The organism is Streptomyces sp. NPDC007088, assembly GCF_042869355.1.
In the GTDB taxonomy this organism is placed as follows: Bacteria; Actinomycetota; Actinomycetes; order Streptomycetales; family Streptomycetaceae; genus Streptomyces.
The window spans coordinates 39,441-152,759 of record NZ_JBIAFO010000001.1 but is presented as its reverse complement, the minus strand read 5'-3'; the positions used below and the strand labels follow the sequence as shown (position 1 = coordinate 152,759).

General features: G+C 73.1%; 102 protein-coding genes and 1 riboswitch (1 of these 103 cut by a window edge). Of the genes, 49 read left to right on the top strand and 53 right to left on the bottom strand.

Annotated elements, in window-relative coordinates:
• Positions 1-905: the 5' portion of a carbohydrate kinase gene (locus ACFYMP_RS00700; RefSeq protein WP_388848221.1), read on the bottom strand. The gene continues 16 nt to the left of window position 1, outside the view; the window shows 905 of its 921 coding nt (coding positions 1-905); the start codon lies at positions 903-905; its stop codon lies off the left edge, out of view.
• A gap of 359 nt (positions 906-1,264) precedes the next feature.
• On the opposite strand from ACFYMP_RS00700, the gene uvrC reads away from it, so the two are divergent.
• The 11 genes from uvrC to ACFYMP_RS00645 all read left to right on the top strand — a co-directional run bounded on the left by uvrC (position 1,265) and on the right by ACFYMP_RS00645 (position 13,991).
• Positions 1,265-3,985 (top strand): excinuclease ABC subunit UvrC, encoded by a 2,721-nt coding sequence (uvrC, locus tag ACFYMP_RS00695; RefSeq protein WP_388848218.1) that lies wholly within the window; start codon positions 1,265-1,267, stop codon positions 3,983-3,985.
• Positions 3,933-4,868, top strand: coding sequence for an RNase adapter RapZ (gene rapZ / locus ACFYMP_RS00690; RefSeq protein ID WP_388848215.1), 936 nt, complete (start codon positions 3,933-3,935; stop codon positions 4,866-4,868). Before uvrC ends, rapZ begins: the two co-directional genes overlap by 53 nt.
• Entirely contained in the window at positions 4,865-5,905 is a 1,041-nt protein-coding gene (gene yvcK, locus ACFYMP_RS00685) for a uridine diphosphate-N-acetylglucosamine-binding protein YvcK (protein WP_388848212.1), read from the top strand. Before rapZ ends, yvcK begins: the two co-directional genes overlap by 4 nt.
• Entirely contained in the window at positions 5,896-6,885 is a 990-nt protein-coding gene (whiA, locus tag ACFYMP_RS00680) for a DNA-binding protein WhiA (RefSeq protein ID WP_363145901.1), read from the top strand. Before yvcK ends, whiA begins: the two co-directional genes overlap by 10 nt.
• Before the next feature lie 406 nt (positions 6,886-7,291).
• Positions 7,292-8,299: a type I glyceraldehyde-3-phosphate dehydrogenase gene (gene gap / locus ACFYMP_RS00675; RefSeq protein WP_388848208.1), complete on the top strand. Its 1,008-nt coding sequence runs from the start codon at positions 7,292-7,294 to the stop codon at positions 8,297-8,299.
• Positions 8,300-8,496: 197 nt separating this feature from the next.
• Complete coding sequence (locus ACFYMP_RS00670) at positions 8,497-9,708, top strand: phosphoglycerate kinase (RefSeq protein WP_388848205.1); 1,212 nt, start codon at positions 8,497-8,499, stop codon at positions 9,706-9,708.
• 6 nt (positions 9,709-9,714) lie between these two features.
• Entirely contained in the window at positions 9,715-10,491 is a 777-nt protein-coding gene (tpiA, locus tag ACFYMP_RS00665; RefSeq protein WP_388848202.1) for a triose-phosphate isomerase, read from the top strand.
• Between the two features lie 180 nt (positions 10,492-10,671).
• Positions 10,672-10,902: a preprotein translocase subunit SecG gene (secG, locus tag ACFYMP_RS00660; RefSeq protein WP_388849504.1), complete on the top strand. Its 231-nt coding sequence runs from the start codon at positions 10,672-10,674 to the stop codon at positions 10,900-10,902.
• A gap of 240 nt (positions 10,903-11,142) precedes the next feature.
• Positions 11,143-11,430 (top strand): RNA polymerase-binding protein RbpA, encoded by a 288-nt coding sequence (locus tag ACFYMP_RS00655; RefSeq protein WP_388849501.1) that lies wholly within the window; start codon positions 11,143-11,145, stop codon positions 11,428-11,430.
• 245 nt (positions 11,431-11,675) lie between these two features.
• Positions 11,676-13,328: a glucose-6-phosphate isomerase gene (gene pgi, locus ACFYMP_RS00650; RefSeq protein WP_388848199.1), complete on the top strand. Its 1,653-nt coding sequence runs from the start codon at positions 11,676-11,678 to the stop codon at positions 13,326-13,328.
• 168 nt (positions 13,329-13,496) lie between these two features.
• The gene (locus ACFYMP_RS00645) at positions 13,497-13,991 is read left to right on the top strand and encodes a DUF2087 domain-containing protein (RefSeq protein ID WP_388848197.1); all 495 of its coding nucleotides are present in this window, start codon (positions 13,497-13,499) and stop codon (positions 13,989-13,991) included.
• Between the two features lie 91 nt (positions 13,992-14,082).
• Here the strand turns inward: ACFYMP_RS00645 and pgl are convergent, their stop codons facing one another.
• The 5 genes from pgl to tkt are packed head-to-tail and all read right to left on the bottom strand — an operon-like array spanning position 14,083 to position 20,706.
• Complete coding sequence (pgl, locus tag ACFYMP_RS00640; protein WP_388848194.1) at positions 14,083-14,862, bottom strand: 6-phosphogluconolactonase; 780 nt, start codon at positions 14,860-14,862, stop codon at positions 14,083-14,085.
• Complete coding sequence (gene opcA / locus ACFYMP_RS00635) at positions 14,859-15,932, bottom strand: glucose-6-phosphate dehydrogenase assembly protein OpcA (RefSeq protein ID WP_388848191.1); 1,074 nt, start codon at positions 15,930-15,932, stop codon at positions 14,859-14,861. The genes pgl and opcA overlap by 4 nt, the downstream gene beginning before the upstream one ends.
• Positions 15,929-17,470 carry a glucose-6-phosphate dehydrogenase gene (gene zwf, locus ACFYMP_RS00630; protein ID WP_388849498.1) on the bottom strand — a complete coding sequence of 514 codons (1,542 nt, stop codon included), beginning with the start codon at positions 17,468-17,470 and terminating at the stop codon, positions 15,929-15,931. The genes opcA and zwf overlap by 4 nt, the downstream gene beginning before the upstream one ends.
• On the bottom strand, positions 17,467-18,585 hold the full coding sequence (gene tal, locus ACFYMP_RS00625; RefSeq protein WP_388848188.1) for a transaldolase: 1,119 nt from the start codon (positions 18,583-18,585) through the stop codon (positions 17,467-17,469). Before tal ends, zwf begins: the two co-directional genes overlap by 4 nt.
• Before the next feature lie 33 nt (positions 18,586-18,618).
• Positions 18,619-20,706, bottom strand: a complete 2,088-nt coding sequence (tkt, locus tag ACFYMP_RS00620; protein ID WP_388848186.1) for a transketolase — start codon at positions 20,704-20,706, stop codon at positions 18,619-18,621.
• A 415-nt stretch (positions 20,707-21,121) separates the two neighbouring features.
• On the opposite strand from tkt, the gene ACFYMP_RS00615 reads away from it, so the two are divergent.
• Together ACFYMP_RS00615 and ACFYMP_RS00610 are read left to right on the top strand one after the other, a co-directional pair.
• Entirely contained in the window at positions 21,122-22,069 is a 948-nt protein-coding gene (locus tag ACFYMP_RS00615) for a heme o synthase (RefSeq protein ID WP_388849495.1), read from the top strand.
• A gap of 86 nt (positions 22,070-22,155) precedes the next feature.
• Positions 22,156-22,527: a hypothetical protein gene (locus tag ACFYMP_RS00610; protein ID WP_388848183.1), complete on the top strand. Its 372-nt coding sequence runs from the start codon at positions 22,156-22,158 to the stop codon at positions 22,525-22,527.
• A 121-nt stretch (positions 22,528-22,648) separates the two neighbouring features.
• Here the strand turns inward: ACFYMP_RS00610 and ACFYMP_RS00605 are convergent, their stop codons facing one another.
• The 5 genes from ACFYMP_RS00605 to ACFYMP_RS00585 form a co-directional block, all read right to left on the bottom strand.
• Entirely contained in the window at positions 22,649-23,659 is a 1,011-nt protein-coding gene (locus ACFYMP_RS00605) for a heme A synthase (protein WP_388848180.1), read from the bottom strand.
• A gap of 196 nt (positions 23,660-23,855) precedes the next feature.
• Entirely contained in the window at positions 23,856-25,412 is a 1,557-nt protein-coding gene (locus ACFYMP_RS00600) for a glycoside hydrolase family 3 protein (RefSeq protein ID WP_388848177.1), read from the bottom strand.
• Positions 25,413-25,416: 4 nt separating this feature from the next.
• Positions 25,417-26,292, bottom strand: coding sequence for a carbohydrate ABC transporter permease (locus ACFYMP_RS00595; RefSeq protein WP_388848174.1), 876 nt, complete (start codon positions 26,290-26,292; stop codon positions 25,417-25,419).
• Positions 26,289-27,278, bottom strand: a complete 990-nt coding sequence (locus ACFYMP_RS00590) for a carbohydrate ABC transporter permease (RefSeq protein ID WP_388848171.1) — start codon at positions 27,276-27,278, stop codon at positions 26,289-26,291. Before ACFYMP_RS00590 ends, ACFYMP_RS00595 begins: the two co-directional genes overlap by 4 nt.
• A gap of 1 nt (position 27,279) precedes the next feature.
• Positions 27,280-28,569 carry a sugar ABC transporter substrate-binding protein gene (locus ACFYMP_RS00585; protein WP_388848169.1) on the bottom strand — a complete coding sequence of 430 codons (1,290 nt, stop codon included), beginning with the start codon at positions 28,567-28,569 and terminating at the stop codon, positions 27,280-27,282.
• A gap of 270 nt (positions 28,570-28,839) precedes the next feature.
• Here ACFYMP_RS00585 and ACFYMP_RS00580 point away from each other — a divergent pair, with 270 nt between their 5' ends.
• Entirely contained in the window at positions 28,840-29,811 is a 972-nt protein-coding gene (locus ACFYMP_RS00580) for a MurR/RpiR family transcriptional regulator (RefSeq protein ID WP_388848167.1), read from the top strand.
• A 37-nt stretch (positions 29,812-29,848) separates the two neighbouring features.
• Here the strand turns inward: ACFYMP_RS00580 and ACFYMP_RS00575 are convergent, their stop codons facing one another.
• The 3 genes from ACFYMP_RS00575 to ACFYMP_RS00565 form a co-directional block, all read right to left on the bottom strand.
• Positions 29,849-31,030, bottom strand: a complete 1,182-nt coding sequence (locus tag ACFYMP_RS00575; RefSeq protein ID WP_388848165.1) for an anhydro-N-acetylmuramic acid kinase — start codon at positions 31,028-31,030, stop codon at positions 29,849-29,851.
• A 62-nt stretch (positions 31,031-31,092) separates the two neighbouring features.
• Positions 31,093-31,860 (bottom strand): ABC transporter permease, encoded by a 768-nt coding sequence (locus tag ACFYMP_RS00570; RefSeq protein WP_388848162.1) that lies wholly within the window; start codon positions 31,858-31,860, stop codon positions 31,093-31,095.
• Positions 31,857-32,816 carry an ABC transporter ATP-binding protein gene (locus ACFYMP_RS00565; protein WP_388848159.1) on the bottom strand — a complete coding sequence of 320 codons (960 nt, stop codon included), beginning with the start codon at positions 32,814-32,816 and terminating at the stop codon, positions 31,857-31,859. Before ACFYMP_RS00565 ends, ACFYMP_RS00570 begins: the two co-directional genes overlap by 4 nt.
• Positions 32,817-33,080: 264 nt before the next feature.
• Here ACFYMP_RS00565 and ACFYMP_RS00560 point away from each other — a divergent pair, with 264 nt between their 5' ends.
• From ACFYMP_RS00560 to ACFYMP_RS00510, 11 genes are all read left to right on the top strand, one after another.
• A complete protein-coding gene (locus tag ACFYMP_RS00560; protein ID WP_388848155.1) occupies positions 33,081-33,860 on the top strand; it encodes a helix-turn-helix transcriptional regulator in 780 nt (259 codons plus the stop codon).
• A complete protein-coding gene (gene sufB, locus ACFYMP_RS00555) occupies positions 33,857-35,278 on the top strand; it encodes a Fe-S cluster assembly protein SufB (RefSeq protein ID WP_388848152.1) in 1,422 nt (473 codons plus the stop codon). Before ACFYMP_RS00560 ends, sufB begins: the two co-directional genes overlap by 4 nt.
• 63 nt (positions 35,279-35,341) lie before the next feature.
• Complete coding sequence (gene sufD / locus ACFYMP_RS00550) at positions 35,342-36,523, top strand: Fe-S cluster assembly protein SufD (RefSeq protein ID WP_388848149.1); 1,182 nt, start codon at positions 35,342-35,344, stop codon at positions 36,521-36,523.
• A complete protein-coding gene (locus ACFYMP_RS00545; RefSeq protein WP_363145874.1) occupies positions 36,520-36,843 on the top strand; it encodes a non-heme iron oxygenase ferredoxin subunit in 324 nt (107 codons plus the stop codon). Before sufD ends, ACFYMP_RS00545 begins: the two co-directional genes overlap by 4 nt.
• Positions 36,844-36,849: 6 nt before the next feature.
• The gene (gene sufC, locus ACFYMP_RS00540) at positions 36,850-37,614 is read left to right on the top strand and encodes a Fe-S cluster assembly ATPase SufC (protein WP_388848146.1); all 765 of its coding nucleotides are present in this window, start codon (positions 36,850-36,852) and stop codon (positions 37,612-37,614) included.
• Positions 37,611-38,882, top strand: a complete 1,272-nt coding sequence (locus ACFYMP_RS00535) for a cysteine desulfurase (protein WP_388848143.1) — start codon at positions 37,611-37,613, stop codon at positions 38,880-38,882. The genes sufC and ACFYMP_RS00535 overlap by 4 nt, the downstream gene beginning before the upstream one ends.
• A 12-nt stretch (positions 38,883-38,894) precedes the next feature.
• Entirely contained in the window at positions 38,895-39,365 is a 471-nt protein-coding gene (gene sufU / locus ACFYMP_RS00530) for a Fe-S cluster assembly sulfur transfer protein SufU (protein WP_388848140.1), read from the top strand.
• Positions 39,362-39,700, top strand: a complete 339-nt coding sequence (locus tag ACFYMP_RS00525) for a metal-sulfur cluster assembly factor (protein ID WP_363145870.1) — start codon at positions 39,362-39,364, stop codon at positions 39,698-39,700. Before sufU ends, ACFYMP_RS00525 begins: the two co-directional genes overlap by 4 nt.
• Before the next feature lie 286 nt (positions 39,701-39,986).
• Positions 39,987-41,522 carry a glycine betaine/L-proline transporter ProP gene (gene proP, locus ACFYMP_RS00520; protein WP_388848136.1) on the top strand — a complete coding sequence of 512 codons (1,536 nt, stop codon included), beginning with the start codon at positions 39,987-39,989 and terminating at the stop codon, positions 41,520-41,522.
• A 102-nt stretch (positions 41,523-41,624) separates the two neighbouring features.
• A complete protein-coding gene (locus ACFYMP_RS00515) occupies positions 41,625-41,945 on the top strand; it encodes a DMT family transporter (protein ID WP_388848133.1) in 321 nt (106 codons plus the stop codon).
• A complete protein-coding gene (locus tag ACFYMP_RS00510; RefSeq protein WP_388848130.1) occupies positions 41,945-42,511 on the top strand; it encodes a TetR/AcrR family transcriptional regulator in 567 nt (188 codons plus the stop codon). Before ACFYMP_RS00515 ends, ACFYMP_RS00510 begins: the two co-directional genes overlap by 1 nt.
• Before the next feature lie 62 nt (positions 42,512-42,573).
• Here ACFYMP_RS00510 and ACFYMP_RS00505 read toward each other — a convergent pair whose 3' ends face one another.
• Entirely contained in the window at positions 42,574-43,479 is a 906-nt protein-coding gene (locus tag ACFYMP_RS00505) for a winged helix-turn-helix transcriptional regulator (RefSeq protein WP_388848127.1), read from the bottom strand.
• 135 nt (positions 43,480-43,614) lie between these two features.
• Here ACFYMP_RS00505 and dapD point away from each other — a divergent pair, with 135 nt between their 5' ends.
• The gene (gene dapD, locus ACFYMP_RS00500) at positions 43,615-44,604 is read left to right on the top strand and encodes a 2,3,4,5-tetrahydropyridine-2,6-dicarboxylate N-succinyltransferase (protein WP_388848124.1); all 990 of its coding nucleotides are present in this window, start codon (positions 43,615-43,617) and stop codon (positions 44,602-44,604) included.
• 292 nt (positions 44,605-44,896) lie between these two features.
• Here dapD and ACFYMP_RS00495 read toward each other — a convergent pair whose 3' ends face one another.
• On the bottom strand, positions 44,897-45,640 hold the full coding sequence (locus ACFYMP_RS00495; protein WP_388848122.1) for a type II toxin-antitoxin system death-on-curing family toxin: 744 nt from the start codon (positions 45,638-45,640) through the stop codon (positions 44,897-44,899).
• A 471-nt stretch (positions 45,641-46,111) separates the two neighbouring features.
• Complete coding sequence (locus tag ACFYMP_RS00490) at positions 46,112-46,333, bottom strand: NUDIX hydrolase (protein ID WP_388848119.1); 222 nt, start codon at positions 46,331-46,333, stop codon at positions 46,112-46,114.
• A gap of 181 nt (positions 46,334-46,514) precedes the next feature.
• On the opposite strand from ACFYMP_RS00490, the gene ACFYMP_RS00485 reads away from it, so the two are divergent.
• From ACFYMP_RS00485 to ACFYMP_RS00475, 3 genes are all read left to right on the top strand, one after another.
• Positions 46,515-47,072: a SigE family RNA polymerase sigma factor gene (locus ACFYMP_RS00485; RefSeq protein WP_388848116.1), complete on the top strand. Its 558-nt coding sequence runs from the start codon at positions 46,515-46,517 to the stop codon at positions 47,070-47,072.
• Positions 47,069-48,289 (top strand): WD40 repeat domain-containing protein, encoded by a 1,221-nt coding sequence (locus ACFYMP_RS00480; RefSeq protein WP_388848113.1) that lies wholly within the window; start codon positions 47,069-47,071, stop codon positions 48,287-48,289. Before ACFYMP_RS00485 ends, ACFYMP_RS00480 begins: the two co-directional genes overlap by 4 nt.
• Positions 48,290-48,384: 95 nt before the next feature.
• Positions 48,385-48,804 carry a hypothetical protein gene (locus ACFYMP_RS00475; RefSeq protein WP_388848110.1) on the top strand — a complete coding sequence of 140 codons (420 nt, stop codon included), beginning with the start codon at positions 48,385-48,387 and terminating at the stop codon, positions 48,802-48,804.
• 53 nt (positions 48,805-48,857) lie between these two features.
• Here the strand turns inward: ACFYMP_RS00475 and ACFYMP_RS00470 are convergent, their stop codons facing one another.
• Positions 48,858-50,627 carry an endonuclease/exonuclease/phosphatase family protein gene (locus tag ACFYMP_RS00470; RefSeq protein WP_388849492.1) on the bottom strand — a complete coding sequence of 590 codons (1,770 nt, stop codon included), beginning with the start codon at positions 50,625-50,627 and terminating at the stop codon, positions 48,858-48,860.
• Between the two features lie 347 nt (positions 50,628-50,974).
• Between ACFYMP_RS00470 and ACFYMP_RS00465 the strand changes: the two genes are divergently transcribed.
• Positions 50,975-52,456 carry a hypothetical protein gene (locus ACFYMP_RS00465; RefSeq protein WP_388848107.1) on the top strand — a complete coding sequence of 494 codons (1,482 nt, stop codon included), beginning with the start codon at positions 50,975-50,977 and terminating at the stop codon, positions 52,454-52,456.
• A gap of 281 nt (positions 52,457-52,737) precedes the next feature.
• Here the strand turns inward: ACFYMP_RS00465 and ACFYMP_RS00460 are convergent, their stop codons facing one another.
• The 12 genes from ACFYMP_RS00460 to ACFYMP_RS00405 form a co-directional block, all read right to left on the bottom strand.
• Entirely contained in the window at positions 52,738-53,547 is an 810-nt protein-coding gene (locus ACFYMP_RS00460; protein WP_388848104.1) for an SDR family NAD(P)-dependent oxidoreductase, read from the bottom strand.
• Positions 53,548-53,701: 154 nt separating this feature from the next.
• Positions 53,702-54,730 (bottom strand): LacI family DNA-binding transcriptional regulator, encoded by a 1,029-nt coding sequence (locus tag ACFYMP_RS00455; RefSeq protein WP_388849489.1) that lies wholly within the window; start codon positions 54,728-54,730, stop codon positions 53,702-53,704.
• 157 nt (positions 54,731-54,887) lie between these two features.
• Positions 54,888-56,111: a bifunctional glutamate N-acetyltransferase/amino-acid acetyltransferase ArgJ gene (gene argJ / locus ACFYMP_RS00450; protein WP_388848101.1), complete on the bottom strand. Its 1,224-nt coding sequence runs from the start codon at positions 56,109-56,111 to the stop codon at positions 54,888-54,890.
• Between the two features lie 142 nt (positions 56,112-56,253).
• Positions 56,254-56,463: a CsbD family protein gene (locus tag ACFYMP_RS00445; RefSeq protein WP_388848098.1), complete on the bottom strand. Its 210-nt coding sequence runs from the start codon at positions 56,461-56,463 to the stop codon at positions 56,254-56,256.
• Positions 56,464-56,560: 97 nt separating this feature from the next.
• Positions 56,561-57,754: a TerD family protein gene (locus tag ACFYMP_RS00440; protein ID WP_388849486.1), complete on the bottom strand. Its 1,194-nt coding sequence runs from the start codon at positions 57,752-57,754 to the stop codon at positions 56,561-56,563.
• 131 nt (positions 57,755-57,885) lie between these two features.
• Positions 57,886-58,881 carry a zinc-dependent alcohol dehydrogenase family protein gene (locus tag ACFYMP_RS00435; protein WP_388848095.1) on the bottom strand — a complete coding sequence of 332 codons (996 nt, stop codon included), beginning with the start codon at positions 58,879-58,881 and terminating at the stop codon, positions 57,886-57,888.
• Positions 58,878-59,795, bottom strand: a complete 918-nt coding sequence (locus ACFYMP_RS00430; RefSeq protein WP_388848092.1) for a carbohydrate ABC transporter permease — start codon at positions 59,793-59,795, stop codon at positions 58,878-58,880. Before ACFYMP_RS00430 ends, ACFYMP_RS00435 begins: the two co-directional genes overlap by 4 nt.
• Positions 59,792-60,751, bottom strand: coding sequence for a carbohydrate ABC transporter permease (locus ACFYMP_RS00425; RefSeq protein ID WP_388848089.1), 960 nt, complete (start codon positions 60,749-60,751; stop codon positions 59,792-59,794). Before ACFYMP_RS00425 ends, ACFYMP_RS00430 begins: the two co-directional genes overlap by 4 nt.
• Positions 60,748-62,118, bottom strand: coding sequence for an ABC transporter substrate-binding protein (locus tag ACFYMP_RS00420; protein WP_388848086.1), 1,371 nt, complete (start codon positions 62,116-62,118; stop codon positions 60,748-60,750). Before ACFYMP_RS00420 ends, ACFYMP_RS00425 begins: the two co-directional genes overlap by 4 nt.
• Positions 62,119-62,243: 125 nt before the next feature.
• Positions 62,244-63,014 (bottom strand): DeoR/GlpR family DNA-binding transcription regulator, encoded by a 771-nt coding sequence (locus tag ACFYMP_RS00415; RefSeq protein ID WP_388848083.1) that lies wholly within the window; start codon positions 63,012-63,014, stop codon positions 62,244-62,246.
• Positions 63,015-63,345: 331 nt separating this feature from the next.
• On the bottom strand, positions 63,346-64,857 hold the full coding sequence (locus ACFYMP_RS00410) for a carotenoid oxygenase family protein (protein ID WP_388848080.1): 1,512 nt from the start codon (positions 64,855-64,857) through the stop codon (positions 63,346-63,348).
• Between the two features lie 82 nt (positions 64,858-64,939).
• Positions 64,940-66,190 carry an MFS transporter gene (locus tag ACFYMP_RS00405; protein WP_388848077.1) on the bottom strand — a complete coding sequence of 417 codons (1,251 nt, stop codon included), beginning with the start codon at positions 66,188-66,190 and terminating at the stop codon, positions 64,940-64,942.
• A gap of 339 nt (positions 66,191-66,529) precedes the next feature.
• Between ACFYMP_RS00405 and ACFYMP_RS00400 the strand changes: the two genes are divergently transcribed.
• Positions 66,530-68,035, top strand: coding sequence for an NCS2 family permease (locus tag ACFYMP_RS00400; RefSeq protein ID WP_388848072.1), 1,506 nt, complete (start codon positions 66,530-66,532; stop codon positions 68,033-68,035).
• Between the two features lie 83 nt (positions 68,036-68,118).
• Here the strand turns inward: ACFYMP_RS00400 and ACFYMP_RS00395 are convergent, their stop codons facing one another.
• Positions 68,119-69,567 (bottom strand): peptidoglycan D,D-transpeptidase FtsI family protein, encoded by a 1,449-nt coding sequence (locus ACFYMP_RS00395; RefSeq protein ID WP_388848069.1) that lies wholly within the window; start codon positions 69,565-69,567, stop codon positions 68,119-68,121.
• A 239-nt stretch (positions 69,568-69,806) separates the two neighbouring features.
• Positions 69,807-70,040, bottom strand: a complete 234-nt coding sequence (locus ACFYMP_RS00390) for a hypothetical protein (RefSeq protein ID WP_388848066.1) — start codon at positions 70,038-70,040, stop codon at positions 69,807-69,809.
• A 141-nt stretch (positions 70,041-70,181) separates the two neighbouring features.
• Between ACFYMP_RS00390 and ACFYMP_RS00385 the strand changes: the two genes are divergently transcribed.
• From ACFYMP_RS00385 to ACFYMP_RS00375, 3 genes are all read left to right on the top strand, one after another.
• Positions 70,182-70,409 carry a hypothetical protein gene (locus ACFYMP_RS00385; RefSeq protein ID WP_388848063.1) on the top strand — a complete coding sequence of 76 codons (228 nt, stop codon included), beginning with the start codon at positions 70,182-70,184 and terminating at the stop codon, positions 70,407-70,409.
• A gap of 133 nt (positions 70,410-70,542) precedes the next feature.
• Positions 70,543-71,283 (top strand): DsbA family oxidoreductase, encoded by a 741-nt coding sequence (locus tag ACFYMP_RS00380; RefSeq protein WP_388848060.1) that lies wholly within the window; start codon positions 70,543-70,545, stop codon positions 71,281-71,283.
• A 234-nt stretch (positions 71,284-71,517) separates the two neighbouring features.
• Positions 71,518-72,573 carry an aminotransferase class V-fold PLP-dependent enzyme gene (locus tag ACFYMP_RS00375; RefSeq protein WP_388848057.1) on the top strand — a complete coding sequence of 352 codons (1,056 nt, stop codon included), beginning with the start codon at positions 71,518-71,520 and terminating at the stop codon, positions 72,571-72,573.
• A gap of 70 nt (positions 72,574-72,643) precedes the next feature.
• Here ACFYMP_RS00375 and thpD read toward each other — a convergent pair whose 3' ends face one another.
• The 5 genes from thpD to ACFYMP_RS00350 form a co-directional block, all read right to left on the bottom strand.
• The gene (thpD, locus tag ACFYMP_RS00370) at positions 72,644-73,540 is read right to left on the bottom strand and encodes an ectoine hydroxylase (protein ID WP_388848054.1); all 897 of its coding nucleotides are present in this window, start codon (positions 73,538-73,540) and stop codon (positions 72,644-72,646) included.
• A 2-nt stretch (positions 73,541-73,542) separates the two neighbouring features.
• Positions 73,543-73,941, bottom strand: coding sequence for an ectoine synthase (locus ACFYMP_RS00365; RefSeq protein ID WP_363145834.1), 399 nt, complete (start codon positions 73,939-73,941; stop codon positions 73,543-73,545).
• Positions 73,942-74,033: 92 nt separating this feature from the next.
• On the bottom strand, positions 74,034-75,302 hold the full coding sequence (gene ectB, locus ACFYMP_RS00360; RefSeq protein WP_388848051.1) for a diaminobutyrate--2-oxoglutarate transaminase: 1,269 nt from the start codon (positions 75,300-75,302) through the stop codon (positions 74,034-74,036).
• A 117-nt stretch (positions 75,303-75,419) separates the two neighbouring features.
• On the bottom strand, positions 75,420-76,004 hold the full coding sequence (ectA, locus tag ACFYMP_RS00355) for a diaminobutyrate acetyltransferase (protein WP_388848048.1): 585 nt from the start codon (positions 76,002-76,004) through the stop codon (positions 75,420-75,422).
• Positions 76,005-76,562: 558 nt separating this feature from the next.
• Positions 76,563-77,705: a pyridoxal-phosphate-dependent aminotransferase family protein gene (locus tag ACFYMP_RS00350; RefSeq protein ID WP_388848045.1), complete on the bottom strand. Its 1,143-nt coding sequence runs from the start codon at positions 77,703-77,705 to the stop codon at positions 76,563-76,565.
• Positions 77,706-77,848: 143 nt separating this feature from the next.
• On the opposite strand from ACFYMP_RS00350, the gene ACFYMP_RS00345 reads away from it, so the two are divergent.
• The 3 genes from ACFYMP_RS00345 (at position 77,849) to ACFYMP_RS00335 (ending at position 81,520) form a co-directional block, all read left to right on the top strand.
• The gene (locus ACFYMP_RS00345) at positions 77,849-78,940 is read left to right on the top strand and encodes an amidohydrolase family protein (RefSeq protein ID WP_388848042.1); all 1,092 of its coding nucleotides are present in this window, start codon (positions 77,849-77,851) and stop codon (positions 78,938-78,940) included.
• A 154-nt stretch (positions 78,941-79,094) separates the two neighbouring features.
• A complete protein-coding gene (locus ACFYMP_RS00340) occupies positions 79,095-80,204 on the top strand; it encodes an acetamidase/formamidase family protein (RefSeq protein ID WP_388848039.1) in 1,110 nt (369 codons plus the stop codon).
• Positions 80,201-81,520 carry an amidase family protein gene (locus ACFYMP_RS00335; RefSeq protein WP_388848036.1) on the top strand — a complete coding sequence of 440 codons (1,320 nt, stop codon included), beginning with the start codon at positions 80,201-80,203 and terminating at the stop codon, positions 81,518-81,520. Before ACFYMP_RS00340 ends, ACFYMP_RS00335 begins: the two co-directional genes overlap by 4 nt.
• A 35-nt stretch (positions 81,521-81,555) precedes the next feature.
• Here the strand turns inward: ACFYMP_RS00335 and cobC are convergent, their stop codons facing one another.
• The 6 genes from cobC to cobM form a co-directional block, all read right to left on the bottom strand.
• Complete coding sequence (cobC, locus tag ACFYMP_RS00330) at positions 81,556-82,620, bottom strand: Rv2231c family pyridoxal phosphate-dependent protein CobC (RefSeq protein WP_388848033.1); 1,065 nt, start codon at positions 82,618-82,620, stop codon at positions 81,556-81,558.
• Positions 82,610-83,524 carry a sirohydrochlorin chelatase gene (locus ACFYMP_RS00325; protein ID WP_388848031.1) on the bottom strand — a complete coding sequence of 305 codons (915 nt, stop codon included), beginning with the start codon at positions 83,522-83,524 and terminating at the stop codon, positions 82,610-82,612. The genes cobC and ACFYMP_RS00325 overlap by 11 nt, the downstream gene beginning before the upstream one ends.
• On the bottom strand, positions 83,521-84,150 hold the full coding sequence (locus ACFYMP_RS00320; RefSeq protein WP_388848028.1) for a precorrin-8X methylmutase: 630 nt from the start codon (positions 84,148-84,150) through the stop codon (positions 83,521-83,523). Before ACFYMP_RS00320 ends, ACFYMP_RS00325 begins: the two co-directional genes overlap by 4 nt.
• Positions 84,147-85,844, bottom strand: a complete 1,698-nt coding sequence (gene cobJ / locus ACFYMP_RS00315) for a precorrin-3B C(17)-methyltransferase (protein WP_388849483.1) — start codon at positions 85,842-85,844, stop codon at positions 84,147-84,149. Before cobJ ends, ACFYMP_RS00320 begins: the two co-directional genes overlap by 4 nt.
• Before the next feature lie 74 nt (positions 85,845-85,918).
• Positions 85,919-87,223: a precorrin-6y C5,15-methyltransferase (decarboxylating) subunit CbiE gene (gene cbiE / locus ACFYMP_RS00310; RefSeq protein WP_388848025.1), complete on the bottom strand. Its 1,305-nt coding sequence runs from the start codon at positions 87,221-87,223 to the stop codon at positions 85,919-85,921.
• On the bottom strand, positions 87,220-88,047 hold the full coding sequence (gene cobM, locus ACFYMP_RS00305; RefSeq protein WP_388848022.1) for a precorrin-4 C(11)-methyltransferase: 828 nt from the start codon (positions 88,045-88,047) through the stop codon (positions 87,220-87,222). The genes cbiE and cobM overlap by 4 nt, the downstream gene beginning before the upstream one ends.
• 170 nt (positions 88,048-88,217) lie before the next feature.
• On the opposite strand from cobM, the gene ACFYMP_RS00300 reads away from it, so the two are divergent.
• Positions 88,218-88,946, top strand: a complete 729-nt coding sequence (locus tag ACFYMP_RS00300) for a ZIP family metal transporter (protein WP_388848019.1) — start codon at positions 88,218-88,220, stop codon at positions 88,944-88,946.
• A gap of 50 nt (positions 88,947-88,996) precedes the next feature.
• Here the strand turns inward: ACFYMP_RS00300 and cobI are convergent, their stop codons facing one another.
• From cobI to ACFYMP_RS00255, 9 genes are all read right to left on the bottom strand, one after another.
• Positions 88,997-89,743 carry a precorrin-2 C(20)-methyltransferase gene (gene cobI / locus ACFYMP_RS00295; RefSeq protein ID WP_388848016.1) on the bottom strand — a complete coding sequence of 249 codons (747 nt, stop codon included), beginning with the start codon at positions 89,741-89,743 and terminating at the stop codon, positions 88,997-88,999.
• Positions 89,740-91,113, bottom strand: a complete 1,374-nt coding sequence (locus ACFYMP_RS00290) for a cobyrinate a,c-diamide synthase (RefSeq protein ID WP_388848013.1) — start codon at positions 91,111-91,113, stop codon at positions 89,740-89,742. The genes cobI and ACFYMP_RS00290 overlap by 4 nt, the downstream gene beginning before the upstream one ends.
• 35 nt (positions 91,114-91,148) lie before the next feature.
• Complete coding sequence (gene cobO / locus ACFYMP_RS00285) at positions 91,149-91,748, bottom strand: cob(I)yrinic acid a,c-diamide adenosyltransferase (RefSeq protein WP_388848010.1); 600 nt, start codon at positions 91,746-91,748, stop codon at positions 91,149-91,151.
• Complete coding sequence (locus ACFYMP_RS00280; RefSeq protein ID WP_388848007.1) at positions 91,749-93,899, bottom strand: putative cobaltochelatase; 2,151 nt, start codon at positions 93,897-93,899, stop codon at positions 91,749-91,751. It abuts the gene before it with no gap.
• Positions 93,899-97,570, bottom strand: coding sequence for a cobaltochelatase subunit CobN (gene cobN, locus ACFYMP_RS00275; protein WP_388848004.1), 3,672 nt, complete (start codon positions 97,568-97,570; stop codon positions 93,899-93,901). The genes ACFYMP_RS00280 and cobN overlap by 1 nt, the downstream gene beginning before the upstream one ends.
• 69 nt (positions 97,571-97,639) lie before the next feature.
• Positions 97,640-99,169, bottom strand: coding sequence for a cobyric acid synthase (locus ACFYMP_RS00270; RefSeq protein ID WP_388848001.1), 1,530 nt, complete (start codon positions 99,167-99,169; stop codon positions 97,640-97,642).
• The gene (locus ACFYMP_RS00265; protein WP_388847998.1) at positions 99,166-100,119 is read right to left on the bottom strand and encodes a cobalamin biosynthesis protein; all 954 of its coding nucleotides are present in this window, start codon (positions 100,117-100,119) and stop codon (positions 99,166-99,168) included. The genes ACFYMP_RS00270 and ACFYMP_RS00265 overlap by 4 nt, the downstream gene beginning before the upstream one ends.
• Positions 100,120-100,233: 114 nt before the next feature.
• A riboswitch (cobalamin riboswitch) is annotated at positions 100,234-100,378 on the bottom strand.
• Between the two features lie 210 nt (positions 100,379-100,588).
• Positions 100,589-100,861 (bottom strand): hypothetical protein, encoded by a 273-nt coding sequence (locus ACFYMP_RS00260; protein ID WP_388847995.1) that lies wholly within the window; start codon positions 100,859-100,861, stop codon positions 100,589-100,591.
• A gap of 37 nt (positions 100,862-100,898) precedes the next feature.
• Positions 100,899-102,188 (bottom strand): anion permease, encoded by a 1,290-nt coding sequence (locus ACFYMP_RS00255; RefSeq protein WP_388847992.1) that lies wholly within the window; start codon positions 102,186-102,188, stop codon positions 100,899-100,901.
• A gap of 402 nt (positions 102,189-102,590) precedes the next feature.
• On the opposite strand from ACFYMP_RS00255, the gene ACFYMP_RS00250 reads away from it, so the two are divergent.
• The 6 genes from ACFYMP_RS00250 to ACFYMP_RS00225 all read left to right on the top strand — a co-directional run bounded on the left by ACFYMP_RS00250 (position 102,591) and on the right by ACFYMP_RS00225 (position 109,912).
• On the top strand, positions 102,591-103,337 hold the full coding sequence (locus tag ACFYMP_RS00250; protein WP_388847989.1) for a class II aldolase/adducin family protein: 747 nt from the start codon (positions 102,591-102,593) through the stop codon (positions 103,335-103,337).
• A 263-nt stretch (positions 103,338-103,600) separates the two neighbouring features.
• Positions 103,601-104,728 carry an alpha/beta hydrolase gene (locus ACFYMP_RS00245; RefSeq protein ID WP_388849480.1) on the top strand — a complete coding sequence of 376 codons (1,128 nt, stop codon included), beginning with the start codon at positions 103,601-103,603 and terminating at the stop codon, positions 104,726-104,728.
• 192 nt (positions 104,729-104,920) lie between these two features.
• Entirely contained in the window at positions 104,921-106,363 is a 1,443-nt protein-coding gene (locus ACFYMP_RS00240; protein ID WP_388847986.1) for a hypothetical protein, read from the top strand.
• 288 nt (positions 106,364-106,651) lie between these two features.
• On the top strand, positions 106,652-108,250 hold the full coding sequence (gene abc-f, locus ACFYMP_RS00235; RefSeq protein ID WP_388847983.1) for a ribosomal protection-like ABC-F family protein: 1,599 nt from the start codon (positions 106,652-106,654) through the stop codon (positions 108,248-108,250).
• Between the two features lie 400 nt (positions 108,251-108,650).
• The gene (locus tag ACFYMP_RS00230) at positions 108,651-108,872 is read left to right on the top strand and encodes a helix-turn-helix domain-containing protein (RefSeq protein ID WP_363145806.1); all 222 of its coding nucleotides are present in this window, start codon (positions 108,651-108,653) and stop codon (positions 108,870-108,872) included.
• A 218-nt stretch (positions 108,873-109,090) separates the two neighbouring features.
• The gene (locus tag ACFYMP_RS00225) at positions 109,091-109,912 is read left to right on the top strand and encodes an enoyl-CoA hydratase/isomerase family protein (RefSeq protein ID WP_388847980.1); all 822 of its coding nucleotides are present in this window, start codon (positions 109,091-109,093) and stop codon (positions 109,910-109,912) included.
• 82 nt (positions 109,913-109,994) lie between these two features.
• Here the strand turns inward: ACFYMP_RS00225 and ACFYMP_RS00220 are convergent, their stop codons facing one another.
• Entirely contained in the window at positions 109,995-110,762 is a 768-nt protein-coding gene (locus ACFYMP_RS00220) for a hypothetical protein (RefSeq protein WP_388847977.1), read from the bottom strand.
• A gap of 93 nt (positions 110,763-110,855) precedes the next feature.
• Here ACFYMP_RS00220 and ACFYMP_RS00215 point away from each other — a divergent pair, with 93 nt between their 5' ends.
• The 5 genes from ACFYMP_RS00215 to amaP all read left to right on the top strand — a co-directional run bounded on the left by ACFYMP_RS00215 (position 110,856) and on the right by amaP (position 113,214).
• Positions 110,856-111,335: an Asp23/Gls24 family envelope stress response protein gene (locus tag ACFYMP_RS00215; RefSeq protein ID WP_388847974.1), complete on the top strand. Its 480-nt coding sequence runs from the start codon at positions 110,856-110,858 to the stop codon at positions 111,333-111,335.
• An 88-nt stretch (positions 111,336-111,423) separates the two neighbouring features.
• Positions 111,424-111,612, top strand: a complete 189-nt coding sequence (locus ACFYMP_RS00210; protein ID WP_388847971.1) for a hypothetical protein — start codon at positions 111,424-111,426, stop codon at positions 111,610-111,612.
• Positions 111,613-111,618: 6 nt separating this feature from the next.
• Positions 111,619-111,960: a hypothetical protein gene (locus ACFYMP_RS00205; protein ID WP_388847968.1), complete on the top strand. Its 342-nt coding sequence runs from the start codon at positions 111,619-111,621 to the stop codon at positions 111,958-111,960.
• Positions 111,957-112,631 (top strand): DUF6286 domain-containing protein, encoded by a 675-nt coding sequence (locus tag ACFYMP_RS00200; protein ID WP_388847965.1) that lies wholly within the window; start codon positions 111,957-111,959, stop codon positions 112,629-112,631. Before ACFYMP_RS00205 ends, ACFYMP_RS00200 begins: the two co-directional genes overlap by 4 nt.
• Positions 112,632-112,635: 4 nt before the next feature.
• On the top strand, positions 112,636-113,214 hold the full coding sequence (amaP, locus tag ACFYMP_RS00195) for an alkaline shock response membrane anchor protein AmaP (protein WP_388847962.1): 579 nt from the start codon (positions 112,636-112,638) through the stop codon (positions 113,212-113,214).
• Positions 113,215-113,319 lie beyond the last annotated feature (105 nt).

Sequence of the window (113,319 nt, the reverse complement as noted above, 5' to 3'; positions counted from 1 at the left end):
GCGTACGGCGGCTGGGCCCCGGCCCGGGAGCAGGTCACCGCCGCCGCCCGCGCCGCGTACCCGAGGACGTCCTCCCAGCCCTCCGCGCCGAGGCCCGCGAGCCCCTCCGGGCTCAGCGCGCCCCGCGACTCCAGCCGGTGCAGCAGCGCCGCGTTGACCGTGTCACCCGCCCCGATCGTGTCGACCACGTCCACGGCGACCCCCGGCACCCGGTACACGGCCCCCTCCCGCGTCCGTACGCTCAGCCCCTCCCCGCCGTGCGTGGTCACCACGGCCGAGGGGCCCTCGCGCAGCCAGTCCCGCGGTCCGCCGCCCAGCCACCGCGCGTCCTCCTCGGACAGCTTCAACAGGCTCACGTACGGCAGCCAGGAGCGAAAACGCCCCCGGTAGGCCACCGGGTCGGGGATCAGGCCCGCGCGGACGTTCGGGTCGAGCAGGGTGAACACCCCGGCCGCCGACTGTTCGCGCAGCAACTCCTCGTACGCGCTCGCGCCCGGCTCCAGTACGAGTGAGCAGGTCCCGAAGCACACCGCCGTGACCTCCTGCGGCAGGTTCGCCGGCAGGGAGAACAAGCGGTCCGCGGTGCCCTCCGCGTAGAAGGTGTACCCGGCGGAACCGCCCTCCCCGAGCACCGCGACGGCGAGCGTCGTCGGCTCGGGACCGCGCTGCACCCCGGACGTGTCCACGCCCGCCGCCTCCAGCCGCGCGATCAGCTCCGTGCCGAAGCCGTCGGCCGAGACCCGGGAGCAGAACGCCGTCCCGCTCCCGAGCCGCCCCAGCGCGACCGCCGTGTTGAAGGGACCGCCACCCGGCCGGGGCGCGAGCGGCGCGAGCGGGCCCTCCCCCTCCCCGGCGCCGGGCTGGGGGACAAGATCGATCAGGGCCTCTCCTGCGACCACGAGCACGGGGACTTCCTTTCGCGAGCGGGCGGCACGCGCCGCCCACGGCGAGGGCCAGGCGCGGCCCACAGGGTAGGCCCTGGCCGCCGCGGGGAGACGTCCGGCCGGGCAGCGGGCCGCGCGGAAGCGGGAACGGGCGCCGCACGGAGGGAAACCGGAGCAACAACGGAGGGCAACCGGAGCGGCAAGGGGAGGGCAGGAGCACGGAGGCAAAGGGCGGTCGCCCGGCGGGAGCCCTGTCGCCCGCCCCGTGTGGGTCACCGGCGTAACAGGCGCGCGACCGTACGGGAAACACCTGCCGGGACGGCCGGGCGAGGTGACCGGGCGGCCCCGGAGTGTCGGCGCGCGACAGTAGGGTGTCAGGCATGGCCGACCCGTCCAGCTACCGCCCCCAGCCGGGCCAGATTCCCGACACCCCGGGTGTCTACCGCTTCCGCGACGAGCACCGCAGGGTGATCTACGTCGGGAAGGCCAAGAGTCTGCGCCAGCGGCTCGCCAACTACTTCCAGGACCTGGCGCATCTGCACCCGCGCACCCGCACGATGGTCACCACGGCGGCCTCCGTGGAGTGGACGGTCGTCTCCACCGAGGTCGAGGCGCTGCAACTGGAGTACTCCTGGATCAAGGAGTTCGACCCGCGCTTCAACGTCAAGTACCGCGACGACAAGAGCTACCCCTACCTCGCGGTCACGATGAACGAGCAGTTCCCGCGCGCCCAGGTCATGCGCGGCCAGAAGAAGAAGGGCGTGCGCTACTTCGGTCCCTACGGCCACGCCTGGGCGATCCGCGACACGGTCGACCTGCTGCTGCGCGTCTTCCCCGTGCGCACCTGCTCGGCCGGCGTCTTCCGGAACGCCGCCCGCACGGGCCGCCCCTGCCTCCTCGGCTACATCGACAAGTGCTCGGCGCCCTGCGTCGGCCGGATCAGCCCCGAGGACCACCGGGACCTCGCCGAGGACTTCTGTCACTTCATGGCCGGGCACACCGGCGCCTACCTGCGCCGCCTCGAACAGCGCATGGCGGACGCCGCCGAGGACATGGAGTACGAGCGGGCCGCCCGGCTGCGCGACGACATCGGGGCGCTCAAGCGGGCGATGGAGAAGAGCGCCGTCGTGCTCGCCGACGCGACCGACGCCGACCTGATCGCCGTCGCCGAGGACGAGCTGGAGGCGGCCGTCCAGATCTTCCACGTGCGCGGCGGCCGGGTGCGCGGACAGCGCGGCTGGGTCACCGACAAGGTCGAGGCCGTCACCACCGCCGACCTCGTCGAGCACGCCCTCCAGCAGCTCTACGGAGAGGAGCGCGGCGACGCCGTACCCAAGGAGGTACTCGTCCCCGCCCTGCCCGAGCAGGTCGAACCCGTGCAGGAGTGGCTGGCCGAGCGGCGCGGCTCACTGGTCTCGCTGCGCATCCCGCAGCGCGGCGACAAACGCGCCCTCATGGAGACGGTGCAGCGCAACGCCCAGCAGTCCCTCGTCCTGCACAAGACCAAGCGGGCCTCCGACCTCACGACCCGCTCCCGCGCCCTGGAGGAGATCGCCGAGGCCCTCGACCTGGACAGCGCGCCCCTGCGCGTCGAGTGCTACGACATCTCCCACCTCCAGGGCGACGACGTGGTCGCCTCGATGGTCGTCTTCGAGGACGGGCTCGCCCGCAAGAGCGAGTACCGGCGCTTCCAGATCAAGGGCTTCGAGGGCCAGGACGACGTCCGCTCGATGCACGAGGTCATCACCCGCCGCTTCCGCCGCTATCTGGTCGAGAAGGAGCGCACCGGGGAGTGGACCGAGGACGAACTCGACGGCCCCGTCGAGACGGGGACCGCCGAGGAGGACGGAAGGCCCAAGCGCTTCGCCTACCCGCCGCAGCTCGTCGTGGTCGACGGCGGCCAGCCGCAGGTCGCGGCGGCCCAGCGGGCGCTGGACGAACTCGGCATCGACGACATCGCGGTGTGCGGGCTCGCCAAGCGGCTGGAGGAGGTGTGGGTGCCCGGGGAGCAGGACCCGGTCGTACTGCCCCGCACCAGCGAGGGCCTGTACCTGCTCCAGCGGGTACGCGACGAGGCGCACCGCTTCGCGATCACCTACCAGCGCAGCAAGCGGGCCAAGCGCTTCCGGGCCGGCCCGCTGGACGAGGTCCCCGGTCTCGGCCAGACCCGCAAGCAGGCGCTGCTCAAGCACTTCGGCTCGGTCAAGAGACTGCGCGCGGCGACCCTCGACCAGATCTGCGAGGTCCCGGGCATAGGGAGGAAAACGGCCGAGACGATCCTCGCGACCTTCGCGAAGGCCGCCCCGGCCGGCCCCGCGGTCAACACCGCGACCGGCGAGATCGTCGAGGACGAGACCGAGGTCGAGTCCGGGGACGAGACGGAAACCGGGGCGGAGACCGGGGACGGGACCGGCGCCGGGCAGGAGGGCGAGACCCCGCGAGGGCCTACTCGCGCGGACGAGACCGCGCCCGTACCCCCAAGGGAGCCCGCTCAGGGAGACGGGCCCGGACCCGTGGCCGAGCCGGCCGCCGCCCCTGAACCCGCTGAGGTCCACGAAACCGCCCCGGCCCCTGAACCCGTCCCCGAACCTGTTCCGGACACCGCCGCGGCGCCGGAGGAGGACGGGGACGCCGACGACGCCGGGCCCGAGCACGAGGCCGCCCCCGCGCGGGAGCACGAGGCCGCCCCCGCGCACGAGGGCGGTGACCCCGTCCCGCCCCCGGCACCCGGCGAAAGCCCGTCCGCATCCGTCGTACATTCGACGCGGACGGGCGAGGCGAGCACGAGGGAGGACGGCGGCCGTGCCGGCGAGGGGAGCGGCCCCGACCGGCCGCGATCCCCTCGCGGGCCGTGGGAGGCCGCGCGGACGCCCGGGACGGGCCCCACCCCGGACAACAACGGACCGCGGGCCACCGCGCACCGCCCCGGGGCGCCCGTCCCGGTACGGCGGGCCCCGGCCGGGGCCCCGGACGAGGACAGTGGAGAGCAGTCCGCTCGGCCGGCCACCCCGGACCCGGCGCGGCGGACCGACGACGGGGGCACACACCATGACGCAGCACGAACGGGACGGAGAACAGGTGAGTACGGGCACGAGCAGTGAGCCGGGCCAGAGCACGGAGACGGCGATCCCCGAACTGGTGATCATCTCCGGCATGTCCGGCGCCGGCCGCAGCACGGCCGCGAAGTGTCTGGAGGACCTCGGCTGGTTCGTCGTCGACAACCTGCCGCCGGCGCTGATCCCCACCATGGTGGAGCTGGGCGCCCGCTCGCAGGGCAACGTCGCGCGGATCGCCGTCGTCGTGGACGTACGGGGGCGGCGTTTCTTCGACAACCTCCGGGAGTCGCTGGCCGACCTGGAGTCCAAGCACGTCACCCGGCGGATCGTCTTCCTGGAGTCCTCCGACGACGCCCTGGTGCGCCGCTTCGAATCGGTGCGCCGCCCGCACCCCCTCCAGGGCGACGGCCGGATCGTCGACGGCATCGCCGCCGAACGCGACCTGCTGCGCGAACTGCGCGGGGACGCCGATCTGGTGATCGACACCTCCAGCCTCAACGTGCACGAACTACGCGCGAAGATGGACGCCCAGTTCGCCGGTGACGAGGAGCCGGAACTGCGGGCCACCGTCATGTCCTTCGGCTTCAAGTACGGGCTGCCCGTGGACGCCGACCTCGTCGTCGACATGCGCTTTCTGCCCAATCCCCACTGGGTCCCCGAGCTGAAGCCCTACACCGGGCTGAACGAGGAGGTCTCCCACTTCGTCCTCAGCCAGCCCGGCGCCAAGGAGTTCCTCGACCGCTACACCGAGCTGCTCCAGCTCATCGCGGCCGGCTACCGGCGCGAGGGCAAGCGCTACGTGACCATCGCCGTGGGCTGTACGGGCGGCAAGCACCGTTCGGTCGCGATGTCCGAGAAGCTCGCCGCGCGGCTGGTGGCCGAAGGGGTGGAGACCGTCGTCGTCCACCGGGACATGGGCCGCGAATGACCGCACGCCCACGCCGCCTGGGGCGGCTGCGCCGGACGGGGGAGGGGCCGGCGCCCAAACCGCGCAGGCGCGGAACCCAGCCCAAGGTCGTCGCCCTGGGCGGCGGCATGGGCCTGTCCGCCTCCCTCACCGCGCTGCGCCGGATCACCGGGGAGCTGACCGCCGTGGTCACCGTCGCCGACGACGGCGGCTCCAGCGGCCGGCTCCGCGACGAACTGGGCGTCCTGCCCCCCGGTGACCTGCGCAAGGCGCTGGCCGCGCTGTGCGGGGACGACGACTGGGGACAGACCTGGGCCCGGGTGATCCAGCACCGCTTCGCGAGCCGCGGCGACCTGCACGACCACGCGGTCGGCAACCTGCTGATCGTGGCGCTGTGGGAACAACTGGGCGATCCGGTGGCCGCGCTCGATCTGGTCGGCACGCTGCTCGGGGCGCACGGCCGGGTACTGCCCATGTCGGCGGTGCCCCTCGAACTCCAGGCCCTGGTACGCGGCCACGACCCCGCGCGGCCCGAGGACGTCGACCTCGTGCGGGGACAGGCCACCGTGGCCCTGACCCCGGGCGAGGTGCAGTCGGTGCACGTCGTCCCCGCCGACCCGCCGGCCGTCCCGGAGGCCGTCGAGGCGGTCCTCGACGCCGACTGGGTCGTGCTCGGCCCCGGCTCCTGGTTCTCCTCCGTGATCCCGCACCTTCTGGTGCCCGGACTGCTCGACGCGCTCACCGACACGCGGGCCCGCAAAGTGCTCTCGCTCAACCTCGTACCGCAGCCCGGCGAAACCGCGGGCTTCTCTCCGCAGCGTCATTTGGAGGTTTTGGCCCGACACGCCCCTAAACTCGCCTTCGACGTGGTGCTGGCCGACGAGGCTGCCGTACCCGACCGCGCCTCGCTCGACGAGGCCGCAAAGCGGTTCGACGCAACGGTGGAGCTGGCCCCGGTCGCACGGCCCGACGGTGTTCCGAAGCACGACCCGGAGCTGCTGGCGGCCGCGTACGACCGTATTTTTCGGATGCATGGAAGGATCGGCCCATGGCGATGACGGCAGCGGTGAAGGATGAGATCTCCCGGCTTCCCGTCACCCGGACCTGCTGTCGGAAAGCTGAGGTCTCGGCGATCCTGCGGTTCGCGGGCGGGCTGCACTTGGTGAGCGGACGCATCGTGATCGAGGCGGAGCTGGACACCGGGATCGCGGCGCGCAGGTTGCGCAAGGACATTCTGGAGATCTTCGGCCACGCCTCCGACCTCGTGGTGATGGCTCCCAGCGGCTTGCGCCGGGGTTCGCGCTACGTCGTTCGGGTGGTTGCGGGCGGTGATCAGCTCGCCCGGCAGACCGGGCTCGTGGACGGCAGGGGCCGCCCCATCCGGGGCCTGCCCCCGCAGGTGGTCTCGGGGGCCACCTGCGACGCGGAGGCCGCCTGGCGCGGGGCCTTCCTCGCCCACGGCTCCCTCACCGAGCCGGGCCGCTCCTCCTCGCTGGAGGTGACCTGCCCCGGACCCGAGGCGGCGCTCGCCCTGGTGGGCGCGGCGCGCCGGCTCTCGATCGCGGCGAAGGCCCGCGAGGTGCGCGGGGTGGACCGGGTCGTGGTGCGGGACGGCGACGCGATCGGCGCGCTCCTGACCCGGCTGGGTGCCCACGAGTCGGTACTGGCCTGGGAGGAGCGGCGGATGCGCCGCGAGGTGCGGGCCACCGCCAACCGGCTCGCCAACTTCGACGACGCCAACCTGCGCCGTTCCGCGCGGGCCGCGGTGGCCGCGGGGGCGCGCGTACAGCGGGCCCTGGAGATCCTCGGCGAGGAGGTGCCCGAGCACCTCGCCGCCGCCGGACGGCTGCGGATGGAGCACAAGCAGGCGAGCCTGGAGGAGCTGGGCGCGCTCGCCGACCCGCCGCTGACCAAGGACGCGGTGGCGGGCCGGATCAGGCGGCTGCTGGCCATGGCCGACAAGCGCGCGTGCGACCTCGGCATCCCGGGCACCGAGTCGACCCTGACGGAGGAACTGGCCGACAGCATGGTCGGCTGACACCGCGTCCGCGCCGGCCGCGCGCGTCCCGCGGGAAGCCGCCGGGGGATCTTTTCCCCGGCGGCTTCGCACTGCCCGGACGGGCGGGGCGGGCGCCCTCCAGGCCGGGGCCCGCCGGCGAGCGCCGGGCCGCCTCGTCCAGCGGTCCGTCAGCGGTCGGTCCACCCGCGTAGAACGATGTCGGGGGCGTGTCCCACACATGGCGTCCGGATGACTCAGAAGAGCGGGTGAGCGGCGTTACTGGCCAGTATTCAGGCGGCTACTGACCAGTAAGGATCTCCCGTGCGCAAGTGCCCCGCTCGATGTCACCAGCCGTGCCCACGCGAGGTAGGGTCGAAGGTGGTCGGGGACATCCCATACAACTCGCCGGCGTCGAAAACCGGCGTACCAACGAGGAGATCGGTTCGTGACGATCCGCGTAGGCATCAACGGCTTTGGCCGCATCGGTCGCAACTACTTCCGCGCTCTGCTTCAGCAGGGTGCGGACATCGAGATCGTGGCAGTCAACGACCTGGGTGACACCGCGACCACCGCACACCTGCTCAAGTACGACACGATGCTGGGCACGCTGACGGAGGAGGTGTCGCACACCGCCGACACCATCACCGTCGGCTCGCGCACCATCAAGGTCCTCTCCGAGCGCAACCCCGCGGACATTCCCTGGGGCGAGCTGGGCGTCGACATCGTGATCGAGTCGACCGGCATCTTCACCAAGAAGGCCGACGCGGAGAAGCACATCGCCGGTGGCGCCAAGAAGGTCCTCATCTCGGCTCCGGCCAAGGACGAGGACATCACCATCGTGATGGGCGTCAACGAGGACAAGTACGACCCGGCGCAGCACAACGTCATCTCCAACGCGTCGTGTACCACCAACTGCGTGGCGCCGATGGCGAAGGTTCTCGACGAGAACTTCGGCATCAAGAAGGGTCTGATGACGACCGTTCACGCCTACACGAACGACCAGCGCATCCTGGACTTCCCGCACAAGGACCTGCGCCGCGCCCGCGCCGCCGCCGAGAACATCATCCCGACCACGACGGGTGCCGCGAAGGCCACCGCCCTGGTCCTGCCCCAGCTCAAGGGCAAGCTCGACGGCATCGCGATGCGCGTCCCGGTCCCGGTCGGCTCGGTCACCGACTTGGTCGTCACCCTGGACCGCGAGGTCACCAAGGACGAGGTCAACGCCGCGTTCGAGAAGGCCAGCCAGGAGGGCAGCCTCGCCGGGCGGCTCGTCTACACCGCCGACCCGATCGTGTCCTCGGACATCGTCGGCACCCCGGCCTCCTGCACCTTCGACTCCGAGCTGACGATGGCCGAGGGCAATCAGGTCAAGATCATCGGCTGGTACGACAATGAGTGGGGCTACTCCAACCGCCTCGTGGACCTCACGGTCTTCGTCGGCGAGAAGCTCTGACCGCGAGCCGGTAAGGCAGCACGGTGCGGGCGGCAGGGTCCGGGCGGCGCGAACCAGCGCGGCACGGGCCCTGCTCGCTTGTCCGTGACGCCCCCGCGGGGCGGTCGCGGGGGCCGGAGGCGTGCGTACGTTCTCCGGCCCCCGCGTCCGCACCGCCCACCGCCCCTCCTCGTTGACCTCCAAGGAGCCATGAACCCATGAAGACGATCGACGAACTCCTCTCCGAAGGAGTGTCGGGCAAGCGGGTGTTCGTCCGCGCCGACCTCAACGTGCCGCTCGCCGACGGCCTCATCAGCGACGACGGCCGCATCCGGGCCGTCCTGCCGACCGTCGAAGCCCTCGTCGCCGCGGGTGCCAAGGTCGTCGTGGCCTCGCACCTCGGCCGCCCCAAGGGCGCGCCGGACCCGGCCTTCTCCCTGCTGCCCGCCGCTGAGCGGTTCGGTGAACTCCTCGGCGCCCCCGTGGCCTTCGCCCAGGACACCGTGGGTCCCGCCGCGCACGAGGCGGTCGACGGCCTCCAGCCCGGACAGGTCGCCGTCATCGAGAACCTCCGCTTCAACCCGGGGGAGACCAGCAAGGACGACACCGAGCGCGGCGAGTTCGCCGCACAGCTCGCCGCCCTCGCCGACGTGTACGTGGGCGACGGCTTCGGCGCCGTGCACCGCAAGCACGCCTCGGTCTTCGACCTGCCGAAGCTCCTTCCGCACTACGCCGGTTACCTCATCGCCACCGAGGTCGGCGTCCTCAAGAAGCTCACCGAGGACGTCAAGCGGCCGTACGCGGTCGTGCTCGGCGGTGCCAAGGTCTCCGACAAGCTCGGTGTCATCGACCACCTGCTGGAGAAGGCCGACCGCATCCTCGTCGGCGGCGGCATGATGTTCACCTTCCTCAAGGCCCAGGGCCACGAGGTCGGCTCCTCGCTGCTCCAGGAGGACCAGATCCCGGCGGTCCAGGAGTACCTGAAGCGGGCCGAGGAGAAGGGGGTGGAGTTCGTCCTCCCCGTCGACGTCCTGGTCACCGCATCCTTCCCGGACCTCAAGGCCAAGGCGGCGACCCACCCCGAGGCCGTCTCCGCCGACGCCATGCCGGCCGGGAAGCTGGGCCTGGACATCGGCCCCGAGACCCGCAAGCTCTACGCCACGAAGCTCGCCGACACGGCCACCGTCTTCTGGAACGGCCCCATGGGCGTCTTCGAACACCCCGACTACGCCGAGGGCACCAGAGCGGTCGCCCAGGCCCTCGTCGACAGCTCGGCGTTCACCGTGGTCGGAGGCGGGGACTCCGCCGCCGCCGTGCGCACGCTGGACTTCGACGAAAACGCATTCGGCCACATCTCGACCGGCGGTGGCGCCAGCCTCGAATATCTTGAGGGCAAGACGCTTCCCGGCCTCGCCGCACTGGAGGACTGAACACCCGTGACTTCCCGCACCCCGCTGATGGCGGGCAACTGGAAGATGAACCTCAACCACCTTGAGGCCATCGCCCACGTCCAGAAGCTCGCCTTCGCCCTGGCCGACAAGGACTACGAGGCCGTCGAGGTCGCGGTCCTCGCGCCCTTCACCGACCTGCGCTCCGTGCAGACCCTGGTCGACGGCGACAAGCTGAAGATCAAGTACGGCGCCCAGGACCTGTCGGCGCACGACTCCGGCGCCTACACCGGTGAGATCTCCGGCGCGATGCTGGCCAAGCTCAAGTGCTCGTACGTGGCCGTGGGCCACTCCGAGCGCCGCCAGTACCACGACGAGACCGACGAGATCGTCAACGAGAAGGTCAAGGCCGCCTACAAGCACGGCCTCACCCCGATCGTGTGCGTCGGCGAGGAAGAGCAGGTCCGCGACGCGGGCCGGCACGTCGAGCACACCCTCGCCCAGGTCGAGGGCGCCCTCAAGGACCTCCCGGCCGAGCAGGCCGAGTCCGTCGTCATCGCCTACGAGCCCGTGTGGGCCATCGGCACCGGCAAGGTCTGCGGTCCCGACGACGCCCAGGAGGTGTGCGGCGCGATCCGCGGCAAGCTCGCCGAGCTGTACGGCCAGGAGCTGGCCGACCGGGTCCGCATCCAGTACGGCGGCTCGGTCAAGTCCGGCAACGTGGCCGAGATCATGGCCCGCCCGGACATCGACGGCGCGCTCGTGGGCGGGGCCTCGCTGGACAACGACGAGTTCGTCAAGATCGTCCGTTTCCGCGACCAGTAGGATCACGCGCTCGGGCGACCGGTGAGTAGGCGCCCGCGCCGATCCCCAGTACCCTTGCGGGGGCCGGGTCGCTTCCCTCGGGAAGTCCGGCCCCCGTCGTTCGTTCAAGCGCCGGTCCCCGCCTTTCGGGGGCGGTGGCGCGCCCGAGGAAATTGCGGAAAGTAGGGTCCAGCCGTGGTTATGGGGTTCTCGATCGCCCTGATCGTGTTCAGCCTGCTGTTGATGCTGCTGGTGCTGATGCACAAGGGCAAGGGCGGCGGCCTGTCCGACATGTTCGGTGGCGGCATGCAGTCCTCGGTCGGCGGCTCCTCCGTCGCCGAGCGCAACCTCGACCGGATCACCGTGGTGGTCGGTCTGCTGTGGTTCGCGTGCATCGTCGTGCTCGGCCTCGTGATGAAGATGAACAACTGAACTGAGCCGTATCCCCGCCTCGTCCGGTGCATCGCCGCGAGCCCGGCCTATCATGGTGGCTCGCGTTCCGGGCGGGGTGTAACTCCCTTGAGGGGACGCGCGTTGGGCCTTGCACACACGTAAGGCGCCCGCAGTGGAGCGGGCCGGCCCGGCCGGACGTTCCGCGGCACCATCACGCAGGGAGTTACGACCGTGGCAAGTGGCAACGCGATCCGGGGGAGCCGGGTCGGGGCGGGGCCGATGGGCGAGGCCGAACGCGGCGAGTCGGCGCCGCGACTGCGCATCTCCTTCTGGTGCTCCAACGGGCACGAGACGCAGCCGAGCTTCGCGAGCGACGCGCAGGTCCCCGACACCTGGGACTGCCCCCGCTGCGGCTTCCCGGCGGGCCAGGACCAGGAGAACCCCCCTGATCCGCCCCGCACCGAGCCCTACAAGACCCACCTCGCCTACGTACGCGAACGGCGCAGCGACGCCGACGGCGAGGCGATCCTCGCCGAGGCCCTCGCCAAGCTCCGCGGCGAGATCTGAGCGCACGGCCCCGGCCGGACATCCTTTCGATGTCCGGCCGTAGTTGTCCGCGCCCGCGGCGCTGCCGCCCCGCGCGTCCGGCCGGGAATCAGGGCCCACCCCGCGAGCGCTGTTCCCCAAGGGGCCCGGCACTCCAGGGCACCCGTACCGCGCGGCGGTAACTCCCGCCGTCCCGGGCACTGATCAATTAGGTTGGAGCAGGCCGGGACACGGTACATACGTACGAAAGAAGGCAGAAGTCCCTGATGAACGCAGAAAGCCGTACGCGGCTCAACCAGACGCCTGAGTGGACCGCACTCGGCAAGCATCGGGAGCAGACCGGCGACGTGCGGCTGCGGGAGCTGTTCGACGCCGACCCGGACCGGGCCACGCGCTACCGGCTCCAGGTCGCCGACCTGTACCTCGACTACTCCAAGCACCTCGTCACCGACGAGACCCTGGGACTGCTGCGCGAGCTGGCCGCGGCGACCGGGGTGGAGCGGCTGCGGGACGCCATGTTCCGCGGCGAGAAGATCAACACCACCGAGGACCGCGCGGTCCTGCACACCGCGCTGCGCGCCCCGAGGGACGCGGTGGTCGAGGTCGACGGCGAGAACGTCGTACCCCAGGTGCACGCGGTCCTCGACAAGATGGCCGCCTTCGCCGAGTCGGTGCGCTCGGGCGCCTGGACCGGCCACACCGGCAAGCGGATCAAGAACGTCGTGAACATCGGCATCGGCGGCTCCGACCTCGGCCCCGCGATGGCCCACGAGGTGCTGCGCCCCTGGAGCGACCGCGGGCTGACCGTGCGCTTCGTGTCCAACGTGGACGGCGCCGACCTGCACGAGGCCGTGCGCGACCTGGACGCCGCCGAGACGCTGTTCATCATCGCCTCCAAGACCTTCACGACGATCGAGACGATCACCAACGCGACCTCCGCGCGCGGCTGGCTGCTCGACCAGCTGAAGGCCGGTCAGGAAGCGGTCGCCAAGCACTTCGTGGCGCTGTCCACGAACGGCGGGAAGGTCGCCGACTTCGGTATCGACACCGACAACATGTTCGAGTTCTGGGACTGGGTCGGTGGCCGGTACTCCTTCGACTCCGCGATCGGCCTGTCGCTGATGATCGCGATCGGCCCGGACCGCTTCCGCGAGATGCTCGACGGCTTCCATCAGGTCGACGAGCACTTCCGCACCGCCCCCGCCGAGGCCAACGGCCCGCTGCTGCTGGGCCTGCTCGGCGTCTGGTACGGCAACTTCCACGACGCGCAGTCGCACGCCGTGCTGCCGTACTCGCACTACCTGTCGAAGTTCACGGCCTACCTCCAGCAGCTCGACATGGAGTCCAACGGCAAGTCCGTGGACCGGGACGGCGAGCCGGTCGACTGGCAGACCGGCCCGGTCGTGTGGGGCACCCCCGGCACCAACGGGCAGCACGCCTACTACCAGCTCATCCACCAGGGCACCAAGCTCATCCCGGCCGACTTCATCGGCTTCGCCCGCCCCGTGGACGAACTGGAACCGGCCCTCGCCGACCAGCACGACCTGCTCATGGCCAACTTCTTCGCGCAGACCCAGGCCCTCGCCTTCGGCAAGACGCCCGAGGAGGTCCGTGCCGAAGGGGTCCCCGAGGACCTCGTCCCGCACAAGACCTTCCGGGGCAACCACCCGACGACCACGGTCCTCGCCCCCGAGCTGAACCCCTCGGTGCTCGGCCAGCTCATCGCGCTCTACGAGCACAAGGTCTTCGTGCAGGGCGCGATCTGGAACATCGACTCCTTCGACCAGTGGGGCGTCGAACTCGGCAAGGTCCTCGCCAAGCGCGTGGAGCCCGCGCTCACCGAGGGGGCCGAGGTGCCCGGCCTCGACGCGTCCACCACGACCCTCGTCGCCAAGTACCGCGAGCTGCGCGGACGCTGAACGCGTGTCGGTCCCACGGGCGGCGCGCCGGACGGAACCGGCGCGCCGCCCGCGCGTACGCCCGCTGCCAGGCGCGCACAGTGACGGGACCAGGACGAAAAGTGGATGCGCCCGCTCGCCCGGACGGGTGAGACTGGCCGACGGCCCTGCACCGTCGGGAAGGACACCATGGACCGTCAGATGATGAGCGCGCTCGCCGATCCGGAACGACTGAGGCTCTTCGCGCGGATCGTGCTCGGGGAGCAGGAGAGCGCGCCCGCGCAGAAGCAGCTCGGCCGCCTCGTCAAGGCGGGCCTCGTGCACCGTCTGGCCGACGGGAGCCTCGCCGTCGACCCGGCCGCCTTCCGCCGGGAGTCCGCCTCCGCGCCCGCCCCCGAGTGGCTGCCGCGCCGCCTCGCCGGTTTTTTCGCGCGGGGCCGGCTGGTCACCGTCCCCGTGCGGCTCTCCGTGCGCGAGGACCTGCTGCGGCACCTGGCCGGAGCCCTGTTCACCGAGGGGCGGGACTACACCGAGCGCGAGGTCAACGAAGCCTTCGCACGCTATTACGCGGACACCTCGGCGCTGCGCCGCTACTGCGTCGGTTTCGGCCTGTTGAGCCGGGAGAAGGACGGCAGCGTCTACCGGCTGTGCACGGCCGGCCCCCAGCCGCCCGGGGAGCGATGAGGAACCGCACCGGCGCACGGAGGACGAAGCGGCGTGGTCCCGCCCCGGAACCCCGGGACGGGACCACGCCGCTCTTCTGGGAAAGCCCCCGTCAGGCGACGGCCGAGGGGAACAGGGAGGACGGCAGCCCGGCGGCCGCCGCCGTGTCCATGAGCCACAGCGTCCGCTCACGACCGTAGACACCGGCCGCGGGGGCCTCGGCCTCGTCCGCGCCCGAGAGCGCGGTCCTGGCCGCCTCCGCCTTGTCCTCGCCCGCCGCGAGCAACCACACCTCGCGGGCCGCGCGGATCGCCGGCAGGGTCAGCGACAGCCGGGTCGGCGGCGGCTTGGGCGCCTCGCGCACCGCGATCACCGTCCGCTCGGTCTCGCGCACCCCCGGCAGCCCGGGGAAGAGCGAGGCGACATGCGTGTCCGGGCCGACGCCCAGCAGCAGGACGTCGAAGGACGGTACCAGCGCGCGCTCCGCGGCCCCGGCGGCGTCGGCCAGCTGCGCCGCGTACACCTCGGCAGCCGCCTCCGGCTCGTACGGCCCGTCCGAGGCGGGCATCTCGTGGATCTTCCCGATGTCCAGCGGGAGGGAGTCGAGCAGAGCCGCCCGCGCCTGGGTGGCGTTGCGCTCCGGGTCCCCGTCGGGCAGGAACCGTTCGTCGCTCCACCAGATGTCCAGGCGCCCCCAGTCGACGGCGTCCCGGGCCGGCTGCGCGGCGAGCGCGGCCAGCAGACCGTTGCCGTTGCGTCCACCGGTGAGCGCCACGGAGGCGTTCCCCCGCGCGGACTGGGCGTCGACGATCTTCGTGATGAGCCGGGCCGCTGCCGCCTGGGCCATCAGTTCCTTGTCGCGGTGCACGACGAGCTGGGGGACGGTGCTCACTTCGAGGCTGCCTTCTTCGCCGGGGACTTGGCGGCGGTCTGCTTGGCCGCCGCCTTCTTCGCCGTCCCATCCTGCGTCCCCGAGGACTTCTCCCCGGGCTGCGACGCGGCGGGTTCCGGGACGGTACGGGCCGCGGCGGGCTCGTCGAGCCGGTCCACGCCGAACTTCAGCGCGGCCGCGTAGGTGTCGTCCGGGTCGAGCCGGCGCAGCTCCTCCGCGATCAGCTCGGCGGTCTCCCGCCGCTTGAGCGCCACGGCCCGGTCGGGCTGACCCTCGATCGACAGCGTCGCGAGGGAACCGTCCGCCCGGTCCAGGACGACCGGCCCGCAGTCGGTCTCCATGCGCACGCCCGTCAGGCCGGGACCCGGCGAGGCGTTGCGCTTGACCGGCACGTCGAGCCGGTGGGCGAGCCACATCGCCAGCAGTTCGACGCTCGGGTTGTACTGCTCGCCCTCGACCTCCACCGAGGTGACCTGACAGGCCACCTGATCCAGGGCCGCCGCGAGCATCGAGCGCCACGGGGTGATCCTGGTCCAGGCGAGGTCCGTGTCGCCCGGGGTGTAGGTCTCGGCCCGCGCGGTCAGCTCCTCGATGGGCTGCTCGGAGGCGTAGGTGTCCGTGACCCTGCGCTGCGCGAGAGCGCCGAGCGGGTCGTTGGCCGGGTCGAGGGGCGCGTTGATCGGCCACCACACGACGACGGGAGCGTCGGGCAGCAGCAGCGGCAGCACGACCGACTGGGCGTGCTCGCCCACCTCGCCGTACAGGCGCAGCACGATGGTCTCGCCCGTGCCGTTGCCCGCGTCCGCGCCGATCTGCACCTCCGCGTCGAGCCGGGCGCTCGCCCGGTCGCGCGGGGTGCGCGAGACCCGCCGGATCACCAGCAGGGTGCGCGAGGGGTGCTCGCGGGAGGCGTCGTGCGCGGCGCGCAGCGCGTCGTAGGCGTTCTCCTCGTCGGTGACGATGACGAGGGTGAGCACCATGCCCACCGCGGGGGTCCCCAGGGACCTGCGGCCCTGCACCAGGGCCTTGTTGATCTTGCTGGACGTGGTGTCCGTGAGGTCGATCTTCATGGCCGACGCCAGCTCCGTCCGTCTCGTGCGAGCATTTCGTCCGCCTCGGTCGGCCCCCAGGTGCCGGCCGGGTACTGCGCGGGCTTGCCGTGCGTGTTCCAGTAGTCCTCGATCGGGTCGAGGATCTTCCAGGACAGCTCGACCTCCTCCGTGCGCGGGAAGAGGTTGGCGTCGCCCAGCAGGACGTCCAGGATCAGCCGCTCGTACGCCTCCGGGCTCGACTCGGTGAAGGACTCCCCGTAGGCGAAGTCCATCGAGACGTCCCGGACCTCCATCGAGGTGCCCGGCACCTTCGAGCCGAAGCGGACGGTGACGCCCTCGTCCGGCTGCACCCGGATCACCAGGGCGTTCTGCCCCAGCTCCTCCGTGGCGGTGTGGTCGAAGGGGGAGTGCGGGGCCCGCTGGAAGACCACCGCGATCTCGGTGACCCTGCGGCCGAGACGCTTGCCGGTGCGCAGGTAGAAGGGGACGCCCGCCCAGCGGCGGTTGTCCACGCCCAGCTTGATCGCGGCGAAGGTGTCGGTCTTCGACTTGGGGTCGATGCCCTCCTCCTGGAGGTAGCCGACGGCCTTCTCGCCGCCCTGCCACCCGGCCGCGTACTGGCCGCGCACCGTCCCGGCGCCGAGGTCGGCGGGCAGCCGGACGGCGCGCAGCACCTTCGCCTTCTCCGCGACCAGCGCGTCCGCGTCGAAGCCCGCGGGCTCCTCCATCGCGGTGAGCGCCATGAGCTGGAGCAGGTGGTTCTGGATGACGTCGCGGGCCGCGCCGATTCCGTCGTAGTAGCCGGCCCGGCCGCCGATGCCGATGTCCTCGGCCATCGTGATCTGCACGTGGTCGACGTACGAACGGTTCCAGACGGGCTCGAACATCTGGTTGGCGAAACGCAGCGCCAGGATGTTCTGGACGGTCTCCTTGCCGAGGTAGTGGTCGATCCGGAACACCTGATCCGGGGCGAACACCTCGTGCACGATCGAGTTGAGCTCCTTCGCGGAGGCCAGGTCGTGGCCGAAGGGCTTCTCGATGACGGCCCGCCGCCACGCCCCCTCGGGGGCGTCGGCGAGGCCGTGCTTCTTGAGCTGCTGCACGACGTTCGGGAAGAACTTCGGCGGCACCGAGAGGTAGAAGGCGAAGTTGCCGCCCGTGCCCTGCGCCTTGTCCAGCTCCTCGATCGTCGTCTTCAGCGTCTCGAACGCCTCGTCGTCGTCGAAGGCGCCCTGGACGAAGCGCATCCCCTGGTTGAGCTGCTGCCACACCTCCTCACGGAAGGGGGTGCGGGAGTGCTCCTTCACCGCGTCGTGGACGACCTGGGCGAAGTCCTCGTCCTCCCAGTCGCGGCGCGCGAAACCGATGAGCGAGAAGCCCGGCGGCAGCAGGCCGCGATTGGCCAGGTCGTACACAGCGGGCATCAGCTTTTTCCGGGACAAATCGCCCGTGACACCGAAAATGACCAGGCCCGACGGCCCCGCGATACGCGGGAGCCGTCGGTCCGCGGCGTCACGAAGCGGGTTGGCTCCGTGCAATGCGGTCAAGGGGATCAGCCCTCCGAAGGGGCGAGGCGCTTGAGCTCCGCCTCGGTCGACTTGAGCAGCTCGGTCCAGGACTTCTCGAACTTGTCGACGCCCTCGTCCTCCAGCACCTTGACGACGTCGTCGTACGAGATGCCGAGCTTGGCGACCGCGTCGAGATCGGCGCGCGCCTGCTCGTAGGTGCCGGTCACCGTGTCACCGGTGATCTCGCCGTGGTCGCCCACGGCCTCCAGCGTGGCCTCGGGCATGGTGTTCACCGTGTTCGGCGCGACCAGCTCGTCGACGTACAGGGTGTCCTTGAGGGACGGGTCCTTGACGCCGGTCGAGGCCCACAGCGGACGCTGCTTATTGGCCTGCGCCTTGTCGAGGGCGGCCCAGCGCTCCGAGGAGAAGACCGCCTCGTACGCCTCGTAGGCGAGCCGCGCGTTGGCCAGCGCGGACTTGCCCTTGGCGGCCTTGGCCTCGTCGGTGCCGATCGCGTCGAGCCGCTTGTCGATCTCGGTGTCCACGCGGGACACGAAGAAGGAGGCGACCGAGTGGATCTTGGAGAGGTCCAGGCCCGCGGCCTTCGCCTTCTCCAGGCCCGAGAGGTAGGCGTCCATGACCGCGCGGTAGCGCTCCAGGGAGAAGATCAGCGTGACGTTGACGCTGATGCCCCGGCCGATCGTCTCGGTGATGGCCGGCAGGCCCGCCTCGGTGGCCGGGATCTTGATGAGCGTGTTCGGGCGGTCGACCAGCCACGCGAGCTGCTTGGCCTCGGCGGTCGTGGCCAGGGTGTCGTGCGCGAGGCGCGGGTCCACCTCGATGGACACCCGGCCGTCCTGGCCGTCCGTCGCGTCGAAGACCGGACGCAGCACGTCGGCCGCGTCCCGCACGTCGGCGGTGGTGATCATGCGGACGGCTTCCTCGACGGTCACCCGGCGGGCCGCGAGGTCCTCCAGCTGCGTGTCGTAGCCGTCCCCCTGGGAGATCGCCTTCTGGAAGATCGACGGATTGGTGGTGACGCCCACGACGTGCTGCTCGTCGATCAGCTCGGCCAGGTTGCCGGACGTGATCCGCTTGCGCGACAGGTCGTCCAGCCAGATCGCGACGCCTTCATCGGAGAGGCGCTTCAGTGCGTCTGTCATGGAATTACATCTCCTACGTAGTGTCTTCAGTCGTCAGCGCTGAGCGGCTTCGAGAGATTCCCGCGCGGCCGCCGCGACGGCGTCGCCGGTGAATCCGTACTCGCGGAAGAGGACCTTGCCGTCGGCGGAGGCACCGAAGTGCTCCAGCGAGACGATCCGGCCCGCGTCCCCGACGAAACGGTGCCACGTGAGACCGATTCCGGCCTCGACCGCCACCCGCGCCCTCACGGACGGGGGCAGCACGGATTCCCGGTACCCCTGGTCCTGCTCCTCGAACCACTCGACGCAGGGCATCGACACGACACGCGTGGGAATGCCCGCCGACTGGAGCTGCTCGCGCGCCTCGACGGCGAGCTGCACCTCGGAGCCGGTACCGATCAGGACGACCTGCGGCTCGCCGCCCTCGGCCTCCAGCAGGACGTATCCGCCCTTGGCCGCGTTCTCGTTCGGCGCGTACGTCGGTACGCCCTGACGGGTGAGGACCAGGCCGTGCGGGGCGCCCTCGCCGAACACCTTGGTGTACCGCTTGAGGACCTCGCGCCAGGCGATGGCCGTCTCGTTGGCGTCGGCCGGGCGGATCACGTTCAGCCCGGGGATGGCGCGCAGCGAGGCGACGTGCTCGACGGGCTGGTGGGTGGGGCCGTCCTCGCCCAGACCGATCGAGTCGTGGGTCCAGACGTAGGTGACCGGCAGGTGCATGAGCGCCGACAGCCGCACCGCGTTGCGCATGTAGTCGGAGAACGTCAGGAACGTTCCGCCGTAGACGCGGGTGTTGCCGTGCAGCGCGATGCCGTTCAGCTCGGCGGCCATCGCGTGCTCGCGGATCCCGAAGTGCACGGTGCGGCCGTACGGGTCGGCCTCCGGCAGCGGGTTGCCCTCGGGCAGGAACGAGGAGGTCTTGTCGATCGTGGTGTTGTTCGAGCCGGCGAGGTCGGCGGAGCCGCCCCACAGCTCGGGGATCACCGCGCCCAGCGACTGGAGCACCTTGCCGGAGGCGGCACGGGTGGCCAGGGCCTTGCCCTCCTCGAACAGCGGGAGCTGCTGCTCCCAGCCCTCGGGAAGCTCGGTGGCGGCGATCCGGTCGAAGCGCTCGGCGTGCTCCGGGTGGGCGCCGCGCCAGTCGGCGAAGGTCTTCTCCCAGACGGCGCGCACCTCCTTGCCGCGCTCCAGCGCCCCGCGGGTGTGCGCGAGGACCTCGTCGGCGACCTCGAAGCTCTTCTCGGGGTCGAAGCCGAGGACGCGCTTGGTGGCCGCGACCTCCTCCTCGCCGAGCGCCGAGCCGTGCGCGGCCTCGGTGTTCTGCGCGTTCGGGGCGGGCCAGGCGATGATCGAGCGCATCGCGATGAAGGAGGGGCGCCCGGTCTCGGCCTTCGCGGCCTCGATCGCGGCGTACAGGGCGGCCGGGTCGAGGTCGCCGTCCTCCTTCGGCTGCACGCGCTGGACGTGCCAGCCGTACGCCTCGTACCGCGCGACGGTGTCCTCGGAGACGGCCGTCTCGGTGTCGCCCTCGATCGAGATGTGGTTGTCGTCCCACAGCAGGATCAGGTTGCCGAGCTTCTGGTGGCCGGCGAGCGAGGACGCCTCGGCGGAGATGCCCTCCTGGAGGCAGCCGTCGCCCGCGATGGCGAAGACGTAGTGGTCGAACGGCGAGGTGCCGGGGGCCGCCTCGGGGTCGAACAGACCCCGCTCGTACCGCGCGGCCATCGCCATGCCCACGGCGTTCGCGACGCCCTGGCCCAGCGGGCCCGTGGTCGTCTCGACGCCCTTGGTGTGTCCGTACTCCGGGTGGCCCGGAGTCTTGGAACCCCACGTGCGGAACGCCTTCAGATCATCCAGCTCCAGGCCGAAACCGGCCAGGTAGAGCTGGGTGTAGAGGGTCAGCGAGGAGTGTCCGGCGGACAGGACGAAACGGTCGCGGCCCGTCCAGTCGGGGTCGGCCGGGTCATGGCGCATCACCTTCTGGAAGAGGGTGTACGCGGCGGGGGCCAGGCTCATCGCCGTACCGGGATGGCCGTTACCGACCTTCTGTACGGCGTCGGCGGCCAGGACACGCGCGGTGTCGACAGCCCGCTGGTCCAGCTCGGTCCACTCGAAGTCTGTCGTGGTCGGCTTGGTGCTCACCCTGGGTCAGGGCTCCTCTCCACATGTCGAATGCCGGTGACTTTGCGTACACCGGACGCTGTCGAGCCTACCGCCGTGAGGGCGTGCGTTTTTTCCACTCATTCAAGAGTGCCGGGATATTCGGGATTCCGCCCCCCGAAAACCGCCGAGCCCTTGCGGGACCTGCGGGAAAAGGGTTCGCGCGGAGAAAGTCGCGAGTGCGTGCCGACGGCTCCATATGTATAAAGGAGCGCTCATTTGGAGCCTCTTCCCGGCTCCGTGCGCGCCCACCGTGCGCGGGGTGGCCGGGACAACACGAGCGACCCCCGCGAGGGGCCGGGAACGGGCAACGTCTAGAGTGGCGTGGTACGCGCGAGCCCCCCTTTTCCGGCGCATCCGGACTTCTTGTGGGCTCGCTGGGATGTCTCTGTCAGGGGTGTGCGTGACGGCCGTTGAATCCCGTCCAGCGGGGGTGCTCGGGACGAGCCCAAGCCACCGGCCGTTCGGGGCCCGTGTCAAGGCGTTCGTGGCACTGACCAAACCACGGATCATCGAGCTGCTGCTCATCACCACCGTGCCGGTCATGTTCCTCGCCGAACAAGGGGTCCCCGACCTGTGGCTGGTGCTGATCACCTGCTTCGGCGGCTATCTGTCGGCGGGCGGTGCCAACGCCCTCAACATGTACATCGACCGCGACATCGACGCGCTCATGCACCGCACCGAGCAGCGGCCCCTGGTCACCGGCATGGTGAGTCCCCGTGAGGGGCTCGTCTTCGGGCTGAGCCTGGCCGTCGTCTCCACCGTGTGGTTCGGACTGCTCGTCAACTGGCTGTCCGCGTGGCTCTCGCTGGGCGCCCTGCTGTTCTACGTCGTCGTCTACACGATGATCCTCAAGCGGCGCACCTCGCAGAACATCGTGTGGGGCGGGATCGCGGGCTGCATGCCGGTGCTCATCGGCTGGTCCGCCGTCACCGACTCGATGTCCTGGGCCCCGGTCGTCCTCTTCCTCGTCATGTTCTTCTGGACCCCGCCGCACTACTGGCCGCTGTCCATGAAGGTCAAGGAGGACTACGCCCGGGTCAACGTGCCCATGCTCCCGGTCATCGCGAGCAACCGCGTGGTCGCCCGGCAGATCGTCCTCTACAGCTGGGTCATGGTCGCGGTCTCGCTGCTGCTGACCGTCCTCGGCTACACCGGCTGGTTCTACACGGCGGTCGCGCTGCTGGCCGGCGGCTGGTGGCTGTGGGAGGCGCACGGACTGCTGAACCGCGCCAAGACCGAGGAGAGCGGCGGCAAGCTCAAGGAGATGCGGCTGTTCCACTGGTCCATCACCTACGTGTCGCTGCTGTTCGTCGCGGTCGCGATCGACCCGTTCCTGCGCTGAGCCCGCGGTCCACGAGGCCCCGCCGTCCGCCACGGACGGCGGGGCCTCGTGTCGTATCCGGCCCTACTCGTGGGTAGCATGCGGTCATGGCAGACAACACCCAGCAGACCGAGGACGCGGCGGCCGCCCCCCGGGCGGACCGCAAGGAGGCCGCCCGGCAGGAGCGCAGGGCCGCCAGGCTCGCCAAGCAGATCGGCGCCTTCGCCCGCAGGCACGGCGGCGCCGAGGGACAGCTCGCCTACGTGGGGCAGCGCGGCACGCGCATCTCCCTGGTCGGTGAGGACGGACGCTGGGGCGACCTGTTCGCGCCCAGCACCGCCGTCGCCCAGGACGCCGTGGAGAAGGCCGGGATCACCGTGCACGACAGCTTCGACGGCGACTTCGCCGCGAAGGTGCGCACCGGCCCCTACGAGTGGAAGCGCATGGCGGGTATCCAGCTCGGCGGCGGAGCGGCCTGAGGCTCCCCGCCGCGGAGCCCGCCGGCACGCGGTACGGGTACGCGTGTGGGGTGGGGGGGGGGGGGGGGGCGCCCCCCCCCCCCCCCCCCCCCGCCCCACCCCTCACGCGTACCCGTGTCCGTCAGGCGTCGGCGAGCGCCCCTGCCTCCGGCTGCCGGGCCGGCAGGGCCGGGGAGGTCAGCGGACGTTCGCGCAGCGACAGCAGCACCCGCAGCGTCCCGATCCACACCAGCGTCGAGCCGAACATGTGCGCGCCGACGAGGACCTCGGGCAGGTCGGTGAAGTACTGGACGTAGCCGATGGCGCCCTGGGCGAGCAGCACGAGGAAGAGCAGACCGGTCTTGCGGCGCGGTCCGGCCGGCGCGTCCACCGCCTTCAGGACACACCACAGCGCGACGGTCAGGAGCACCACGATCCAGGCCAGCGCGGCGTGGACCCGGGTGATCGTCTCCCAGTCGATGCCCATGCGCGCCACCTCGCTGGAGTCGCCCGCGTGCGGGCCCGCTCCGGTCACCAGCGTGCCGACCGCGATGAGCACGGCGGTCGCGCCGACCAGGACCCGCACGAGCTGCCTCACCACGTGGCCGACCAGCGGCCGGGGCGCCCCGTCCCCCTCCTTGGAGCGCTGCCACAGCACGGTCGCGAGGGCGATCAGCGCGGAGGACAGCAGGAAGTGCGCGGCCACCGTGTACGGGTTGAGGCCCACCAGGACGACGATGCCGCCCAGCACCGCGTTGCCCATGACCAGCCAGAACTGCGCCCAGCCCAGACGGGTGAGGGAACGGCGGCGGGGCGTGGCGGCGCGCGCCGTGACAATCGCCCAGCCGACGGCCGCGCAGAGGACGTAGGTCAGCATCCGGTTGCCGAACTCGATGACGCCGTGGAAGCCCATCTCGCGTGTCGTGGTCAGCGAGCCGTCGGTGCACTCGGGCCAGGTCGGGCAGCCCAGGCCCGAGCCGGTGAGCCGGACGGCCCCGCCGGTCACGACGATCACGACCGACATCAGCAGGGCCAGAAGGGCCGCCCGCCGGACGGTCTCCGGCTTCGGAGTCCAGCGCCTCGCGAGGAAGGCGAGCGGATTGCGGGCGGCCTCGGCGGCGTCGCGGGCAGTCAGATTCGGCACGGCGCCCATGCTAGGCCGCCGCTTGTGCACGGATTCACGCGGGTGGGCATGTCGGACAGTTCGAGCGCGCGGGCCCCGGCGCCAGGAGGGCCCCGGTCCGCTCCGTACGGGGGGATTTCCGCGCAACCCGGGGCACGGGCGGAGGGGGCGGGGCCCCGTGCCCGTGCGCGAGGTCACACCCCGACGCGTCCGTGCCCCCGTCGCGTCAGTCCGTCAGCAGCGCCGTCACGGCACGCACCGTCGGCGCGCTGTCGCCGTACGTGAAGACGGCCCTGCGCGCGGCCGGCAGGTCCTCGGTGCTCTCGGGCAGGCCGAGGCAGACCGTGACGGCGCGCGGATTGCGCGCCAGCAGACGCAGCAGTGCCGCCTCCTCGGCCGGGTCGGCGCGCGGGGTGCCGGTCAGGATCACGTCGGCCCGGGGCACGGCGGGCGCCGGGGGGTCCAGGGGTGTCCCGCCGCCGTCGAGATCGGCCTCGGTGACGCGGCCCTCGGCGCCCGGTGGCCGTGCGAAGAGGGCCTCGGCCGTCGACCCCGGCAGCCGGTCGAGCAGGGCGGCGGTGAGGCGGTCGGAGACGCGGCCGCTCACGACGGAGCGGCGGCGCCGTACGTCCACGACGTGCACGGGGGAGCGCAGGGCGCCCGCGACCGCGCCGCGCACGTGCAGGGCCTGCCGCGCGGCGCGGTCGTTGACCCCGGCGCGGTCGGGGGCCGGGAGAGGGGCGCGGTCCCCGGAGCGGGACCAGTCCGCCAGGGCGGCGACCCGCCCGGCCGCCTCTTCGAGCCGGGCCGTCGGCAGCCGGCCCTCGCCGACGGCGGCGAGCACCGCGTCCAGCGCCGTGCGGAACTCCTCCTCGCCCGTCGCGCTCGCCGTCGCCCCCGCGCCCGGCAGCGCCGGGTTGCCCAGGCACACCAGATCGACGCCCGCCGCGAGGGCCAGTACGACGCCCTCCGCGAAGCCGGCCGTCTCGCTGATCGCCCGCATGTCGACGGCGTCGGACACGACGACCCCCTCGAAGCCGAGTTCCTCGCGCAGCAGGGCCAGCAGGGGAGCGCTGAGGGTCGCGGGGGCGTCGTCCAGGGCGGGGAAGACGATGTGCGCCGTCATGACGCAGCGGGCGCCCGCCGCGATCGCCGCCGCGAAGGGCACGAGTTCCCGCGAGCGCAGCGTCGGCAGGTCGACGTCCACGACCGCGAGTCCGGCATGGGTGTCGACCTTCGTGTCCCCGTGCCCGGGGAAGTGCTTCGCGCAGGCCGCGACGCCCTCCGCCTGCACCGCCTCGACGAAGGCGGCGGCGTGCCGTCCCACGAGGTCCGGTTCGCCGCCGTACGAGCGCACCCCGATGACCGGGTTCGCCGGGTCGGAGTTGACGTCCACGACGGGGGCGAGCACGAGGTCGATGCCCGCGCGGCGCACGTCGCGGGCGATGCCCCGGGCCACCTCGGCGGTCAGCGCGGGGTCGTCGACACGGCCGAGGACGGCGGCGCCCACGTGCGGGGAGCCCTGCGCCCCGTGCAGCCGGGAGACGGTGCCGCCCTCCTCGTCCGTGGCGATCACCGCCGTACCCGCGCGGTGGATCTCCCGCGAGAGCGCGGCGGTCGACCCCGAGACGTTGTGCCCGAAGTAGCAGACCCCGCCCAGGCCCCCGGCCAGCGCGTCGAGCAGCCAGGGCGGCGCGCTCGTCCCCACGAAGCCCGGCATGAGCACGGCGTGCGCGAGCCGCCGCAGCCGCGCGCTCTCCCGGCCTTCCCTCGCTCCGGTCACCTCTCTACTTCACCGCCCCGGTCACGAGGCCCGCGGTGAGCCGCCGCTGGGCGAGGACGAAGACCACCATGACGGGCAGCGTCACGAGGGTCGAGGCGGCCATGAGCCCGCCCCAGTCGTTGGTGTTCTTGCCGAGGTACTGCTCCAGGCCGACACCGACGGTCATCATGCTCTCGTCCGACATGAAGGTCAGCGCGAAGGTGAACTCCTCCCAGGCCATCACGAAGGCGAAGGCGCTGGTCGCGACGAGCCCCGGGACGACGAGCGGCAGCAGGACCGAGCGGAACATCCGCCACCAGGAGCAGCCGTCCATGTACGCGGCCTCCTCGACCTCGACCGGGACGGCGGCCACGAAGCCGCGCAGGTTCCAGATCGCGAAGGGCAGCGAGAAGGCGGTGTAGACGATCGCGAGGCCGAGGAGGGAGTTGAGCATCCGCAGGTCCTTCATCTGAAGGAAGAGCGGGATGACCAGCGCCTCGGCCGGGAGCATCTGCACCACGAGGATCAGCACCATGATCGTGGTGCGCATCCGGAAGCGGAACCGTGCCATGGCGACCGCGCCGAGCAGCGCGAGCAGGCCCGAGGCGACCACCGTGACGAGGGTGACGATCGCCGAGTTGAGCATGAAGTGCCCGAAGCCGCCCTCGTCCAGCGCGTCCGAGAAGTGCGCGAAGGTGAAGTGGCTCGGGAAGAGGCTGTCGGTCCCGGAACTGGCCCGGCCGTTGAGGGCCGTGGAGAGCATGAACCAGACGGGGAAGAGGGTGAACAGCAGGATCGCGACCACGGCCGCGTACTTGCCGGTCCGTGCCCAGCCCCCGCGGGCGGGGGGCTTGGCCTTGTCGGTCTTCGCGACGGGCGGGATGAGGGTCTGGGCGGTCATCGCAACTCGTCCTCTTTGAACAGCACACGCAGGTACACCGCGGTGATGACCAGCAGTACGACGGTGAGCAGGACGGCGATCGCGGAGCCGAGGCCGTACTGGTTCTGGGTGATGGCCTTCATGTACGACCACACGCCGAGGTTGAGGATCTCCGGGTTGGTCCCGGAACCGCCCGGCATCAGGTAGATCTGCGTGAAGATCTTGAAGTCCCAGATGGTCGAGAGCACCGTGACCACCGCGAACACCGGGCGCAGCACCGGGAAGGTGATGTTCCAGAAGCGCTGCCAGGCGCTCGCCCCGTCCAGCCGGGCCGCCTCGTGCAGTTCGGGCGGCACGGTGGTGAGCCCGGCGAACAGCGTGATCGCGATGAACGGGTAGCTGTGGTGGATGACGTTCAGCTCGGCGATGCCGTAGAAGGACAGCCGCTCGGTGAACCAGTTGAAGCCCTCCGGCCCGATCACGCCCAGGTCCTGGAGGGCGCGGCGCACCAGCCCGGAGTCCGGGTCGAAGATCCACACCCACACGTAGGTACCGGTGACCGCGGGCATCGCCCAGGCCACCAGCGAGGCGCCGATCACGGTGGCCCGGGTCTTCGGGCCGAGGTGCTGGAGCAGCAGCGCGACGAGGGTGCCCAGCACGATCGTGCCGAGGACGGCGAACACGGCGAAGAACACCGTGTTCGGCAGCACCGTCCTCCAGAGGTAGGAACCCCCGAACACCTCGCGGTAGTTGTCGAGGCCGACGAACCGCGGCTTGCCGGAGATGATCTCCTTGAGCCCGTACGTCTGGAAGGACAGGTACACCACCCGCACGATCGGGTAGAGCAGCAGGACCGCGATGACCAGCAGCGGGGCGGCCAGCAGCAGCCAGGGCCGCAGCCGCACGGTCAGGCGCGGGCGGCGCGGGCCCGGCGGGCGCGCGCCCGGCGGGTCCGTCCGGTCGACGGACGGTGCAGGACGCGCGCCGGAGACGGCGACGTTCCCCACGTCAGTTCTCCTGGAGCGTCTTGGTGACGGCGTCCGAGGCGGTCTTGGCGGCCTTGTCGACCGAGGTGCCGGTGAGAATCGACTGGACCATCTGCGACACGGTCTTATTGCCCTCGACGGTGCCCCAGCCGGGGGCGCTCGGCGGGTTCTTGCCGGCCTTGAGCATCGTCTCGGCGAAGGGCTTGACCAGCGGGTCGGTGCTGTTCGCGTAGGGCTTGAGGGCGGAGTTGGTGCTCGGGAAGTACCCGGCCTGGTCGGCCCAGTCCTTGGCGAGCTTGCTCGTGGTCATCATGTCGACGAACTTCCAGGCCAGGTCCTGGTTCTTGCTCGTCTTGAGGACCGCGAGGTTGGAGCCGCCGAGGACGGCCGGGGCGAGGCCGCCGTCCTTGCCCGGGATCGGGAAGGCGCCGATCTTGTCCTTGAGCGAGGGGTCACCGGCGATCGCCGTCTTCGGCGTCCAGTTGCCCTGGATCACCATCGCCGACTTGCCCTTGACGAAGGAGTCGAGCACATCGGTCTCGCGCCAGGTCGTGGCGCCGACGCTGGAGGACTTGTCCTTCAGGGCGAGGCCCGTGTAGAAGTCCAGGCCCTCCTTCGACTTCGGCGCGTCGAGCGCCCCGGTCCACTTGCCGCCCTTCTCGGTGGCGAAGTCCCCGCCCGCGCCCCACAGGAAGGGGGCGACGGCGTACGCGGCGTCCCCGGCGACCGGCAGCGGCAGCAGCTTCGGCTCCTGCTTCTTGAGCGTCTTGACCGTCTGCTGCAACTCGTCCCAGTTCTTGGGGATCGCGAGGTGGTGCTTCTCGAAGACGTCCTTGCGGTAGACGATCGCGCGCACCCCGGCGTACCAGCCGACACCGTACTGCTTGCCGTCCAGCGTCGCCGACTGCTTCAGCGCCGGGTTGAGGTCCTTGCCCAGGCCCGAGGAGTCGATCTTCGCGGTGAGGTCGGTGAGGCCACCGGCCGCCGCGAACTCGGGGGTCCAGGTGGTGCCGATCTCGGAGACGTCCGGGCCGTCGCCGGAGGCGAAGGCGCGCACCAGACGGTCGTGGGCGTCGGCCCACTGGATCTCCTGGACCTTCAGCGTGGCACCGGTCTTCGCCTTGAACTCCTTCTTCGCCGCGGAGTAGAAGGCGGAGGCGTCCGGGTTGGTGCCCTTCATGACCCACCACGTCAGGGACTTGCCGTCCTTCGACGAGGACGAGGACGAGGAGGAGCCGTCGTTGCCACAGGCGGTCAGCACCAGGGCGGAGGCGGCCAGGGCGGCGACGCCGGCCTTGTGTACGAGTCTCATCGAGCTGTGTCTCCCTTGTGACGGACGCGGCTGAGAAGCGGGGCGGTGGTGAGCGGCCGCGCGAGGCCGCCGGTCACCGCGACCGCGGCGTGCCCCGGGCCCGGCGCCGAACGGGCCGGACGCCCCCGATGAACCACGGGTGAGCTGCGGCGATCCGCCAAGTATGGGGAGGGCCAAGGAGGTAGTCAATAAGTAACAGCGGTCGTGATGTGAGCGTTAGTTTTTGACATGGAAGGGCTACGCTGTCCGCCCAGCCATCAGGAGGAAGTCATGACCGACCGGTCCGCGCCGCGGCGAGGGACGACGCCGAAGGAGCCGGAGACGGAGGCCCCGGCCCCGGACGTCCTGGTTCGTATCCGCGGCGCCGTCCCCTCCCTCCAGCCCGCCGAACAGCGGGTCGCCGCCGCCGTACTGGGCGATCCGGCGGGCGCCGCGCGCATGTCGTCCACGACCCTCGCCACCCAGGCCAGGACCTCGGTGACCACCGTGATGCGCTTCTGCCGCGCGATAGGGCTGTCCAACTACCCCCAGCTGCGCATCGCCCTGGCCTCCTCGGCGGCCCGCGAGGACGCCCGCAACAGCGACCGGTACTGGGCCGACGACGGGGACATCAGCGAGGACGACACGCTCGGCCAGGTCGTGGACAAGGTCATCTACAACGAGGCCAGGACCCTGGAGGACACCCGCGCCCAGCTCGAACTCGACGTCCTGGCCCGCGCGGTGGACGCCGTCGCCAAGGCCCGCAGGATCGACATCTTCGGCATCGGCGCGAGCGGCTTCGTCGGCCAGGACCTGCACCAGAAGCTGCACCGCATCGGCCTCATGGCCTTCGTGTGGACCGACGGGCACGCCGCGCTCACCGCGAGCGCCCTGCTCGGCGAGGGGGACGTCGCGCTCGGCATCTCGCACTCCGGCTCGACCGTCGACACCGTCGAACCGCTCCAGGCCGCCCGCGACCGGGGGGCGACCACCATCGCGCTCACCAACTTCGCCGGCTCCCCGCTCGCCGACCGCGCCGACCACGTCCTGACCACGGCGGTGCGCGAGATGCCGCTGCGCTCGGGCGCGACCGCGAGCAGGATCGCCCAGCTCGCCGTCGTCGACTGCCTGTTCGTCGGCGTCGCCCAGCGCTCCTTCACGAGCGCCACCACCGCCATCACCCGTACCTACGGTGCCGTGCGCCACCTGCGCGCGATGCCCGCGGCGGCCCGGCGCCCCGGCCCGCCGGGCGAGGACGGCTGAGGGGCGGACCGCTCCGGGCGCCGCCCGCCGCGCGGGTTCAGCGCGCCGGGCGGATCTCCAGCCGGCGCGGCGCCGCCCCCGGCTCCGGGAGCCGCAGCGGGCCCGCACCCGGGCTGAAACGGCCGAGCACCCGAGGCGTCGCCGAGCCGGTGGCGCCCGGTACGACCCCCGGCACCTGCTGCCAGCTCAGGAAGCCGAGCAGCGCCATGAGGTACGCCTCCTTGTCCCCGGCGGGCAGCCCGCGCGCCTCGCTCGTGACCACCTCCGCCGGGGCGAGCCGGGCGCCGAGCGCCGCGAACAGCGCCGGGTTGCGCACCCCGCCCCCCGAGACGACGACCTCGACGGGGGCGAAGGGCCGCACCGCCTCCGCGACGGTCACGGCGGTCAGCTCCGTGAGTGTCGCCATCAGGTCCTCGTCCGTGACCGGCGCGAGACCGGCCAGCCGCTCCTGGACGTACGCGGTCGTGAACAGCTCCCGGCCCGTCGACTTGGGCGGCGCGAGGCGGTAGTAGGGCTCGGCGAGCAGCCGCTCCAGCAGGTCGGCCCGGACCGCCCCGGCACGCGCCAGCCGCCCGTCCAGGTCACTGCCCAGGCGGCCGCCGGAGAGCCGGTGCGCGGCGGCGTCGAGCAGGCAGTTGGCGGGGCCGGTGTCGAAGGCGGTGACCGGTTCGCCGGGCGCCCCCACGACCGTCACATTGGCGATGCCGCCGAGGTTGAGCGCGACCCTGCGCGTCCCCGGCTCGCCCGCGAGCCACAGCGCGTCGAGCGTGCTCGCGAGCGGCGCGCCCTGGCCCCCGGCGGCGATGTCCCGCGCCCGGATGTCGGAGACGACCGGCAGCCCCGTCTCCTCGGCGATCCACGCGGGCTGCCCGAGCTGGAGGGTGCCGAGCGCCCGTCCCTCCTCGACCCAGTGGAAGACGGTCTGGCCGTGCGAGACGACGAGGTCGGCGCGGCCGTCCGCGTAGCGGTCCACCGCCTCGCGCACCGCCGCCGCGCTCTCCTGCCCGACGAGGGTGTCCAGCGCGCACACCTCGGCGAGCGAGACCCGCGCCGGGGGCAGCACCCCGAGCAGCCGCTCCCGGGTACGCGCCGGCCAGGGGTGCTCGTGGGCGCCGAGCGGGACCAGGACGAGCGTGCCCGCCCGGTCCAGTGACAGCTCGGCGACGGCGACGTCGAGGCCGTCCACCGACGTACCGGACATGAGACCTACGACGATCACGTGACGTCCTTGGAGTGTCGGAGGGAGGAGCCCGGACCCGGGCCGGGCCGGGCCGGGTGGGGTCACTCCCAGCGGAAGAAGCGGGCCGCCGCGCCGAGGCCGAGGACCGTCCACACCGCGAGGACGAGGAGGTCCTCGCCCGGTACCCCGGCGCCGTGCTGGAGCACGTCCCGCAGACCGTCCGAGAGCGCCGCGACCGGCAGCAGTTCGAGGACGGCGCGCACGGCGTCGGGGAACTTGTCCAGCGGCACGACCACCCCGCCGCACACGAGCAGCAGGACGAAGACGAGGTTCGCGGCGGCGAGCGTGGCCTCCGCCTTGAGGGTGCCCGCCATGAGCAGCCCGAGCCCGGAGAAGGCCGCCGTGCCCAGCAGGAGCAGCAGCACGACCCACAGCGGGTTGCCGTGCGGGTCCCAGCCGAGCACGAGCGCGATGACGGTCAGCAGGGCGACCTGGAGCACTTCGGTCACCAGCACCGAGAGGGTCTTCGCGGTCATCAGGGCCCAGCGCGGCAGCGGCGTCGCCCCGAGCCGCTTGAGCACCCCGTAGCGCCGTTCGAAGCCCGTCGCGATGGCCTGGCCGGTGAAGGCCGTGGACATCACGGCGAGCGCGAGAACGCCCGGGGCCAGGAAGTCGACGGGGTCGCCGGCGCCCGTGTCCACGACGTCGACGGTGGAGAACAGGACCAGCAGCAGCGAGGGGATGATCACCGTCAGCAGCAGTTGCTCACCGTTGCGCAGCAGCATCCTGGTCTCCAGGGCGGCCTGCGCGGCGATCATCCGGCCGAGCGGGGCGGCCCCGGGCCTCGGTGTGTACGTACCGGCGCTCATCCGCGCAGCTCCTTACCGGTCAGCTCCAGGAAGACGTCCTCCAGGGTGTGGCGTTCGACGGCGATGTTCTGCGGCATGACCCCGTGCTGGGCGCACCAGGCGGTGACGGTCGCCAGCAGCTGCGGGTCGATCTCCCCGCCGACCCGGTACGTTCCGGGAGCGAGTTCCGCGGCCTCGCTGCCCGGGGGCAACGCCTTGAGCAGCGAGCCCACGTCGAGCCCCGCGCGGCCGCTGAAGCGCAGGGTGTTTTGCGCGTCGCCGCGGCACAGCTCCTCGGGGGCGCCCTGCGCGATGACCCGCCCGCCGTCGATGATCGCGACGTCGTCGGCGAGTTGTTCCGCCTCGTCCATGTGGTGGGTCGTGAGGATGACGCTCACCCCGTCGGCCCGCAGGTCGCGCACGAGGTCCCAGGTGGCGCGGCGGGCCTGCGGGTCGAGACCGGCAGTCGGCTCGTCGAGGAAGACCAGCTCGGGCCGGCCGACGACGGCCAGCGCGAGCGCGAGCCGCTGCTGCTGCCCGCCGGACAGCCGCCGGTAGGTCGTGCGGCCGCAGGAACCCAGGCCCAGCCGTTCGATCAGCTCGGGCACGTCCAGCGGATGCGCGTGCAGTCTCGCGACGTGCCGCAGCATCTCCTCGGCGCGGGCCCCCGAGTACACGCCGCCGGACTGGAGCATCACGCCCACACGCGGCCGCAGCCGCGCCGCCTCGGCGACCGGGTCCAGGCCCAGGACGCGGACCACTCCGGCGTCGGGACGGCGGTAGCCCTCGCAGGTCTCGACGGTCGTGGTCTTCCCGGCCCCGTTCGGCCCGAGGACGGCGGTGACCCCGGGGCCCGCGCTGAGGTCCAGTCCGTCCACGGCGGTCTTGGTTCCGTACCGTTTCACCAGGCCCTCGATGTGGAGGACGGGCTCCTGGACGGGGGGCCGGGGGGTGCTCCCCGGCGGGACACTGCGCATGCCGGAAGTCTAGGGAGGCGTGCCGGGCGCCCCGCGCGCGGGGCCTCGCCCGGCCAAACGGGCGAGCGGAAAAAATCCGCCCGTTCTCCCCGAACCCGGACCAAGCAGGTCCGACGGCTGGCGCAAACCCTGCTGACCTGCGGCTTTCTCGTGTGTCAGTTCCCGTACGGACGGTCGCTTAGGTAACCCTTAGTGATCGAGGACACCGCGGGGCCGCGACCAGCGCGCTTGTCCGGGCCGAAGGAATTACGCAACAATGGCGTTGTGAAATACCTGGGCGAGGCTCCGCAGGAGGAAGCCGCGACCGGTGAGCGCTCGACGCGCAACCGGGTCGCGCGCTCCATCCTGGACCACGGCCCCTCGACCGTGGCCGAGCTGGCCCGCCGCCTCGGGCTGACCCAGGCGGCCGTCCGCCGCCACCTCGACGCGCTCGTCGCCGACACCGTCGTGGAGGCCCGCGAGCAGCGGGTCTACGGGGCACGCACCCGCGGCAGGCCGGCGAAGGTCTTCGCGCTGACCGACTGCGGACGCGACGCCTTCGACCAGTCCTACGACAAGCTCGCCACCGACGCGCTGCGCTGGATCGCGCAGTCGGCGGGCGGGGAGGCGGCCGTCGCCGCCTTCGCCCGCTCCCGGATCGAGCAGAGCGGCGCCGGCTACCGCGAGGCGGTCGAGAGCGCCGCGCCCGCCGAGCGCGCCCAGGCCCTGGCACGGGCGTTGTCCGCGGACGGGTACGCTGCCACAGCGCGTAGCGCGCCCGGCCGGCAGCAGGGCGAGCAGCTCTGCCAGCACCACTGCCCGGTGGCGCACGTGGCCGAACAGTTCCCGCAGCTGTGCGAGGCGGAGACGGAGTTCTTCTCCCAGCTGCTCGGCACCCACGTGCAGCGACTGGCCACCATCGCCCACGGTGACGGCGTGTGCACGACCTTCATCCCCCGGGGCGGCGCACCGCCGCCCGCGAAGGACGAGGGCGAGGACGCGCCGCCGTCCACCGAGAAGACCACCCACACATCAGCAAGCACGGCCGGGAGGAACCCCGCATGACTCTCCCCACGGAGACTGCCCACCCCGAACTCGAGGGTCTGGGCACGTACGAATACGGCTGGGCCGACTCCGACGTGGCCGGCGCCTCTGCGAAGCGCGGCATCAACGAGGACGTCGTCCGGGACATCTCCGCGAAGAAGAACGAGCCGGAGTGGATGACCAGGCTCCGCCTCAAGGGCCTCAAGCTCTTCGAGAAGAAGCCCATGCCGAACTGGGGCTCGGACCTCTCGGGCATCGACTTCGACAACATCAAGTACTTCGTGCGCTCCACGGAGAAGCAGGCGGAGTCCTGGGAGGACCTGCCCGAGGACATCAAGAACACGTACGACAAGCTCGGCATCCCCGAGGCGGAGAAGCAGCGCCTGGTCGCCGGTGTCGCCGCGCAGTACGAGTCCGAGGTCGTCTACCACCAGATCCGTGAGGACCTGGAGGAGCAGGGCGTCATCTTCCTGGACACGGACACGGCGCTGCGCGAGCACCCGGACCTGTTCAAGGAGTACTTCGGCACCGTCATCCCGGTCGGTGACAACAAGTTCGCCTCGCTGAACTCCGCGGTGTGGTCGGGCGGCTCCTTCATCTACGTGCCGAAGGGCGTGCACGTGGAGATCCCGCTCCAGGCGTACTTCCGCATCAACACCGAGAACATGGGCCAGTTCGAGCGGACGCTGATCATCGTCGACGAGGACGCCTACGTCCACTACGTCGAGGGCTGCACGGCGCCGATCTACAAGTCGGACTCCCTGCACTCGGCCGTGGTCGAGATCATCGTGAAGAAGGGCGCCCGCTGCCGCTACACGACGATCCAGAACTGGTCGAACAACGTGTACAACCTTGTCACCAAGCGCGCCGTGGCCTACGAGGGCGCGACCATGGAGTGGGTCGACGGCAACATCGGCTCCAAGGTCACCATGAAGTACCCGGCCGTCTACCTCATGGGCGAGCACGCCAAGGGCGAGACGCTGTCCATCGCCTTCGCGGGCGAGGGCCAGCACCAGGACGCCGGCTCGAAGATGGTCCACATGGCGCCGAACACCTCCTCCAACATCGTGTCGAAGTCGGTGGCCCGCGGCGGCGGCCGCACCTCCTACCGCGGTCTGGTCGAGATCGGTGAGGGCGCCCACGGCTCCAAGTCGAACGTGCTGTGCGACGCGCTGCTCGTGGACACGATCTCCCGCTCGGACACCTACCCCTACGTGGACGTCCGCGAGGACGACGTGTCGATGGGCCACGAGGCGACCGTCTCCAAGGTCTCCGACGACCAGCTCTTCTACCTCATGAGCCGCGGCCTGACCGAGTTCGAGGCCATGGCGATGATCGTGCGCGGCTTCGTCGAGCCGATCGCCAAGGAGCTGCCGATGGAGTACGCGCTCGAACTGAACCGGCTGATCGAGCTGCAGATGGAAGGCGCCGTCGGCTGATTGCCCGGCCTCGCGTATCACCGACCGACTCACTGACGTAGGAAAGAGAGCACCAGAACAGCCATGGCTGAGGCTCAGAGTATTGCCGCGGGTTCCACCACCGCCGGCCAGATCGCGGTGGCGGCCGAGTCCACCGTCGTCTCCAGGATGAGCGCGCCGCCGTCCTACGACGTCGCCGACTTCCCCGTGCCGCACGGCCGCGAGGAGGAGTGGCGGTTCACGCCGCTGGAGCGGCTGCGCGGGCTGCACGACGGCACGGCCGTCGCCGACGGCCGCATCCAGGTCGAGGTGACCGCCCCGGCCGGTGTCACCCAGGAGACCGTGGACCGCGAGGACCCGCGCGTCGGCAGGGCCGGCACCCCGGTGGACCGGGTCGCGGCCCAGGCGTACAGCTCCTTCGAGAAGGCCTCGGTCATCACCGTGCCGAAGGAGACGGTGCTCACCGAACCCGTCCGCATCACCGTCGAGGGCCACGGCGGCACCGCCTACGCCCATCAGGTGGTCGAACTCGGCGCCTTCGCCGAGGCCGTCGTCGTCATCGACCACACCGGTGACGCGGTGCTCGCCGCCAACGTCGACTTCCTCGTCGGTGACGGAGCCAAGCTCACCGTCGTGTCCGTGCAGGACTGGGCGGACAGCGCCGTGCACGTCGGGCAGCACAACGCGCTGCTCGGCCGGGACGCCTCCTTCAAGTCCGTGGTCGTCACCTTCGGCGGCGACCTCGTCCGCGTCTCCCCGCGCGTGAGCTACGGGAGCACCGGCGGCGAGGCCCAGATGTTCGGCCTGTACTTCACCGACAAGGGCCAGCACCAGGAGCACCGCCTCTTCGTCGACCACAACGCCCCGCACTGCACGTCCAACGTGAGCTACAAGGGCGCGCTCCAGGGCCAGGACGCGCACGCCGTGTGGATCGGGGACGTCCTCATCGAGGCCGCCGCCGAGGGCACCGACACCTACGAGATGAACCGCAACCTCGTCCTCACCGACGGGGCGCGGGTCGACTCGGTGCCGAACCTGGAGATCGAGACCGGCGAGATCGTCGGCGCCGGCCACGCCTCCACCACCGGCCGCTTCGACGACGAGCAGCTGTTCTACCTGATGTCCCGGGGCGTCCCCGAGGACGACGCCCGCCGCCTCGTGGTGCGCGGCTTCTTCGCCGAGCTGGTCCAGCAGATCGGGCTGCCCGACGTCGAGGAACGCCTGCTCACCAAGATCGAGGAGGAGCTGGAGGCGTCGGTCGGATGACGGCCCACTTCCAGCGCGCCTGCGGCGCCGACGAGCTGACCGAGGACACCCCGAAGCGGGTGGAACTGGACGGTACGCCGGTCGCCGTGGTGCGCACCGAGGGCGAGGTGTTCGCGATCAACGACATCTGCTCGCACGCCAACGTCTCGCTCTCCGAGGGCGAGGTGGAGGACTGCCGGATCGAGTGCTGGCTGCACGGCTCCAGCTTCGACCTGCGCACCGGCAAGCCCTCCGGGCTGCCCGCGACGCGCCCCGTTCCCGTATACCCCGTAAAGATCGAAGGGGACGACGTGCTCGTCTCCCTCTCCCAGGAGTCCTGAGGCAACATGAGCTCGCTTGAAATCCACGACCTGCACGTCACCGTCGAGGCCGACAACGCCACGAAGGAGATCCTCAAGGGCGTCGACCTCACCGTGAAGCAGGGCGAGACGCACGCCATCATGGGCCCCAACGGCTCCGGCAAGTCGACTCTCGCCTACTCCCTCGCGGGTCACCCCAAGTACACGATCACCGGCGGCACCGTCACCCTCGACGGTGAGGACGTCCTGGAGATGACCGTCGACGAGCGCGCCCGCGCCGGTCTCTTCCTCGCCATGCAGTACCCGGTCGAGGTGCCCGGCGTCTCGGTCTCCAACTTCCTGCGCACCTCCGCGACCGCGATCCGCGGCGAGGCCCCCAAGCTGCGCACCTGGGTGAAGGAGGTCCGCGAGGCCATGGAGCGCCTCCAGATGGACCCCGCCTTCGCCGAGCGCAACGTCAACGAGGGCTTCTCCGGCGGCGAGAAGAAGCGCCACGAGATCCTCCAGCTCGAACTGCTCAAGCCGAAGTTCGCGGTGCTCGACGAGACCGACTCCGGTCTCGACGTCGACGCCCTGCGCGTCGTCTCCGAGGGCGTCAACCGGGTGCGTGAGTCCGGTGAGGTCGGCACCCTGCTGATCACCCACTACACGCGCATCCTGCGCTACATCAAGCCCGACTTCGTGCACGTCTTCGTGGGCGGCAAGGTCGCCGAGTCCGGCGGCCCGGAGCTGGCCGACAAGCTGGAGAACGAGGGGTACGAGTCCTACGTGAAGGGTGGCGTATCCGCGTGACTGACGCCCGCCAGGGGCTCCAGGGTCTCCTCGACACGGAGGCGATCCGCAAGGACTTCCCGATCCTGGGCCGACAGGTCCACGACGGCAAGACTCTCGTCTACCTGGACAACGCGGCGACCTCGCAGACGCCCCGCCAGGTCATCGACACGCTCAGCGAGTACTACGAGCGCTACAACGCCAACGTCCACCGCGGTGTGCACGTCCTCGCCGAGGAGGCCACCGCGCTGTACGAGGGCGCGCGGGACAAGGTCGCGGAGTTCATCAACGCGCCCAGCCGTGACGAGGTGATCTTCACGAAGAACGCCTCCGAGTCGCTGAACCTCGTGGCCAACATGCTCGGCTGGGCCGACGAGCCCTACCGGGTCGACCACGAGACCGAGATCGTCATCACGGAGATGGAGCACCACTCCAACATCGTGCCCTGGCAGCTGCTCTCGCAGCGCACGGGAGCGAAGCTGAAGTGGTTCGGCGTCGACGTGAGCGACGGCAGCCTCGACCTGTCGCGCATCGACGAGGTCATCACGGAGAAGACGAAGATCGTCTCCTTCGTGCTGGTCTCGAACATCCTCGGCACGCACAACCCGGTCGAGCAGATCGTGCGCCGCGCCCACGAGGTCGGCGCGCTCGTCTTGATCGACGCCTCGCAGGCCGCCCCGCACATGCCGATGGACGTGCAGGCGCTCCAGGCCGACTTCGTGGCCTTCACCGGCCACAAGATGTGCGGGCCCACCGGCATCGGTGTGCTGTGGGGCAGGCAGGAACTCCTGGAGGACCTGCCCCCGTTCCTCGGCGGCGGTGAGATGATCGAGACCGTCTCGATGAACTCCTCGACCTACGCCCCGGCCCCGCACAAGTTCGAGGCGGGCACGCCCCCGATCGCGCAGGCCGTGGGCCTGGGCGCGGCCGTGGACTACCTCGGCTCGATCGGCATGGACAAGATCGCCGCGCACGAGAAGGCGATCACCCGGTACGCGGTCGAGCGGCTGCGGGAGGTCCCGGACCTGCGGATCATCGGGCCGACCACGGCCGAGGAGCGCGGTTCCGCCATCTCGTTCACGCTGGGTGACATCCACCCGCACGACGTGGGGCAGGTGCTCGACGAACAGGGCATCGCGGTCCGGGTCGGACACCACTGCGCGCGCCCCGTGTGCCTGCGGTACGGAATTCCCGCGACCACGCGAGCGTCGTTCTATCTGTACTCCACGCCGGCCGAGGTGGACGCCCTGGTCGACGGCCTGGAGCACGTCCGTAACTTCTTCGGGTAGGGACTTGAGCCGGTGAAGCTGGATTCCATGTACCAGGACGTCATCCTGGACCACTACAAGCACCCGCACGGGCGGGGCTTGCGCGAGGGCGACGCCGAGGTGCACCACGTGAACCCCACGTGTGGCGACGAGATCACCCTGCGCGTCAAGTACGAGGGCTCGCGCGTCGCCGACGTCAGCTACGAGGGGCAGGGCTGCTCGATCAGCCAGGCCAGCGCCTCGGTGCTGAACGACCTGCTGGTCGGCAAGGAGCTGACCGAGGCGCAGCAGATCCAGGGCACCTTCCTGGAGCTGATGCAGTCCAAGGGCCGTATCGAGCCGGACGAGGCGATGGAGGAGGTGCTGGAGGACGCGGTGGCCTTCGCCGGTGTCTCCAAGTACCCCGCGCGGGTCAAGTGCGCCCTGCTGAGCTGGATGGCCTGGAAGGACGCGACCGCCCAGGCCCTGGGCGCGACCGAGCCCGCCGAGAGGAAGACCGCATGAGCGAGAACGAAGCGGCCACGATGACGCCGGCCTCCGAGGAGGAGCTGCGCGAGGCCCTGATGGACGTCGTCGACCCCGAATTGGGCATCGACGTCGTCAACCTGGGGCTCATCTACGGACTGCACATCGACGAGGCGAACATCGCCACCGTCGACATGACCCTGACCTCCGCGGCCTGCCCGCTCACCGATGTCATCGAGGACCAGGCCAGGTCCGCGACCGACGGCATCGTGAACGAGCTGCGGATCAACTGGGTCTGGATGCCGCCGTGGGGCCCCGACAAGATCACCGACGACGGCCGCGAGCAGCTGCGCGCGCTGGGGTTCAACGTCTGACACAGCCCCGCACACCGGGCTGGGACAGCTGATGCGGGTGGCGGGTTCCGCTCTTTCGGGGGCGGTGGCCCCGCCCGCACACAAGGGCCGGGCACCTGGGTTTTCCCCAGGTGCCCGGCCCTTTTCCCGTCCCGGAATCCGCTGGTGCGCGCCGTCGTTTTCCGCTTCCCGCGTCTGATCAGCGGTTTTCCGGGCAGCCGGGGTGACGGAAGGCGGTGGGCGCCTTCCCGGACCGCAGGCGCGCAGACCGCCGGGCCCGTGTGGTGGAGGAAGGGACTCCCGGCCAGTGGCGACCGACAGTACGACCATCCCGGAGGCGGACGGCGAGTCCGCCGGGCCCGACGCGGCGGCCCTGCGACGCCACCGCGTCCTGTTCCGCACCGTGGAGCGGCGACGCTCCCGGCCCCGGCTGCGCCGCACGGACATCACGGTGACCGAGCTGCCCGCCGTACGGCGCGCGGTCAAGGCCGCCGCGCTGGGCAACGCGATGGAGTGGTTCGACTTCGGCCTCTACAGCTACCTCGCGGTCACCCTCGGCAAGGTGTTCTTCCCCTCGGGGAACGCGACCGCGCAGACCCTGGCCTCCTTCGGCGCCTTCGCGGCGGCCTTCCTGCTGCGGCCCATCGGCGGGTTCGTGTTCGGCCCGCTCGGTGACCGGATCGGCCGTAAGAAGGTCCTCTCGCTCACCATGATCATGATGGCGGTGGGCACCTTCGGGATCGGCCTCATCCCCTCGTACGCGGCCATCGGGATCTGGGCCCCGGCGCTGCTGCTGTTCTTCCGCGTGGTGCAGGGCTTCTCGACCGGCGGTGAGTACGGCGGGGCGGCCACCTTCATCGCCGAGTACGCGCCCGACCGGCGCCGCGGCTTCTTCGGCAGCTTCCTGGAGTTCGGCACCCTCGCCGGCTACGTGGCCGCCGCCTCCATGGTCACGGTGCTGACCACCGTCCTGTCCGAGGGCGCGATGCTCAGCTGGGGCTGGCGGGTGCCCTTCCTCGTCGCGGGCCCCCTCGGGCTGGTCGGCCTCTACCTGCGGATGAAGCTGGAGGACACCCCCGCCTACCAGGAGCTGGAGCGTCAGCAGGACCAGGCCGCGGGGGAGCGGCCCAAGTTCAGCTTCGCGCGGCTCTTCCGCGAGCACTGGCGCGCCCTGCTGCTGTGCCTCGTGCTGGTCGCCGCGTACGACATCACCGACTACGCCCTGCTGTCCTACCTGCCGACGTACCTGACCGAGCAGCTCGACTACGGCACCACCGCCGGGCTCGTCGCGCTCGTCGTCGTCATGATCGTGCTGATGTGCCTCGTGCACCCCGTCGGCAAGCTCACCGACCGGATCGGCCGCAAGCCGGTGCTGCTGGCCGGGATGCTCGGCTTCCTGGTGCTGTCGTTGCCGGCCTTCCTGCTGCTCAAGACGGGCGGGCACGTCGCGATCTACGCGGGGCTGCTGCTGCTCGGGCTGTGCCTGCTGATGTTCCTCGCCTCGATGTCGGCGGCGCTGCCCGCGCTCTTCCCGACCGAGGTGCGCTACTCGGCGCTCGCCATCGCCTTCAACGTGGCCGGCTCGCTGTTCGGCGGTACGACCCCGCTGGTCATGGCCGGGCTGATCAGCGTGAGCGGCAACGACCTGATGCCGGCCTTCTACCTCATGGCGGCGGCCGCCGTGGGCCTGGTCGCGGTGCTCTTCACCAAGGAGACGGCCCGCCGCCCCCTGGAGGGTTCCCCGCCCGCCGTCGCGACCGAGGAGGAGGCGATCGCCCTGGTCGAGGCGCAGTACCCGGACCAGTCCGGGCGGGGCGAGAAGCTGGCGGTGGCGAACGGCTGACGGGTGGCTCGGTAGCCCGCGTGAGCGGCGACCGCCGCCCGCGGTGACCGGCCGGCACAACCCATGTGTACGACCGTACGCATCTTGCGTACCCTTGTACACATGGGTTACGTCATGCTTGCCGGGGCGATCCTGTCCGAGGTCGGTGCCACCACCGCCATGAAGTACAGCGAGGGCTTCAGCCGGCTCTGGCCCTCACTGCTCACCGTCGCCGGGTACGTGCTCGCCTTCGGGCTGCTCTCGCGGACTCTCAGGAGCCTCGACGTCGGCACCGCCTACGCCATCTGGGCCGGGGCGGGGACCGCGCTGATCGCCGTGATCGGGATGATCTTCCTCGGTGAGGCGGTCACCGTCGCCCGCCTCGCCGGTGTCCTGCTGGTCATCGGCGGGGTCGTCCTGCTCAACCTGGGAGGTGCCCACTGATGGCCGCACGCCGCTACGACCCCGAACGCAGGCAGCGCATCATCGACGCGGCGATCCGGGTGGTCGGCCGCTCCGGTATCGCGGGGCTCAGCCACCGCACCGTGGCCGCCGAGGCCGATGTGCCGCTCGGCTCCACGACGTACCACTTCGCGAGCCTCGACGAACTCCTGATCGCCGCCCTGCGCCAGACCAACGAGGGCTTCGCCGCGGTCCTGCGGGAACGCGGCGCCCTGAGCGGACCGATCGGCGAACTCGCGGGCCGGCTCGCCGCCGCCCTCGGCACCTGGATCGACGGGGGAGGCGCGGACGCCGGGGGCGGGCGGCGGGCGAGCGCCGAGCTGGAGTGCGAGCTGTACCTCGCGGCGGTGCGCAGGCCCGCACTGCGGCCGGTCGCCGTCGAGTGGAGCAAGGAGTTCGAGGAGCCCCTCAGCGCCCGCACCGACCCCGCCACGGCCCGCGCCGTGGTCGCCCTCATGGACGGCATCTGCGTCCAGACGCTGCTGCGGGAAGTGCCGTTCGACGAGGACGGCGCGCGGGAGATGCTGGGCCGGCTGCTCGGGGCGTGAGGCCCGGCGTACGGCTCCTTCGCGTGCGGCTCCTCCGCGGGCTCCCCGCCGCGCTCAGCCGCTCAGTCGCTCAGTCGCTCAGCCGCCGAGTCGGCAAGTCGCCGTACGGCCTCCAGCGCCGCCGTCACACTCGCCACGACGTCGGTCACCGGGTAGAAGACCTCCCGCACGGTGCGTTCCCGGTCCACGACCAGGGTCAGCCGCTTGAGGCGCCGGGTGTCCGCCACGCGGAAGGTCGGCAGCCGCAGCGCCGCCGTCAGCTCCCCCTCGGCGTCCGAGAGCAGCGGGAAGCGCAGCCCCTCCTTCGCGGAGAACGCGCGCTGCTCGTCGGGGCGTTGGGTCGACACGCCGTGCACCGCCGCCCCCGCCGCGTGGAAGGCGGACAGGGAATCCCGGTACGTGCAGGACTCCAGCGTGCAGCCCGAGGCGCCCGGCACGGCCGCCCAGCCGGGGGGATAGGCCGAGCGGTCCGCGAAGGCCGCGGGAAAGCAGTACAGGACGGTGAACGGGGCGTCCCCCGCCACCGGATCGCGCGGGGCGCCCTCCGCCTGCGGGAGCAGCAGCTCCGGGAGCCGGGTCCCGCGCAGCGCGCGCACCCGTTCCGCCTCGGCCGAGCGCTCGTCCGTCGTCGCCATCGTCTCCCCCTCGCCCAGAATCCACGTGTCCCCCCAGTCCTGGAGGGCGATCAGCACCGGGAGCAGCGCCCGGCCGCGGGGCGTCAGCCGGTACTCGTGCCGGAGCGGACGCTCCTGGTAGGGCGCCCGGTCCAGGACCCCGGCCGCCACCAGCAGCCGCAGCCGCTCCGCCAGTACCTTGCGGGACACCCCGAGGCCCGACTGGAGGGCGTCGAAACGGCGCACTCCGCGCGCCACGTCCCGCACGACCAGCAGCGTCCACGCGTCGCCCACCACGCCGAGGGCCTGGGCGACGGCGCAGTGGTCGTCGCCCGGACCGGTCCGCAATGCCATGGAGTGCCCTCCTCCCGCCCCCGACCTGTTCAGTTCCTCAAGGGAACTTACCAGGCGCCGGGGGTGCCCCTTCCGCCCGGCACGCACCGTGGGACCGGTTCGCCTCGGCGGGGCCGGGAACGTTAGGTTGCCCTCATGACCGACACGACTGCTTCTCGCACCACCGGCGCCGTCGCCGCCGGACTCGCGACCCTCGCCGAGGACGGCACCGTCCTGGACACGTGGTTTCCCGCCCCCGAGCTGAGCGAGGACCCGGGCCCGGCCGGAACCGAGCGCCTGAGCGCCGAGCGCGCCGCCGAACTGCTCGGCGAGGCCGCCGTGCGCGCCGTGCGCCGGGACGAGGTCCGGGGCGTGGAGACCGTCGCCGTCCGCACGGTCATCTCCTCCCTCGACGACAAGCCGCTCGACACCCACGACGTCTACCTGCGCCTGCACCTGCTCTCGCACCGCCTCGTGGCGCCGCACGGCCAGAACCTCGACGGCATCTTCGGACTGCTCGCCAACGTCGCCTGGACCTCACTGGGCCCGGTCCCCGTGGGCAGCCTGGAGCAGGCACGGCTCAACGCCCGCGCGCAGGGCCTGCACCTCCAGGTCACCTCGGTCGACAAGTTCCCGCGCATGACGGACTACGTCGCACCGAAGGGCGTACGGATCGCCGACGCCGACCGGGTCAGGCTCGGCGCACACCTCGCCGACGGCACCACCGTCATGCACGAGGGCTTCGTCAACTTCAACGCGGGCACCCTCGGCACCTCGATGGTCGAGGGCCGCATCTCCGCCGGAGTGGTCGTCGGCGACGGCTCCGACATCGGCGGCGGCGCCTCCACCATGGGCACCCTGTCCGGCGGCGGCAACGTACGCATCGTCATCGGCGAACGCTGCCTGGTGGGCGCCGAGGCGGGCGTCGGCATCGCGCTCGGCGACGAGTGCGTCGTGGAGGCCGGCCTGTACGTCACCGCGGGCACCCGCGTCACCCTCCCGGACGGCCAGGTCGTCAAGGCCCGCGAACTCTCCGGCGCCGACAACATCCTCTTCCGCCGCAACTCGGTCACCGGCACGGTGGAGGCCCGCCCCAACAACGCGGTCTGGGGCGGACTGAACGAGGTGCTGCACAGCCACAACTGATCACGCGCGGCCGTGACCTGCGGCCGCCTTACCGGTCAACGCCCTGACCTGCTGCCGAGTTGTCGGTACCTGTCGACGTTGGTCAACGCTGAGCGCCCTTCCACGGCCGGCCCAGGACGGCCCGGGAGGGCGCTCTGCCGTGTGTAGCTGCTTCAGGGGGTTCGAGCCGGGAGCAGCCAACGGCGCCCTCGGGTGGTGCACGACAAATGTGGTGTGCACGTCCAGGGGCGCGTTCGCAGTGGTCGAGCTTGCCCGTCCGTGAGTAAGCGTGTTGCCCAGCAGGGGAGCTCGGCTAGGCGTCGGCGAGCCGCCAGAGAACGTACCGGTATTCATCTACGAATTGATCAACGGCGTTGTCGATGTCATAGAATTCTCGACTGCTGCCGAGGTCGTGAAGGTCTAATTGTTGGCGGATGCGCTTGATCTCGGACACGGGCACGTCGAAGTTGCTTCGTGGGTAACCAGTTTTTACAACCTGCCCCTCTCGCCTGATCCTGATGTAATTATTGTCCGGCTGGTCGAAGGTGCAGCCATGAGCGCCGAGGGTCTTCTTCAAATCCCTGAAGCTCATTACGCGATCGCCAAAGGTTTGTCGGAGCATGCGGCCTCGAAACCAGCTGGCCAGCGCGCGTACCTCGGCGTCGGAGTCTCTTTCGTCATTTTTGGGCAGGGGAAAGGAGCCCGCTACGACGGACGTCGCCATCGTATAAAGATCGTCCTCTGAGGTGTTACACAGGTCAAATCCGTTACGTTCGAGAGCAACCAGACTGGAGACCAGTGCTGTGCGCTTGTTTCCATTCTCGAAGGCGTGGCTCTTCGCGATACCGTAAAAAAGAGTGGCGATCTTTTCGTGGGGTCGTTCGTACTTCTCTCGGAAAACTCCTGCGGCGTCGCTCATTCCTGTGTTCTGGCGTTCCACGGCCGAAGACAGCTTATTGGCGTCCAGTGGTCGGTTCCCGCCGAAGTCGCGGGAACCGAGATTGCTCTTTGCGAGCCGTTTGCGAACCGTCAGTACTTCCTCGACGGTAAGTGCCATGTAGTAGCCGTAGTATGCAGTTCGGGCCATTGGTCAGCCACCCCCCGTGATCAGCGTCGCGCATAGTCTGCCATTCCAATTCGTCGCATGGACGGCGTTCGCCAGTTCGCGTGTGCCGCAAGGTCGGTGGAGCGGCTTTGGGCTGGAGCTGCTTTGGGGCGAGTGATCTTGGCCCCGTAAGCTGATGGCGAGTCGGGCAGTCTGTGGACCTGCCCGTTAGAGCACGACGTCGGGGCCAAGATCTCAGAGGCTCTCCCCGAAATGGCTGCCCAAAGCCGTGGAGCCGACCGCCCCAGCCACAGAGGCGGCGCGCGTCCGCGCTGTGCGCGGGCCTTGATGAAGTAGGGAGAGTTCTACCGGTTGGCCGATGTGGGGAGCGGTCTCGTCGGTCAGGCCGTGATCGGTCCGCGTCCGCGTCGACGGGTGGATGTTTAGGCTGTCGAGTCGACTCGGGTCGACGGAGGCCACCTCCTAGCTCTCCCTGCTCGTGCGCAGCTCGCCCTCGTCGTACGCCATGACGTGAGCCGGGTTGGTGTAGATGCCGACCAGGCTCGTCACCTCGACGTCGAGGCCGGTCTCTTCCTCCGTCTCCCGTACGGCGGCGTCGGGGGCCGACTCGCCCCCGTGGACTCCGCCGCCGGGCAGGGCCCAGAGGTTGGTGTCGGTCTTGACGGCGCTCTTCTGTTCGCTCACCCCGGACCGGCGCCGCGCCCGAGCCATCTCCGGCTCCGGCTCCGGAGACTTTCCCGCGGGGGACAGGCATAGCGGTGGGGGCGCACAGGCGTCATACAGGTCAGCGGCCCGGGAGAACGGCCGCGCGGGACCGGGCCCGGCGGGGGACGGACCTGAACTCTTGCCCGACAGAGGTGACGCCTTGGACGCCGACGACCAGACCGCTTTCAGAGAATTCGTCCAGAGCCGGTCCTCGGCCCTGTTGCGCACCGCCGTCCTGCTCAGCGGCGGCGACCGGCACGCCGCCGAGGACCTGCTCCAGAGCGCCCTGCTCAAGGCGGCGGGCCGCTGGCACCGGGTGGACGAGCCCGAGGCGTACGTACGCCAGATCCTCTACCGGCAGCAGATCAGCCGGTGGCGGCTCAAGAGCCGCGGGCGCGAACTGAGCGTCGCCGAACCGCCCGAACAGCCCGCCCGGCACGACGGCGGCACCGACACGACCGAGCTGCGGCTCGTGCTGCGCTCGGCGCTCGGCCGGCTCACCGCGCGCCAGCGCACCGCCCTCGTTCTGCGCTACTACGAGGACCTGCCGGAGGCACAGGTGGCCCGGCACCTCGGCTGCTCCGTCGGCACCGTACGCAGCACCACCCACCGGGCGCTCGCCCGGCTGCGGACCCTCGCCCCCGAACTCGCCGCGCTCGGACTGCCCGAGACGGCGCACAGCGATGCCGACCCGACCTTTGTGGAGGCCACCCGATGAACGTCGACCAGTTGCTGCGCGCCTCCCTGAAGGAGCAGGCCGCCGCGGTGGAACCCGCCTCCGCCGACCTCGCCGACCGGGTCCTGGCCGGTCACTCGCGGCGCCGCACCCGGCGGCTCGCCTCGGCCGCCGTCGCCGTCGTGGCCCTGACCGCCGCGGCGATCACCGTACCGGGAGCCGTGGACCGCGGTCCTGATCCGCAGTCCCCGGCCGACCGGTCCGTCGCGGCGCGCGATGTCACCGGGCACCCCGACCAGTCGCCGCCCCGCGAGCTGATCGCCGCGGGCGGCACGGCGGTCGCCGCGTGGTACACGACCGACTGGGTCGAGCGGCCGGACGGGGACCGCGTCCGGGCCCGCTCCTACCACCTCTACGATCCGGGCACCGGCCGCTACACCCCGGCCGACTGGTCGTACCTGTCGGTCGCCCCCGGACTGCGTACCGCCGCCGTCCTGGAGCGCGACCTGCCGGCCCGTCGTATCGGCCTGCTCGACCTGCGCACGGGCGAGGTCACGCGGTGGATCGCGGTGGACCGGCCGGTGGGTTCCGTCGAGTTCTCGCCGGACGGGAAGAAGCTCCTCGCGACGACGTACGGCAAGGACCCCGACCGCTACTACAAGGACAAGCCGATCAACATCAACGGAAAGGACGAACCCGGGCCCTACCCCTCACGCACCGGCTTCGGCATCCTGGACGTCGACTCCGGCGCGGCCTCCTGGCACACGGTGAAGGAGGAGAAGGACCTGCTCTTCTCGTCCGGCCGCTCCGACTTCCTCTGGACTCACGACGGCACGTGGGTGATCGGCCAGCTCGCGGACGGGAAGACGCGCTTCTTCGACCTCAAGGGCGAACCGGTGCCCCGGCCGCCGGGGGAAAAGGGCACGGAGCCGTACACCACCGGTCCCAGCCCCGACGGGAAGCGGGCGGGTGGGGACTTCGCCGGCAGGGGCAAGGAGATCTCCTCCTGGATCACCGACCCCAGGACGGGGAAGAAGCTCGGCACCGTTCCCGCCCAGCAACTCCTCGCCTGGGCCGACGGGGACCGCCTCATCGGCTGGAGTTGCGACCCGGCCGCCTGCGACGGCAAGAACGAGTTCCGCAACCGGCTCGTGCTGGTCGAGGCCGGGAAGAAGACCGTGACCCCGCTCAGTGGGTTCCGTCCGGCGTCCGCCGGCGGGCCGGGCCGCTGGGAACCGGTCTTCGCGGCCCGCCGCTGAGACCGGCGCCGGAGCCCGGGGCGCTCCGGCACGGCCGCCCCGCCGGTTGGGCCGTTCACGCGGCGCCACCGGCCCCGGTCGGGCAGCATGGCCCCATGAGCAGCCTCGCCGGAAACCTGATGTCCACGGTGCGCGCAGGGACGGCGGGCGACGGCCCTCCCGGTCCGGCGTACCGCTCGACGCAGTCCTTTCTCTCCCTCGCCTCCCGGCGGTCGATCCTCTCGATCGCGTCCAGCGACTCGGTGCTGTCGATCGGCTCGGTGGGATCGGTGCTCTCCGTGGGCTCGGTCGGCTCCGCGCTCAGCGCGTACTCGGTGGGCTCCGCGCTGTCCTTCGCCTCGATCGGCTCGGCGCAGTCCTCCCTGTCGATCGGCTCGTGGCGCAGCAGCCGTTCGGCGCTCTCCGCCTCCTCGTACCGCGGGTTCCTCGCGTACCGCTCCGTGCGGCGGGCCGGGGCCGTGGGCGGCTGCGCGCTGCTGCTCGGGGCGGCCGGTCTGCTGCTGCGCCGCCGATAGCGAAGGGCGCGGGGGGCGGCCACCTCGGCCGCCCCCGCGCGCCTCTCACCGGCTCACGGCTGGAAGCGGACCACCTGCGGGTCGTGGTCGCTGTTCTGCTCGGCGAACTCGGCGTTGATGTGGACGCTGTCGTAGTCGAAGGAGGCGATGCCCCGGCTCAGCAGGATCTGGTCGAGGACCTGGCTGTTGCCCTGGTAGACGTACGTGTAGCGCTCCGCCGCGGGCAGTTGGGCGATGCCGGAGCGCAGTACCCCGCCCTGGGTGAGCAGCTTCGCGGTGCCGGAGAACTCGAAGTCGTTGAGGTCGCCGAGCACCACCACGCGGGCCTTCCTGTCCAGCGCCGTGAGCTGCTTGACGAAGGCGTTCACCGCGCCGGCCTGGGCGTGGCGCTGCTCCTCCGAGGAGCGCGCCGGCGGCTGCTGCGCGGCGGTCAGCGGCTGGTCCCCGCCCTTGGAGTTGAAGTGGTTGGCGACCACGAACACCGGCTTGCCCCGGAAGGTGAACTCCCCGGCCAGCGGCTTGCGGCTGTTGTCCCAGGCCGGGTTGGCCGGGTCGACACGGCCGGGGGAGGCGGAGAGCGCCGGGGCGCCGCCCCGCTCCACGACGGCCGTCGCGGTGCTCGCGTCGCCGCCCGCGCGGTCGGTGAACGAGACGCGCTGCGGGTTGTAGAGGAAGACCTGGCGGATGTTGCCGCCGGGCTCGCCGCCGTCCTTGTCGTTCTCCGGGTCGATGCCGCGCCAGGCGTAGCGAGGACCGCCCGCCGCCACGATCGCGTCCGTGAACTTCCGCAGGGTCTGCTCGGCGGAGACGGTGCCGTCGTCGGTCGCGCCGTTGTCGTCCTGGACCTCCTCGATCGACACGATGTCGGGGGAGGAGAGGTGGGTGACGACACCCTGCGCGAGCGCGTCGAACTTCGCCTGCGGGTCGCCGGGGTCGAGGTTCTCCACGTTGTAGGTGGCGACGGCCAGTTCGCCGTCCTTCTGCCGGCGCGTCGTCTCCCGCTTCAGCCCGCCGTCCCTGACCGTGCCGACGGTGGTGGCCGCGATCGTGTAACCGCCGTACTGGTTGAAGTCGAGGGGGCCCTCGGTGATCCCCTGGAGCCGGTCGCCGACGTTCGCCACCGGGAAGGGCTGCTGCGCGACGGGAGCGAGCTGCTGGACCTGGAGACGGCCCGCGTTCTGCGCCGCGTACGCGCCGTACAGCGTGCCGCCGCGCCGGGTCGGGTTCTCCTCGGGCTTCACGGTGACCCACAGTTCGGCGTACGGATCGGTCGCGCCGACCACCCGCGAGGTGCCGATGCGGACGTTCATGCCCTCCAGCGACTCGTAGTAGTCCGTCGCGTACGTCGACGGGCGCAGCTTGAGCCAGTTGACGCTGCCGCCCGCGTCCGCCTTCCCCTTCGGGGTGTACGCCGCCGGGACCGAGTCCCCGGTGATCCGCACCGGGGCGGGCACCTTGTCGCCGGAGGACACGACGGTGACGGTGGGCTTCTCGATCTCCGTCACGGACTGGTTGCCGGAGGCGGCGCCGCCCGGCACGTACTCGACGACGTTCCCGTCCACGCGGACCGCGTCCCCCACGGCCACCTTCGGTACCGAGGACGTGAAGACGTAGATCCCCTCGCTCGTCGCGGGGTTGTCGTCCGGGGCGGTCTCCTGAAGCCAGAAACCGCGCGAACCCGAGGTACGCACCCCGGTCACGACGCCCGTCACACCGGTGACCCGCTCGCCCGCGTACGGGGAGGTGCGGGTGTCGCCCTGGATCGTGTGGATGCTGGGGCCCTGCGCTTCCGCGGCCGAGGAGACGGGGGCGGCCAGCAGCATGCCGCCGGCGAGGGCGGTGGCCACGGCGGTGGCGAGCACCACCGGGCGCCGCCGTGCGCCACCGGGGCGGACGCCGGGAGTGGGGAGGAGGGACGGACCGGTCATGAGATCGACTCCAGGGTCTTGGACGTGAAGGATCCGGGGGTGCTTCGGCGCGGCGGTGCGCGGAGTTGGGGGAGGCCGGCGGAACCGCGGGTTCTACGCGCGTCAATCTCTTGCCTGGGCACGGTGGTTGTCAAGGAATCGCCGGTGTACGGAAGGCGAAGGGTCCCCGAACCGGGCGGCATGCGCGCAAACCCGTCTAGGCTGAGTCGCGCAGCCCCGCACAGCCCGAGGAGACCCGTCAGATGTCCGCACTCCCCCCCACTCTGCCGCCCGCGCCCCTGCACCCGGAGGCCGAACTCGCGCGGGCCGCGCTCAGCGCGCCGGTCCTCGCCCGCGCGGTGCGGCTGGCCCGCTGGGCGGGGCCGCACGTCCGGGTCGGGGCGGGCGGCGAACTCGTGGACGAGCAGCTTCCCGAGGCCGCGAAGGAACTCGACCTGAGCGGGGAGGACGCGGCGGCCGACGCGAGCGAGGCGTGGCGGGTCGCCGTCGACACCGGTCTCGTCGAGGTCACCGACCCGCCCGAGGAGGCGGTCGGGGAGGCCGAGGACGAGGAGGACGGCCCCTACGGCTCGGCCGCTCCGGGGGCGGAACTCGCGACGGTCACCTCGGGTGGGCCGCAGGACGTGCTCACGCTGTGGCTCGGCGCGCTCGACACGATCGTCTCCGACGCCTCCGTCCCCGACCTGGACGACCTGGAGGAGCTGACCGAGGCGCTGGAGGGCGGCGGCACCGTCGACTTCGATGCGCTCGGCTGGGACCCCGAGGGCGAGTCCGAGTTCCTCGACGAGGCGCTGATCACGCTCTACCTGCTGACGGTGTCCGAGGGCGGTGCGGCCGGGACGCCCCTGCCGCTGCCCGCGCTCGCCGCCTCGATGATCGTGCCCGACGACATGGGCGAGCCGACCGACGACATCCTGGAGCAGGTCTCCGAGACGATGATGCGGCTCGACGTCAAGTTCCGGATTCTGGAGCCCGTCGGCCTCGTGGCCTACGAACCGCTGGACGAGGCACTGCTGGTCGAGGCCGACCCCGCCGAACCCGTCGAGCCCGAGGAGGAGGACGTCTCGCGCTACGGCCTGGTCCGGCTCACCCCGCTCGGCCTGTACGGGATGCGCACCCGGCTGCTGGAGAACGGGGTGGACGCCCCCGCTGTCGGCGATCTCGCCGAGAAGGACGCCGCCACTCTGCTCACCGCCACGGCCCGCTACCCGCAGGAGGCCGTACGCGCCGAACTGGAGCAGTGGCTCGCGGGCCGCGCCGCCGGGGCCGCCGCGCACGAGCTGCTGGCCGCCGCGCGGGGCGGCGACGCGGACGGGCCGCTGCGCCGGCTGCGCGCCCAGGAGGCCCTGCAACTCGTGGGCGCCGAGGCGGAGTCCGAGGTCCGCGCGGTCCTCGACAACCCGGAGCTCGGCGGCCTCGCCCGGGTCTGGCTCAGCGAGCGCGGGGCGTCCGAGGTGCCGCCGCCCGCGGAGGACATGGTCTTCTGGCTCACCGTGGACACGGTCGCCGCCCAGCTCGCGGTGGAGGGCAACTCGGAGGAACTCCAGGCGCTCGTGGAGGGGCTGGCCGCCCAGCACAGCGGTTTCTTCGACGCCGCCTGGCGGGTCGAGCACCCCGCGACCGCCGACGTCCTGGAGGCGATGGGGCGGCTGCACCCCGACAAGAAGGTCGCCAAGGAGGCCCGCAAGGCCGCCTTCAAGGCGCGCTCCCAGCAGCAGGGCTGAGCGCCCGGCCCCGGGAGGGCGGGTGCGGGTGCCGGGCCGGAGGCGCACCGCGCGGGTACGCCCTTCGCGGGTCCCGGAGCCCGACGACGACATCCCGCTCGCCCAGTGGTCCGGCCCCGCCCTCACCACCGTGGGCCGGCCGCTGGAGCGGACGGCCGAGGAGGCGGCCCGCACGCTGCCGAGGCCGCGCCGCTCCGCACAGGGCGCGGCACGCACCGGCCGGGGACACGGCTCGTCGGCCGGGGCGGCACCGCGCCGGCCGAGGCGCCCGACCCCGCCTCTCAGGTACGCAGGTACGACGCCCCGTTGAGGTCGAGAACCGTCCCCGAGGCCCATTCGGCGGCCGGGGAGGCCAGCCACAGGACCGCCTCGGCGATCTCCTCCGGACCCGCCACCCGGCCGAAGGGGCTCTGGGCGCGGATCGCCTCGCCCTGCGCCCCGGACAGCCGGCCCGCGACCCGTTCGGTCGCGAAGAAGCCGGGGGCGACCGAGGCGACCGCGATCCCGCGCGGGGCGAGCGCCACCGCGAGGGACTGGCCGAGCGCGTGCACCGCGGCCTTCGTCGCCCCGTACGCCGGGTGGTCCGGCTCGCCCCGGAAGGCGCCGCGCGAACCGATGTTGACGATGCGCCCGCCGTGTCCCGAGCGGGCCATGACGGCGGCCGCCCGGTGCGACAGGTACGCCGTGCCGAGCAGGTTCACCGACACGTGCGCCTGCCAGGCCGCGACCCAGTCCTCGTACGGGGTGGACAGCGGCGGATGCGGCGTGTTGACGGCGGCGTTGTTGACCAGCACGTCGATCCCGCCGAGCCCCGCGGCGGCCGCCTCGGCCACGGCCGCCGCGCTCCCGGGGTCCGACAGGTCGCCGCCCGCCAGCACGTGCCCGGCGCCCGGCAGCGCGGCCAGGGTCTCGCGCGCGCGGGCCTCCCGGGAGCCGTAGTGCACGGCGACCCGGTCGCCCTGCCCGGCGAAGGCCAGGGCCAGCGCACGGCCCAGGCCCCGGGCCGCCCCGGTCACCAGGACCCGCCGGCCCGAGGCGGGGAAGGGGGCGCGGTCAGCGGGCCCCGCCGGTCCGCTCGTCGCTACGGTCACGGGGGCTCCTTCGGTGGTACGGGCGCGGGGGTCCGGCCGCGCGGGCCGGGCGCCACCACCGTATCCACGGCCCGCCGGGGAGGACGGGCCCCGGTCGCGAGCGTCACCTCGCCGGCCCCGTCACCGCGCCGGGCCGGGGAGCGCCGCCCGGGGCTCAGCCCGCGCGCCCCGGGCGCAAGGAGGAGTGGCGCACGACCAGTTCGGGCTGGAGCACCACCTGACGGTGTTCGTGCGTGCCCGGCGGCGCCGCGGCCTCGTCGAGCAGCATCCGTGCGGCGAGCGCGCCCATGTGCGCGGCGGGCTGCCGCACCGAGGTCAGCGGGACGGCCGCGGCCGCCGCGAACTCGATGTCGTCGTACCCGACCAGGGCCATGTCCTCCGGCACCCGCACCCCGGCCGCGAACAGCGACTGCAGGACGCCCAGCGCGAGCAGGTCGTTCGCGCAGAACACGGCGGTCGGCCTGCGGGCGAGGCCCAGCAGACGCGCCCCTGCGTCCCGGCCCGCGCTCACGTCCAGCCGCTCCACCGGCAGTTCCTGGAGCGCGCCGGCCGGCAGTCCCGCCTCGGCGAGCGCGCGCAGGGCGCCCGTACGCCGGTCGCGCACCTGCCGGAGGCCCGGCGGCCCGCTGACGTAGGCGATCGAACGGTGACCGCCGCCCACGAGGTGCCGTACCGCGAGGGCCGCGCCCACCACGTCGTCCACCGAGACCGAGCAGTCCGCGGCGCCCTGCGCGCCCCGGTCGACCAGCACGAACGGGATGCCGTGGCGGCGGAAGGCGTCGATCGTGGCGCGGGTGGAGTCGGCGGGGGAGACCAGGACGCCGTGCACCCGCTGCTCCGCGAAGAGCGACAGGTACTCCGCCTCCTCGGCCGGGTCCTGGGCGCTGTTGCAGACCATCACGCCGAGCCCGGCCGCGCGCGCCTCGCGCTCCGCGCCGCTCGCGAGGTCCACGAAGAAGGGGTTGCGCAGGTCGAGGACGAGCAGGCCGACGATCCTGGACCGTCCCGCCCGCAGCTGCCTGGCGCTCTCGCTGCGGACGTAGCCGAGCCGGTCGATCACCGCCCGCACCCTGACCCGGGTGTCCTCGGACACCGTGTCGGGACGGTTGAGCACGTTGGACACCGTGCCGAGGGACACGCCCGCCTGGCGGGCCACGTCCTTGATGCCGACCCGCCGCTCCATGCCGCCCGTCCCGTCCTCCGGTGCCACCTGTGCAGAGTACGCGGCCCGCGAGAGGCCCGGCGGCGGGCGTTTCGCGGCCCCCTGGCCCACCCGTCGGGGAACCCGGAGCGCGGAGCGTGGTCCCCCGGCCCGGCCCCGGCGGGAGCGCGGCCGCGCCTCAGCTCGTGTAGGCGCTGTTCACGTGGACGTACCGCGCGGAGAGGTCGCAACCGTAGACCGTGGCCCGCGCCTCCCCGGCGCCGAGCACCACGCCGATCCGCGTCTCGGGGCCGGTCATCGCCGAGCGCAGCCGCTCCCGCGTCCCGGGGTCCGGTTCGCGCGGGTACACCTCGACGTCCCCGAAGCGCACCGTGACCCGGCCGGGGTCCACGCCGGTCTCCTCCGGGTTCTTGCCGAGGGCCATCAGGACCCGGCCCCAGTTCGGGTCGGCGCCGTGGACGGCCGTCTTGACCAGAGGGGAGTTGAGGACGCCCTTTGCGACCCTGCGCGCCTGAGCCCGGTCGGCCGCGCCCTCCACGGTGACGGTCAGCAGCCTGGTCGCCCCCTCGCCGTCGCTCGCGAGCTGCCGGGTCAGATCCAGGCAGAGGTCCGCTAGCGCGGCGCCGAATTCCCCGGGGTCCACAGGGCCGGCCGCCCCGCTCGCGAGCACCGCCACGGTGTCCGAGGTAGAGGTGTCCCCGTCGACGCTCAGACAGTGGAAACTCCCGTCCACCGCCACGCGCAGGGCCGTGTCGAGTTCCGCCGCACCCAGCTCGGCGTCGGTGAAGACGTAGGCGAGCATCGTGGCCATGTTCGGCTCCAGCATGCCGACGCCCTTGGCGACGCCCACGAGGCGGGCACCGCCCACCCGGCGGTACGCGGTCTTGGGGCGCGTGTCGGTCGTCATCATGGCCCGCGCCACCTCGGCCGGGGAGGCGCCGAAGGGGTCGCCGCCCCCTTGCCCCGTCCGGTCGAAGTGGGCGCGCACCTCCGCCATGGGCAGCGGACGGCCGATCACCCCGGTCGCGCCGAGCAGTACCTCGCCGGGTGCGACCCCGGCCAGCCCGGCCGCCCGGCGCACCACCTCGGCGGCGTTCGCCTCCCCCGCCGCCCCGGTCGCCACGTTGGCGTTCTGCGCGACGGTGACCACCGCCCGCAACGCACCCCCCGCGGCGTGCGCCCGGCTCAGCCGGACCGCGGGACCGGCGAACAGGCTGCGGGTGAACATCGCGGCACTCGTGGCGGGTCGCCGGCACACGACGAGGGAGATGTCCTCCCCGCCTCCGGCGCGCAGCCCGGCGTGCCCGGTGTGAGCGACGAATCCGAGGGGCCAGTCGCCGGAGGCGTGGGCGTCCCGCGCGAAGGGGTGTCGCTCCGGGCCGGATGATTGAGTATGTGTCATGCGGAATTTCTATGCACTGACGAGGGGAGGGGCAAGTGAATTACGGGCCCTGACGGGTTTCCCGCCCCGCGTGTGACGAAGGGAGGGGAATCGGCGCCGGACCGGTTCCCCTCCCTTGGTCCCGTTCGCTGGACCGCTCGGGTCAGCGGTCGCCGGGGCCGTTCTCGCGCTTGCTCTGCAGGGAGTCCTTCATCCCCTTGGCGCGGTCGCTCAGTTCGTCGCCGGCGTCCTTGGCGCGACCCTTGGTCTGGTCGGTCTTGCCCTCGGTCTCCTTGCGCCGGTCGCCGGTGACCTTCCCGACCGCCTCCTTGGCCTTGCCCTTGAGCTTGTCCATGGAGCTTTCGTCGCTCATGGTCTCCTCCTGCGGTAAGGGAGCACGCACGTACACGCCCGACTCTAGGAGGAGTGAGGGGAAATGTCCTGTTGAGGGCCGGTTCGCGCCTGCCGCCCTACAGCAGCTTCGCCGCCGGCTTGACCATGCCGCGCACGGTGCGGGACTTCACGAACTCGCCCATCGCCGTCATGTCCCACTCGCCGGAGAACTGACGGACCAGCTTGGCCATCATCACGCCGGTCTGCGCCTCGGCGCTGGTGAGGTCGAAGCGGACCAGCTCCTCGTCGGTCGTCGCGTCGACCAGCCGGCAGTACGCCTTCGCGACCTCGGTGAACTTCTGGCCGGTGAACGAGTTCACCGTGAAGACCAGCCCGGTCACCTCCGGGGGGATGCGGCCGAGGTCGACCACGATCACCTCGTCGTCGCCCCCGCCCTCCCCGGTGAGGTTGTCGCCGGAGTGCTTGATCGCGCCGTTGAGGATCGCGAGCTTGCCGAAGTAGCAGCTGTCGACGTGGTTGCGCTGCGGGCCGTACGCGATGACGGAGGCGTCCAGGTCGATGTCCTTGCCCCGGTAGGCGGGCTCCCAGCCCAGGCCCATCTTGACCCGGGCCAGGAGCGGGGCGCCGCCCTTGACCAGGGACACCGTCTGGTTCTTCTGGAGGCTGACCCGGCCCTTGTCGAGGTTGATCTTCCCGGCGCCCAGCGGCGGGGCGGCCGGGGGCGCGGGCGGGGCCGGGGGCGTCTGGACCGGCGGGGCCACCGGCGCCTGCGTCGTCGGCACCGTGGGTGTGGGCGCGGGGGCCGGGGCGGCGGCCGGTTCCTCGACCGAGACGCCGAAGTCGGTGGCGATACCGGCCAGGCCGTTCGCGTACCCCTGGCCGACCGCGCGGGCCTTCCACGCGCCGTTCCTGCGGTAGATCTCGACGATGACCAGCGCCGTCTCGGCCCCGAGCCGCGGCGGGGTGAAGCTCGCGAGGGCCGCGCCGCTCGCCGCGTCCCGCACGGTCGCGGTGGGCTCGATGCCCTGGAAGGACTGGCCCGCCGCGTCGGGGCTCGCGGTCACGACGATCTTCTCGATGTCCGCGGGGACGGCACCGGTGTCCACGGTGATCGCGTCCGGCGCGCTGCCACCGCCCGAGGCGTAGGTCACCCCGGGCCCGGAGGGCTGGTTGTAGAAGATGAAGTCGTCGTCCGAGCGGACTTTTCCGTCGGCGGTGAGCAGCAGGCCCGAGACGTCGAGCCGCACGGGAGCGGTCACGTCGACCGTCACGCGCGTGGCGCTGAGAGGGATGTTCGAGCCGGGGGTCATTGCGGTCATGCCCCACGTAACGAACGGGGTCACTTTGCCGTTCCCTTACCTGCGGGAATTTCGGCCGGGAGAGTGGCGCGGAGCGCTCCCGGGCCCGCCCCGCCGCCACCCGGTCCCGGACCGCCGCCGCCTCAGTTCCCGGGCGTCACCACGATCTTGCGCCCCGCACCGGCCGCGAAACGCTCCAGGGCCTGCGGGTAGGAGGCCAGCGGCATACGGTCGCTGATGAAGACGTCCGGGTCGAGGACGCCCGTCGCGAACAGCTCCGCCGCCCGCTCGTAGCTGTGCAGGACCGCCATCGAGCCGGTGATGGTGATCTCCTGGTTGTAGATGCGGTACGGCTCGATCGTGGCCGTCGTCGCGTAGTCGGCCACGCCGAACTGGAGGAAGGTCCCGGCCTTCGCGACCCGGCCCAGACCGTCCTGGATGGCCGCCGCGTTGCCGGTCGCGTCCACCACGACGTCCCAGCCCCCCGGGCGGTCCAGCGCGTCCGCGCCGGTGGCGGTCGCCGTGCAGCCCAGCAGCGAGGCCGTCCTCAGCCGCTCCTCGTTGAGGTCCACCACCTCGACCGAGACCGCCCCGGTCCGCTTGGCCAGCTCCAGCATCATCAGGCCCATCGTGCCCGAGCCGTAGATCAGCACCCGCGCGCCGAGCCGGGCGTTCAGCACGTCGTAGCCGCGCACCGCGCAGGACAGCGGCTCGACGAGGGCCGCGTCCTCGGTGCGCACGTGCTCCGGGAGCCTCACGCAGTTGGCGACCGGCGCCACCGCGTACTGCGCGGCGCCGCCCGCCGTCGTCACCCCGATCGCCGCCCACCGCTCGCACAGGTTGTTGTGCCCGGTGCGGCAGTAGCGGCACTCGTAGCAGTACAGGGAGGGATCGACGGCGACCCGGTCGCCCTCGGCCAGTTCGCTCACTTCGGAGCCGAGCGCGACCACCGTGCCGGCGAACTCGTGGCCCGGGACGATCGGCAGGCTCGGCGCGAACTCGCCCCGCAGAATGTGCAGATCGGTGCCGCACAGGCCGCAGGCGGCGACCTCCACGACGACCTGGCGCGGTCCGGGCGTGGGGTCGGGCACCTCGGTGACGACGGCTTTTCCCACGGACTCGATGACGGCTGCCTTCACTTGACGGCTCCCAACGACAGGCCCTGGACCAGTTTGTCCTGGGCGGCGAACCCCGCGGCGAGCACCGGCAGGGAGATCACGAGGGACGCGGCGCACACCTTCGCCAGGAACAGGCCCTGACTCGTGATGAAGCCGGTCAGGAACACGGGCGCGGTCTGCGCGACGACCCCGGTCAGCACCCGTGCGAACAACAGCTCGTTCCAGCTGAAGATGAAGCAGATCAGGGAGGTCGCGGCGATCCCCGGCAGCGCGACCGGGGCGACCACCCGGGTCAGGACGGTCGGCAGCCGCGCCCCGTCGATCTGCGCGGCCTCGATGAGGGCGACCGGGACCTCCGCGAGGAAGGACTGCATCATCCACACCGCGATCGGCAGGTTCATCGAGGTGTACAGCAGGATCAGCAGCCAGATGTTGTCGAGCATCCCGGTGTTCTTCGCGAACAGGTAGATCGGCAGCAGCCCCGCGACGACCGGCAGCATCTTCGTGGACAGGAAGAAGAACAGCACGTCCGTCCACTTGCGCACCGGCCGGATCGACAGCGCGTACGCGGCCGGCAGCGCGAGCACCAGGACCAGCAGGGTCGAACCGACCGAGGCCACCACCGAGTTGATCAGGGCGGGCCACGGACTCGCACCGCCCCCGGCGCCGAAGAAGTCGCGGTAGCCGTCCAGCGTCAGGGGGGCCGCGACCGAGGGCGGGTTGGTCGCCGCGTCCGGCTCCGAGTGGAAGGAGGTCAGCACCATCCAGGCGATCGGCAGGAAGAACACGATCCCGGCGAGCCAGGCGACCAGCCCCAGCCAGGAACCGGAGCGGCGCCGCGCTCCACCAAAACGCGCCGTCCTCGTACGGGACGCCGGTACGTCGAGGGCGGCGGACCCGGCCGCGCGCGCTGCCTGCGGGGTGGCTGTGCTCATGACCGCCCCACCTCCTCACGGAACAGGGACGAGACGACCCGCAGGGCGAAGGTCGCGATGATCAGGGAACCGATGACGACGAGTACGCCGGCCGCCGAGGCCAGCCCGTTCTCGTGCGCCTGGTAGAAGCTCTGGTACACGGTGTACGGCAGGTTGGCGGTGCCCAGGCCGCCCGAGGTGATGGTGAACACCGCGTCGAAGTTCTGCACGATGTAGATCGAGCCGAGCAGCGCGCCCAGTTCCAGGTAGCGGCGCAGATGCGGCAGCGTCAGGTGGCGGAAGATCTGCCACCCGCCGGCCCCGTCCACCCGGGCGGCCTCGATCTGCTCCGGCGAACGGCTCTGGAGGCCGGCCAGCAGGATGAGCATCATGAACGGCGTCCACTGCCACACGAGGGAGGCCTCGACCGCGAGCAGCGGCGTGTTCGACACCCAGTCGGGCTGTGCGGCGCCGTCCCCGCCCACCCAGTGCAGCACCCCGTTGAACAGGCCGTACTCCGGGTTGTACAGGACGTGCTTCCACAGCAGCGCGGCGGCCACCGGGACCACCAGGAACGGGGCGATGAGCAGCGTGCGCACGACACCGCGGCCCCGAAACCTCCGGTCGAGCAGCAGAGCGAGCAGCAGTCCGAGGACGAGACTCGCGAGGACGACCGTCACGGTCAGCACGATCGTGGTGAGCACCGACTTGCGCAGGTCGGGATCGCTCAGCACGTCGCCGTAGTTGCTGAACCAGGCGAAGGACCGGGCGTCCGGGTAGAGCGCGTTCCAGTCGAACAGGGAGATCACGACCGTGGCCACGAAGGGCAGCTGGGTCACGACGATCATGAAGACGAGCGCGGGCAGGAGCGGGGCCCGGGTGGCCCACGCCTTCAGCCGTCCGGACGCCGCGGCCGGGCGTACCGCGGGGGCGGGGCCGGGTGCGGCCGGGGTGGGGGTGCTGGTCGTGGTGCTCATCGTCCCTCGTACTCCTTTGCCACCTCGTCGGCGAGTTTCTGGGACGTGTCGAGCGCCGCGTCCACGGACTGGCGGCCCGCGATCGCGGCGCTGATCTCCTGGGAGACCTTCGTGCCCAGGTCGGTGAACTCGGGGATGCCCACGAACTGGATGCCGGGCGCGGGCCTCGGCTGCACCCCCGGGTCGCGGGGTTTCGCGTCCTCGATCGCGGCGCGGGTCACGTCCTGGAAGGCGGCGGCCTCCTCGCGGTACTCGGGCCGCTCGTAGGTCGAGGCGCGTTTGCCGGCCGGTACGTCGGCCCAGCCGACCCGCTCGCCGACCAGTTCCTCGTACTCCTTGCTCGCCGCCCAGGAGATGAACCGCCAGCCCTTGTCCGCGTTGCGCGAGGCCTTCTGGAGTCCGAAGGCCCAGGTGTAGAGCCAGCCCGAGCTCTTCGTCCTCTCGACGGGCGCGGGCACGTAGCCGATCTTGCCCTTGACCGGGGACTTCGCCGCCTCCAGCGAACCCGCCCCGGAGGTCGCGTCGTACCACATCGCCGTCTTGCCCTGTGTCAGGTTGTTGAGGCACTCGGCGAAGCCGGACTGGGCCGCGCCCGACTCGCCGTGCTCGCGCACCAGATCGACGTAGAACTTCGTGGCCTCCTTGAACTCCGGGGAGTCGAGGTGGGCCGTCCAGTCCCTGTCGAACCAAGTGCCGCCGAAGGTGTTGACGACGGTGGTGAGCGGCGCGGCGAGTTCGCCCCAGCCGGGCAGGCCGCGCAGGCAGATGCCCTTCATGCCGGGGGTCGCGCCGTCCACCTTCGCGGCCAGAGCGGCGACCTGCCGCCAGGTGGGACGCGCGGGCATGCTCAGCCCGGCCTTCTCGAACACGTCCTTGCGGTACATGAGCATCGAGGACTCGCCGTAGAAGGGCTCCCCGTAGAGCTTGCCGTCCTCGCCGGTCAGCGACTCGCGCATGGGCGCGAGGATGTCCTTCTGGTCGAACTTCGCGTCCTTGGCCACATAGCCGTCCAGATCGTGCAGCCAGCCGTTCTTCGCGTAGATGGGGATCTCGTAGTTGGACAGCGTCGCGACGTCGTACTGACCGGCCTGGTTGGCGAAGTCCTGGCTGATCTTGTCGCGGACGTCGTTCTCCGGCAGCACGGTGAAGTTCACCTTGATGCCGGTCTCCTTCGTGAAGTGCTTGGCCGTGAGCTTCTGCAACTCCACCATCTGCGGGTTGTTGACCATCAGGACGTTGAGGGAGTCGCCGCCGGAACCCGCCCCGCCCGCGCCCGTCCAGCAACCGGACAGCAGGGGGACGAGCAGGGTCCCGGCGGCGACCGCGATCAGTGGGGTGCGCGGCCTCTTTCGGCTCCGGTTGCGCATGGTTGCTCCTGGTCGGCTCGGTGAGGGGACGTGCTTCGTACGCCGGTCGGCGGAAGAGGTGCTTGCCGCGACCGGGGTGGACGGGCGGCTCGTGCGCCGGCGCCGCCCGTGGTGCGCCCGCCCGGTCACACGCGCAGCACCTGGGGGCCCAGCAAGGCGTACCGGTGGGCCTCGGCGGCCGGCAGCACGCGGCTGGTGACGATCGTGTCGAGGGCGGAGACCTCCGCGAACCGGCAGAAGCCGGCCGCGCCGAACTTGCTGTGCACACCCGCGAAGACGATGCGGCGCGCGGCCCGCACCGCCTGCCGCTTGACCTCGCCGACCGCCGGGTCCGGGGTCGTCAGGCCGTGCTCGCGGGAGATGCCGTTGGCCCCGATGAACGCGAGGTCGAGGACGAAACCGGACAGCATCCGCGTCGTCCAGTGGTCGACCGTGCCGAGGGTGCCCGGACGGACCCGGCCGCCCAGCAGCAGCACCGTCATGTTCGGGTCCGTCGCGAGCGCCCCCGCCGTCGTCAGCGAGGCGGTCACCACGGTCAGCGGCCGGTCGCGCGGCAGCGCCTCGGCGATGAGCTGCGGGGTGAAGCCCTCGTCGACGAAGACCGTCTCCGCGTCCTGGACCAGTTCCGCCGCGGCCCGCGCGATGGCCCGTTTCTCGGGGACGTGCATGGTCGTGCGGAAGGCGAGGGTCGTCTCGAAACCCGCGCTCTCCACCGGGTATGCGCCGCCGTGCGTCCTGCGGACCAGGCCGTGGTTCTCCAGGGCCCGCAGATCGCGCCGTACCGTCTCCTTCGCCACGCCCAGCCGCTGGGCGAGCGAGGTCACCTCGACGGAACCGGAACGGCGCGCCGCCCGCACGATCTCCCGCTGGCGTTCCTCCGCGCTGAGTGCCGTCATCCGCTCCCGCCTCCTTCGCGCACCGGGTGGGCCACACTGCCCGTTCGGGCCGGTGTGCAGAGTTGTACTGCCCGGGGCGGTGCCCGAACAGGCGTGGAACACCAGTGATCGTGCCCGCTTTTGTGCGCCCGGGGCACTCGGTGCCGCCCCTCAAATGACCCTCGTACACCCCTGATGAACTGGGCCTTCACCGACCCGTCCGGAGGCCGGCGTGGTCGCCGCGCTGCCCGTACGCCCGGCCCGGACCGCCCGTCCGCTGCCCGCTCACCCACGCGTGCCCCGGCTGCCCGCTCGGGCAACCGGGGCACGGGGAGCCTTTCCCCGGGCACTCCTAGGCGTCCGCCACCCAGCTCCCGTGGAAACCGAGCGGCACCCGGCCGGGCAGGTGGACCCGGGCCAGCGGGCGGCCGGTGAAGTCCTGCGCGGACAGGATCACCAGATCGCTCGCGCCCCGGTCCGGATCGTGCACGTACGACAGGACGTACCCGTCGTCCTCATCGCGCCCGCCCCGGCGCGGCACGAACACCGGCTCACTGGCCGCGGCCCCGCGCGGGAAGCGGTGCACCTGCCGGCTGCCGCGCGACAGGTCCTGCTTCACGAGGCAGTTGGTGAAACCCTCGTCCGGCACGACGGTTCCTGACCAGGCGTAGGCGCGCCACATCTCGGCCGCGCTCGCCGTGTAGCCGTAGCGGTGCCGGCGCGAGACGAGACGCTCGTCGACCCGGGGGAACTCCTGCGGGAGATCGTCGAGCCGGGTCCTGCCGACCCGGCCCGCGCGGAGGTCGATCGTCCAGCGGTCCAGGGCGGGCGCCCCGGTCGCCGAGGGGCCGCCCGCGCCCCGGCCCGCCGCGTAGAAGGGCGCGGGCATGGACGCGAAGTCCACGACCACCGAGCCGCCCTGGTCGTAGGCGTTCAGGGTGTGCGAGTAGAACAGCGGGTCCACCCCGAACCAGCGCACCGTGCCGCCCGCGCGCGGCAGCACCCCCACCCGCATCGGGTGCGCCTCGTTCCAGACGTAGGGCACCGGCGCGCCCGCCCCGGCCGCCGCCCCGTCGAAGGTGATCGGCATGTCCACGAGCACCACGTACTTCTCGGTGAGCGCGAAGTCGTGCATCATCGGCGCGTCCGCCACCGGGACCCGCGTCGTGCGCGCCACCCGGCCGGTGCGGTCGACCACGAGATGGCGTACGTGGTCCCAGCCCGGGTAGTACGCCACCGCGTGCAACTCGTCGGCCACCGCGTCGTACTTGGTGTGCGCGGTGAACGCGCCCCGAAGCGTGGAGCGGAAGTCGTAGGGGCGCAGCGTGTTCAGCTCACCGTCCAGTTCGTACGGCAGCGGACCGCCCTCCTGGAGCGCGAGGACGCGGCCCTTGTACGGCAGGACGTGCGTATTGCACGCGTAGTCGTCCGGCGGCGCCTGCCCCGGATACGGCTCGCCCAGCTTCCGCGCCACCCGCGAGGAACGCACCCACCGGTTGCGGTACCACTCCGCGCGACCGCCTCGCAGCCGCACCCCGTGCACCATGCCCTCGCCCAGCATCCAGTGGTGGGCCCTCGGGTCCTCCAGACCCAGCGGGTTCGGGCCGGTCCGCAGATAGCGGCCGTCCAGATCGCGCGGCACCCGGCCCGTCACCTCCAGGCCGAAGGCGGTCAACTCCTCGGTGACGGGGGCGAAGGCGCCCTCCAGGAACGGCAGCGAGCCCGTGCCCGTGTCCGCCGTGCCCGGGGTCGCCGCCCGCGCCGCCGCCGCGCCGTAGTGGCCCGGCCCGAGGCCCCCGACCACACTTCCGGCCGCGATCAGCGCCGCGCCCCGAAGGGTCCCGCGCCGTGTGTACCCGCTCATGCTCTCTCCCCGTCCGTGGAAGCCCGCCCGGCGCTGAGCCGCCGGCCCGACAGGACAAGCCTCCCCGGCGGACGGTCCGCGGTCAGGAGGTCTGGGCCCCGGACCGGGGTGGTGCCGGTACCACCCCCTCGGGTTCACCCGCGCGCCCCGCGAACGCCGGGACGAGGGCCGCCACCAGGGCCAGCACCCCGCAGCCCAGGGTCTGCGCGCGGGCGTCGAGGAAGGCCACCAGAGCCGAACCGACGCCCAGCGCCACCGCGTTGGGGGCGAAGACCGCCGTGCCCGCCGAGGCCGTCACCCGGCCCAGCAGCCCGTCCGGGGTAAGCCGCTGGACCGCCGTGGTCACCGCGATCAGCGGACACGGCAGACCGGCGCCGATCACCAGCGCGGAGACCAGGACCACCGCCTCCGAGGGCACCGCGCGCAGCAGCACCCCCGACGCGAACAAGGCCGTCCCGGCCGCCGCGAACCGGGCCGCCCCCAGCCGCTCCAGGAGCCTGCCCGCCAGCAGCCCCACGAGGACGGAACCGGCGCCCTGCACGGCGTAGAGCACCCCCAGCCAGGCCGCCGGCCGGCCCAGGGCCGCCACGATCCCGTACTGGGCCGAACTGGCCAGGCTCGCCGCCGTCAGCGCCGCAGCGCCCGTCAGGACCAGCGGGCGCAGCACCGGGTGGCGCCACAGGTACCGCAGCCCCTCCGTCGTACCGCCCCGCGCGGCGACCCCCGCCGCCTGCCGCGGCACCTCGGGCGCGCGGGCGTACAGCAGGCCCGCGCACGCGAAGGTCGCCGCGTCCAGCAGCGCCACCCACCGGCCGCCGTACACCGTGTACAGACCCGCCCCGGCCAGTGGGGCGAGCAGCTTCATGCCCTCGTTCGCCGTCATCCGCAGCCCGTTGAACGCGCCCAGCAGCTCCGCGCCGACCGTGCCCGCGACCAGCGCGCCCTGCGCCGCGTCCTCCAGGACCCCGCTCACCCCGTACACCAGCAGGACCCCGAGCAGCAGCCACACGCCCGCCGCGTCGTCCACGAGCACCAGCACCGGGAGCAGCGCCGCCGTCCCCAGGTTCACCGCGACCAGGAGCCTTTTGCGCGGCAGCCGGTCGGCGAGCGCCCCGAGCAGCGGCCCGGCCAGGGCCGGGGCCCACAGCGCGAAGACGCACAGCGCGGCCAGGCTGTCGGAGCCCGTCAGGTCCTTCACCCACACCCCGGCCGTCAGCCACAGCGCGGAACTGCCGAAACCGGAGACCACCACGGCGGTCAGGAACAGGCGGGCGGGACGGTCGCGCAGCACCGTCAGGACAGTGGCCGGGCGGCCCGGCGTCAAAGTCGTCACGCCCCGGATGCTGCGGCTAAGGCCCCCGCCGGCGGATCGGCCGACTGCCCCACAGACCCCCCTTATCCGGGTCGCCGCGTACGCGGCGGTCCGCTCACGCCGGCCACCCCGCCCCGCTCGCCCCGTCCCTCCCCGGACGGGGACGCGCGAGTTTCCCGCGGGCCGTAACACGGCGTAAACCTGCGCGGGCCGCTCTCCGGTCACAATCAGCCAGCCCGGCCGCGCGCCGCCCGCGGTCCCGGCCGGGCCCCCGCACATCCGCACGTCCCGCATGTCCCCCGTGTCCCGTACGTTCCCGTGTCCCGTACGTCCCGACGTCACCGTGAGGAGCGCGCCCCCATGTCCGACACCGTGCCGGCCGCGAGCAGGCAGCCCGAGCCCACAGGGCCGACCGGCCCCGCGACAGGTCCCGCAGGCCAGGGCCCCCGGAAGGAGGGGGGCGTCGCGGCCGCCGTCGACCGGTTCTTCCTGATCACCGCGCGCGGCTCCGGCTACGGCCGCGAGATACGCGGCGGTTTCGCCACCTTCTTCACCATGGCGTACATCCTGGTGCTCAACCCGATCATCCTCGGCGGGGTCGAGGACAAGTACGGGCACCGGCTCGACAGCGTCCAGCTCGTGACCGCGACCGCGCTGGTCGCCGCCGTCATGACGGTGATCATGGGGGTCGGCGGGAACCTGCCGCTCGCGCTCGCCGCCGGCCTCGGCATCAACGCCGTCGTCGCCTACCAGCTCGCCCCCCGGATGAGCTGGCCGGACGCGATGGGCCTCATCGTCGTCGAGGGCGTCCTGATCTGTCTGCTCGTCGTCACCGGCCTGCGCGAGGCCGTCATGAACGCGATCCCGCAGGCGCTCAAGCAGGCCATCAGCGTCGGCATCGGGCTGTTCATCGCCTTCATCGGGTTCATCGACGCCGGGTTCGCGACCCGCATCCCCGGCGAGACCGGCTCCACACCCGTGCAACTCGGCTCCGTCGGCCACCTCGCGGGCTGGCCGGTGCTCGTGTTCTGCCTCGGCGTGCTCCTGACGATCGCGCTGCTGGTCCGCAAGGTGCGCGGCGCCCTCCTCATCAGCATCGTCGCGATGACCGTCCTCGCCGTCGTCATCAACGAGATCGCCGACATCGAGCCCACCGCCTGGGGCCTGACCGTGCCCGAAGTGCCCGAGGACGTCGTCGCCGCACCCGACTTCGGACTGCTCGGCCACTTCAGCCTGTTCGGGGCCTTCGGGGAGCTGAGCGCCGTCACCGTCGTCCTGCTGGTCTTCACGCTGCTGCTGAGCGACTTCTTCGACACCATGGGCACCGTCGTGGGCGTCTCCAGCGAGGCCGGGCTGCTCGACGAGGACGGAAAGGTCCCCGGCCTCGGCCGGGTACTGCTCATCGACGGTCTCGCCGCCGCCGCGGGCGGCGCGGCCTCCGCCTCCTCCAGCACCTCCTACATCGAGTCGGCGGCCGGGGTCGGCGAGGGCGCCCGCACCGGCTTCGCGAACCTCGTCACCGGGGCCCTGTTCGCGTTCGCGCTGTTCCTCACCCCGCTCGCCACCGTCGTGCCCGCGCAGGCCGCCGCCCCCGCCCTCGTCGCGGTCGGCTTCCTGCTCATGGCGCAGGTGCGGCACATCGACTGGGAGCGCTGGGAGATCGCCGTGCCGGCCTTCCTCACGATCGTCGTGATGCCCTTCACCTACTCGATCACCAACGGGATCGGCGCCGGGTTCCTGGCCTACGTCCTGCTGCGGGCCGTGCTCGGCAGGGCCCGGGAGACGCACTGGCTGCTGTGGACGGCGAGCGCCCTGTTCCTCGTGTACTTCGCTATCGACCCCGTGCAGCAGGTCCTCGGCGTATGAGGCGGGGCCCGGTGCCGGGGAGACGGCGGCCACGGGGCCGGGCCGTCCTCCGGCACCGGGCGGGGACGGGCGGGCGCCGCGGGTCAGACCCCCAGCGCCGCCCGCATCATCGCCTTCGCGACCGGTCCGGCCAGCCCGTTCCCGCTGACCTCGGCGCGCGCCGCGTCGGAGTCCTCGACCATCACGGCCACCGCGACGCTCTTCCCGTCCGCGCCCTTCGCGTACGAGGTGAACCAGGCGTACGGGGTCCGGCTGTTGTTCTCGCCGTGCTGCGCGGTGCCCGTCTTGGCGCCCACCGTCGCGCCCGGGATGCGCGCGTTGGTTCCGGTGCCGTCCGTGACCACCGTCTCCATCGCGGAGCGGAGCTGGCGCGCGTGGTCCGGGGAGAGCACGCGCCGCCTCCCCGCGTCGCCGTGCTCCTCAAGGACTCTCCCGCCGCCGTCCGTGGTCCGCGCGACCATGTACGGGTCGACCAGCTCGCCGCCGTTGGACAGGGCCGCCGAGACCATCGCCATCTGCAGCGGGGTCGCCGTCACGTCGAACTGCCCGATCCCGGACAGCGCGGTCTGCGCGGCGTCCATCTTCTCCGGATAGACGCTCGCGTACGCCCGTACCGGAATGTCCTGGTCGTCGGTGTTGAAGCCGAACCTCTCGGCCATCGCGCGCACCTTGTCCTGCCCGAGGTCCACCGCCATCTTCGCGAAGACGGTGTTGCACGAGTACTGGAGGGCGACCCGGATCGAGGCGTTCTCGCAGGGCGCGGTGGCGGACTCGTTGCCCAGGGTCCTCGTGGACAGCGGCAGCGGATACGGGTCCGGGCTCCTGGTGTGCTGGTCCACCGACGCGTACAGCCCGTCCTCCAGCGCGGCGGCGGCCACCACGAGCTTGAAGGTCGAGCCGGGCGGCAGCGGCTGGCGCAGCGCCCGGTCGACCATCGGCTTGCCGGGGTCCTTGCCGAGCTTCGCCCAGGCCGCGCCGTCCTCGCTGCCGCTGATGGCCGAAGGGTCGTACGACGGGGTCGAGACCATGCCGAGCACCTTGCCGGTGCGCGGGTCCATCGCGAAGGCGGCGCCCTTCTTGCCGGCCAGCGCCTCGTACCCGGCCTTCTGCACGGCCGGATCCAGCGTGGTCACGACATCGCCCGGAGTGGCCGGCGAGCGCGTCAGCACGTCCTGCGGAGTCCTCAGCCGGGGGTCCGCCCCGTCCAGCAGGTCCTTGTAGACGCCTTCGAGAGAGGTCTGTCCGTAGACCTGGGAGCTGAAGCCGGTCACCGGCGCCCACAGCGCCCCGTCCTTGTAGGACCGCTGGTAGCGCAGGTCCCCGCCGGTCACCTTCTTCGAGCCGGTGACGGCCTCACCTCCCACGAGGATGTCGCCGAGCGGCCTGGAGTAGCGCTCCATGGTCGTACGGCGGTTGTCTTCGCTGTCCGCGAGTGCCCTGGCGTCGTAGAACTGCACCCAGGTCGCCCGCGCGAGCAGCGCGAGGACCAGGAGCAGCGCGAAGACGGAGGCACGCCTGATCGTCCTGTTCATTCCACTTCGTACGACGGGCGGGCCCGCGCCCCGGGTTCCGGCGCGGGCCGATTCTCAGCCGGCTCTCATCTCGCGCCGCGCCCCGGGGCCCAGCCCGCCGCCGGACGCCCGCCCCGCACCCGGCTCGTCGCCCCCGCACCCGCCGCTGCCGCGCCGCGTTCGGACTCAGTCCGCTCCAGTGGCTCCCGCACAGCGCCGGGCTCACGCCGGGCGCCTGCCGGGCCTCCTTCACCCGGCTGTCAGGCGTAGTCGTCGAGTCCGCCCCCGTGCTCGTCGACCCACCAGGCGACCCGGCAGTCCAGACAGGTGTAACGCCAGCGCAGCCCGTCCGCCGAGCCCGGCTGTCCCGCGTACGACGGCGCGGGGGCCTTCGTCTTGGTGAGGATCACGTGGGTGTCCGCGCACTTGACGCAGCGCACCGGGAACTGCCGGCCCCCGGGGCTGTACGCGTCGGACCACCCCTGTCGGCTCATGTCGGCAATTCTGCCAGCCGGTTGACGTGCCCCGATCCGTCCGCGCCCGGCGCCGGCGCCCGCGCGCGCTGCGGGCCCGGACCGCGTGTGGTGCAGTGGAGGCAGGACCATCGGCGCGGGGCGTGGACGAGAGGGAGCGGAATGGAGCACCACATGCGCGCGCAGTACCCGGCCGGCGTGACCCCGGGCGACCCGCACGAGCCCGTGGAGCAGTGGCACATGGTGCGCGGCGCGCGGGACACCGTGGCGATGTGCGGCCGACGCCTGGACGCCGCCGCCGCGACCCAGTCCGCCGACGCGTGGGGCACCCCGGCGGCCGACCCCTTCTGCAAGAGCTGCGGGGCGCTCTACCTGCGGGAAGTGCCCTGAGGCCGTGCCGGCGCGTGGCCGGGCACGGCCGGGAATGGCGCTCGTCCCCCGCGCGTTGTGAGCGGTGGCGGAGGTGCCCTCCGTGTGCACGGGTGCCCGCCCGTGACCGTACGAGCTGGAGAGAGCGACACCCATGCGTGTGGAGATCTGGACGGACATCGCCTGTCCCTGGTGCTACGTGGGCAAGGCCCGGTTCGAGAGGGCGCTCGACGCCTTCCCGCACCGCGAGCAGATCGAGGTAGTGCACCGCTCCTTCGAGCTGGACCCGAACTTCCCGAAGGGGGAGGTCGTCGAGGTCCTGCCCATGCTCGCCAAGAAGTACGGCATGTCCGTGGAGCAGGCGAAGTCCGCCGAGGGCAACCTCAAGGAGAACGCCGCCGGTGAGGGCCTGGAGTACCGCGCCGAGGGCCGCGACCACGGCAACACCTTCGACATGCACCGGCTGCTGCACCTCGCCAAGGAGCGCGGCCGCCAGGACGAGTTGATCTCCCTGCTGTACCGCGCGAACTTCGCCGAGGAGCGCTCGGTCTTCGGCGACACCGAACGCCTCGTGGAGATCGCGACGGCCGCCGGTCTGGACGCCGAGGAGGCCCGCTCCGTGCTCGCCGACCCCGAGCGCTACGCCCGCGACGTGCGGGAGGACGAGCGCGAGGCCGCCGAACTCGGCGCGAGGGGCGTCCCGTTCTTCGTCCTGGACCGGAAGTACGGGGTCTCCGGCGCCCAGCCCGCCGAGGTCTTCGCGCAGGCCCTCGAACAGGCGTGGGGCAGCCGCACCCCGCTGACCGTCGTCGCCCCCGCCGGCTCCGAGGCCGAGGTGTGCGGCCCGGACGGCTGCGCGGTCCCCGGCGCGGGCGAGCCGGGCCGGGAAGCGTAGGCGCGACCCCGTACCCCTCCCCGCCGCGCGGACCGGTGGCCCCCGGTCCGCGCGGCGGGGACGCCCCGACTGCCCGACGCGATGGCGGCACCGGCCCTACGGCGACCGGTACGGGGCCCTGTCCACCGGCGCCCCGCACGCGCTCTACGGACCTCCAAACCGCGAGCACTGACCGGACGCGGGCCGTGCCGCGGCCCCATGGACGCCGCAGGCGGCCCGTCGCACCATGAGGGCATGGAGAATCTCGCGCCCCAGCAGTTCCGTCCGGGCACCGTCTACCTCAACACCGCGAGTGCGGGGCTGATCCCGGTGAGCGCGGCCGAGGCCGTACAGGAGGCGGTGCGCGAACGGGTGGAGGGGCGTGGGGGTGACGCCTTCCCCGCGGTGGCCGCCGCGCGGGCCTCCTTCGCGCGGCTCGCGGGGCTGCCCCTGGGGCGGGTCGCGGCCGGTTCCTCCGTGGCCACCTTCGCCGGGCTGGTCGCCGCCGCCCTGCCCGAGGGAGCCGAAGTGCTCGTCGCCCAGGGCGACTTCAGCTCCGTCGTGAACCCCTTCCACGTCCGCGCCGGAATCACGGTGCGTACCGTCGCGCTGGAGCGGCTCGCCGAGGAGGTGCGGCCGGGCACCGCGCTCGTCGCCGTCTCCTCCGTGCAGTCCGCCGACGGGCGCCTCGCCGACCTGCCCGCGATCCGTGCCGCAGCCCGCGCGCACGGGGCCCGTACCTTCGTCGACGTGTCGCAGTCCGCGGGCTGGCTGCCGATGGACGCCGCCGAGGACGACTACACCGTGTGCGTGGCCTTCAAGTGGCTCGGCTGCCCGCACGGCGTCGCCTTCCTCGCCGTACCGGAGGACCTCGGCGGGCTGCGGCCCGTGCTCGGCGGCTGGCTGAGCGCCGAGGAGCCCTGGAACAGCACGTACGGGCCGGTCACCGCGTACGCCCGCGGTGCCCGCCGCTTCGACACCGCCCAGGCCCTGTTCTGCTACGCCGGTGCCGCACCCGCGCTCGCGCTGGTCGAGGAGCTGGGGGTGGAGCGGGTGCACGCCCACGACCTGGCCCTCGCCGCGCGCTTTCGCTCCGGTCTCGCCGCCCTCGGCCACACCCCGGTGCCGGCCCCCGGTTCGGCGATCGTGTCGGTGCCCGGACTCGGCGCGCGGCGGGACGCGCTCAGCCGCGCCGGCATCGAGACCTCCGAACGGGCCGGTAACCTGCGGGCCGCCTTCCACCTCTACAACTCGGCGGCCGAGGTGGACGCGCTGCTGGACGCCCTGGAGACCTCCGCCCGGGTGGCCTGAGCCCACCCGGGCAGGCCGAAGGGGGCGAAACCGTGCGCCGGTTCCGCCCCCTGCTCTCGGCCCGTGGCCCTCAGCGCACCGGGGTGAAGTCCCGGGCGCCGATGAACTCGGGGCGCCGCACGGGCGCCGCGAAGGGCTCGACCGAGGCGTTCTCCACGCTGTTGAACACGATGAACACGTTGCTGCGCGGGAACGGCGTGATGTTGTCGCCCGAACCGTGCATCGCGTTGCAGTCGAACCAAGTCGCCGAACCGGCCCTGCCGGTGAACAGCTTGATGCCGTGCTCGGCGGCGAAGGCGGTCAGCGCCTCGTCCGAGGGGGTGCCCGCGTCCTGCATCTGGAGCGACTTCTTGTAGTTGTCCCTGGGCGTCTCACCGGCACAGCCCAGGAAGGTCTTGTGCGAACCGGGCATGATCATCAGCCCGCCGTTGGTGTCGTGGTTCTCGGTCAGCGCGATCGAGACGGACACCGCCCGCATGTTCGGCATGCCGTCCTCGGCGTGCCAGGTCTCGAAGTCCGAGTGCCAGTAGAAGCCGGAGGCGCCGAAGCCGGGCTTCACGTTGATGCGCGACTGGTGGACGTAGACGTCGGAGCCGAGGATCTGCCGCGCCCGGCCGACGACGCGTTCGTCGCGCACGAGCCTCGCGAAGACCTCGCTGATCCGGTGCACCTCGAAGACCGAGCGGATCTCCTTCGACTGCGGCTCCACGATGGAGCGCTCGTCGGCGCGGATCGCCGGGTCGCTGATCAGCCGGTTCAGCTCCGCCTGGTACGCGGGCACCTCGTCGGGGCCGAGCAGGTCGGCGATCGAGAGGAAGCCGTCGCGCTCGAAGGAGTCGAGGTCGGGCGCGGCGATCGGCCCGGCGGTCCCGGGGGCCGACCACACGACCGGGTCCTTGCGGGGCACGGACACCTCGGTCCTGCCGCGGCTGGGGTACAGATCGGTGCGTTCAGTGGTGACGGTCACGTTCAGTCCTCCTCGGTCAGCAGCGGGTAGACGCCGTTCTCGTCGTGCTCCTCCCGGCCGGTGACGGGCGGGTTGAACACGCACACGCAGCGGAAGTCGGTCTTGGGCCGCATGGTGTGCAGGTCGTGGTCGTTGAGCAGGTACATCGTGCCCGGCGTGATCCAGTGCTTCTCACCGGTCTTCTCGTCGGTCAGCTCCGCCTCGCCCTCGACGCACAGCACGGCCTCGATGTGGTTGGCGTAGTGCATCGTGGTCTCGGTGCCCGCGTACATGGTGGTCTCGTGCAGGGAGAAGCCGACCTTCTCCTTCGCGAGCACGATGCGCTTGCTCTCCCAGGTACCGGACTCGGCCTTGATGTGCCGGTCGGTGCCCTCGATGTCCTTGAACGATCGGACGATCACAGTGCGTCAGTGCCCTTCTGTGGTGTAACGGTGGATCTCCTCGGCGCCCCTCGGGCGCCGGTGTCCCGGTGGGTGCGCCGGCGGCGTACGGCTCAGGCCGTCTCGCGCACGGCGCGGGCGAGGATGCGCAGACCCTCGTCCAGTTCGTCGGGGGTCACGGTCAGCGCGGGCAGCAGTTTGACCACCTCGCTCTTCGGACCCGAGGTCTCCAGCAGCAGGCTGTGCTCGAAGGCGCGCCGGCACACCGCGGTGGCGCGCTCCGGGTCGGCGAACTCCAGGCCCCACACCAGGCCCCGGCCCCGGAACGTGGCGCCCAGAGCGGTGTGTTCCTGGCAGATCGCGCGCAGCGCCGACTCGACCTGCTCGCCGCGGGCCAGGGTCTGCTTCTCCATCTGGCCGTCGGCCCAGTACGCCTCCAGTGCCGCCGAGGCGGTCACGAAGGCCGGGTTGTTGCCCCGGAAGGTGCCGTTGTGCTCGCCCGGCTCCCACACGTCCAGCTCGGGGCGGAACAGGCACAGCGACATCGGCATCCCGTAGCCGCCGATGGACTTCGACAGCGTCACGATGTCCGGGACGATGCCCGCCTCCTCGAAGGAGAAGAAGGCACCGGTGCGGCCGCAGCCCATCTGGATGTCGTCGACGATCAGCAGCATGTCCTGGCGCCGGCACAGCTCCGAGAGCGCGCGCAGCCACTCGGCGCGCGCCACGTTGATGCCGCCCTCGCCCTGCACGGTCTCCACGATGACCGCGGCCGGCTTGTTGAGGCCCGAGCCCTGGTCCTCCAGAAGCCGCTCGAACCACAGGAAGTCCGGGGTCTGCCCGTCGAGGTAGTGGTCGAAGGGCATGGGGGTGCCGTGCACCAGCGGGATGCCCGCCCCCGCCCGCTTGAAGGCGTTTCCGGTCACCGCGAGGGAGCCCAGCGACATGCCGTGGAAGGCGTTGGTGAAGGACACGATCGACTCGCGGCCCTTGACCTTGCGGGCCAGCTTGAGCGCCGCCTCGACGGCGTTGGTGCCCGTGGGGCCGGGGAACATCACCTTGTACGGCAGGTCCCGGGGGCGCAGCACGACGTTCTGGAAGGTCTCCAGGAACTGCCGCTTCGCGGTCGTGCCCATGTCCAGGCCGTGCGTGATGCCGTCGCGCTCGATGTAGTCGATCAGCGCGCGTTTCAGCACCGGGTTGTTGTGCCCGTAGTTGAGGGCGCCGGCACCGGAGAAGAAGTCGAGGTAGGTGTGGCCGTCCTCGTCGTAGAGGTGGCTGCCCTGGGCGCGGTCGAACACGGCCGGCCAGCTGCGGCAGTAGCTGCGCACCTCCGACTCCAGGGTCTCGAAGACACTCAGGGCGGGCGGGGCGATGGTCACAGCATTCTCCTGGGAGATATGGGATGTGAGGGGTGAGCGCGCGGGAGAGGACCCCGGCGCGAAGCTTCGGGGGTGCGGCGCACAGCCGTGGGGCCGGGCCGCGGGAGGTGCCGGGGCTCAGACGGCGGCCGGGGCGGCGGTACGCGCGGCGGCCGACAGGTCCAGGGGGCCGATGCGGTGCAGCACCTCGGAGTCGTGACCGCCGTCGGGGAACAGACCCGCGTCGAACAGCACCTCGCGCTCCAGACCGGCGCCGTGCCGCCGGGCGAAGGAGGCGAACAACCGCTCGGAGGCGGTGTTCCCGGGCGTGATCGTGGTCTCCAGGCCGGTCAGCTCCTGGCGGGCGGCGACCCGTGCGGCCAGTCCGTCCAGCAGGGCGGCGGCCAGCCCCCGGCCGCGCTGCGAGGCGTCGACGGCTACCTGCCAGACGACGAGGGTGCGCGGCTTCTCGGGGCGCACGTAGCCGGTCACGAAACCCACCGGGGCACCGGAGGCGTCGCGGGCCACCACCGAGGTGCCGGCGAAGTCACGACACCACAGCAGGTAGCTGTAGGAAGAGTTGAGGTCGAGGGTCCCGGAGTCCTTGGCGATACGCCAGATCGCGGCTCCGTCCTGCACCTCGGGGCCGTCGAGTCGAAGTCCCTCCGGCAATTCCCGGAATTCGGTACGGGCTGCGGTGAGGTCTGCTTGTGCGGCGGTCATGTGAATTGAATTTACCCAGGCCGTGGTGAAAATGCATCGGGGGACGGGGTTACGCCAAAGCCCTCGATGTGTTATCGGGCGTGGGTGCGGGCTCGCGCGAGGCGGCGGGGAAAACGCGTGGTTTGTGGGGGTAATACCGGTCAAATGGGGGCCGCTTGTGGGATGCGTCACAAGTGGGTAACGTCCCCGGAACACGTCCGAATTACGGGGAATGACCGACGCGTAAAACTCGGCGTTTAGCCGCGGGGAAAGCGGGCAGAAGCTTACGGGAAGCTGGGGTGAATTAGCCCGCCTTTCTTATTCCCCATTCACACGGATTTCATGGACGGTGTCAAGGGGGAGGGGATTAGGGGGTACGGGGGTGGGGTAGGTGGCATCTACGCTGTATACCGGCGTGGGTCCGCATGCCGGGGAACGTCCGCGTGTCCGGTCCCTGTCCCTGTCCTCTCGTCCCCGTCCCCCCGCCCCACCCGCACGCGGCCCCCGTCCCCTCGCACGCGAAGGGCCCGGCAGCCGCAGGCCGCCGGGCCCGGTGCACATCCGGTGCCGTGGTACCGCTCAGCGCGAGGCGCCCCAGGCGGCCGACACCGCCGCCTCGGCGGCCGGTACGTCCACGCCCGAGCCGGGGGCGCCGCCGGTCTCGGCCAGCGCCTCGCCCAGCGCGGCGACGCACGAGCGCACGACGTTCTCGGCGGCCAGCGGCCCGTAGTGGTTGACCCGGACCATCTCCCGGGCCAGCGCCCCGCCGCCGGCCGCGAGCGGCAGCGTCGAATCACCCGCGAGGGCCTTCGCGACCAGCTCGCCCGCGTCGACCCCCTCGGGCACCCGCAGCGTCGTCGCCACCGGGGCGGCGTCCCGCGCGGCCGTCACGAACGGAGTGATCCCGCCGCCCAGCGCCGAGACCCCCGCCCGGGTCGCCGCGGCGGCCCGCGCGTGCCGGGCCATGACCAGCTCGGGGCCCTCCGCCGAGAACCGCTCCAGGCACGCGTCGAGCGCGAGCATCTCCAGCTGGGCCGGGGCGTGCGGCAGGGCCGTGCGGCCCGCGTCGATCCAGCGCTGCTTCCAGTCCAGCAGCGACAGGTACGAGTGCCGGGGGGCCCGCGGGTTCCGCCCCAGCCGCTCCCAGGCCCGCGCGCTCAGCGCCGCCACCGACACCCCGGCCGGCCCGCCCAGCGCCTTCTGCGCCCCGATCACACACAGGTCCACGCCCCACTCGGCGGGCCGCAGCGGTTCCGCGCCGACCGAGGCCACCGCGTCGAGCATGAGCAGCGCGCCGTGCTCGCGCACCGCGGCGCCGATCGCGGCGACCGGGTTGGTGTTGCCGGTGGCCGCCTCCGCGTGCACGAGCGAGACGAAGTCGATGTCCGGCTGTTCCGCGAGCGCCGCGCGCACCTGCTCGGCGGTGACCGCCGTGTCGAAGGGCACCGCGAGGTCGTAGACCGTCGCCCCGCAGTCGCGCAGCCAGTCGCCGAAGGTCTGCCCGTAGGGGCCGGTGATGATGTTGAGCGCCACCGTGCCCGGACCCGCGACGCCCCGGATGCAGCCCTCCAGGGGCAGCAGCGCCTCTCCCTGCATGATCACCAGCTCGTACGGGTCGCCGGGGGCGGCGGCGTCGAGCCCGAGGAGGGCGGCGACCTTGCGTTCGACGCCCGCGAAGCGCCCCGCGGTCATAGGGGTCAGGTCCAGCAGAGGATGGGTCACGGTCGTGCTCTCTTCGCTCACGGGTTCGTTCGGCTGCCGCTGTCGAGAGTACTCACCGGGCGGCTCCCGGCCCGTGCGACGGTCCGTCCGCGCGGACGCCGCCCGCCACCGGTGCCCGCCCCGCGCCCCTCTACAGTGCCCGCATGAGCGATGACCCGGTACTGCAGGTGAAGGGGGCCGTACTCGTCGGGCCCGAGGACGTCCGTGACCGGCTGTGGGTCGTGGGAGGGCGGGTCACCTTCACCCGCCCGGCCGGGGCCGGGGACGTGCGCACCGTCGAGGGCTGGGCGCTGCCCGGACTGGTCGACGCGCACTGCCACGTCGGGCTCGACGCGCACGGCGCGATCCCGCCCGAGGAGGCCGAGAAGCAGGCGCTGACCGAACGGGGCGTCGGAGCCCTGCTGTTGCGCGACGCGGGCTCGCCCTCCGACACGCGCTGGACGGACGAGCGGGCGGACCTGCCGAAGATCATCCGGGCCGGCCGGCACATCGCGCGCACCCGCCGCTACATCCGCGCCTTCGCCCACGAGATCGAACCGGAGGATCTGGTCGCGTACGTCGCGCGGGAGGCCCGGCGCGGCGACGGCTGGGTCAAGCTGGTCGGCGACTGGATCGACCGGGAGGCGGGCGACCTGACGGCCTGCTGGCCGCGCGGCGAAGTGGAGGCGGCGATCGCCGAGGCGCACCGGCTGGGCGCCCGGGTCACCGCGCACTGCTTCGCCGAGGACTCGCTGACCGACCTCGTCGAGGCCGGGATCGACTGTGTCGAACACGCGACGGGACTCACCGAGGACACCATCCCGCTGTTCGCCGAACGGGGGGTCGCGATCGTCCCGACCCTCGTCAACATCGCGACCTTCCCCCGGCTCGCGGACGGCGGTCAGAGCAAGTTCCCGCGCTGGTCGGCCCATATGCGCCGCCTGCACGAACGCCGCTACGACACCGTGCGGGCCGCCTACGACGCGGGCGTGCGGATCTACGCGGGCACCGACGCGGGCGGCAGCATCCGGCACGGGCTGGTCGGCGACGAGGTGGCCGAGCTGGTGCGCGCGGGGCTGCCGCCGGTCGCCGCCCTCTCCGCCGCCGTGTGGGAGGCCCGCGCCTGGCTCGGCCGCCCCGGCCTGACCGAGGGAGCCCCCGCCGACCTCGTCGTGTACGACGAGGACCCGCGCGCCGACGTCCGCGTCCTCACCGCCCCGCGCCGCGTCGTGCTGAACGGGGCGGTGGTGGAGTAACGGAGTACGGAGTGGGGGCGGGGTGTCCGTCCGGCGCGGTGTGGTTCGGGACCCCGGGTACGGGACCCCGTGTTTCGGGCCGGGAAAGCTCCGCAGCGACGGTGTGCGCCGGCTGTAACGCCTCGGAAATGCCGCCGTGCGAGCGTCTTGGACCATGCTGACCTTGCAACGGGGACAGGGCCCCGTCGACGGTGACCACTATCTCGGCGCCGACCCTGCCGCCGTCCACTGGGGCCTGCTGCCCAACGCCGACAGCGAACCGTCGCTCACCGTGGACTCCGGCGCGTCGGTCACGCTCGACACCATCAGCCACGAGGGAATCCTGGGCGACCAGGGACGCGACCCGGCCGCCTTCTTCGGCGCGGCCGGTATTCCCCGCCGTGATCTCCTGCGTGACACGGTCGAGTTGGCCGCGGGGCCGCATCCGCACGACCCGGTCGTACACGGTCCGCACGTGGTCACCGGCCCCGTCGCCGTACGCGGCGCCCGGCCGGGCGACGTCCTGGAGGTCGAGGTGCTGAGGCTGCGGCGGCGCACCGGCTACGGCGTCGTCAGCAGCCGCCACGCGCGCGGCGCGCTCCCCGGCGAGTACCCGCTCGCCCCACCCGGCCACCCGGAGGGCGTGCCCGTGCCGCCGGTCAGTCTGCTCGCCACGGTCGGCGAGGACGGCCGGGGCCGGCTGCCCGTCGGCGACGGACGTGAACTCGCCTTCCCGCTCAGGCCGTTCCTCGGGATCATGGGGGTGGCCCCGGACGCCTGCGAACCGGTGCACTCCGTCCCGCCGGGGCGGCACGGGGGCAACCTCGACGTACGGCTGCTCGGTGAGGGCGCCCGGCTCCGCCTCCCCGTACAGGTGCCGCTGGCGCTGTTCTACGCGGGCGACCCGCACTTCGCCCAGGGCGACGGCGAGGTCGCGCTCACGGCGTTCGAGGCGCCCCTGCGCGCCACCGTCCGGCTCACCCTGCACCAGGGCGCGGCGGACCGCGCCCTGGCCGCCGCGCTGCGCGCGCCGTTCGCCGAGACGGCGGACGAGCACCTGCTGCTCGGCCTGGACGAGGACCTGAACGAGGCCGTGAAGTACGCCGTCCGCGACGCGCTCACCTTCCTGGACCACCGCTGCGGCATACCCGGGCCGGTGGCGCTCGCCTACCTCAGCGCCGCGGCCGATTTCCACGTCTCCCAAGTGGTCGACCTCGTCAAGGGCGTGCACTGCCGTCTGTCGAAGGCCGATCTGGCCCCGCTCCTCCTGCGCAGGCCCGTATGACCCTGTCGCCCCACGACCGCGGGCTCCCGCCCCGCTCACCCGAAGAGCCCGGGGGCGCCCCCGGCGCCCGGCCGCCGCTCGGCCCCTACGTGCCGTGGTCACGGCCGCGGCCCGCGTCCGGGACGGGGCCGCTCAACGGCGTACGGCTCGCGGTGAAGGACGTCTTCGCCGTGGCCGGGACCCCCACCGGCGCCGGGCACCCGCGGTGGCGGCAGACGCACGCGGCGCCCGCCCGGGACGCGGACGCGCTCGCGCGGCTGACCGCCGCGGGCGCCTCGGTCGCGGGCGTCGCGCACACCGACGAACTCGCCTACAGCCTCGCCGGCACCAACGCCCACTACGGCGCGGTCCGCAACCCCGCCGCGCCCGCCCGCACCGTCGGCGGCTCCTCCAGCGGTACGGCCGCCGCGGTCGCCGCGGGCCTCGCCGATCTGGGGCTGGGCACGGACACGGCCGGGTCCATCCGGGTGCCCGCCGCGTGGACGGGGCTGTACGCGCTGCGACCGACGCACGCGCGCACCGACCGGACGGGCGCGGTCCCGCTGGCACCCTCCTTCGACGTCCCCGGGCTGATGGCCCGCCACCCGGACCTGCTGCGCGCGGGCGCCGGCCTGCTGCTCAGCGGCGCGCCGGACCCGGCGGAGCCGCTGCGACTGCTCCTCCCCGAGGACCTGTGGCGGACCGCGGAGAGCGGCGTGCGCGAGGCGCTCGCCCCCCTGGCCGGTCTGCTCGCGGCCCGGCTGGCGCCCGACAGGACGGCGCAGTTCCCCGAGGCGCGGGCGTGGGCGCGGGCCCAGCGCGCGTTCTCCACCCTCCAGGCCGCGGAGGCCTGGGACGCCCACGGAACCTGGATCTCCCGCGAGCGCCCGTCGTTCGGGCCGGGCGTCGCCGCGCGCTGGAGCCTCGCCGCCCGCCTGACGAAGGACGAGGTGACCGCCGCCCGGCGCGCACAGCGCCTCGCCAGGGACCTGTTGCTGCGCTCACTGCGGGAGGGCGCGGTGCTCGCGATCCCCACCACCCCCCGCCTCGCCCCCGCCCTGCGCCCCGGCGGCCCGCCCGCGCCCCCGCGCGGCGTCGACGGCCCGCACGAGACGGGCACCGCCTCCGCCGCACGGACCGCGCTGCTGCGCCTGACCTGTCTCGCGCCCCTGGCCGGGCTGCCCGCCCTGACGGTGCCCGCCGGCCGGGTCGACGGCTGTCCCGTCGGGCTGTGCCTGATCGGCGCGCCCGGCACGGACGAGGCGCTGCTGCGGCTCGCGGCGGAGCTGCCCTCGCGAGGACCCGACGGCGGCGAGGGGGCCGGCTCGCGTCCCTGACGCCAGGAAAGCCGCGGACCGGCGGCCCGGCACCGTCACCCGGCCGCCAGTACCTCCCGCAGCGCCGCGAGGAACCTCTCGCTCGTGGACCGGTCCCGGACCGCGATCCGCAGCCAGTCCCCGTCCAGACCGGGGAAGGTGTCGCCGCGCCGCACCGCGAAACCGGCCGCGCGCAGCCGCTCCCGCACCCGTGCCGCGCCCCGCAGCCGTACGAGCAGAAACGGGCCCTCGGCCGGGCCCGCGACCGTGACGCCGGGGCAGTCCGCGAGGCCCGCCGCGAGGAAGGCGCGGTCCTGGGCGATCGCGCGGGCCGCCGCCTCCGCCTCCGCCAGCGCGGGGGCGGCCGAACACGCCTCGGCCGCGACCAGCGCCGGGCTCGACACCGGCCACAGCGGCTGCGCGGACTCCAGCAGCGCCACCGTCTTTGGCGGTGCGAGGACGTAGCCGATCCGCAGCCCCGCGAGCCCCCACGTCTTGGTGAGGCTGCGCAGCACCACGAGTCCGGGTACGTCCGTGCGCCGGGCGAGCGACTCCCGCTCGCCCGGCACCGCGTCCATGAACGCCTCGTCCACGACGAGCGTGCGCCCCGGGCGGGCCAGCGCCGTCACCGCGTCCGCCGGGTGCAGGACGGAGGTGGGGTTGGTCGGATTGCCGAGCACCACCAGATCCGCCGCCGCGGGCACGAGTCCCGCATCGAGCCGGAACCCGTCCTCGCGCGGCAGGACCACCCGCTCCACGGGGACCCCGGCCTCCCGCAGCGCCGCCTCCGGCTCGGTGAACTGCGGGTGCACGACGACCGCGTGCCGCGCCCGCAGCGCCCGCGCGAGCAGGACGAAGCCCTCGGCCGCGCCCGCCGTCAACAGCACCCGCCGCGGCGGCAGTCCGTGGCGCGCCGCGACCGCCGCCCGCGCCGCCCGGCCGTCCGGATAGGCGGCCAGAGCGGTCAGCGAGGCCGCGATCCGCTCCCGCAGCCACGGCGGGGGAGTGCCGGTACGGACGTTGACCGCCAGGTCCGTGAGCGGGACCCCGCCCGCGTCGCGCACCTCCGCGTCGCCGTGGTGGCGCAGGTCGAACGCGCCGGCCGCCCGCTCAGTGCGCATGCGAGTGCGCGTGAGGGTGGCCGTGGCCGTGGTGGTGGCCGTCGTCGTCCGGGTGGAAGTGCGGCTGCTGCGGGGCGCCCACCTTGTCCTCGAAGCCCGGCAGCGCGACGCGGTAGACGCAGGAGTCGCAGTTCATCCGGACGCCCTCCCCGGCCGCCTCCTCGTACCGCTCCCACACGAGGCCGAGCAGTTCCTCCGTCGGGCCGATGACGTCGGCGGTCGACACCTCCGCCCCCGGGTGCGCGGCCGACCAGTCCGCCGCCTGGTCCCGCACCCGGTCCGGGAGGACGCCGGTGAACAGGAAGTACGGCAGCACCACGATCCGGCGCGCGCCCAGCCGCACACAGCGGTCGAGACCGGCCGGCACGTCGGGAGCGGCGAGCGACACGAAGGCCGTCTCCACGCCCGCGTAGCCCCGGCCCTCCCACAGCAGCCGGGCCGCCTTGTACACCTCGGCGTTCGCGTCCGGGTCGGTCGAGCCGCGCCCCACCAGCAGGACCGTCACCCCGGAGCGGTCCGCCCCGTCGAGCACCGCGTCGATCCGCCGCTCCAGGACCTTCAGGAGCGAGGGGTGCGGGCCCAGCGGACGGCCGTACGTGTAGCTCAGCCCCGGGTGGCGCTCCCGCTCGCGGGCCAGCGCCGCCGGGATGTCGCCCTTCGCGTGCCCGGCGGACACCAGCATGAGCGGGACGGCCGCGAAGCGGCGCACCCCGCGTTCCACGAGGGAGCCGACGGCCTCGGTGAGCGGCGGCGGCGACAACTCGATGAACCCGCCCGCGACGGGCAGTTCGGGGTGGCGTGCGGCGAGTTGCGCGACGAACGAGCGGAACGCCTCGGCGCCGCCCGCGTCACGGGTGCCGTGTCCGGCGATCAACAGGGCGGGGGCCTGCGTGGAGGCAGTCACAGTATGTTCTCCGGGTCAGTGGTGAGCGGGTGGTACAGGAGGGCGTTCAGCGCGGCGGCCGCGACCGCCGAACCGCCCTTCTCGGAAAGGTTGCTGACGGCGGGCAGCCCGCTCGCGCGCAGCGCCGCCTTCGACTCGACGGCGCCGACGAAACCGACGGGCAGCCCGATCACGAGGGCCGGCTCCGCGTCCAGCAGGAGGAGTTCCTCCAGCGCCGTCGGCGCGTTGCCGACGACCCACAGCGCGCCCGGCCCGACCTCCTCGAAGGCCAGCCGCACGGCGTGCGCGGAACGCGTCAGCCCCGGGCCCGGCCGGGCCTCGGGCAGTTTGCACACGGTGGCGCGGCGCGTGATGCCGGCCGCGACCATCGCGACGTCCGTGACGACCGGGGCGCCCGCGTGCAGCGCCGCGTGCGCCGGCCCGAGCGTCGCCTCGTCCACCACGAGGTCCCCGGCGTACGCGAGATCGGCCGCCGAGTGGACGACGCGTTCCACGACCGCCCGCGACAGGGGCGGCAGGTGCCCCGTGTCGAGCCGGGCCCGCATCCGCCGGTAGGACTCGACCTCGATGGGGTGCACGGGACGCTCCCACGCGGGACGCCCCGCCCGCCCGGCCGCCGCGCTCATCGCCCGGCCTCCGTGCTCTGCCAGCGGTAGCCGCGCGGGGTCACCATGCGCCCGGCGATCTCGCGGGTCGCGGTGTTGCCGACCGTCACCACGGTCATCATGTCGACGCTTCCCGGGTCGAGCGCCGCGAGCGTCGTGACCCGCGCCGACTCGTCCGGCCGCGAGGCGTTGCGCACCACACCGACCGGGGTGCTCCCCGCGCGGTGCCCGGCCAGCAGGGCGAGCGCCTTCGGCAACTGCCAGTCGCGGCCCCGGCTGCGCGGGTTGTAGAAGGTCACGACGAGATCCGCCTCGGCCGCCGCCCGCACCCGCCGCTCGATGACCTCCCACGGCGTGTGCAGGTCGGACAGGCTGATCGACACGTGGTCGTGGCCCAGCGGGGCGCCCAGCAGGGCCCCGGCGGCGAGCGCCGCGGTCACCCCCGGCACCCCCACCACGTCGATGTCCGCCCCGGCCTCCGCGAGCGCCGGCGAGGCCATCGCGTAGACCCCGGCGTCCCCCGAGCCGATGAGCGCCACGGCCCGCCCGGCGCGCGCCTGGGCCACCGCCGTCCGCGCGCGCTCCTCCTCGGCGCCCAGACCCGACTCGATGACGACGGTGCCCGGACGCAGCAGATCGCGGATCTGGTCCACGTACTGGTCCAGGCCCACCAGGACGGCCGCGCGCCGCAGTTCGTCCTTCGCGCGCGGCGTCAGCAGGTCCCGCGCGCCGGGCCCGAGCCCGACCACCGCGAGCCGCCCGCGCACCGGCCGCCGCACGACCGCGCAGGTCGCCATCGCCGCCCGCCCCTCGGGCGCCGACTTCCGCTTCGGGACGAGGAGTTCACCGCCGCCCATCAGCGCCGCCGCCTCCGCGACCGAGGGCGTACCGAGCGCCACGAGCGGCGCGTCCGAGGGGTTCGGCACCCGCACGGCCGCCAAGTCCCGCGCCGGGTACGTCCGCAGGGGGACGCCGAGCCGTTCGGCGGTGGCCAGCACCCCCGGCTCCCCGGCCTTCGCCTCGGCCGTGACGAGCGCGGCCACCGAGGACGCGGACAGCCCCGCCCCGGCGAGCGCGTCGAGCACCAGCCGGTGCACCTCCTCGGCGGGCGCACCCTTCGAGGCGCCGACCCCGACGACCAGGGACGGGGGCCGCAGCACGGCGGTGCCCGGCGAGGGGGGCACGGCGCGGTCGCTCACCCGCAGGAGCGAGGGCCCGGCCGCGTCCGCGGCCACGTTCGGCGGCAGCGCGGGCAGCGGCCAGCCGGTGTCCTGGGCCAGCCGCACCGGCTCCCCGTCCAGCACCGCGCGGCTCACCCCGGCGACATCGCCCTCGACGGGCAGACCGAGGGTGTCCAGGCCCGGGAGGTCACGCGCGTCGGTCGCCGTCGTCACCACGGGCCGCGCGCCCAGGACCCCGGCGACCTCCTCGGCGAGGGCGTTCGCGCCGCCGCCGTGGCCGCCGAGCAGCGCCACCGCGAACCGGGACGCCTCGTCCACGCACACCACGCCGGGATCGCTCGCCTTGTCCCCCAGCAGCGGGGCCAGCAGCCGTACCGTGGCGCCCGTCGCCAGGAAGCACACGACGCGCTCGCAGCCCGCGAACGCCGCGGCGAGCGACTCCCGTACGGAGGCGCCCGCGTAGACGCGGGTGCGCTCCGGCCACGCGGCGGCCAGCCGCCCGGCGGCTCGCTCCCCGGCGGCCGTGGCCCACACCAGGCCGACGACGGGGGACCGCTCGGGCCCCGGCCGCGCGCCCGTGCCCGGGGCGCTCTCGGGTGAAGTCCCGGTCACAGGGTCACTCCTTCTCTTCCGTGTTCTTCGTTCTTCCCGGGCTTCCCGGGCGGGGACGCGTCCCCGCCCGCGCCCCGTTCGCCCCACAGCAGGAACACCGGGTTGCCGGCCGCGAGCCGCGTCACCCCGCCCGGCAGCGGGGCCAGCCGGGAGGACTGGAGCTGCACACCCCCCACCGCGTAACCGGCCCCTTCCAGGGCGAGCCGGGCGGCGGGCACCCGGTCCAGCGCCGCCACCGCCACGACCACCGCGCGCGGCCCGCGCGCCGCGCAGGCCCGCAGGATCTCCGGCAGCCGAGCCCCGCCGCCGCCCACGAACACCGCGTCCGGGTCCGGCAGCCCGGCCAGCGCGGCCGGGGCCCCGCCGTGCACGGCGAGCAGGTCCACGCCGTGCACGGCCGCGTTCCGGCGCACCAGCGCCACCCCGTCCGCGGACTTCTCGACGGCCACGGCGGCGGCCCCCAGCCGCGCGCACTCCACGGCGACCGAGCCGGAGCCCGCGCCCACGTCCCACACCAGATCACCGGGGCGCGGCGCGAGCCGGGCCAGCGCGAGCGCCCGCACCTCGAACTTCGTGATCATCGAGGCGCGGTGTCCGAACTCCTCCTCGGGCAGCGCCCACGGCCCCGCTCCCGCGCCGGGGCCGCCCGCGACCGTCGACACCGGTCCCGGCTCCAGCGCCGAGGGGGCCAGGCACAGCACGACGCTCACCGCGTCCCACTCCCGGCCCGCCGCCTGCGCGGGCGTCAGCCGCTCGACCCGCTCCCGCTCCGGATCGCCCAGCGCGCTCGCCACCACCAGAATCCGCTCCGGCCAGCCCAGCAGCGCCGCGCCCAGTTCGGCGGGGCCCGCGCCCGGACCGGTCAGCACCGCCGTCTTCGGCCGCGCCCGGCACAGGTTGACCGCCGTACGCAGCGCCCTGCCGTGCGCGCTCACCACGACCGCGTCCTCCCACGGCAGCCCCGCCCGCGCGAAGGCCGCGGCGACGGAGGACACCCCGGGCCGTACGTCGAGCGCCGCGGGCCCGAACCGCTCGGCGAGCACCCGCACGACGCCGAAGAACCCCGGATCGCCCGAGGCCAGCACGAGGGCGTCCGCGCCGCCCGCCGCATGCGCGGCCAGCGCGTCCAGCGCCGGGGCCAGCGGCCCCAGCACGATCCGCTCCGCGTCCCGGGACAGCCCCGCCGCCCCCGCCGCGTCCAGGTGCCGGGCCGCGCCCACCACGAGCGAGGCCCCCGCGAGCCGGGCCCGTACGTCCGCGTCGAACGGCGCCCCCGTCCCCGTACCCACCACGGTGATCACGGTGTGCCGCCCTCGGCGCGCGCCGCCCGCAGCGCGCGGCGCGCCTCGGGCTCCGCACGGCGGAAACCGTGGAAGTGCCCCGGGTGGTACAGGTGCGAACGGGTGCCGCTCGCGTCGAGCGCCGGGCCCACCAGGAACAGCGTGTGCTTCCACAGGCGGTGCTCCTTGACGGTCTCCTCCAGCGTCCCGATCGTGCAGCGCACGAGCAGTTCCTCGGGCCAGGTCGCCTGGTACGCGACGACGACCGGGGTCGACGTCGGGTAGCCGCCCTCCAGCAGCTCCTTCACGAGCTGTCCGGAGCGGGCCGCCGACAGGAACAGCGCCATCGTCGTGCCGTGCCGCGCGAACTCGCGCACCTCCTCGCCCGGCGGCATCGGCGTCTTCCCGCCGCCCAGCCGGGTCAGGATCACCGACTGCGCGACCTCCGGGATCGTCAGCTCCCGCCGCGCGAGCGCCGCGACCGCCGAGAACGAGGACACGCCCGGCACGATCTCCACCTCCACGCCCAGCTGCGCGCAGCGGTCGACCTGCTCCTGCGTACCGCCCCACAGCGCCGGATCGCCCGAGTGCACCCGCGCCACCCGCAGGCCCCCGGCCGCGGCCCGCTCGTACACGGCGACCACGTCCTCCAGCGACATCGCCGCCGAGTCCAGGATCTCGGCGCCCTCACGGGCGTGCTCCAGGACCTCGGCCTGCACGAGGCTCGCCGCCCAGATCACGACATCGGCCTCGGCGATGGCCCGCGCGGCGCGGAACGTCAGCAGATCGGCGGCGCCGGGGCCTGCGCCGACGAAGGTCACCTTGCCGGTGGGGGCAGCGGCCATGGGAATCGGGGTCCTCACTCTTGACGGGGAACTCGTGGGGTTTGACGGGAAACTCGTAGGGGCGGTGACCGGGAGACGGCCCGCGCGTCCGGGGGACGTCCGCGCACGGCGGGGGTGACGTCCTGGTGAAAGGACGTGCGGCGACGCCCTCAGTCGGCTAGCAAGGAGACATGGTCGTGCTCGTCGCGCTGGGCTCCTTCGTGATGACGCTGGTCGGCGGCTGGGCCGCCCACCACGTCACCGACCGGCGCCACCTCGTCCTCGGCTTCGCCGGGGGGCTCATGCTCGGCGTCGTCGGCCTCGACCTGCTGCCCGAGGCCGTCGAGGGCGCCGGGCAGAAGGTGTGGGGCGTGCCCGCCGCGCTCCTGCTGTTCGTGGCCGGCTTCCTCACCGCCCACGTCGTGGAACGGCTGCTGGCCCTGCGCCAGGCCGCGCACGGCGCCCAGGACCCCGGACAGGTCACCCAGGTCGGGATCGGGGCGGCCGCCGCGATGGTCGGGCACAGCGTCGCCGACGGCATCGCGATCGGCGCCTCGTTCCAGGTGGACAACGCGATGGGCTTCACCGTCGCGCTCGCCGTGATCAGCCACGACTTCGCCGACGGCTTCAACACGTACACGATCACCCGGGCCTACGGGAACGCGCGCCGCAAGGCCCTCGCGATGCTCGGCGCGGACGCGGTGGCCCCCGTGGCGGGGGCCGCCTCGACGCTGCTGTTCACCATTCCGGGCCAAGCGCTCGCGTGCTATCTCGGCTTCTTCGGCGGCGTCCTGCTGTACATCGCCGCCGCCGAGATCCTGCCCGAGGCCAGCCACAGCCACCCCGCCCGCTCGACGCTGCTGTGCACCGTCGCGGGCGTCGCCCTCATGTGGCTCGTGATCGGCGCGGCCGGCGAATGAGGCCCGGCCACGGGACGGGGCGCCCCGGGCCGTGAGGGGGGCGGCGCCGCTCACAGCTTCTCCCCGCGTCCGCCCGTCCGGCGGGCCGGAGCGATGAGCGTCGACAGGTACGGCAGCGGCCCCCCGGACAGCTCCGCGGCCGGCCGGATCGACTCCCCGTCCAGGCCCAGCGAGGAGCCCCACACGGCGCCCTCCAGCCGGCCCGTCTCCCGCAGCGCGCCCGCCACCTCGCCCGCGAGCCGACCGAACTTGTACGCCACGACCGTGCCCGGCCCCTCCAGGGCCTCCTTCAGCACCGCCGAACCCGCCGTCACCGGCACCAGCGTGAGCGGCTCGGTGCCCTCGGCGAGCACCGCCCCGGCCCGCGCCGCGAGATCCTGCATCGCCGTGATGCCCGGCACCGTCGCGACCCGCGTGTCCGGCAGCGCCCGCCGCACGGTCTGCGCGAGGTAGTGGAAGGTCGAGTACACATTGGGGTCGCCGATCGTCGCGAAGGCCACCGGGCCCCGCTCCCGCAGCAGGCCCACGACCCGCTCCCCGGCCGCGTCCCAGGCCGCCTCGCGGCGCGCCCGGTCGGCGCGCTCGTTGAGCGCGAACACGACCCGCACGACCCGCTCGGCCGGCACGTGGTGCAGCACCGTCGCCTCGGCGCGGCCCGGCTCCCCGAGGTCCCGGCCGTCCGGGCCCGCCATCACGGGCACCACGACGACCGCGGCCTCGCGCAGCTCGCGCACGCCCTTCACCGTCAGCAGTTCGGGATCGCCGGGACCCACCCCGACACCGACCAGCCTGCTCATACCGCACACCTCTCCGCCGGCCACCGCCGCGCGCTCTCCACCAGCCGCCGGGCCGACCCCGGCAGCCCCGCCGGATGCGTGTGCACATAACTCGCGTGCACCCCGTCCCGTACGAAGCCCTCGACCCGCGCCGACGGCTGCCGCAGCCCCCAGGCCGGCGACCCGCCCGCCCCCGGCTCCAGGACCGTGCGGTGGAACTCGTGGCCCCGCGCCCGCGTACCCGCCGCGGCGAGCACACTGTCCGACACCGCGACCGCCTCGCGGTAGCCCAGCGTCAGCCGGTCCGTCATCCGCGCCTCGGCGTCCAGCACCCCGCACATCGCGGCCCCGTCCAGCGAGCGAGCGAGATACAGCAGCCCCGCGCACTCCGCCGCGACCGGCGCCCCGGCCCGCGCCAGCCGCGCCACCGCCCCGCGCAGCGGCGCGTTCGCGGACAGCTCGGGCGCGTACACCTCGGGGAAACCGCCCCCGATCACGAGCGCCCGCGTCCCCTCGGGCAGCGCCTCGTCCCGCAGCGGGTCCACGGTCACGACCTCGGCGCCCGCCGCCCTCAGCGCCTCCGCCTGCTCGGCGTACGAGAAGGTGAACGCGGGCCCGCCCGCGACCGCCACGACCGGACGCGGACCGGCCACCGGCTCCGCGCCCTCCGGACGCCACGGCGCGACGCTCCGCTGTGGCGCCGAGCGCGCGAGCCGCAGCAGCGCGTCCAGGTCGCAGCCCGCCCGTACGTGCCCGGCGAGCGCCGCGACCGCCTCCAGCGCCTCGGCCCGCCGCTCCGCCGCCGGGACGAGCCCCAGGTGCCGGGACGGCGTGAACAGCTCCGCCGTCCGGCGCAGCACCCCGAGCACCGGCACCCCCGACTCGTCGAGCGCGGCCCGCAGCAACTCCTCGTGCCGGTCCGAGCCGACCTTGTTGAGGACGACCCCGCCGACGCGCACCTCGGGGTCGAAGGAGGCGAAACCGTGCACGAGGGCCGCCACCGAACGCGACTGCGCGGAGGCGTCCACGACCAGGACGACCGGCGCGCCCAGCACCTTCGCGGCCTGCGCCGTCGACGCCAGTTCCCCCTGGCCCGCCGCCCCGTCGTACAGCCCCATCACGCCCTCGACCACGGCGAGGTCCGCCCCGGCCGCCGCGTGCGCGCACAGCGGGGCCAGCGCCCCGGTGCCGCACAGGTACGCGTCGAGGTTGCGGCCCGGCCGCCCGGTCGCGAGCGCGTGGTAGCCGGGGTCGATGTAGTCCGGGCCCACCTTGTGCGGGGACACGGACAGGCCGGCCGCCGCGAACGCCGCCATCAGCCCGGTCGCGACGGTGGTCTTCCCGCTGCCGGAGGACGGAGCGGCGACCACCAGACGCGGCGGGAGGGGCACGGGAGCGAGGGCCGACGGGGCCGACGGGGAGACGGTCACCACTCGATGCCCCGCTGGCCCTTCTGCCCCGCGTCCATCGGGTGCTTGACCTTCGTCATCTCCGTCACGAGGTCGGCCGCGTCCAGCAACTCCCGCGGCGCGTTGCGCCCGGTGATCACGACGTGCTGGTTGCCCGGCCGCTCCCGCAGGACCTCGACCACCTCGGCGGTGTCCACCCAGCCCCAGTGCATCGGGTACGCGAACTCGTCGAGCACGTACAGCCGGTACGTCCCGGCGGCCAGGTCCCGCTTGACCTGCTCCCAGCCCTCGCGCGCCGCCTCCTCGTTGGAGAACTGCCGGTCGCGCTGGACCCACGACCAGCCCTCGCCCATCTTGTGCCACGCGACGGCGCCGCCCTCGCCGGAGGCGCCCAGCACCTTCAGCGCGTTCTCCTCACCGACCTTCCACTTGGCCGACTTGACGAACTGGAACACCCCGATCGGCCAGCCCTGGTTCCACGCGCGCAACGCGAGACCGAAGGCCGCCGTCGACTTGCCCTTGCCGACACCGGTGTGCACGACGAGCAGCGGACGGTTGCGGCGCTGCCGGGTCGTGAGCCCGTCGTCCGGCACCACGGCCGGTTTTCCCTGTGGCACTTAAGCGGCCCTCCTCGGTCCCCGCGGACCCTGTACTTCCCTCACGAGCCCGGCGATGGAATCCGCCCGCAACTCGTCCAACGTCACTGCCGTACCGCCCAGTTCACGCGCGAGCGTCCCGGCGAGCCCGAGCCGCACCGGCCCCGACTCGCAGTCCACGACCACCGAGGCGACCCCCTCGGCAGCGTGCAACCGGGCCGCCCTCGCCGAAAGCGCCACCGGATCGGGCGCACCCCCGGCCGAGGCGCTTCGCGCCACCCCCGCACCCGTCGCCCGGCCGTCGGTGACCACCACGAGCAGCGCGCGCCGCGAGGGGTCCCGCAGCCGCTCCACGCGCAGCACCTCGTGCGCCTTCAGCAGACCGGCAGCGAGCGGCGTACGGCCCCCGGTCGGCAGGCTCTCCAGCCGGGCCGCCGCCGCGTCCACCGAGGACGTGGGCGGCAGCGCGAGCGTCGCCTCCCGGCCGCGGAAGGTCACCAGACCCACCTTGTCGCGCCGCTGATAGGCGTCGAGCAGCAGCGAGAGCACCGCTCCCTTCACGGCGCCCATCCGCTGCCTGGCCGCCATCGAACCCGAGGCGTCCACGACGAACAGCACGAGGTTGCCCTCGCGGCCCTCGCGCGTCGCCTGCCGCAGATCGTCGCGGCGCACGATCAGCCCGGCGCCGCTGCGGCCCCGCGCCCGCTGGTGCGGCGCGGCGGCCCGCACGGTCGCCGCGAGGTGCAGCTTCCCGAGGGTCCCGCCGCGCGGACGGCGCGCCCCGGTCGTCCGCCCGTGCTCGGTACGCGCCCGGGACCTGCGCCCCGCCGCGCCCTCCCCGAGACCGGGCACACTCAGCGTCTTCGTACGGAAGGGCTCCGAGGCGCGGGCGGCGGGCTGGTCAGCCGCGCCCGCCGGTCCTTTTCCCTCGGCGTCCCCGGAGGGCTCAGGGGAGGCCGGAGCGCCGGACTCCTCGCCCGGGGACTCGCCGGACCCCGCGTCCCGGGACTCGCCGGACCCCGCGTCCGGCCCCTGCCCCCGCGGCGGCACCCCGCCACCGCCACCGCCCCCGCCCCCGTCCGGGCCGTCCGGCCCGTCGGGGTCCTCGGGGTCCTGGCCGGGTTCCTGGTCCTGGCCCGCCGACCGCTCCAGCGCCTCGTCGAGCTTGTCCTCGTCGAGGCCCGGCGCGTCGAAGGGGTTACGGCGCCTGCGGTGCGGCAGGGCGAGCAGCGCGGCCTGCCGCACGTCCTGTGCCAGGACGTCCTCGCGCCCCTCCCACGCGGCCAGCGCCGTCGCGGTGCGCGCCATCACGATGTCCGCGCGCATCCCGTCCACCTCGAAGGCCGCGCAGGTCGCCGCGATCTGGCGCAGCGCCGCGTCCCCGAGCCGCACGCGCGGCAGCAGCGCGCGGGCCGCGCCGATCCTCGCCCGCAGCGCGTCCTCCTCCTCGGCGAAACGCGCCGCGAAGCCGGCCGGGTCGTCCTCGTACGCGATGCGCCGCTTGACGACCTCGACACGCTGGTCCGTCTCACGCGAGGCGGTGACCTCCACGGTCAGCCCGAAACGGTCGAGCAACTGCGGGCGCAGCTCGCCCTCCTCGGGGTTCATCGTGCCCACGAGCAGAAACCGCGAGGCGTGCCGTACGGAGACGCCCTCCCGCTCGACGTACGAGGAACCCATCGCGGCGGCGTCCAGCAGCAGGTCCACGAGGTGGTCGTGCAGGAGGTTGACCTCGTCGACGTACAGGATGCCCCGGTGCGCGTCCGCGAGCAGCCCCGGCTCGAAACTCTTCACGCCCTCCGACAGGGCCCGCTCGATGTCCAGGGCGCCCACCAGCCGGTCCTCGGAGGCGCCGACGGGCAGCTCTACCATGCGGGCCGCGCGCGCGAGCCCGGCCCCGGCCTCGTGCGGTCCGTCCGGGCAGTGCGGGTCGGGCGCCGCCGGATCGCAGGAGAACCGGCAGCCGGGAACCACCGGGACCTCCGGCACGAGCGCCGAAAGAGCGCGCACCGCCGTGGACTTGGCGGTGCCCTTCTCCCCGCGCACCAGCACCCCCCCGACCCGCGAGGAGACCGCGTTGAGCAGCAGGGCCAGGCGCAGGTCGTCCTGGCCCACCACCGCCGTGAACGGGAAGTGCGCCGTCGTCGTGCCGGCGCCCGCTGGGCTGGTCATCACTCGTCACCCTCACCTTCGAGTTCGCCTTCGAGCCGCAGGTACGTCTCCCGCAGCCGGTCCAGGGTCGACTGGTCCGGCTCGGCCCACAGCCCCCGTTCCGCCGCCTCCAGCAGGCGCTCCGTGATACCGCGCAGCGCCCAGGGGTTCGACTTCCTCATGAACTCCTGGTTCTCCGGGTCGAAGACGTACTCGGCGGACAACCTCTCGTACATCCAGTCGTCCACCACCCCCGCCGTCGCGTCGTAGCCGAAGAGGTAGTCCACCGTGGCCGCCATCTCGAAGGCGCCCTTGTAGCCGTGCCGCCGCATCGCCGCCATCCAGCGCGGGTTGACGACCCGGGCGCGGAACACCCGGTGCGTCTCCTCGCCCAGCGTGCGGGTCCTCACCTGATCCGGGGTCGCGCTGTCCCCGACGTACGCCTCGGGGGACTCGCCCGTCAGGTGCCGCACCATCGCGACCATGCCGCCGTGGTACTGGAAGTAGTCGTCGGCGTCCACGAGGTCGTGCTCACGGGTGTCCACGTTCTTCGCCGCGACCGAGATGCGCCGGAACGCCGTCTCCATGTCCCCGCGCGCCGCCCGGCCGTCCAGCCCCCGCCCGTAGGCGTAGCCGCCCCACACCGCGTACACCTCGGCGAGATCGGCGTCGGTGCGCCAGTTGCGGGCGTCGATCAGCGGCAGCAGACCGGCGCCGTACGCGCCCGGCTTCGAGCCGAAGACCCGGGCCGTCGCGCGCCGCCGGTCGCCGTGGCGGGCGGTGTCCTCGTCGGCGTGCGCCCGTACGTAGTTGACCTCCGGGTCCTCGTCCAGTTCGGCGACCGCGCGCACCGCGTCGTCGATGAGGCCCACGACGTGCGGGAAGGCGTCCCGGAAGAAGCCCGAGATGCGCACCGTCACGTCGACGCGCGGCCGGCCCAGCTCCCCGGCGTCCACGATCTCGAAACCCGTGACACGGCGCGAGGCGTCGTCCCACACCGGACGGCAGCCCAGCAGCGCGAGGATCTCCGCGATGTCGTCCCCCTGGGTGCGCATCGCCGAGGTGCCCCACACCGTCAGGCCCACCGACTTCGGGTACGCGCCGGTGTCGGTGAGGTAGCGGGCGATCAGCGAGTCCGCGAGGGACTGCCCCACCTCCCAGGACAGGCGCGAGGGGATCGCCTTCGGGTCGACCGAGTAGAAGTTGCGGCCCGTCGGGAGGACGTTGACCAGCCCGCGTGTCGGCGAACCCGAGGGCCCGGCCGGTACGAAGCCGCCGCGCAGCGCGCGCAGGATGTGGTCGATCTCGTCCGTCGTGCGGGCCAGCCTCGGCACGACCTCCTCGCACGCGAAGCCCAGTACCGCGACCGCGTCCGGCAGTCCGGCGCCCAGCACCTCGGTGACCAGCGGCCGTACGGCCGACAGCTCCCAGCCGCGCTCCTCCATGCCCTCCGCGAAACGGCGGCACACCTGCTCCAGCAGGTCGATCGCGTCGGCGCCGGTGCGGGCGGGGCCCTCGGCCAGGGCGCTGAGCCCGGCCGGGACCTTCACGGCGGCGCCCGGCTCGGCCAGCAGCTCCTTCTCCACCAGCCCGAAGTGCTCCGCGAGAGCGGCTCGCAGCCCCGGCAGGGCGTTGGCCTGACCGCCCCACACCTGCGAGGCCCGCAGCACCGCGAGGACGAGGTTGACCCGCGCCTCACCGACCGGACCGCCGCCCAGGACGTGCAGGCCGTCACGGATCTGCACGTCCTTGATCTCGCACAGATAGCCGTCGACGTGCATCACGAACTCGTCGAAGTCCTCGTCGTCCGGCTGCTCTTCGAGGTGCAGGTCGTGGTGGAGCTCGGCCGCCTTGATGAGCGTCCAGATCTGCGCCCGCACCGCCGGGGCCTTGGCCGGGTCCAGGTCGGAGACCACGGCGTACTCGTCCAGGAGCTGTTCGAGCTTCGCGAGGTCACCGTAGGTGTCGGCGCGCGCCATCGGCGGCACCAGATGGTCCACGACCGTCGCGTGCCCGCGCCGCTTCGCCTGCGTCCCCTCGCCCGGGTCGTTGACGATGAACGGGTAGACCAGCGGCAGTTCACCGAGGACCGCGTCGGGCGCGCAGCCCGCGCTCATCCCCAGGCCCTTGCCGGGCAGCCACTCCATCGTGCCGTGCTTGCCCATGTGCACGACGGCGTCCGCGCCGAAGCCCCCCTCGGAGGACCGCGCCTCCAGCCAGCGGTACGCCGCCAGGTAGTGGTGCGAGGGCGGCATGTCCGGGTCGTGGTAGATCGCGATCGGGTTCTCGCCGAAACCACGCGGCGGCTGGATCATCACGACGACGTTCCCGAACCGCAGCGCGGCCAGCACGATGTCGTCCCCGTCGACGTAGAGCGAGCCGGGCGGCTCGCCCCACGCCTCCAGCATCCCGTCCCGCAGCCCCGGGTCCAGCCGGTCGAACCAGGCCCGGTAGTCGGCGAGCGGCACCCGGGCGGGCGCGGCGGCCAACTGCTCCTCGGTCAGCCACTCCACGTCGTGCCCGCCGGCCGCGATCAGCCGGTGGATCAGCTCGTCCCCGTCGTCGGGGTGCCCCTCCACGCCGTAGCCGGCCTCGCGCAGCGCGTCGAGGACCCGCACCGCGGAGGCCGGGGTGTCCAGGCCCACCGCGTTGCCGACCCGCGAGTGCTTCGTCGGGTACGCCGTGAAGACCAGCCCGAGCCTCTTCTCCGCGTTCGGCTTGTACCCCAGCACCGCGTGCCGGTACGCGATCCCGGCGACCCGCGCCGCGCGCTCGGGGTCGGCGACGTACACGGGCACCTCGTCGGGGCCCTGCTCCTTGAAGGAGAACGGGACGGACACGATCCGCCCGTCGAACTCGGGGATCGCGACCTGCATCGCCGCGTCCATCGGGCTGAGCGCCGCGTCCGAGGCCAGCCAGGTGGCGCGCGAGGAGGTGAGACACAGCCCCTGGATCACCGGCAGGTCGAGAGCGGCCAGCTCACCGATGTCCCAGGCCTCCTCGTCGCCCCCGGCGCTCGCCTCCGAGGCGTGCGCGCCGCCCGCCGCGAGCACCGTCGCGACCAGCGTGTCGGCCCGGCCGAGCAGCTCGTACAGCCCGGGGTCGGCCCCGCGCAGCGAACCGCAGTACACCGGCAGGGCGTTGGCGCCGCGCTCCTCGATCGCCGCGCACAGCGTGTCCACGAACCCCGTGTTGCCGGACAGCTCGTGGGCCCGGTAGAAGAGCACACCGACCGTGGGCCGGCCCTCGACCCGCTCGTACGCCCCGTGCACCCCGTACGCGGGCATCCCGCGCGGCTCGGCGAAGCCCTCGCCGGTGAACAGCACCGTGTCCGACAGGAAGCGCGCGAGTTCCGCGAGGTTCTCCGGTCCGCCCTCCACGAGATAGCGCAGCGCCTCGGCCACCACCCCGGCGGGCACCGAGGACTCGGCCATCAGCTCGGCGTCCGGCACCGCCTCCCCGCCCAGCAGCACCGTCGGCACCCCGGACGCCTTGAGCACGGCGAGCCCGTCCTCCCAGGCGCGCTTACCTCCCAGCAGCCGTACGACCGCGAGGTCCGCGCCCGCGAGCAGCGCGGGCAGCTCCTCGGCCGGGTCGACCCGCGAGGGGTTGCCGATCCGGTAGGACGCCCCGCAGGCCCGCGCGGCGAGCAGATCCGTGTCGGCGGTGGACAACAGCAGCACAGTGGGCACGGCGTCCTCAACTCCCTTGTCGTGTACGTGAACGGGCGGCTGTGTTCGTGGAGGTTCCCCGGGCGCCGCTCACCCGCGCGCCCCGGGCGGCGCGGGCGCTCCCGGCGGGACGAAGGGCAGCCCCGGGGGCGCGCCCCCCTCGATCAGCCGCAGCAGCGCGTCCGTGTCGGCGTGCTCCTCGATCAGGTCGCCCAGCAGATCGAGCTGCTCCTCGCGCAACCGGCCGAAGGAGGTGTCCGGCGCGGGCACGAAACGCCGCCCCGCCGCCCGCGCCGTCTGACGCAGGAAGGCGCGCCGGAAGCCGTCGCTCTCCAGCGAACCGTGCCAGTGCGTGCCCCACACGCAGCCGGCCCGGCAGCCGTCGAGGAAGGGTTCGCCGCCCCTCACCTCGGCCACGCCGTGGTGGATCTCGTAGCCCTCGACCCGCTCGCCGAGCGCGCTGCCCGAGGGCCGCGCGAGGGTCTTCTCGCGGGCGAAACGCACCCGCACCGGCAGCAGCCCGAGCCCCTCGACGGTGCCGGCCCGCGACTCCACCTCGTCCTCGATCACCTCACCGAGCAACTGGAACCCGCCGCAGATGCCGAGCACCGGACGGCCGGCGGCGGCCCGCCGGGACAGCTCCGCCGCGAGGCCCCGCTCGCGCAGCCAGCGCAGCGCGCCGACCGTGCCGCGGGTACCGGGGACGACCACGAGATCGGCGTCGGCCAGCTCCTGCGGACGGTCCACGAAACGCACGACGACGCCCGGTTCGGCCGCGAGCGCGTCGACGTCCGTGAAGTTCGACATGAGCGGCACCGCGCACACCGCGACCCGCAGCACGTCCTCGCCGTACGGCTCGCTCACCGCCGACTCGCGCACCGCCCCGCGCAGCGACACCGCGAGCCCGTCCTCCTCGTCGATGCCCAGGCCGTGCCGGAAGGGCAGGACGCCGAAGGTGCGGCGCCCGGTCAGCTGCTCCAGCATCACGAGGCCCGGCTCCAGGAGCGAGACGTCGCCCCGGAACTTGTTGACGAGGTAGCCCGCGATCAGCTCCTGGTCCCCGGGGTCCAGCAGCGCCGTCGTCCCGAAGAACGAGGCGAACACCCCGCCCCGGTCGATGTCGCCCACGACCAGGACCGGCAGCCGCGCGGCGCGCGCGACCCCCATGTTGACCAGATCGGTGCGGCGCAGGTTGATCTCCGCCGGGCTGCCCGCGCCCTCGCAGATCACCGCGTCGTAGCGCGAGCGCAACTGCTCCAGACAGTCCACGACCGTGCCGAGCAGCGTCTCCTGGCGTCCCCCGTGGTACGCCCGCGCGCTCAGCTCGCCGACCGGCCGGCCCAGCAGCACGACCTGGCTCGTGCGGTCGCCGCCCGGTTTGAGCAGCACCGGGTTCATGAGCGCGCTCGGCTCGATCCGGGCGGCCTGCGCCTGCATGGCCTGCGCCCGGCCGATCTCCGCGCCCTCCCGCGTCACGTACGAGTTGAGGGACATGTTCTGTCCCTTGAACGGCGCGACCCGCACGCCCTGGCGTACCAGCCACCGGCAGATCCCGGCGGTCACGACGCTCTTGCCCGCGTCCGAGGTGGTCCCCGCGACCAGCAGTCCGCCGCCCCTCACAGGGACCTCCCGCGCCGCAGCGCCGCCCAGCCGGTCCGGGCCCCCGCGCAGGCCGCCAGGGACAGCCAGGCCACCCGCCGCGACAGCCGCACGGCGCGTTCGATGTCGGCGACAGCGACCGGCCGCCCCCTCCCGTTCAGCACCGGCCGGTGCTCGACCCGGCCGCCGTACGCGAGGGTCCCGCCCAGCCGCACCCCGAGCGCCCCCGCGAACGCGGCCTCCACCCGGCCCGCGTTGGGGCTCGGATGGCGGTGCGCGTCCTCCCGTACGGCGGTGAGCGCGGCGCGCGGCCGGCCCCCCGACACGATCGCCCAGCCCGCCGTCAGCCGGGCCCCCGGCCAGCCGAGGACGTCGTCGAGACGCGCCGCCGACCAGCCGAAACGCCGGTGGCGCGGCGAGCGGTGACCCACCATCGCGTCCAGCGTGTTGACCGCGCGGAAGCCCAGCAGCCCCGGCACCCCGGCCGCCGCACCCCACACGAGGGCGCCGACCACGGCGTCGGAGGTGTTCTCGGCGACGGACTCCACGACGGCGCGCGCGATCCCGTCCGCGTCCAGGGACTGCGGATCGCGTCCGCACAGGTGGGGCAGGCGCGCCCGCGCCGTCTCCACCTCTCCGGCCGCGAGGGCGGCGCCGATCGCACGGGCCTCCCGGCCCAGCGAGGTGCCGCCCACGACCGTCCAGGTGGCGGCGGCGGTCAGGGCGAGGGAGGCGGCGGGGGAGCGGCGCGCCCACCGCGCGGCGAGCGCCCCGAGGGCGGTCGCGCCCCCGGCGCACAGCGCGGTGTGGAGGGCTCCGGCGCCCCGGTGGTCACGCCACAGGACCCGCTCGGCGGCCGAGGCCGCGCGCCCGAACAGCGCGACCGGATGGCCGCGCCGGGGATCACCGAGGAGCAGGTCGCCGAGCAGACCGGCGGTGGCGCCGGCCGTGAGAACACGTTCGGCACGCATGGCGTCAGTCCGCCGTCACACCTCGTGCGACGGACGGGAGGCGGAAGGCTCCGGGCGGAGCGGGACGGCGGCTGCCGGACATGCGGGTGTCCTCACTCAGGGTCCGCGCCCTGGTTCGAAGGAGTCCGGCAGCGAGAGTTCCTGACTCACGGAGAGACCTGCTCTCCGCTCACAGTGGCGGGACCGCGCCGGACTCGCACCGGGCTTCCTCTGCTGCTGCCGAATGGGCCCCGGCAGTCCACCACGCGCGGAGAACGCCCGTCAACTCCCACTTGACGCCATAACGGACATGTGCCGAGACCCACACCGCCTCCGACCTGGGCCGCAGCGAAACGGCAGCGGGCCGGGCGGGTACGGGTCGGGGTACGGCGGAGCGCCGGGTACGGCGAGGGGCGGACGGCCCGCACGGCCGCCCGCCCCTCACGCGTCTCCCGCCCGCGCGCGACGCCGCGGGCGCCGCGTCGCGGACTCAGGCGACGATGACGTAGATCCCGTACCCGACGGCCGCCAGGCACAGCGCGAAGCACGCGTAGGCCCCGGTACGCAGGAGGGCCGGCGTGCCGCCGCCCGCCCCGCCGGCGGGCACCGCCGCCGCGGGGGCCGTACCCGCGGCCTGCGCGCGCCGGGTCCGCGAGGCGCGCGAGAGGCCGGCGATACCGAGCGCGAACGCGCCCACCAGCGCCACGGTGATGCCGAGGCTCACGCCGAAGACGGAGCCGAGCGCCGCCCAGTCGATATGCATCTGCGAGGTCCTTTCTGGCCGGTTGGCCGCAGCGGGCTCAGGCCGCGCCCGATCCGGCGCGCTCGGTGGGGCGGTCGGCCCGGGGGGCGGGGGCGTCGATGGTCGCGGTCAGGGTGTCGGGGGCCTCGGCCGCCGTCGGCTGCACCGGGACGCTCAGGACGCCTGCCGGTGGCGGGGTCACGGCCGCCACGGCCTGGGTGACCACCCCGGAGGGTTCGGCGGCGGGGGCTTTCGCGCCCACGTCGTGGTGGCTGACCGGCTTGCGGCGCGACAGCAGCCAGATGTAGCCGCCCGCCGCGATCAGCAGGGCCGCGGTGAGCGAGACGCCCCAGGCGCCCTGCCGGGTCAGGAACTCCGCGCCGGCGCCGACGACGGCGGCGGCGGGCAGGGTCAGCACCCAGGCGACGGCCATCCGGCTCGCGGTCGACCAGCGGACCTGGCCGCCCTTGCGGCCGAGCCCCGCGCCCATCACGGAACCCGAGCACGCCTGCGTCGTCGAGAGGGAGAAGCCGAGGTGCGAGGAGGCGAGGATGACGGTCGCCGCTCCGGTCTGCGAGGCGAAGCCCTGGGGCGGCGCCAGGTCGGTGAGCCCGGTGCCCATCGTGCGGATGATGCGCCAGCCGCCCAGGTACGTACCGAGCGCGATCGCGCAGCCCGCCGAGAGGATGACCCACAGCGGCGGGTTCGAGCCGGGCTTGAGCACGTCGCCGGTCACGAGGGCCAGCGTGATGATGCCCATGGTCTTCTGCGCGTCGTTGGTGCCGTGCGCGAGCGAGACCAGTCCGGCCGAGGCGATCTGCCCGGCCCGGTAGCCCTTGCGGCCGGTCTCCTCGTCCACCCCCCGCGTGATCCGGTACGTGAGCCGGGTCGCGAGGAACGAGGCGAGACCGGCGACCAGCGGGGCGGCCAGCGCCGGGATGACGATCTTGGTGACGACCGTGCCGCCGTTGACGGTGGAGAACCCGGCCGAGGCGACGGCGGCACCGATGAGCCCGCCGAACAGCGCGTGCGAGGAACTGGAGGGAAGCCCCAGCAGCCAGGTCACGAGGTTCCACAGGATGGCGCCCACCAGCGCCGCGAAGATCACTTCTGTCTTGAGTCCCTGTTCATTGACGATCCCGCCGGAGATCGTTCTGGCCACCTCCACGGAGAGGAAGGCGCCGACGAGATTGAGAGCCGCGGACATGGCCACGGCCGTCTTGGGTTTGAGGGCGCCGGTCGAGATGGTGGTGGCCATCGCGTTGGCTGTGTCGTGGAAACCGTTCGTGAAGTCGAACACGAGAGCGGTGACGATCACGATCCCGAGGAGAAGCGTGATGTGTTCCATTTACCCGGGCTTCTGTTGGACGTCAATGTCACGACGAACGTAAGCAGTCCGAGTGAACGGAAGATGAACTGGGGCGGGCGCTGTGGTGACCCGAAGTGGAGCGCGGCCACCGGGTGAGGGCCGTGCGGGCCCCCGGCGCCCGGAACGCCGGGTTCCGGGCCTTCCGTTTGTCCGGCCGGGCGGCCGGGCGGCCGGGCCGAGTGAGCTTTGTCGCGCCGCCGCGACCGGGCCCACCGAGCACCCCGGCCCGCGCGAGACGGGATGACATCACACCGAACCGCTCGAACGCCTCGAAACCCTCGAATGCCTCGAACCTCTCGAACCGGTCCAACCCCTCGAACCGGCACCCGGCCGGGAGGCCCGGGGCCACCGGGTCCGCTCCGGCGGGCGCGCGCTGGCAGGATGCCGCGCATGACGCGACGACAGGAGCGGGGCCGGCGCCGGTACGAGGGCGGGAAGCGGCCGCACGAGGACACGGCCGGACCGGGGGTGCGGAAGGCGGCCTGGTCCGCGCTCGTGGACACCGCCCGCAGGACCGTCGCGGACGGACTCGTCGTCGGCACCTCCGGCAACGTCTCGGTCCGCGTCGACGATCCCGAGCTGGGCGAGCTGGTGCTGGTCACCCCGACCGGCGTGCCCTACGACCGGCTGCGCCCCGGCGACGCGGTCGGCGTCGACCTGGAGGGACGGCAGCGGCTGGGCCGCCTGCGGCCCACGAGCGAGCTGCCGATGCACCTCGCCGTGTACCGCCACACCCCCGCACGGGCCCTCGTGCACACCCACGCCGTGCACGCCACGGCCGTGTCCACCCTGGTCACCGAGGTGCCCGCCGTCCACTACATCACCGCCGCGCTCGGCGGACCGGTGCGCGTCGCCCCGTACGCCCCGTACGGCAGCGAGGAACTCGCCGACCACCTGCTGCGCGCCCTGCGCGGGCGCACCGCCTGCCTGCTGGCCAACCACGGCACCGCCGCGTACGGCGACACCCTCGACCAGGCGTACGAGCGCACCGCGCAACTGGAGTGGATGTGCCGCGTCTGGCTGACGGCGGCGGCCGTCCCCGGCCACACCCCGCGCCTGCTCGGCGCGCGGCAGCTCGCCGAGGCCGCCGCGCGGTTCACCGGATACGGGCAGCCGGACGCGCGCTGAGCACGGCCGCGGCGGTACGCCTCTTCCGTGCGGGGAAGGCGTACCGCGCAGGGGCGGGGGAGACGCCCCTGCCGTGCCCGCGCCGCCCCGCCCCGAGAGGAACGCCCGCGATGACAGCGACACCCTTCAGGCAGCGCACCCCCGGCCGCGCCGCGCCCCGGACGGCGCGGCGGCTGAGCGACCTGATCCGGGAGGCCCACCGGGCGTCACCCGCGCGCACACGTCCGCTGGCCGCCCCGGGCCGGGGACCGGACACTGGAGCGGTGCGCACCGCAAAAGCAACCGCGGCGGCTCTGACCGCCCTGCTCGGAGCCGGCGCGGCGGCCGTGGCCGCCGGGCGGCTGGCCGGCGACGCGGCCCTCAAGGCGCCTCCCGGCCGGCCGCTGCCCACCGAACCCCGGCTCACCGTCCACTCCGCGGCCGCCGACCGCGTCACCCTGACCCGGGCCCTCGCCTCGCGGCGCCCCGGCGTCTACGGACTCGGCGGAGACGGCTCGCACGCGGTCCTCGGCCCCGTCGTGGACGGCGAGCCGCACCAGGCCGACACCGTGGTCCGCGAACTGCGCCGCGTCACGCACGGCACCCTCGACCCCGGGGACCGCGTGTGGCTGACCCCGCAGGTCCACGTCGGGGACCCCCGCAGCGCCCTCGGACTCGACTACGAGGACGTCGAGATCCCCGGCGAACTCGGCGCCCTGCCCGCCTGGTACCTGCCCGGTGGGCGCCGCACCTGGGTCATCACCGCGCACGGCCTCGGGACGACGCGCGAGCACCCCATGGTGCTCATGGACTTCCTGCACCGGCACAAACTCCCCGTGCTCGACCTCGCCTACCGCGGCGACCCCGGCGCGCCCCCCGCCCCCGGCGGACTCGGGCACTTCGGCGAGAGCGAGTGGCGCGACCTCGACGCCGCCCTCCGCTTCGCCGTGCGCAACGGCGCCCAGCACGTCGTCCTGCACGGCTGGTCCACGGGCGCCGCCATGGCGCTGCGGGCCGCCGCCCGCTCCGGGCTGCGCGACCGGATCGCCGGTCTCGTCCTCGACTCGCCGGTCCTGAGCTGGCAGTACGCCCTCGGGGCCCTCGCCCGCGCCCGGCACACCCCCGGCGCCCTGCTGCCGCTCGCGGTCCGCGCCGCCGAGGGCCGCACGGGACTGCCCCCGGAGCGCGTGGACCGGGCCGCCGACCCGCGCGCCCTGCGGGTCCCGGTGCTCGCCGTGCACGGCCCCGACGACGTGATCGCCCCCTACCGGCTCACCCGCGCCTTCGCCGAGGCCCGTCCCGACCTCGTCACCCTGCACACCGTCGACCAGGCCCCGCACGGCGCGATGTGGAACCGCGACCCGGCCCGGTACGAGGAGACACTCCGCCGCTTCCTCACCCCCCTCATGTGAGCGGGCCTCAGGTGAGCGGGCGGACCGCTCGCCCAGTCCCCCCAAGGCGCGAAGGCCCTCGCCCGCCCCGGCGCGAAGCGGCGGGCGAGCGGCCTGCGCACAGGTCGCCGGGGCCGTGCGACCAAGCCTTTGGGCACCGGTGAGCGAGGTTCCGTTTGGGCTTTCGGGCCGTCAACGGGGAGACTGCCCTCCGTGACGTCCCGTATCCCGCGCGACTCCAGGCTCCGACTCGTAGGCCGCCCCCTCGCGGCCCCCGCCCGCACGGTCGCGGAACGGCGCCCGCGCCGTCCCGCTCCCCGGCCACCCGAGGGCACCCCACCGCCCTCCGAGCTGGCCCGTACCGCGCGCGCCGTGCTCGCGGGGGCCGCGACCGTCGCCCGCTGGGCCGACCGCGAACGGCGCCCCGCGCCCGGCCGGTTGCACGCCGCCCGGCACACCGCCCCCGACTCGCCCGCCTCCCGGCGCGGCGGCGAGCACACCCTGCCCGAGGCCGCGGTCGAGGAGGCCGCCGCCGCGCTCGGCCTCAGCCCGGCCCAGGTACGCGTCGACTGGGACGCCGCCCGGCTCGCCGGACTCGTCGAGGTGCACGGCGGCGTGGCCAGACCCGGCTGGCGGCTGCGTGCCTGGGAGCACGACGACACCGCCGTCCTGCGCGGCTGGGTCGCCCTGTTCGACGCGTGGTCGCTCGTGCACCCCGAGGGCGCCGGGACGGGGGAGCGGCCCGCCGACCCGGCCGCCGTCGCCGAGGTCGTCGAGGCCATGCCGCAGCTCCTGTCCGTACTCCAGCTCTCGGCCGGCACCGTGCCGCGCGAACAGCTCCTGGACCTCCTGGAGCAGCGCGTCGAGGAGCTGCGCTCCGAACGCTGCGAGATCCCGGCCGCGGGCGCCCCCGCGGCCGAACCGGCCGAAGGGCCCGCGCTGCCCGTCCTGCTCGACTGGGCACTGGTGCGCCTCGCCGCGGTCGGCGCCCTCACCGTCTCCGAGGACGAGATCACCCTCACCTCGCTCGGCAGCTGGGCGGTGTGGGTCAAGCTGGAGCAGATCTGCGTGGCCGCGCAGTCCCCGGCCGGCAACATCGAGCAGTCCGCGCAGGACATGCTGCGCGGCTGCGCCCGGCTGCGGCCCGGGGACGCCCGCGCCGAGTACCGGGCCTGGCTCGCCGCCCGCACCGTCGGCAGCGCCGTCCAGGAACTGCTCGACGCCGCCCGCGGCGACGACGCCCTGCTGCGCGGACTCGCCTTCGAGGCGCTGCGCGTGGTCGGCGCCCCCGCCGAGCCGGGCGTACGCGCGGTCGCCGGAGAACTGCCGCTGCGGCCCTACGCGCTGCTGTGGCTGGCCGAACAGGAGGGCACCGACGCCGAGGACGCGCACGCCGTCCTCACCCGTGAGGAGTCCACCTGGCTGTGGATCGACACGGCCGCCGCCGTCAGCGACCACGGCGACACCGACCTCCTGGTGCGCCACCTCGACGCCGCCGTCCAGCCCACCGTGCCCGCGCTGCTGGACGAGGTCCGTTCCGTCGACCACCCGCGCACCGTGCAGGTGCTGCTCGCCCTGGCCTCGGCGCACCCCGATCCCGCGCTCGCGAAGGCGGTGCGCCGGGCCGCCTTCCAGGTCCACACCGGGGGCGCCTGACCCCACGGCTCGCTGCCGCCCGGGGCGGGGCCCGGAACGGTGGGGGGCCGGCGGGCGCGGCCCCGGCAGGCGCGGCCCGGGTACGGCCGGGCCACCGCCGCACCCGGGCCGGGCAAACCGCTTGCCCGCCCCCGTTAGACTGACGTCATGGCCTTTCTCCTTGTGCATTAGCCGGCGTCGACCCGACGCCGGCGCGCCGTCCGTCCGGCCGCCCCGTGCCGGGACCGCGCGCCGTGCGCCGCACCCGAGTCCGCCCTTCCGCCGCCCCAACCGCCCTGGAGACCGTCCGTGATCACCGCCACCGGCATCGAGCTGCGCGCCGGCGCCCGCATCCTCATCGAGAACGCCAGCTTCCGCGTCGCCAAGGGCGACCGGATCGGACTGGTCGGCCGCAACGGCGCGGGGAAGACCACGCTCACCAAGTGCCTGGCCGGTGAGGGCATCCCCGCGGCCGGCACCATCACCCGCTCCGGCGAGGTCGGCTACCTCCCGCAGGACCCGCGCACCGGCGACCTCGACGTGCTCGCCCGCGACCGGGTCCTGTCCGCGCGCGGCCTCGACGTCCTGCTGCAGAAGATGCGGGAGAACGAGGAGCGCATGGCCAACGGCAAGGGCGCCACCCGCGACAAGGCCATGCGCAAGTACGAGCGCCTGGAGACGGAGTTCCTCACCAAGGGCGGATACGCCGCCGAGGCCGAGGCCGCGACCATCGCCGCCGCGCTCAACCTCCCCGACCGGGTGCTCGGCCAGCCGCTGCACACCCTCTCGGGCGGTCAGCGCCGCCGTATCGAACTGGCCCGCATCCTCTTCTCCGACGCGGACACCCTGCTGCTCGACGAGCCCACCAACCACCTCGACGCGGACTCGATCGTCTGGCTGCGCGACTACCTGAAGACCTACCGCGGCGGGTTCATCGTCATCTCCCACGACGTGGAGCTGGTCGAGACGGTCGTCAACAAGGTCTTCTACCTGGACGCCAACCGCTCCCGCATCGACGCCTACAACATGGGCTGGAAGCTGTACCAGCAGCAGCGCGAGGCCGACGAGAAGCGCCGCAAGCGCGAGCGGCAGAACGCCGAGAAGAAGGCGTCCGCGCTCAACGCGCAGGCCGACAAGATGCGCGCCAAGGCCACCAAGACGGTCGCCGCGCAGAACATGGCCCGCCGCGCCGAGCGGCTGCTGTCCGGTCTGGAGGAGGTGCGCCAGTCCGACAAGGTCGCCAAGCTGCGCTTCCCCGAACCCTCGCCGTGCGGGAAGACCCCGCTCACCGCCGAGGGGCTGTCCAAGTCCTACGGCTCGCTGGAGATCTTCACCGACGTCGACCTCGCGATCGACAAGGGCTCCCGCGTCGTCATCCTCGGCCTCAACGGCGCCGGCAAGACGACCCTGCTGCGCCTGCTCGCGGGTGTCGAGACGCCGGACACCGGCGAGGTCGTCGAGGGCCACGGGCTCAAGCTCGGCTACTACGCGCAGGAGCACGAGACCCTCGACCCCGAGCGCACCGTGCTGGAGAACATGCGCTCGGCCGCCCCCGACCTCGACCTCGTCGAGGTCCGTAAGACGCTCGGCTCCTTCCTGTTCTCGGGTGACGACGTCGACAAGCCCGCCGGGGTGCTCTCCGGCGGGGAGAAGACCCGGCTGGCGCTCGCCACCCTCGTCGTCTCCTCGGCCAACGTCCTCCTTCTGGACGAACCGACCAACAACCTCGACCCCGCCAGCCGCGAGGAGATCCTCGGCGCGCTGCACACCTACAAGGGCGCCGTCGTCCTGGTCACCCACGACGAGGGCGCCGTCGAGGCGCTCCAGCCGGAGCGCATCATCATGCTGCCCGACGGCGTCGAGGACCTGTGGGGCGCGGACTACCGCGATCTGGTCTCCCTCGCCTGACCGGCGGCCCGCACCCCGCCTCCGGCGGCCGCCCGCCCGTCCGGGGCGCCGGCCGGTCGCGGGGAGCGGCCCCGGTGATCGCCCGCGACCGGATCATTCGGCTCATCGGTGATCCTTCATCTGGGTGAGAAGCCCTCGTACCGTCGTGTGTCCCCGAGTGATTCGGGGCCTCATCTGCGGGTACTGGCTCCTGTACACCGTCCACCGCGCTGACCTGCCCCTTCTGTGGGGAATCGGCGCGGTGCCCGCCGGGAAGATCACCGGAACAGCCTGTTCCGTTCGTGATCTCGGCCCGGCACCACGGCAAGCTCGTCCTGTGGACCTTGCTGAATGGGTGGCCAGGATTGCCGGGAGGGGTGATCATGAGAGTCCAGAGCGCACTTCCCACGAGGAGGCACGGGTGGCCGAGACTCTGAAGAAGGGCAGCCGGGTAACCGGCGCCGCGCGCGACAAGCTCGCGGCAGACCTGAAGAAGAAGTACGACGGTGGTGCGAGCATCCGGGCGCTGGCCGAGGAGACGGGCCGGTCGTACGGATTCGTGCACCGCATGCTCAGCGAATCGGGCGTGACGCTGCGAGGACGCGGCGGAGCGACCCGGGGAAAGAAGACCGCCGCCAACTGACCGGGCGGCGCGGGACCGGCCGTGGCGGCCTGCGACCCCTCGGGGCGCCGGCGTCGGCACCCCGCCCACCCGGCCCTGGCACCAGCGGTGCGGCAGCACATTCAGCGGCACAGGCAACAGACCCAGTACCTCCGTGGTGACCACCCGGCTGTCCTCCCAGTCGGCCGGGTGGTTACTGTGCAGTCACTTACGACGGCACAGCACCCCGGAGGCTCTTCATGGCTTCAACCGGTACCGGTAACGGCGGCGACGGCAAGACCACCGTCCTGCTCGACACCGACGGCGTACGGCTCACCGTGGACGACGCGGTGGCGACCGTCACGCTGACCAATCCGGCCAAGCGAAACGTCCAGAATCCCGCGCTGTGGCGGGCGTTGGCGCAGGCCGGAAGGGAACTGCCGGGCGACGTCCGGATCGTCGTGCTGCGCGGTGAGGGCAAGTCCTTCTCCGCGGGCCTGGACCGGAAGGCGTTCACCCCCGAGGGCTTCGAGGGGGAGACGTCCTTCCTCACGCTGGCCCAGGGCACGGACGAGGACCTGGACGCGGCCATCGCCGGATACCAGGAGGCGTTCACTTGGTGGCGGCGGCCCGACCTCGTGTCGATCGCCGTCGTCCAGGGGCATGCCATCGGGGCCGGTTTCCAGCTCGCCCTCGCCTGCGATCTGCGGGTGGTGGCCGAGGACGTGCAGTTCGCGATGCGGGAGACCAGCCTCGGGCTGGTGCCGGACCTGACCGGCACCAGCCCGCTGGTCTCTCTCGTCGGTCAGGGCCGGGCCCTGGAGATCTGCCTCACCGGCCGTTACGTGCACGCCGAGGAGGCGGCCAGGTCCGGGCTCGCCAACCTCGTGGTGCCCGCCGCCGAACTCGACGGCGCCGTCCAGGACCTGTGCGCCGCGCTCCTCGCTCCGCCCCGGGGCGCCGTCATCGAGACGAAGGCGCTCCTCCAGGGCGCGGCCGGGCGCGACTACGAGGAGCAGCGCGCCGCGGAACGCGCCGCCCAGGCCCGCCGCCTGCGCGACCTCATGGGCTCCGGCGACTAGCACGGCACGGCGGTCAGGAGCGTACTCGCTTCCGGCTCCCGTACGCGTGCGTGCCCCCGCCCGGAGCCGTGGACCCACGGCTCTAGGCGGGGGCTTCGCCGTTCCCGGCGTCCGGGAGCCACCCGGTGACCAGCACCGTGACCGTCGTCCCCGGCTCCAGCACGGAGCCGACCGCCGAGCGCACCGCGCGGACCGTGTCGGGCAGCGGGCGCAGATCGGTGGCGACGACTTCGACGCGTACGTGGGTGGGGGAGCCGTCCTCGCGGGCCTCGCCCAGCCGCACCGGCCGGCCGTGCCCGCCGAAGGCCCCGCCCAGCCCGGCGACCCCGTCCACGGAGCGGGCCGCCGTCGCCGCGTGGCGGGCGATCCCCTCGGGCACCCGGCTCTCGTCGGCTTCGAGGGGCCGGCCCTGACCGGTGGAGGTGGGCGTCCGCCCGGCCCGCGGGTCCTCGTCGAGTAGGTCGGTGACGCGCAGATCGGCCCGCGCGACGGCGAGCCCCAGCCGGTCCCGCGCCGTCGACAGGAGCACCACGCGCAGGGTCGCCGCCGTCTCCGGCAGAGGGTGGGTGACGCACGCGGCGAAGGAGGCCGACAGCCGCAGGGGGCCCGGGGGCAGGGCGGTGGGCGGGGCCGGGAACGTCGTCTGCGGAGTAACGGAGTCATCCGTTCGGGTGGGGATCAGGGTGATCCTCTCCAGCCGCACCCCGGGGGCCAGGTCCCCGGCGTGGCGCAGCGCCGAAACGGCGGCGGACTCCGCCAGCCAGGCGCCCGCCGTGCCGTCGCCCAAGGGCAGCAACCCGCCGAACGCCACCTGATCCCGCACCGCCTGCGTCCACCGTTGAGCCGTCATGTGCTCACCCTGCCGCATTCACGGCGCACATCCGCGCAACCCCGCTTAGTGTGAGCAAAAGGAGTGCAACCTCCCCGAAAGGGATGACCCCCCATGAGTGAGACCCCCCAGCAGCAGCGCAGGCCCGAGGGCAGTGGTCCGGGCGAGCAGAACCGGCGCGGTGGCGGCGACCCCGCCGAGCGCGGAAAGACCAGCATCGCCGACGGCGTCGTCGAGAAGATCGCCGGGCTCGCCGCCCGGGACGTCGTGGGTGTGCACGCCATGGGCAGCGGCGCGGCCCGTACCTTCGGCGCGATGCGGGACCGGGTGCCGGGCGGCGGCAACTCGAAGTCCGTGACGCGCGGAGTGAAGGCGGAGGTCGGCGAGGTCCAGGCGGCGATCGACCTGGAGATCGTCGTCGAGTACGGAGAGTCGATCACCGAGGTCACGCGCGCCGTGCGCAAGAACGTCATCAACGCCGTGGAGCGGATGACGAGCCTGGAGGTCGTCGAGGTCAACATCTCGGTGAGCGACGTCAAGCTCCCCGACGAACCGGACGACGACGAGGACGAATCCGGTTCGCGGGTTCAGTGACCACTGCCTGCCGGGCCCCGGGACACGGCACCACTTCCCGGGGCCTGTGCCGAAACTGTGAACAGCGGCGTCGTTGGAGGAACTCACCATGAGCATGGCCGTGCTCGGTCTGATCGTCGGGATGGCCCTGGCCTTCGCCGGATACTTCGGGGGCTTCGGCGCCTTTCTGCTGGTGGCGGCGCTCGGCGCCGTCGGTTTCGTCGTAGGGCGGTTCCTCGACGGGGATCTGGAACCCGGTGACTTCTTCAGGCCGCGCGAGCGCGGCGACCGGCGGTGAGAAGCGGTGTCCGGACAGACCGTCGAAGCCGCCGACCGGGGAGCCACCCGGATCGCCGACCGTGTCGTCGCCAAGATCGCCGCCCAGGCGGCCCGGGAGGCGGTGGAGCGGGTGCCGCCCGGGGGAAAGGCGCCGCGCGCCTCCGTGGCCGTCCACCGGGAGACCGCCCGGGTGAGCATCACCCTGGAGCTGGAGTACCCGTGCGACATCGGGCGGCGCTGCGGCGCCGTCCGCCACCGGGTGACCGAACGGGTCGGGAAGCTCGCGGGGATGAAGGTGCCCGAGGTGACCGTGCAGGTCGAACGCCTGCACCCGGTCGAGAACGACAGCGTGGGGAGGACCTCGTGAGCGAAGCGGAGGGCGCCACCCGCGTCCCGTCCGTCCTGGAGAAGGCGGAGGCGGGGCTCGAACAACCGCCACCACCGCCGGGTTCCCAAGGACCCGTCCCACTGCCCGACCCGGACGCGCCGCCCGTCGCGCGGGCCGGGCGCTTCTGGTCCGCCCGGCGGGTGCCCGCGGGCATCGTGTCGCTGCTGGTCCTCGCCGGTACCGCGCTCTTCCTGTACGACGTCGTCGCGGTCCGCACCGGTCACCCGGCGATGCAGTGGCGGCGCACCCTCTCCAGCGAACTGGCGAGCCGCCCGCTGAAGGACAACTGGGTGCTGGTCGGCGCGGGTGTCGCCGCCGCCCTCGGGCTGTGGCTGCTCGTGCTCGCCCTGACCCCCGGCTGCCGGCGGCTGCTGGCGATGCGCCGCCCCTACCCCGGGGTACGGGGCGCGTTGCACCGGGACGCCGCCGGGCTGATCCTGCGCGACCGGGCCATGCAGGTGGCGGGGGTGCAGTCGGTCAAGGTCCGGGCCCGGCGCCGCAAGGCCAAGGTGAAAGCCGTCGCCCACTTCCGCGACACCGACGAGGTCCGCACCGAACTCACCCAGGCCATGGGCACCGCCACCACCGAACTGGGGCTCGCGCGCACGCCCCGGCCGGTGATCAGGGTCCGCCGGCCGGGGAAGGACTGAGGCCATGCTGCGCACTGTCAACCGCGTCCTGCTCGCGCTGTGCGGGCTCGTGCTGATCGCCCTGGGCGGACCGGTCCTCGCGATCGGGCTCGGCGTGAAACCGCCCTCCTGGTGGATTCACGACGGCAAGCACGACGTCCTGCTCAGCCGGGCGGAGCGCACCAAGTGGCGGGGCGAGGACTGGTGGTGGCCGGTCGTCATCGCGGCCCTCGCCGTCCTCCTGCTGCTGGCCCTGTGGTGGCTCGCCGCCGGGCTGCGCCGCCGCAGGCTCGCCGGGCTCGCCCTCGACACGGGGGACGGGGACGGCGCCACGCTGCGCGGCCGGGCCCTGCAGGACGCGCTGGCCGCCGGGGCCGAGCGCACCGACGGGGTCGACCGGGCCCGGGTCCGGTTCACCGGCCGCCGCACCTCGCCCCGCGCGCGCCTGCGCCTGGACCTCGACGCGCAGGCCAGCCCCGTCCTGGTCCAGCACCACACCGTGACCGGGGCCCTGCGCACGGCGCGGGAGTCGGCGGGACTGGACTCGCTGCCCGCCGAGGTACGCATGTTCGGCGCCGGTCACGGGGCCGACCGCGTGCAGTGACGCGGGGGCGGACCCGGGAAGGGGGGGGGGGGGGGGGGCGGGCCCCGCCCCCCCCCCCCCCCCCCCCCCCCCCCGCGCGCGGGCCGCGCGGCCGCCGGGGGCCCC

Excerpts from the sequence above, each read along its gene's own strand:
- uvrC (WP_388848218.1), top strand. The coding sequence starts at position 1,265 with ATGGCCGACCCGTCCAGCTACCGCCCCCAGCCGGGCCAGATTCCCGAC.
- rapZ (WP_388848215.1), top strand. The coding sequence starts at position 3,933 with ATGACGCAGCACGAACGGGACGGAGAACAGGTGAGTACGGGCACGAGC.
- yvcK (WP_388848212.1), top strand. The coding sequence starts at position 4,865 with ATGACCGCACGCCCACGCCGCCTGGGGCGGCTGCGCCGGACGGGGGAG.
- whiA (WP_363145901.1), top strand. The coding sequence starts at position 5,896 with ATGGCGATGACGGCAGCGGTGAAGGATGAGATCTCCCGGCTTCCCGTC.
- ACFYMP_RS00670 (WP_388848205.1), top strand. The coding sequence starts at position 8,497 with ATGAAGACGATCGACGAACTCCTCTCCGAAGGAGTGTCGGGCAAGCGG.
- secG (WP_388849504.1), top strand. The coding sequence starts at position 10,672 with ATGGGGTTCTCGATCGCCCTGATCGTGTTCAGCCTGCTGTTGATGCTG.
- ACFYMP_RS00655 (WP_388849501.1), top strand. The coding sequence starts at position 11,143 with ATGGGCGAGGCCGAACGCGGCGAGTCGGCGCCGCGACTGCGCATCTCC.
- pgi (WP_388848199.1), top strand. The coding sequence starts at position 11,676 with ATGAACGCAGAAAGCCGTACGCGGCTCAACCAGACGCCTGAGTGGACC.
- ACFYMP_RS00645 (WP_388848197.1), top strand. The coding sequence starts at position 13,497 with ATGGACCGTCAGATGATGAGCGCGCTCGCCGATCCGGAACGACTGAGG.
- opcA (WP_388848191.1), bottom strand. The coding sequence starts at position 15,932 with ATGAAGATCGACCTCACGGACACCACGTCCAGCAAGATCAACAAGGCC.
- tal (WP_388848188.1), bottom strand. The coding sequence starts at position 18,585 with ATGACAGACGCACTGAAGCGCCTCTCCGATGAAGGCGTCGCGATCTGG.
- ACFYMP_RS00610 (WP_388848183.1), top strand. The coding sequence starts at position 22,156 with ATGGCAGACAACACCCAGCAGACCGAGGACGCGGCGGCCGCCCCCCGG.
- ACFYMP_RS00605 (WP_388848180.1), bottom strand. The coding sequence starts at position 23,659 with ATGGGCGCCGTGCCGAATCTGACTGCCCGCGACGCCGCCGAGGCCGCC.
- ACFYMP_RS00595 (WP_388848174.1), bottom strand. The coding sequence starts at position 26,292 with ATGACCGCCCAGACCCTCATCCCGCCCGTCGCGAAGACCGACAAGGCC.
- ACFYMP_RS00585 (WP_388848169.1), bottom strand. The coding sequence starts at position 28,569 with ATGAGACTCGTACACAAGGCCGGCGTCGCCGCCCTGGCCGCCTCCGCC.
- ACFYMP_RS00580 (WP_388848167.1), top strand. The coding sequence starts at position 28,840 with ATGACCGACCGGTCCGCGCCGCGGCGAGGGACGACGCCGAAGGAGCCG.
- ACFYMP_RS00570 (WP_388848162.1), bottom strand. The coding sequence starts at position 31,860 with ATGAGCGCCGGTACGTACACACCGAGGCCCGGGGCCGCCCCGCTCGGC.
- ACFYMP_RS00565 (WP_388848159.1), bottom strand. The coding sequence starts at position 32,816 with ATGCGCAGTGTCCCGCCGGGGAGCACCCCCCGGCCCCCCGTCCAGGAG.
- sufB (WP_388848152.1), top strand. The coding sequence starts at position 33,857 with ATGACTCTCCCCACGGAGACTGCCCACCCCGAACTCGAGGGTCTGGGC.
- sufD (WP_388848149.1), top strand. The coding sequence starts at position 35,342 with ATGGCTGAGGCTCAGAGTATTGCCGCGGGTTCCACCACCGCCGGCCAG.
- ACFYMP_RS00545 (WP_363145874.1), top strand. The coding sequence starts at position 36,520 with ATGACGGCCCACTTCCAGCGCGCCTGCGGCGCCGACGAGCTGACCGAG.
- sufC (WP_388848146.1), top strand. The coding sequence starts at position 36,850 with ATGAGCTCGCTTGAAATCCACGACCTGCACGTCACCGTCGAGGCCGAC.
- ACFYMP_RS00525 (WP_363145870.1), top strand. The coding sequence starts at position 39,362 with ATGAGCGAGAACGAAGCGGCCACGATGACGCCGGCCTCCGAGGAGGAG.
- ACFYMP_RS00515 (WP_388848133.1), top strand. The coding sequence starts at position 41,625 with ATGGGTTACGTCATGCTTGCCGGGGCGATCCTGTCCGAGGTCGGTGCC.
- ACFYMP_RS00510 (WP_388848130.1), top strand. The coding sequence starts at position 41,945 with ATGGCCGCACGCCGCTACGACCCCGAACGCAGGCAGCGCATCATCGAC.
- ACFYMP_RS00505 (WP_388848127.1), bottom strand. The coding sequence starts at position 43,479 with ATGGCATTGCGGACCGGTCCGGGCGACGACCACTGCGCCGTCGCCCAG.
- dapD (WP_388848124.1), top strand. The coding sequence starts at position 43,615 with ATGACCGACACGACTGCTTCTCGCACCACCGGCGCCGTCGCCGCCGGA.
- ACFYMP_RS00495 (WP_388848122.1), bottom strand. The coding sequence starts at position 45,640 with ATGGCACTTACCGTCGAGGAAGTACTGACGGTTCGCAAACGGCTCGCA.
- ACFYMP_RS00480 (WP_388848113.1), top strand. The coding sequence starts at position 47,069 with ATGAACGTCGACCAGTTGCTGCGCGCCTCCCTGAAGGAGCAGGCCGCC.
- ACFYMP_RS00475 (WP_388848110.1), top strand. The coding sequence starts at position 48,385 with ATGAGCAGCCTCGCCGGAAACCTGATGTCCACGGTGCGCGCAGGGACG.
- ACFYMP_RS00470 (WP_388849492.1), bottom strand. The coding sequence starts at position 50,627 with ATGCTGCTGGCCGCCCCCGTCTCCTCGGCCGCGGAAGCGCAGGGCCCC.
- ACFYMP_RS00465 (WP_388848107.1), top strand. The coding sequence starts at position 50,975 with ATGTCCGCACTCCCCCCCACTCTGCCGCCCGCGCCCCTGCACCCGGAG.
- ACFYMP_RS00455 (WP_388849489.1), bottom strand. The coding sequence starts at position 54,730 with ATGGAGCGGCGGGTCGGCATCAAGGACGTGGCCCGCCAGGCGGGCGTG.
- argJ (WP_388848101.1), bottom strand. The coding sequence starts at position 56,111 with ATGACACATACTCAATCATCCGGCCCGGAGCGACACCCCTTCGCGCGG.
- ACFYMP_RS00445 (WP_388848098.1), bottom strand. The coding sequence starts at position 56,463 with ATGAGCGACGAAAGCTCCATGGACAAGCTCAAGGGCAAGGCCAAGGAG.
- ACFYMP_RS00440 (WP_388849486.1), bottom strand. The coding sequence starts at position 57,754 with ATGACCCCCGGCTCGAACATCCCTCTCAGCGCCACGCGCGTGACGGTC.
- ACFYMP_RS00430 (WP_388848092.1), bottom strand. The coding sequence starts at position 59,795 with ATGAGCACAGCCACCCCGCAGGCAGCGCGCGCGGCCGGGTCCGCCGCC.
- ACFYMP_RS00425 (WP_388848089.1), bottom strand. The coding sequence starts at position 60,751 with ATGAGCACCACGACCAGCACCCCCACCCCGGCCGCACCCGGCCCCGCC.
- ACFYMP_RS00420 (WP_388848086.1), bottom strand. The coding sequence starts at position 62,118 with ATGCGCAACCGGAGCCGAAAGAGGCCGCGCACCCCACTGATCGCGGTC.
- ACFYMP_RS00415 (WP_388848083.1), bottom strand. The coding sequence starts at position 63,014 with ATGACGGCACTCAGCGCGGAGGAACGCCAGCGGGAGATCGTGCGGGCG.
- ACFYMP_RS00410 (WP_388848080.1), bottom strand. The coding sequence starts at position 64,857 with ATGAGCGGGTACACACGGCGCGGGACCCTTCGGGGCGCGGCGCTGATC.
- ACFYMP_RS00400 (WP_388848072.1), top strand. The coding sequence starts at position 66,530 with ATGTCCGACACCGTGCCGGCCGCGAGCAGGCAGCCCGAGCCCACAGGG.
- ACFYMP_RS00395 (WP_388848069.1), bottom strand. The coding sequence starts at position 69,567 with ATGAACAGGACGATCAGGCGTGCCTCCGTCTTCGCGCTGCTCCTGGTC.
- ACFYMP_RS00390 (WP_388848066.1), bottom strand. The coding sequence starts at position 70,040 with ATGAGCCGACAGGGGTGGTCCGACGCGTACAGCCCCGGGGGCCGGCAG.
- ACFYMP_RS00385 (WP_388848063.1), top strand. The coding sequence starts at position 70,182 with ATGGAGCACCACATGCGCGCGCAGTACCCGGCCGGCGTGACCCCGGGC.
- ACFYMP_RS00380 (WP_388848060.1), top strand. The coding sequence starts at position 70,543 with ATGCGTGTGGAGATCTGGACGGACATCGCCTGTCCCTGGTGCTACGTG.
- ACFYMP_RS00375 (WP_388848057.1), top strand. The coding sequence starts at position 71,518 with ATGGAGAATCTCGCGCCCCAGCAGTTCCGTCCGGGCACCGTCTACCTC.
- ectA (WP_388848048.1), bottom strand. The coding sequence starts at position 76,004 with ATGACCGCCGCACAAGCAGACCTCACCGCAGCCCGTACCGAATTCCGG.
- ACFYMP_RS00345 (WP_388848042.1), top strand. The coding sequence starts at position 77,849 with ATGAGCGATGACCCGGTACTGCAGGTGAAGGGGGCCGTACTCGTCGGG.
- ACFYMP_RS00340 (WP_388848039.1), top strand. The coding sequence starts at position 79,095 with ATGCTGACCTTGCAACGGGGACAGGGCCCCGTCGACGGTGACCACTAT.
- ACFYMP_RS00335 (WP_388848036.1), top strand. The coding sequence starts at position 80,201 with ATGACCCTGTCGCCCCACGACCGCGGGCTCCCGCCCCGCTCACCCGAA.
- cobC (WP_388848033.1), bottom strand. The coding sequence starts at position 82,620 with ATGCGCACTGAGCGGGCGGCCGGCGCGTTCGACCTGCGCCACCACGGC.
- ACFYMP_RS00320 (WP_388848028.1), bottom strand. The coding sequence starts at position 84,150 with ATGAGCGCGGCGGCCGGGCGGGCGGGGCGTCCCGCGTGGGAGCGTCCC.
- cobM (WP_388848022.1), bottom strand. The coding sequence starts at position 88,047 with ATGGCCGCTGCCCCCACCGGCAAGGTGACCTTCGTCGGCGCAGGCCCC.
- ACFYMP_RS00300 (WP_388848019.1), top strand. The coding sequence starts at position 88,218 with ATGGTCGTGCTCGTCGCGCTGGGCTCCTTCGTGATGACGCTGGTCGGC.
- cobI (WP_388848016.1), bottom strand. The coding sequence starts at position 89,743 with ATGAGCAGGCTGGTCGGTGTCGGGGTGGGTCCCGGCGATCCCGAACTG.
- ACFYMP_RS00280 (WP_388848007.1), bottom strand. The coding sequence starts at position 93,899 with ATGACCAGCCCAGCGGGCGCCGGCACGACGACGGCGCACTTCCCGTTC.
- ACFYMP_RS00265 (WP_388847998.1), bottom strand. The coding sequence starts at position 100,119 with ATGCGTGCCGAACGTGTTCTCACGGCCGGCGCCACCGCCGGTCTGCTC.
- ACFYMP_RS00260 (WP_388847995.1), bottom strand. The coding sequence starts at position 100,861 with ATGCATATCGACTGGGCGGCGCTCGGCTCCGTCTTCGGCGTGAGCCTC.
- ACFYMP_RS00255 (WP_388847992.1), bottom strand. The coding sequence starts at position 102,188 with ATGGAACACATCACGCTTCTCCTCGGGATCGTGATCGTCACCGCTCTC.
- ACFYMP_RS00250 (WP_388847989.1), top strand. The coding sequence starts at position 102,591 with ATGCCGCGCATGACGCGACGACAGGAGCGGGGCCGGCGCCGGTACGAG.
- ACFYMP_RS00225 (WP_388847980.1), top strand. The coding sequence starts at position 109,091 with ATGGCTTCAACCGGTACCGGTAACGGCGGCGACGGCAAGACCACCGTC.
- ACFYMP_RS00220 (WP_388847977.1), bottom strand. The coding sequence starts at position 110,762 with ATGACGGCTCAACGGTGGACGCAGGCGGTGCGGGATCAGGTGGCGTTC.
- ACFYMP_RS00215 (WP_388847974.1), top strand. The coding sequence starts at position 110,856 with ATGAGTGAGACCCCCCAGCAGCAGCGCAGGCCCGAGGGCAGTGGTCCG.
- ACFYMP_RS00210 (WP_388847971.1), top strand. The coding sequence starts at position 111,424 with ATGAGCATGGCCGTGCTCGGTCTGATCGTCGGGATGGCCCTGGCCTTC.
- amaP (WP_388847962.1), top strand. The coding sequence starts at position 112,636 with ATGCTGCGCACTGTCAACCGCGTCCTGCTCGCGCTGTGCGGGCTCGTG.